The following is a 112,732-nucleotide window of genomic DNA, read 5'->3' as shown; positions in this document are numbered from 1 at the left end:
CCAGTTGGATGGCGAGATTCATGGCTTTGGTGCCGGTTCAGCGGCCAGCGAGATTCTTAACAACGCTATTGATAACGACACCTGGGGACTCGGCGACTGGCAATTGGTCGACACCAGCGAAGTCGCCATGCTTTCCGCCGCACGCAATGCGATTTCCCGGGAAGAGCCGATTGTCTGGGTGGGCTGGACGCCTCACTGGATGAACCTTGAACTGCCGATGCGCTACCTGGAAGATCCCGAAGATCTGTTCGGCGAGAACAACGGTGAAAGCGAGGTATTGACGCTTCTTCGCAGTGACTATGCTGACGCTAATCCCAACGTCGTGGCGTTCTTTGAGCAATTCACCTTCTCCGCCGAAGAGCAGAGCTGGATGATTCAGGCATTTGGTCAGGAAGAGCGCGATCTTGCCGAGGTCGCTGAGCAATGGATCAATGAGCACCCCGAGCGCATTGAAGCCATGCTGGCTGACGTGACCACCACTGACGGTGAGCCCGCCTGGCCGGTGATTGAAGCAGAACTCAACAACTAATCGTTCGCCTAAAAAGCGCCTTCATCCCATCGCACGGCTAGCGTATGCTAGCGCTTTTTTAGTCGATGGGAGTGGGCATGTCGCGAACATTGAGCAAGGGCGTTGGCCTGCTGGTAGCCGTCGTGCTGTTAGGCGCTATGTGGCATTTGCTACAGCGCTATGACCTACTAACCCAGGCGCGCCTGAGCGAGCTGATTGATACCATCCGCCAGTGGCGTAACGCGCCCTGGATGTTTGCGGCGGTGATGGCCGTTTACGCTGGCGCGCTGCTGGTGATGTTCCCGCTTAGTCTGCTGGTGGTCGTCACGGGCTTACTGTTTGGCCCGGCATGGGGGCTGGCTTATGCCACACTCGGTACGTTGACGTCATCGGTTGTGTCGTACTGGGTAGGCCACTGGTTAGGCCGGGAAGCGCTGATGCGTTATGGCGGCCGTCATTTGCGTGGCCTTTCGGGCTATTTATCCAAGCGTGGCATTCGCACCATGACGGTCATTAACCTGCTGCCCCTCGCCCCGTTCACGCTGACGAATATGCTGGCGGGTGCCTTTCACCTTAAGTTCCGCGATTATATGATCGGCTCCACCCTCGGTATTGTGCCGGGACTCGCAGCGGTGATTCTTTTGGGTAGCCAGCTAGGCGCCCTTTTCACTGCGGCCTCCACAAAAGAACTCGTGTTGGCAGGCGCAGGGCTTGCCGCTGGCGTTGGCCTACTTGTAGGGCTTAAGTACTATACTAGTCAGCGTCAAGATGCCAACCGCCGCCAAGCAGCCAAAAAACGGCCTCAGCGTGATGGGGAGTGATACTTGGCGAGCACTTCAGCGTAAAAGGCCGCTACCGCGGTGGCAAAGTTAGCAATATCGAACTCTTCGGCAAAGTGGCTAGCCTGTTTACCCAACTGCTGGCGTAGCACTGCGTTATCTTTTAGCTCGACGACTTTTTGTCCCCACGCCTGACGATTTTGCGGCGTCTTGAAGCCGTTTACCCCCTGGCGCACCACATCATCAATACCGCTTGAGCGCACCGCCACCACGGGCAAGCCCGCCGACATCGCCTCTAAAATGACCATCCCCTGGGTTTCCGATGTAGAAGCGAACACAAATATATCGCCTAGGTGATAATAAAGCGCCATTTGATCAGGCGGCACCGCGCCCACTAACGTTACCCGTGCAGCCAGTTTTAAAGTATCGATCTGATGTTGAATGGCCTCACGATCTGGCCCATCACCGATGAGCAGCAGATGAAAATCCTCGTGTCCCTGGTTCTGCAGCTCGGCGAGCGCTTCCAACATAAAGCCAATATTTTTCTCTTTGCTAATCCGCGAGACGCTAATTAATATTTTGCGCGCGGGATCGATAGCCAGCCGCTCACGCAGCGCTTCCAACTCCCCCGCCTCGACATGCGCGAAACGCTCCACATCAATTCCCGTGGGTTGCACCAGCGAGGGCGTTTTAACCCCAATCATGCGGAGGTACTCCTCTGCGGAGTAGGTAGGCACGATCACCCCTTGGCAGCGGTTAGAAAAGTGCTTAATCAGGTAATGTGAGATCAAATTCCGAAAAAGCGCACCGGGTAACGGTACAAAGTGGGCATAGTGTTCCAGGCGGGTGTGATAGGTGTAGACCACCGGCACCTTAAGCCGACGCCCCATAAACAGCCCCATGGAACCAAGCCAGAAAGGATGGTGAACATGAATCAAATCGGGCTTAAAGGCACGCAGGCAGCGGCGAAAGCGCATACTGAACGGGTTGGTTAAACGGAACTCCCTCTTTTCACCAAACGCCATTAAAGTCGGGATACGTTTGATCGCTTTATCGTCCTTCCATGCCTCACGATAACGGGGCACTAGCAGTTGAATCGAGTACCCTAAATCACGTAAACCATTGCGCAAACGATCCACCGACACCGATACGCCCGACACAAACGGAAAGTAATTATTGGATACCATCGCCACTCGAAGTGACTTACCCAGGAAAGGCGTCGGATCAATATCAAAATCGGGATAATAATGGCGGTCTTCAAAAATCAGCCGATATAAACGCAGCGCTAACAGCGTCAGCAAGCCAACAATCAGTAAAAAGCGGGTATAGCTGACGTAAAAGAAGGCGTAAACCGTTGATCCAACGCTACTCACTACCCGCCACCAACCGGGGCTATCCACATTTAAACGCACCGGTGCAATGGCGACATTCTCACCTTCTACGTCGACGATAACGTAGTGATGAAAGCTGCTGTCGACATCAATCAGAATACCGCCCGCACCGCCCGTGGTGACGTAATCCACCCCATTAACCGTCTGCTCTGAAAAGAGCGTTAGGTTAGCGGAGAACACCGTATCAACATCATGCTCCTCCGCCAGCGCCATAATACCCTCGGCCAGCCGGGGGTCATTGAGATAATTGTCGGCTTCAAACAGCGGCGCATCGCTCACGACGTTGTGCAGCGGCAAACCAATAAACAAAAACCGATGCTGCGCTTCAGATGCAGCCAGTTCCCTGGAAAGCCAATCAAGTTGCCAAGAAGTGGACGACTTGCCCGTACCGTCCAGGAAGATGAAGTGGCTATCGCCCGCAACGAAGGAGTAGAAATGCGGGCCGAAATATTCATAAAACAGGTAACTACCAAAGTCACTGTCTTCGTTATCACCATAGGTTAGCAAGTAAGGCACATTGAGCTTTTCCAAGCTGTGATAGATCGCCTGATAGCTCTCTTGTCGCCCGCCATTAACGGCGTTACCCGCCGAGATCAGAAAATCGATGCCGCCCTGGTTGATCAGCGGCACAATTTCATCTTGAAAGACGCTCACCGAGTTATTGATATTACCCACCACCGCAAAGCGGTAGTCGGTTCGCTCCGTCAATACCTCGCGAATATCCGCCACCTGAAGCGTATGGACTGACTCAAACTCAGGCTCCGCCACGTATAACCAAATTTGGTGCGCAATGAGCACACCCACCAAGGTAAGATTGAGAAAGAAAAACAGCCGCAACCATCGCTGGCGGGAAAGATGAAAAACGGAGCGTCGTGGCATTTAAAAGCGCTTTTTCCTTGGTAAATGCAGAATGAACCGCTACTGCAGCGGCTCAAGCCTTAAAACGCCCTAACTATACAGCAACCCCGCGTTCAGGTGATGCCCCAGATTAACCAGCGTCGCACCCGTTTAGGGTGGCCAATAAACGCCGCGGCCCGGCCTGATGACGATGCTCTCCCAGCCATATGCCCTGCCAGGTCCCCAGCGCTAGGCGACCGTCACGCACGGCCAAGGTGAGCTGAGTGCCCAGCAGGCTGGCGGCCACGTGGGCTGGCATATCATCGGGGCCTTCCAGCGTATGGCGAAAATAGGGTAAGTCTTCCGGCACCAGGCGGCGCAGAAAGGCATCTAAGTCGTGGCGCACATCCGGGTCAGTGTTCTCGTTAAGCGTTATTGAGGCGGAAGTGTGCATCAACTGAAGGTGCAGCGTACCAATATGAACATCGTTTAAACACGGCAGCGCCCTGGCCACGTCATCGGTAATAAGATGGAAACCGCGCGCCACCTCGGGTAAATGAATTTCTTGTTGGCACCACATAAACACTCCTGTGTTTGCTATCTCATTAACGACACGTCATCAGCGTGTCCTTCTTATATGGCAAAATGACGACAGAATGTAACGTCTGATAGTACACAACATAGCCGATCGCCAAAGACTCATCGCCAAGGAGCGCTTAAATGAAACATTTGCTAGGAAGCAGCGTCATCAGTATGGCTTTTCTTACCGGCTGCACCGGCATTCCCGAGGGAACCGAGCCGGTTAGTGACTTTGCATTAGATCGCTACCTGGGCCAATGGTACGAGATAGCGCGCCTGGACCACTCATTTGAGCGTGGCCTTGATTGCGTCACCGCCACTTATAGCCTGCGCGATGACGACGGCGTACGCGTGATCAACCGTGGCTACAACCTGGAAGAGCAAGCGTGGGATGAAGCCGAAGGCCGCGCCTACTTTATTGATGATAAAAATGTGGGCCGTTTGAAAGTGAGCTTTTTTGGCCCCTTTTACGGCGGCTATAACATTCTTGAACTCGACGATGACTACCAATGGGCGCTGGTAGCGGGTCCTAACCGTGACTACCTATGGGTACTCTCGCGTACACCGGAAATGGATAGCGCGACGGAGTCCCGCCTGCGCCAGCGTGCAGCGGAGCTGGACTTTCCTACCGATGAACTGATCGATGTCGCCCAGGGCGAAGCCTGCCCTAATCGCTAGTCAGGAAGACTCCGGCAGCGCCGACACCCGCCCCGCCATCTCCTGCTGAACAAAGGCAATAAAAGCATGCAGCCGGGCGGGCACATGCCTGCGCTGCTCATAGACCGCATAGAAGTCCGCTCGTACACTCTGCCAGCCAGGCAGCAGTTCAACTAACGCGCCACTGGCAAGGTGCTCGTTTACATCCCACCAAGAGCGCAGCATCACGCCATGGCCGTCCAACGCCAAACGGGTAATCACCTCACCATCATTGCTGGCTAACCGGCCACTGACTTTTACCGTTTGCTCCTTTTTGGACGGCTCGCTGCGTTCAAAGCGCCACAGCGGAAAATCACTGTCGTTCTCACGAATGACTAGGCAAGCATGCTGCTGCAAATCAGCCGGTGTCTGAAGGGGCGACGAGTGAGCGATATAGCCAGGCGATGCGCAGAGTATGCGTCGATTCGCTAAAATGCGTCGCGCGACTAAACGCGACTCTGGGGGCTCACCCACACGAATGCCGATATCAAAGCCGTGATCGCTTAGGTTGAGCGGAAAGTTGGTGAGCTCTAGCCAGCCCTCCACCTCAGGGTGCTCAGCACAAAAACGCGATAATAACGGCGCAATATGGCGGCGGCCAAAGCCAAACGTGGCATTAACACGCAACCGACCACTAAGGGCTTGGTTGGAACGCTCACCCAGGGAGCTCTCCAACTCGGCAAGCTCATCCAAAATTAGCGTGCCACGGGCAAGGTAGCGCTCGCCCTCCGCCGTCAGCGTCAACCGCCGAGTGGTACGGGCGGCCAATTCGACCCCCAAACGCGCTTCTAAAAGTTTCAGCCGCTTACTCACGGCGGAGAGCGATAGCCCCAACTCACGGGCGGTTGCCGTTAAGCTGCCCGCCCGTGCCAGGTGTTGAAAAAACGCCAAATCATCCAGTTGTGCCATACACCTCTTAGCCACTCTTCACTTTTACGCAACAATAGCTTGAATAGTAGCCTGATTATCTCTATCAAAATAGCCGCTACACTCTATTCAGTACTTACCAGACCTAGTACTTACCAGACCTAGTACTTGCCAGACCCAGTACTTGCCAGCAATTGTCAGCCACTAACAAGAGAAGGAAGCACCATGGCTCATCGTATCGCCATTATCGCCGGCGACGGCATCGGCACCGAAGTCATGCCCGAAGGCATTCGTGCCCTCGAGGCAACCGCCAAGCGTTTTAATATCGACCTTGAGTTCACTACTTTTGAGTTTGGTAGCTGCGACTACTACCTCGAACACGGCAAGATGCTGCCGGATGATTGGTTTGAGCAGTTAAAAGGCTTCGATGCATTGTTTTATGGCGCAGTCGGCTGGCCCGATAAAGTACCCGACCATATTTCTCTATGGGGCTCGCTGCTGCAGTTCCGCCGCCAGTTCGATCAGTACATCAACCTGCGCCCCTGCAAGCTGATGCCCGGCATTAAAAGCCCATTGGCAGGCCGCGAACCCGGCGATATCGATTTCTATGTAGTGCGTGAGAACACCGAAGGCGAGTACTCAAGCGTTGGCGGCAAAATGTTTGAAGGCACTGACCGTGAAGTCGTCATTCAAGACACGGTCATGACACGTACCGGCGTGGACCGTGTATTGAAGTACGCCTTTGAACTGGCCCAAACCCGCCCGCGCAAAAAGCTTACTTCTGCCACCAAATCCAACGGCATTTCCATCACCATGCCGTACTGGGATGAGCGCGTCGTCGAAATGGCGAAGGGCTACCCTGAAATCGCGGTGGATAAATTCCATATCGATATTCTGACCGCCAACTTCGTTCTGCACCCGGACTGGTTCGATGTGGTCGTGGGCAGCAACCTATTCGGCGATATCCTTTCCGACTTGGGCCCCGCCTGTACCGGCACGATCGGCATTGCTCCATCAGCCAACATCAACCCGGAAGGCCACTTCCCCAGCCTGTTTGAGCCGGTACACGGCAGCGCACCGGATATCGCTGGTAAAGGCATCGCCAACCCTATCGGCCAGATCTGGTCCGGCGCCATGATGCTTGAGCACCTTGGCTACAAGGAAGCCGGTGATGCGCTGGTAAGCGCCATTGAGGAAGTGTTGAGCGCAGGCGACAGTCAAGTTCTCACCCGTGACGTGGGTGGCCAAGGCACAACGCAAAGCTTAGGCAAGGCAATTGCTGACGCTATTTCGCGCTGACGTTCAGATGCCATAGCGATTGTCTGCCCGGCTGACTCCAACCGGGCAGACAATGTATGTTTTTTACACGTCTATGTTCTACATTTGACCTGAGGTGAAGAAAACGTCAGTTTCACTTCGCTCATAACAACATCAACAAACAAACTCAGGACAATGCTATGAAACTTGGACGCCGTCAGTTTCTCTCGGCAACGGCCGCTCTGGCCGCAGTCGGTACCTCCCCCCAGCTGTTTGCCATGCAGGCCCCGCCAGGGTCCGCTCCCGCTCGCTACCCCATTGATGCCTGGAAAGTTGAGGATCAGCGCTTCAGTGACTACATGATTTTTAATAGCCCGCTGGAGCGCCACTGGAGTGGCGGGCTATGGACAGAGGGGCCGGCCTGGAATGCCGTGGGCCGTTACGTTGTGTTCAGCGATATCCCCCGAGCCAAGCAGATGCGTTGGGACGAAGCGACTGGCCAGGTCAGCGTTTTAAGAGACAACGTTGGCCACTCTAACGGTAATACCTTTGATCACCAGGGCCGGCTAATTGCTTGCGAGCACTACCCTTCTCGGGTGTTACGCTACGAATGGGATGGCAGCACCACGGTGCTTGCCGAGCGCTATCAAGGCAAGCCACTCAATGCCCCCAATGACGTGGTGGCGCTCCCGTCGGGTGGTGTGATCTTTACCGATCCCGGTTACGGCGCCCACTTCGACTATGAGGGCAAGAAGCGTGATCTGGAACTTGAAACCGCTATCTATTACGTCGATGACAGCCTTGATGAACCTATCCTGCTGACCGACGATATTTTTAAACCCAACGGTATTGTACTAACACCGGATGGCAAGGGTTTCTACGCCAGTGACAGTGCCCCCACCCATTTCGATGAACCTGCGCGAATCATTCGCTGGTCGCTTGGCGAAGATGGCAAAAGCGTGAGTGATCGCCAAGTGGTCGTTACCAGCGAAGATACCATTTTCGACGGCATGGCCTGCGACATGGATGGCAATATCTGGTCGAGCGCCAACGGTGGCGAAGGTATTGATGGCGTCGTGGTTTTCTCGCCGGAAGGCACGCTGCTGGGGCGGGTTTTGCTGCCTGAAGTCTGTTCCAATGTATGTTTTGCTGGTGCGAATCGTAACCGGTTATTTATGACCGCCAGCCAATCCGTTTACACCATTTACACCGCTGCACGCGGCGCCTAGCGGTGTCGATATCACCCATAAAAAAGCCTCGCTGGACAATGCCAGCGAGGCTTTTACGTTATGAACTACCACTTCATCAGCTGGCTAGTTTAGCCGCTGTCTTGGCGACTAGCTCACCCTGGAAACGAGCAATTTTGAGCTCGCGCTCATCGGGCTGGCGAGAGCCATCGCCGCCAGCAAGGGTCGCAGCGCCGTAGGGCGTGCCGCCGCTCACTTTGGAAATATCGAACTGCTCTTCAAGGCCATAACCAATCGGTACAATGATCATGCCGTGGTGAGCCAACGTGGTCCACGTAGAGGTAATGGTCATTTCATCACCACCGCCCGTACCGGTAGACGTAAACACGCTGGCAACTTTGCCGCGAAGTGCGCCGTTAGCCCATAGGCCACCGGTTTGATCCAGGAAAGTACGCATTTGCCCGGTCATATTGCCGAATCGGGTTGGCGTACCGAAGATAATCGCATCGTAATCAGCGAGTTCTTGCGGCGTCGCTTCCGGCGTATCGTAATCCTGCTTGCCACCTGCGTTTTTAAAGGCTTCCGCTGGCATGGTTTCAGGCACGCGCTTAACGGTGACTTCAACGCCACTGACGCTTTTCGCGCCCTCTGCAACGGCGTGTGCCATCGTATCGATATGACCGTACATGGAATAATAAAGTACCAGTACCTTTGTCATTGCTATCTCCTTGGCTTCATTTTGCGGTGCGATGGGCTTAAACCCAGTTAACGATAACCCCAACATAGCGCACTCAAGCGTAGTTAAAAGCGAATGTTTTCGTCCGCGGGCATCGATTTCATCGACGAACGGCAGCTTGCACTTTACGCAAACCCCCACTAGCTTTGGTCTTGCCTACCTAAACGTATCCAAGGAGTCTGGAATGACGATTTTTGAAGCCCTGCGCAAGGATCATGATATTCAGCGTGATCTGCTTGCCCGCTTGATTGAGACTCATGGAGATAGCGACGAGCGCGACTCACTCTATAAGCAAGTGAAAAAAGAGCTGCATGGTCATGCCGCAGCCGAAGAGCGCGCTTTCTACATCCCGCTGATGGAAATGGATTTGACCCAGGAAAAGGCTCGTCACAGCGTGGCCGAACATCATGAAATTGATGAGCTTATAGAACTTCTCGATGAAACCGACTACAGCGCCACTAACTGGCTGACCCATGCTAAACAGCTACAGCATTTAGTGACTCACCACCTTGATGAAGAAGAGCAGGAAGTGTTCCAGTTGGCTGGCCGAGGCCTACCAGACAACCAAAAAACCTCCCTTGCCAGTGAGTATCAGCAGGAAATGGAGCGCCAGCGCTCAGCGTAACTCGACACGCAGCTTGAAAAAGCGCTCATGCATCGCATGGGCGCTTTTTTTAATGCCGTCTCCCTTATGCTTTTCACGAATACGCTGGGCTTTTACATGCGAACGACCTAGTGTCTTGTGGCAAACGGTTAGCGTGGTAATGCTAGGCTCACTTTTTATAACGACAACGACACTAAAAACAGAGACTAAGGAGCTGACAATGCTAGGCCAATGGCTCGACTGGTCGCTTGACGAGCAGCTCCCGGACAAAAAGCAAGGCGTCTTCCCAAGCGGTAGCTACCACTTGTATGCACCGGGCGTTTTGGAGCTCACACCGAATACGGCAAGCCACGCGGCCCACGCGTGCATTTTTTCAGCGGCTATCCACGGTAATGAAACCGCGCCCGTTGAACTGATCGGTGAATGGCTCAGCTGCCTGGAAGCCGGTAGCGCCATACTTGGCGCGCCCGTGCTAGTCATCCTTGGAAACCTACCCGCGCTTAAAGCACAGCAGCGGTTTATGACCACTAACCTGAACCGGCTGTTTAAGCGTGAATTACACGCTGAAGGCGAAGAGCCGGAACGCGCCCGAGCATTAATGGCCGCCGTGGATGACTTTTACGCCCGCCATTCAGGGCTACCCAAACTGCACTACGACCTACACACCGCCATCCGGGATAGCCGTTATCCCCGCTTCGTTGTCGAACCATTTGCCGACTCCTCTACCGACGCTGAGCAATGGGGGTGGCTCGCCGCTGCGGATATGCAGGCGGTGCTACACCAACATCAGCACAGCTGGACATTCTCCCACTACAGCAAGCACTATCACGCCGCCCAGGCCTTTACGTTTGAACTGGGCCGCGTGGCGCCCTTCGGTCAAAACGATTTGGCGTCTCTAAAACCGATGCTTGCCCTGCTCACAGCGTTAAGTGAAGGGCACTCTCCGGCCCACCAGCCAGCCTCGCAAATGCAGTTTTTTAAGGTACAGCATGAGTTGATTCGCCAATCAGATGACTTTCAGCTCTGTTTTGCCGAAGACACGGCCAACTTCAACCGTTTTGAGCCTGGCACGCTGCTGGCGCAAGATGGAGAAGCTGGAGAATTCCGAGTGGGTGAGACGCCCCTTCACGTGGTCTTCCCTAACGCCAATGTAGAAGTAGGTGCCCGTGCGGCGCTGTTGGTGGCACCGGTTACATAGGGTTCAGCGTTAAGGCCCTCCGAAAGACCATCCTAGCGTTAGAGAGATTGACAATAATAACGATGAGGCGATAACAGAGTGCTCGACTTAGATACGACTAACGTCGAGTGCTTAATGTTATAAGGAAAGCGCGCATAATGCGCTCAGCCTGATAGAATCGCCCCTTTTTTCGCGCCAGCCGCATCAAACCAACCAGTTGCTGCGGCAACTCTGTACTGGAGCCAATGTTATGGCCGCTACGCCTACTCCCCTTGAAGTGCGTAATATTAAAAAGCGCTTTGGCGATACGGAAGTTCTGAAAGGACTCTCACTACAAGCTCAAAAGGGCGACGTGATAACCCTGATTGGTGCTTCTGGGTCGGGTAAAAGTACTTTTTTGCGCTGCATGAACTTGCTTGAACAGCCTGATGATGGCGACCTCATTGTTCACGGCGAACCTATTCGCTTTAAAACCACCAAGCACGGCCGCGAGCCCGAAGATTGGAAGCAGGTGGTGCAAATGCGTGCCAAGCTCTCCATGGTGTTTCAAAGTTTTAACCTGTGGGCTCACATGACGCTGCTGGAAAACATCATTGAAGCGCCAATTCATGTACTGAAAAAACCCAAAAAAGAAGCCCTGGAACACGCCCACGCACTGCTCGACCGCGTGGGTTTAAGTGCCCGCGCCAATGCCTATCCGGCGCAGATGTCTGGCGGGCAGCAGCAGCGTGGCGCCATTGCGCGGGCGCTGGCGATGGACCCTGAAGTCATGTTGTTTGACGAGCCCACCTCCGCCCTTGACCCCGAGTTGGTTGGCGATGTGTTAAAAGTCATGCACGGATTGGCCGAAGAAGGCCGCACCATGGTGGTCGTCACCCACGAGATGAGCTTCGCCCGCGATGTCTCCAGCCAAGTGATCTACCTTCACCAGGGTTTGGTAGAAGAAGCGGGCCCGCCGGATCAAGTGCTAGGCAATCCGCAATCACCGCGCCTGCAGCAATTCCTGGCTCCCAAATACTGATCCGCGAGGCTCACCATGATTGATTTGCAAGGTTATGGTCCCCGGCTGATCGAGGGGGCTGGCGTGACTATTCAATTGGCGGTGTTATCGCTGATTTTAGCGATTATTTTGGGGCTGCTAACCGCCACCGCGAAGATGTCGCGTAATTGGTTTTTAAGGCGTACGGCTACGGTTTACACCACGCTGATTCGCGGCGTACCGGATCTCGTATTGATGATGTTGCTGTTTTTTGGCGGCCAGATCGGCGTCAACGCCATCAGCGATATGCTTTATTACAACTACGACATCGATATCTACATTAACTTCAACGCCTTCGCTGCCGGCGTGCTCACCATTGGTTTTATCTTCGGCGCTTATATGGGTGAGACCTTTCGCGGCGCCTTTATGGCGGTGGATAACGGTCAGATCGAAGCGGGCAAGGCCTACGGCATGAGTAGTAGCCTGGTATTTCGCCGCATTCGCTTTCCGCAAATGATGCGCCATGCGCTGCCGGGACTTTCCAACAACTGGATGGTCTTGCTCAAAACCACTGCGCTGGTATCCGTGATTGGGTTAACCGACATGGTACGCGTGGCCGCTGAAGCCTCTCGCGCCACCCACGAGCCGTTCACCTTCCTGATCCCGGTCGCCGTGGCTTACCTATTGATCGCCAGCGTCTCCGAATGGATTTTTGCGCGGCTGCAAAAACGCTACGACATCGGCTTTGGAGGTCAGTGATATGCTCGACATTTCCACTTGGTTCAATGACCTACTCGCTGGCAATACCATTTTTACCGCCGATACGCTGGGCTACTATTGGGAAGGTTTAGTCACCACCACCCAGTTAGTCTTCTTGTCACTTGTCGCCGGGCTAATAATTGCCGTGCCACTAGCGATCATGCGCAGCTCGAAGCATAAATGGATTAGCCTACCGATCTATTTTTATACCTACGTATTTCGCGGTACGCCGCTGTTGATTCAGCTCTATATCATCTATTACGGCGTGGTGTTTATTGACGGCATTCAAGACACCTTTTTATGGCCAGTGCTGCGCGAAGCTTTCTACCCCGCATTAATCGCCTTTACGCTGAACACCGCCGCCTACACCACCGAGATCTTCCGCGGCGCTATCAAAGCTACCGCCCAAGGCGAGATTGAAGCCGCCCGAGCCTATGGCATGTCACCACGCTTAATGATGCGACGCATTATTCTACCTAGTGCCTTCCGCCGCGCCCTGCCCGCCTACGGCAATGAAGTGATCTTTATGCTCCACGCCAGCGCTATTGCCAGCGTGGTCACCTTGATGGACTTGACCGGTGCCGCTCGCTTTGTCTATGCACGCTACTACGCGCCATTTGAAGCGTTTTTGTTCGTAGCCGCTATCTACCTGTGCTTAACCTTTGCGATTTTATTCTTCTTCCGTTATTTGGAGAAAAAGCTGCTGGCGCATCTAAATCCATAAGTACGCCGCCAAGACCGTTAATCATGAAAAAAGGATGAAACCGTCAAACAAACGTTGGTTCTCAGGCAGGTAAGCTCTTTTCGTCAGCGCCAACCTGGGTTAGTTTAATTGTCGGCTAACAACTATTTGTCAGTTAAAAACGGGGATCACTCTCAAGTGAACCCGCTTTATACGGAGTAATAAGATGAAAAAATTACTAACTCTTTCACTACTCGGCTTAGCAGTAGCGGCCGCCTCCTCAGCACAAGCACGTGACTACGACAACGTCCGTATTGGCGTTGATGTACCTTACGAGCCGATGGAATTCCGCACCGCTGAAGGCGAGCTCACCGGCTTTGATATCGATCTGGGCAACGAGCTGTGCGACCGCATGGGCGTTACCTGTGAATGGGTCGAGCAAGCGTGGGATGGCATCATTCCAGGGTTAATGTCTCGCAACTACGACGCCATTATGTCGTCCATGACGATCAATGAAGAGCGTCGTGCGCAAGTACTGTTCTCAGATCCCTACATCACCATGCCGTCCGCCTGGTTCGCCGCCAGCGACCTGGGTATCAGCGAAGCCACCAAAGAAACGCTGGAAGGCATGACGATCGGCGTTCAACGCGGCACACTGCAGGACAACTACGTTACCGACAATTTCAGTGACGTGGCTGAAATCAGCCGCTACTCCACCGCCGATGACATGGTGCTGGATATGGCCGCCGAGCGCCTGGATATCGTCTTCCTCGACTTCCCGATTGGCCAATCGACCCTACTGGAAAGCGACGAAGCAGAATACGTCGTCGTAGGTGAGCGCATTAGCGAGCCGAAAGAGTACTTCGGGGACGGCTTCGGCATCGCCTTCCGTCAACGCGACGAAGCACTGGCCGAAAAATTCAACGAAGCACTCGCTGAAGTGCAAGAAGACGGTACTTACGACGAAATCTACGCCCGTTACTTTGGTGAAGAAGACGCTGAGTAACCGCTCTCTCCTCCCCGGCGTAAGCGCCGGGGAGGTATTCAAGTAACCTCTCAGACAGTCTCCTGCATACCTCCTCTCTCTTCTCTCTCTTCTCTCTGACGCTGAATTCCCACCCCGCTTAAGTAACCACTAACCGCAACAACCACCAAGTAGCCACGAAACCGAGTAAACTCCATCGCATAGTTGTCGCGACGTTGAGAAACGTTAAGCCAATTCAGCGAACTCGTTTACAAAATGCAGGTCTTTATTTCTCAACGCAGATTTACAAGGAGGTACCATGGTTGAAAAATCAGCCGCCCACTCGGTGGCTCAAGAGGCTGCTGCGACACTGCGTCCTTCTTCTCACTGGACAGGCTGGGGGCAATGGCTGGCGCTGCTCACCATGACCATTGATCACCTCACTCGCTACATATTGCCCGGTGACTGGGATTTGAGCTGGGCGGGATCTTCCATTGGCCGCATTGCCTTCCCTCTGTTTGCCGCCATGGTCGCTTGGCATGGGCTCTTTAATACCCGCAACCCGCTGCGCTACTCGCGGCGTATCTTGGTGATTGGTCTGGTTGCCCAACTCCCTTACATGTTGATGCCGCGCACGTCTAACGCCTTTATTCTGAATGTCTGCTTTACGCTCGCCAGTGGCCTGGCCTTAGGAACATTAGTGCGCCAAGGCTGGCAGCATTACCAGCAGCAAACGCTCACTATGCCCTGGCTACTCGCCGGTGCCGCGCTCGGGGTTACCGTTTGGTACCTATTGGGGTTTTGGGTCGAGTATGGCCATAACGGGTTGTTGCTGATTCCGCTATTGATGTTTGCCATGCATGCCTTGAGCCAAGCGGACAGTGACTTTCAGTCGCGCCTGTGGGCCGGGTTAGCGGCGTTTCCCGTTCTCTGGATTGCTGGGCAGATGAATGCGTCTGACATGGCCAAGTCATTTACCGTAGGCACTTGTGTGGTGGTGCTGATACTTGCCGCAGGGGAGGCCCAGCGCATCCCTGCCATTAACTTGGCGATGCCGCGACGTCTATGGTTAGCGTGGTATCCCGGCCACTTTGCATTAATCGCGCTATGGCTATTGCTGAGCGGGCAGATAGCGTAACAGGTCCTTTCAACGCCGCTTTAATGCATGGCATCCCGCATCCAGGGCTTAAAGCGGCGCAGGCGTGCGCGCCCTTCCGTTTTCGCGCGGTACATCGCAATATCGGCCTGCTTAAGCAATTCTTCATCGTCACAATCAGCCGCCATAAAGCAGGTGTATCCCATGCTGGGTGTTACCTCCACCCAGCGGCTTTCAAGCCGATAAGGTTCAGAGAGCGCCTGCTGAACAGCGCGCATATAAGCCTCAGCAGCGGCTTCCATGTCTACCTCAGTCTCTTCTTCAAGCAGCGCCAGCAGGACAAACTCGTCGCCGCTAAGCCGTGCGGCCATGTCGCCTTCGCGCAGGCAGCCTTCTAGGCGGCGGGCTACTTGCACCAGCAAATCATCCCCGGTGGCGTGCCCCCAGGTATCGTTAATCAGCTTGAAGCGGTCTAAATCTAAAAACATCAACAAACCACCCTGCTGTTCAGTTTGCTTCTCATTGCAGAGGGTAGCTAATCGCTCTATAAACAGGCGACGATTGGGCAAATCCGTGAGTGAGTCATAGTAGGCTTGACGGTAAATAATCGCGTCGGCGCGCTTACGCTCGGTAAAATCTTCGATAATCGCTACACCGCCAACCATCTCGTTACCTGCGCTATGTACGCCATTGAAGAAGGCACGCAGGGGCGTTCCCGCGCTAGCCTTGGGCAGATAGTAGGTTCCTTCGTAATAGCCAGTGCCTTTGGCTAGCGCGTTGCGCACAGCCTTTGCCACTCCGCTATCCGCCGAATGGGATAACATGCGATAGCCTAGCAGCTGCGCACGGTTAACCCCCAGGATATCCAACAGTTTGCTATTACAGTCCGTAACTTGGCCATGTTCATCAAAATGCAGCACGCCCAGCGGAGAACGTTGAAAGATAGAGCGATAGCGGTGTTCACTTTCTTGCAACTGCACTTCGCGAGCAGACATGCTCACCCGCAGGGAAATATTGTCGTGAATAATGCGGCTTAGGCGTCGACTGGTAGTAATAATCAGGCCTAAGAACAGGATTAGCATGGCGCCAATTAGAATCGCCAGCGGCGTCCCCAATAACAAAAACTGCACCAGCAGGGGCAGTATGATCGGTAGGATAAAGCCAAGCGCCACCCACCATACCGCAGATAGAGTGGTCACCCCTCCGGCAGAAATACCTGCCAGCACGATGGAAAGCGCGGCTACCTGGCCATGGTTTTCACCGGTAAACAGAAATATCCCACCAGCCCCCCACACGCAGCCAGCCGCAATCGCCCCGATACTGAACCGGTGTAACCAACGGCGGCGCTGCTGCTGTTGTGCGGGTAAGCGGCGAAAATAGTAGGCCAAGGCAAGGCGAGCCAACGACACAAAGGTCAAGACTGCAAGCCAGGTCAGCAGTATCCAGCTCGCCACTACCGGCCACATGGCAGCCACTAACAACACCCCTGCCAATACACTGCTAAGCACGGGCTGCCATAAGTTATCGTACAGAAGACGTACTTTCTCGCTGTGTAAACGTTTTACGGTGACATGATGATCGCGCTGGAAACCACTACGCATCCCCGACGCAGTCCCCATAGTTGAGGAGTGAGACATACCGACTACCCGCCTAATGAAAAAGTGCTATTAGATTCAGCTTAGTTAGCTGATTTTTTGTAGTTCCTTTTTAGCGCATTTAGGTAGTTTTAGCGATATAAGTTGCGTACTTGGTCAACCACCGACCCATTAAGTAAGCAAAAAAGCCGCTTGCTGGGCAGGCGGCTTTAGAGCACTACTGTTTGATTGAAAAACTAAGATCTGGAGGAGGAGCATCCGGCAACAAAGCGCTACAGGCGCGAACTTTCTCAAGCAGTTCGGCATGGTTGGGTGCCAGGATATTGACGTGGGCGAGTTTGCGCCCGGCACGTTCTGCTTTGTCATAGCGATGCAGGTGCGTGTTTGTAAGCGCCAGGATCGCCGCATTATCCCCCTCACGACCAATCACATTAATCATGCACGTGGGGGCTATCGCCTGGGTATCGCCCAACGGCAAGCCCTGAATAGCACGCAGATGATTCTCAAACTGGCTGGTCACCGCGCCGTCCATCGTCCAGTGGCCGGAGTTATGTACGCGTGGGGCCATTTCATTGGCCAGCAGGCTACCATCGCGGGTTTGAAACAGCTCTAACGCCAGCACCCCCACGTAATCCAACTCATCCAACAACGCACGAATATAGCTATCGGCGGTTTGCTGAACGCTGGCATCCAGATCCGGCAGCGGCGCAACGGAATAGCGCAGGATGCCATCCACATGCTGGTTTTCCGCCATAGGGTAGAACACCACTTCGCCATCACGGCCGCGTACGGCAATCATCGAGACTTCGCGCACGAAATCGACAAATGCTTCAACGACTAGCTGCGAATGGCCAATAGCGGCCCATGCATCTGCCGCCTGCTCAGGCTGTTTCAATACCGCCTGGCCTTTACCGTCGTAGCCTTCCGTGACCGATTTAGCTACCACCGGGCAGCCCAACTCACGGGCGGCGGCTTCGAGCTGCTCGGCACTTTCCACCACACGATAAGCAGGCGTCGGAATTCCCAAGCGGTCAAATAAGGTCTTCTCTTCGACCCGGTTTTGGCACACTTCAATGGCGCGGCTACTCGGGTAAACCGGCTTATGCTGCTCAATTTCCCGTACCAGTTGCACCGGCAGGTGCTCGAACTCGTAAGTCACCACATCCACCTTGGCTAAAAACTCAGCCAGATGCTGGTTATCAGGGTCGACAATGACATCGCCAATGCCTGCACTGGGGTTACCCGTGGTATCTAAAAAAGTGAAGCGATTGCCCAGCGGATAACCCGCTAGCGCCAACATACGGCCTAGTTGGCCTGCGCCTAGTACACCGATATTCATAGACAGCCTCCTTATTCTGCTTCTGGATCGGGACGCGGATCCGGATTATCGAGTACTTTCTGGGTCTGCTCAGCGCGAAACGCCTCGACCGCACTGCGCACAGTGGCATCTTGTAAGCCAACAATCTGCGCCGCCAGCAAGCCTGCGTTAGTGGCGCCCGCCTTACCAATCGCCAACGTCCCCACCGCAATGCCGCCCGGCATCTGCGCAATCGAAAGCAGTGAATCCAAGCCTTTAAGCGACTTAGACTCTACCGGCACACCCAGCACGGGCAGCGGCGTTTGCGAGGCCACCATGCCAGGCAAGTGAGCAGCACCACCAGCACCCGCCACAATCACTTGTAAGCCGCGCTCGGCCGCACTCTTGGCATAATCGAACAGCAGGTCCGGCGTGCGATGCGCCGAGACCACGCGGGTTTCATAGGCCACGCCCAAACGCTCCAGCATGGAGACAGCGTGCTCCATGACCGGCCAGTCAGACTTAGAACCCATGATCACGCCCACCTTGGGTGTGCTGTTCGACGACATGCAAAACTCCTCGGCCCAACGGCCTATAAAAGCGATACTAAATTGAAAAACGGCGTGTACCGACCCAGGCACACAGCAAAATAGGAAGACGCCTAGTTTACCAGAGCTAGCGCGTTTGCGGGCTTTGCAGAAATCGTGAAATTTTCATCAAAATAGGCATTGAAATGCGCACGAGTTGGCGGCATTGTGTGCTTGTTATTTCAGACTGTTGGAGCCACATGAGCACGGCACGCGCAACTGCCACTGCGGAACAGCTAGATCCTCCGCGAAGCAGCCCTGACCTCGATGTCAGGGAACTTGAAAAACGTACGCGACTAATGCGTATTATTACTCGTCTGATCGCTGTATCAGACTTAGGAAGCCGAGAAATTGCCCGCCGGGCAGGGCTTCCCGTTCAGAAAATTAGCGACCTGCTCGCTGGAAGGCTTGAGCACCTGGGAGTGGATGAACTTCACGCCCTGCGTCGCACCTTAGAGCTGGAGGCGCCATAGCCAATAGCTAATCAACGCCTCGCTCTCGCGAGGCGTTTTTATTTGCTGGGCTAGTTTTGAGGACTAGTTAATCTTCGCGCTGCTCTAACGCCTCGGCAGCCTGAATTGCCTCTTTCTTAGAGGTGTGCTCGGAAACAACGACTTCGTTTTCAGGCACTGTTTCATCAATCACCAACCATCCGGTGATGGTTTCTTTAAGATCACTGGCTTCAATGACCGGTTCGATACGAGCTTGTCTAGACATTGTGGTCTCCTTGTCAATGTGGGCAGTTACGCTGTGTCTATGGCTAAAATTGCGCGTTACTGAATCCGTCCATTACCTCTTCACCTGCACTCTCTTCACCCTCGGCTGGGCGGTTAAGCTCACTACAGGGGCACCCTTTATGAACACAATCGCTTCCCCCAGGGTGACCAGCAGCACAGACCTTACAACAATAGGCGCGACCTTCTGTGATGACCGCCTGCTCGCTGGAGACGTGATGCTCACAGCCAGGACAGGCACAGACTCCCATGTCCGTCATGATAACCCCTCCCTCGTTAGCCATAATTGGCGACATATTTAGCGTAGAAGACAATGCCGAGGGAGGGAAAATTCAGCGTGCGTGTTTATACACACAGCGTGTTGAAATTGACGTCACGGCAGTGGGATAAAGACACCTGCGATTGCCACCAGCGCGACCACCAGCCAGGCAGGCAGCTTCCACACGGTCAGCAGTAAAAATCCCGTAAGTGCCAGAATAAACTCATAAGAGCCGATGATCGCGCTGGTCCATACCGGTTGATAAAGCGCTGCGCCTAAAATCCCCACCACCGCTGCATTGGCACCGCGCATTAGCGCCTGAGCGCTGCCCCACCGACGAAATTGGTTCCAAAACGGCAGTACGCCGACCAGCAGTAAGAAGCCTGGGATAAAAATTGCCAGCAGTGCCAACAAAGCTCCCACTACCCCATTCATGCCGGGCAGCAGCGCGCCCAGATAAGCCGCAAACGTGAATAACGGCCCAGGCACTGCTTGCGCTGCGCCGTAACCGGCCAAAAACTCATCGGGCGTCACCCACCCTGACTGCACCACCTCGGCTTCTAATAGCGGCAGCACCACATGTCCGCCACCAAATACCAGCGCACCTGAGCGGTAAAATGCATCGATCACGTTAAGCCAAACAGCACTGCCCGCCATCACTGGCAGCAGAACCAGCAGCCCGCCGAATAGCCCCAACGCGACCACGCCTGCCCGGCGGGAAACCGGAAAATGCAGCGGTGCGCTTTCTGCTATGGCGGCGCTATTCCGGCACAGCGCCAGCCCAACTAAACCACCCAGGACAATCGCCGCAACCTGTCCTAGCGGGCCGCTTACCAGCACCACCGTGAACACAGCAGCCAAGGCAATCCCAGCGCGGGTTTTATCCGGGCAGAGGTTACGCGCCATGCCCCATACGGCGTGGGCGACGATCGCTACCGCGACCACTTTTAAGCCGTGGATGATACCGCTGGCGATGGGGCCATCCAGCACTGCAGCCCCCAATGCGAACAACAGCAGAATAATCGCCGAAGGCAGCGTAAAGGCCAGCCACGCCATGGCCGCGCCCCATGGGCCAGCACGCATTAGGCCAAGGGCAAACCCCACCTGGCTACTCGCAGGGCCCGGCAGAAACTGGCACAGCGCGACCAAATCAGCGTAGGCACTTTCGGTTAACCACTGACGCCGCTCCACAAAGGCGGTACGAAAATAACCCAGATGTGCCACGGGTCCGCCAAAAGATGTTAAGCCCAGCGCTAAGAATGCCCAAAACACCTCGCCTATGCGCCTACGTATCTGCGTTTGCTCCACCATCCATCCTCACCGTTTATCCAATAAAAAAGCGCAAGGCTTATATGCTAAGCCTTGCGCTTGACGTCTTGATGACACCCGCCGATAAACCGTTACTCTTGGTCTGTTACCGCGCCGGTGCTAGCGGAGCTAACAAGACGTGCATACTTAGCAAGCACGCCGCGGGTATAGCGAGGTTCTGGTTGTTTCCACGCCTCGCGACGACGCAGCAACTCTTCGTCAGACAAATCCACCTCAATGGTATCGGCCTCAGCATCAATGGTGATGGTATCGCCATTCTCTACCAACGCCAGCGGGCCACCGTCGAATGCTTCCGGCGACACATGGCCGACCACGAAACCATGGCTGCCACCCGAGAAACGGCCGTCGGTTATCAGCGCCACATCGTTACCCAAACCGCGGCCCATAATCGCCGAGGTGGGTGTGAGCATTTCGCGCATACCGGGGCCGCCTTTGGGGCCTTCATAGCGAATCACCACGACATCGCCCGCGACGACCGTGCCATCGTTAATGCGCGCCTGGGCTTCTTCTTCCGAGCCAAAGACCCGTGCCGAGCCTGAGAAGCGCGTGCCCTCTTTGCCGGTAATTTTCGCGACCGCGCCTTCCGGTGCCAAGTTGCCGTAAAGCATGCGCAAATGGCTTTCTGTTTTGATCGGGTTGCCCAGCGGGGCAATGATCGGCGGCTCGGCAGGGTAAGGGGCTACATTGGCCAGATTCTCTTCCAACGTTTTGCCGGTAACGGTCAAGCAGTTGCCGTTGAGCAGGCCTGCGTCCAGCAGCATTTTCATCAGCGGCTGAATACCGCCAATCGCCACCAGCTCGCTCATCATGTAGTGGCCGCTAGGGCGCAAATCGGCGAGTACCGGCACGCGTTTACCAATCTCGGTAAAGTCCGCCAGGGTCAGTTCCACACCAATGGTGCGCGCCATACCAATCAAGTGCAGCACCGCATTGGTAGAACCACCTAACGCGATGGTCACCGTAATGGCGTTCTCGAACGCCTCACGGGTCATGATATCGGAAGGCTTAATATCGTCGGCTAGCAGCGCCAGCACGGCTTCGCCCGCCGCTTTACAGTCATCGCGCTTCTCCTGAGAGATAGCATTTTGCGCAGAGCTGCCCGGCAAGCTCATGCCCAATGCCTCAATCGCAGAGGCCATGGTGTTAGCGGTGTACATGCCGCCACAGGAACCGGGGCCAGGGATCGCCGTTTCTTCGATGTTTTTAAGCTCGATCAGATCGATATCACCACGGGAGTGTGCGCCCATCGCCTCGAACACCGAGACGATATCGGTATGTCCTTTGCCGGGCATAATGGTGCCGCCATAGACGAACACGCTGGGGCGGTTCAATCGCGCCAAGCCCATCAAGCAGCCTGGCATGTTTTTATCGCAGCCACCGATCGCCACCAAACCATCAAAGCCTTCACAGCCCGCTACGGTTTCGATGGAATCAGCAATCACTTCCCGTGATACCAGCGAATACTTCATCCCCTCGGTGCCGTTAGCAATACCATCGGAAATCGTGATGGTATTGAAAATCACACCCTTACCACCGCCAGCATCGGCGCCATCGCGGGCAAACTCGGCCAGCTCATTAATATGGCTATTGCACGGCGTCACCATGCTCCAGGTAGAAGCAATGCCCACCTGAGGCTTTTTGAAATCGGCATCCGTAAAGCCCACCGCGCGCAGCATGGCGCGGCTAGCGGCTTTACCAGGGCCATCAACCACAGGAGCAGAGTGGCGGCGGGAGTTTTGCGATGAATCGGACATTAGAAATCTCTCTTAGCGTTGTTCACGGTATCCGCATAGCTTGGCGATATAATCCTAATCTCGCAAGATGATTAACGCTTGGCATCATAGCGTTACCCCCACCGCTTCGTTTTCTTTTGACTATTTAATCTTAACCAGGTGTCAACCATAGTTGACACTCACTGAGCTGCCAACTAGAGTTATCACTTGATCGAATAGAGGGGTTAACCCCATGACCATTCCTAATGTCACTTTCAGTCACTACGATACTGCTGATTATCTTCAAACTGAGGAAGATATTGCGGCCTATCTTGATGCAGTGATGGAGGAAAATGATCCTGCTCTTCTTGCCGCCGCACTTGGTGATATCGCCCGTGCCCGCAACATGAGCCAACTCGCCAAAGACGTAGGCATGAGCCGTGAAGGGCTCTATAAAGCCCTGTCCGGGGAAGGCAATCCAGCATTTTCGACCATCAGCAAGGTCGCTAACTCCTTGGGAATGCGCCTATCTATTAAACCACTATCCCGGCCGGAAGCGGACAGCTAGGAAGGCCTAGCGAGCATCGCGGAAAACGATTAACTTATGATACCTAGCTCTACAACATGACCTCTGTCTTAAAAGAAGATCAAAATAAAACAATTACTGCCAGGAGCGCGCGTTGTGAGGCAAATCGCCTTTCGGATCATAAACCTCTAGGCTATCGCTTTCTGTTAGCATTTCGGTATAGAGAACGAGATTAGTACCTGAAGCATGTGCCAAAGAAGGAAAAAGTATCCCCTTGGCACCCTGTTCAAACGCCATATCGCCTAATAGCCAGCTAGGCGGCTCAATGCGCTGATTAAACCAATACTTACGCCAGTCACAGTTAAGCTCTTGCCACAGGCTATCCCATTTCGAGTGATAGCCTGCTCGAAAATCGACAATATTAGTCACACTCACCGAATAGCTAACAATCAGCCCAGGTGGCATCAATGCAGAAAGCTGCTTGTACTCCGCTAACGCAGTTTGCTCCTCTAGAGAAAGATACAAAGCATCCACACCAACTCGGTTCAGCCGCCCACCATGCTCTCTAGCACCAGCCCCACTGGTAGGCGAAAATGCCCAGCGTGGAACATGTACACGGTATGCCTGAGTTTTCAGCTCTGGCAGTACTATCATCCCACTACACCTGCTTGCAGCGCCTGAACATAGCGCAGAAGATCATCTGCGCGCCCTTCACTCACTAGCTGCTCGGGTGTTTTATAGTCAAATGCGCTAAGCGGCTCGTTGCGAAACCAAAACAGAGCATCATGGAAATCACCATTAATATCCGCCGCTGCACCGAGCACCCGCAGTGCATCACGCAGATAACGTTGAAGTTTTTCCGCCCCTTGGGCACGTGAAATCGTCGTACGATGAACATGCGCTTGGCTGGCCAGCGTTTGAATATCGATGCTCAATGCACTGGCAAATAACTTCGGGTTAATTAACGGGTGGCGCTCTTGTCGAGCAACCCCCTTTAAGTCAGCCAAAAACCGCTCGAACGAATCAGGCACCAGATACCGGTTCGGCTCATTCAATGACTCTTTTACCTTGCCCACTGCCATTGGCAACCTCCTGCTACGCTTATACAGCCGAAATACAACTTATATGCATCATATTTTCATCATAGCAGCTATAAAACAGGACGCTAGGGTTTCAAGCTTAAGAACTAAACTTATGGCACCATACACTGAGCCACTCCGCCCTGGCCGTGAAGGAAACATCCATTAAGGAACATCGTGCATGTCTGCAAACTCGCTGCTCTCACAAACGCCTTTAACACCGGGCTTTATGGTCGTGCACGCCAATCGCCTGGAAGACCTGCGCGGTTTGGCGGTGGAGTGGATGCGCCTACACCCGCTCTCGCCGCTGGAGAACGAGACTATTCTGGTGCAGAGCAACGGCATTGGGCAGTGGCTAAAGCTGGCGCTGGCGGAAGACCCGGCCCAGGGCGGGGCGGGCATAGCAGCGGCGTTGAACGTTACGCTGCCCGCGCGTTTTCTGTGGCAGGCTTATCGCACAGTGCTGACGCACTTAACCCACGACGAGCACGCAGTGCCGGAAACGTCGCCGTTTGATAAGTCGCGGTTGATATGGCGCCTTCTGCGCCTGCTGCCCAGCCTTGCCGAGCAGGAAGCCTTTGCGCCGCTGGCGCGCTTTCTAGAGGTCGATCGCGACCAGCGCAAACACTACCAACTGGCCGAGCGGCTGGCGGATCTGTTCGATCAGTATCAGGTGTATCGCGCCGATTGGCTGGACGCCTGGGCCAAGGGTAACGACGTGCTGATCACCGCCCGTGGCGAAACCCGCCCGCTGGAGGCGCACCAACTGTGGCAGCCCGAGCTCTGGCGTGCCCTGCGCGACGATGTGGCCAACACTCAAGGCGAAGCCGGCCTTAACAGCAGCCGTGCCCAGGTGCATAGCCGCTTTCTTGACGCCGCCGTTCAGCTTGAAGGCCAAGCATGCCCAAACGGCTTGCCCCGGCGGTTGATCATTTTCGGCATCTCGTCACTGCCGCAGCAAACCCTCGAAGCCCTGGCCGCGCTGTCGCGCTGCTGCCAGATTGTGCTCTGCGTGCACAACCCCTGCCAGTACTACTGGGCGGATATCATCGAGCACAAAGACTTGCTCCGCGCCAGCCGCTACCGCCAGCAGCGCAAGGCAGGCATGCCCGACGCCCTGGATGTGCTCGGCACCGGCGATGCCGACGACGCCCTGCACCTGCACGCACAGCCACTGCTGGCCGCCTGGGGTAAACAGGGGCGCGACTACCTGCGCCTGCTCGACGAACACGACGACTCCGGCAACTATCAAACGCTCTTCGAGCAGCAGGCGCTGCGCATTGACATGTTCGAGCCGTTCAGCGACGAATACCCTTGCCTGCTCAGCCAGCTGCAGGACGATATCCGCGAGCTGCGCCCGGTAGCGGAAACCCAAACCCACTGGCCCGCGCTCGACCCGGCCAGCGACGACTCCATCGTGTTCCATATCGCCCACGGCCCCCAGCGGGAAGTGGAGATTCTTCACGACCAGCTGCTGGCAGCCTTCAGCGCAAACCCAGATCTGCGCCCGCGGGATATCATCGTGATGGTGCCGGATATCGACCGCTACGCGCCGCACATTGAAGCCGTGTTCGGTCAGTACCGCTCCGCTTTTGGTGGCTATCACGTAAACGCGCGGCCCGACGACCCGCGTTACATTCCTTACACGCTGTCGGATCAGGCCAGCCGCCACCGCCTGCCGATGATGATCGCGCTGGAAAAACTGCTGCGCCTGCCGGAACTGCGCCTTTCAGTGAGCGACCTGCTTGATCTGCTGGAAGTCCCCGCGCTGCGCGCACGCTTTGGCATCGATGAATATGACCTGCCCACCCTGAGCCGCTGGATCGAGGGCGCTGGCATTCGCTGGGGGCTCAATGCCGAGCAGCGCACCCGGCTGGATCTTCCCGAAGGCCTGACCCAAAACACCTGGGCCTTTGGCCTGCGTCGCCTGCTGCTGGGTTACACCGTGGGCAGTGCTGAGGCGTGGCAAGGCATCGAGCCATTCGATGATATTGGCGGGCTGGAAGCATCGCTAGCCGGCCCCCTGGCAAATCTGCTGGAAAAGCTGGAAACCACCTGGGAGACCTTCTGCCAGCCCACCGACACCGCCACCTGGGTGGCCCGGCTGCGCGAGCTGCTGGAAACCTACTTCCTGACCGACGACGCCCAAGAGAGCGTGATGCTCACCAAGCTCGAAACCGCACTGCAGCAGTTGTTGGACAGCACCGAAGAGGCCGCGCTTTATGATTCCCTGCCGCTCTCCATGGTGCGCGAACACTGGCTGGGGCAAATCGACGAGCACAGCCTTTCCCAGCGCTTTCTGGCGGGGGCGGTCAACTTCGCCACCTTAATGCCGATGCGGGCCATTCCCTTCAAGCACGTATGCCTGCTGGGCATGAACGATGGCGAGTACCCGCGCTCACAGCCGCCGCTGGATTTTGACCTGATGGGCAGCGACTACCGCCCCGGCGACCGCTCGCGGCGGGAAGACGACCGCTACCTGTTTCTGGAAGCGCTGCTCTCCGCCCGCCAGCAGCTCTACATTAGCTGGGTCGGCCGCAGCCAGATCGACAACAACCCCATGCCGCCCTCGGTGCTGGTCGGCCAGTTGCGCGATCACCTGGAAGCAGGCTGGCACACCCACAACGGCGAGCCGCTGCTGGAAGCGTTAACCACCGAGCACCCGCTGCAGCCGTTTAGCCGCCGCTATTTTACCGAACAAGCCAGCGATTCCCCCGCCCAAGCACGGCTGTTTACTTATGCCCACGAGTGGCACGCCCTGCACACCCCCAGTGGCGAAAGCACCCAAGGCTCACAATCACCAGCGCTTAAGGCGGACAGCGAACAGCAGAGCACGTTAACCCTAGCCCAACTAGGCAGCTTTCTACGCGACCCGGCGAAGGCCTTTTTCAACACGCGCTTAGGGGTCTATTTCGAGCAGGAAGAGCTTACCCAACTGGATGTCGAGCCCTTTACTCTGGACGGGCTACAGAACTGGCAGTTGCAGGATCGATTGATTGCCGCCCAGCGCCACGCCGTGGATAACGGCCAACCGCGCATGGAAGCACTGCACGCAGCACTTGAACGCTTCAAGGGTCAGGGTGTGCTGGCCGTAGGAGCGTTTGGCGAGCGGATGCGCGAAGCACTGGCAGAACCAATGGACGCCCTGTTTGGCGCCTACGAAGAGGCGCTGCAAGAGTGGCCACACGAGGTAGCAGCACCACAGGCAGTGCATGTCGTTGAGAGAACTAAAGAAAAGGTAGCGCTGGAAGATTGGCTGGGAGAACTGCGCGAGGATGAGGCGGGCAATCGCTGCCGTCTGTTACTGCTCAGCAGTAGCTTGGTCAGTCAGGGGCGCGGCCGTGGTCAGTATCGCTGGCAACATCTGCTGCGGCCCTGGGTCGCGCATCTGGCGGGCAATAGTGAGCGCCCGATGACCACCCAGCTACTTTCCAAAGCAGGCCATGTGCGGCTGGAACCACTAGAAGCCGATAACGCACGCTACCAGCTACAAAACCTGCTAAGCGCCTGGTGCGATGGCATGCAGGCCCCGCTACCGCTGGCGCCACAGGCCGCTTTCGCCTGGTTGGCGAAGCTGGGCACGCCGGAATCAGAACCGGATAGCGATGCCTACGCCGCCGCCGAAACCGCCTACGAAGGGGGGCGCTTCCAGACCGGCGAAGTTGCCCAAAGCGCCTACCTTTCCCACCAGTGGCCGAGCTTCGAACGGCTGGTCAGCGAGCAGGCGCTAGGCCACCGTTTCGCCACGCTAACCGAAGCGCTCTATTCGCCGCTGCATCGTGCCGTTAAAGGCTGACAAGCTTAATGGCTCTTCCAGCCCAGGGTTAATACCCGCTTCGCCAGCGATATCATCTCCGGGTCGCCGGTGTGCTTATCCGGCACATCGGAGAGCTTGATCACCGGCAGCCACTGCTGCCCTTCCGGGCGCGCCTCGACCATCTTGATCACCATGTTCATCGGCTCGACGCCCACATCATTGGTGAAGTTGGTGCCGATGCCGAACGCCATGCCAATCCGGTCTTTGCAAAACGCATGAATATGCTCGACCTTCTCCGGCGTCAGCGCATCGGAAAAGATAATCGTCTTGCTCAACGGGTTGATGCCCAGACGCTCGTAGTGGGCGATGGTCTGGGAGGCAAAATCGATCGGGTCGCCGCTGTCATGGCGCACACCATCGAACAGCTTGGCGAACTTCTTATCGAAGCTGTCGAAGAAGGCCCGCGAGGTAAATGTATCGGTCAGGGCAATGCCCAGATCACCACGATACACATCCACCCAGTGCTCTAGGGCAAGGCTGTTGGCCATCTTAAACCCGAAGCGGGCACCGTGGAACATGAACCATTCATGGGCGTGGGTGCCAATCGGCTTGACCCCATGGCGCATGGCCAGCAGCACATTGCTGGTGCCGCTGAACGCCTCGCCACCATTGTGGCAAAGTGCACCCACCACACGGTCATGAACATCGAACGAGAAGCGCCGACGGGTGCCGAACTCGGCAATCTTCAACCCAAGACGGCGGTAGAGTTCGATCTTCTCCTGGGCGCGCTGTTCGATCATCGCATCGGCCTCATGGGTGACCGACACACCACGCAGCCGATACCACAGCTCACTGATCAGCGCCATCAACGGCACTTCCCACAAAATGGTGCGGTACCAAGGCCCCTCGATAATCACCGAGAGGTCACTGCCCTGCTGCTCGATAATCACCTCGGCAGGGTCGTAATGAAACCCGGCCAGGAAATCGAGATAGGTAGGGTCGAGATAGGGGCAGGTTATTTCGAGATAACGCTTTTCCTCATCACTCAGGCGCAGCATCGCCATCTGATCCACTTCGCGACGCAGCGCATCACCGAAGCCATCAGGAAATTCGTGCTCGCCACGATTGATAAAGGCGTAGCGCGCCTGGGCATAGGGAAAGCGTTTGATCACGGCGTTCTGCATCGTGATCTTGTAAAAGTCATTATCCAGCAGCGATGTCAGCATGAGATCCCATCGTTAGAGTGAACCGAAGCCGCCGGTAGCGTAAACTCATTGCACCAAGAGTGGCTCGGCGACAAGATTATCAGGTGGCGGGGCTCTCATACAGTCTAGGAGCTGTCTTGATGCGTCTTACTCAATCACAGCGTGACACGATTCTTTCGAGCGTACGCGAGTTCATTAAGCCTTCTGTGCAAGTCCAGGTGTTTGGTTCGCGGCTGGATGATAACAAGCGAGGCGGCGATGTTGATCTACTGTTGATCTCCCAGACAACGATACCGCTGCTTGCTTGTGCCGAACTCAAAATGGCGCTCGAACAACGCCTCCAACTGCCTGTGGATATAGTGGCCTATGCCTCGACGGCTGAACCCACGCCCTTCCAAGCAATCGCCTTGGCACAGTCACGCCCGATCGATAGTGAGGAAGCAGCATGAGTCATGATGTTCTCAGCGAACAACAACGCTATCTTGCGCAACTGCTGGAAGCGATCCAACGCTGTGCTTGGTTTCTACAACAGTCACGCAACAAAATTACCTGGCCGATTGACGGTGAGTGGCTGGCAGAACACAAAAAAGATGTGGATTATTTCGAAACCCTTGCCGCCATTAATGAGCGGTTTGCCAAGCTGCAAGACTCGATAGCATCGACTATGCGGCACAGCGCTTTGCTTGCCGGTGAATCCACTGACAGCTTTCTCAAGGTACTGGCTCTATTTGAAAAGCAAGGCGTAATTAACGCGACAAGTGATTGGCAACGCTGCCGCGCCATCCGCAATATCGCGGCACATGACTACTCGACCGACTACGAACAGATAGCCGAACACTTCAATCTACTGAACGAGCTCGCTGACATACTCTTAGTGACGTCTCAACGTCTTGTGGCCTGGAACGCTGAGCAACTCAGTATCTACCCCGCCAGCCCTGACTTTTCAGCTGAGTTTGACAGCATTTTCTTATGAGCCAGCCTGAACCACTCAATCCACTAAGCCTCCCGCTTCACGGCAGCCGACTGATAGAGGCCAGCGCTGGCACCGGTAAAACCTTCACCATCGCCCTGCTTTACGTGCGGCTAGTACTCGGTGGCCACAGCGTTGACGACGACACCGCGTTTATCCGCCCGCTTACGCCGCCGGAAATTCTGGTCGTCACCTTCACCAACGCCGCCACCCAAGAGCTACGCGAGCGGATTCGTAACCGGCTGGTAGAAGCGGCGGAAGTATTTCGCGATGCACCGGATCAAGCGAAGGGAGCAGGCCAAAGCGAGGGTCTTTTGCCAGGGATGGCAAAAGTAGCCCCCACGGACGGGTTCACGGCGCCCTCGCGTCGGCCTGCTGCCGAGCGAACTGCTGATCCGTTGCTACTGCAACTCCGAGACCAATACGACCCTGCCACCTGGCCCGCCTGTTCACGGCGCCTGGCGCTGGCCGCCGAATGGATGGACGAAGCCGCCGTCTCCACCATCCACAGCTGGTGCTACCGCATGCTGCGCGAACACGCCTTCGACAGCGGCAGCCTGTTCTCTCTCAACCTGGAAAACGACCAGCGCGAACTGGAACAAGAAGTGGTGCGCGACTACTGGCGCAGCTTCTACTACCCGCTTGACAGCGACGCCCTCGGCATTGTCACCCGTTACTGGAAATCCCCGGACGACCTGCACGCCCCGCTGCAACGGCTACTGCCCGAAAGCGAAGCGTTGGGCGACGAAAAGCCTGAACCCAGCGAGACCCTGGCCGCCACCCAGGCCGAACGCACCGCCCAGCTCAGCGAACTCAAAGCCCCCTGGGCCGCCTGGCTGGACGAACTGGTGCCCGCCCTAGAAGACGCCGCCACGCGCAAAGCCTTCAAGGGCCAGAGTTTCAACGCCAAAAGCCGCGCCAGCTGGCTAGGCGCACTACGCGAGTGGTGCGAAACCGATGCAGACCGCCCCGCGCTCACCGACGCCGCCTGGAAACGCATGACGCCCGACGGCATGGCCGATATCTGGAAAGAAGGCACACCGCCCTGCCCGCAAGCCTGGGAAGCGCTGGCCCAGCTCCCGCAAGCACTGGATGCCCTGCCCGAGCCGCGCAACGACCTGCTGATTCACGCCGTGCAGTGGTGCCGCGCACGACTAGAGCGCGAACAGGAACGCCGCGCCGAGATGGGCCCCAACGACCTTCTCACCCATCTGGATCGCGCCCTCAAAGGCCCCAACAAAGAGGCCCTGGCCGCGCAGATCCAGCGCCAGTTCCCCGTGGCACTGATTGATGAGTTTCAGGATACCGACCCGATCCAGTACCGCATCTTCAACGCCGTGTATGACGTCGCAACGCCCCGCCGCGACAGCGCCATCCTGCTGATTGGCGACCCCAAGCAGGCGATCTACGCCTTTCGCGGCGCGGATATTTTCACCTACTTACAGGCACGCCAAGACACCGATGGCCGCCACGTCACGCTGGGCACCAACTTTCGCTCCAGCCAAGCCATGGTGGCAGCGGTCAACCACTGCTTTAGCTACGCCGACCAGCACGATGCCGGCGCCTTTCTGTTCCGTGCCGATGGCGACGACAACCCGCTGCCGTTCAACCCCGTCAACGCCAAAGGCACCAAGGAAACACTGGTACTCAACGGCAAACCGCTAGCAGCGATGACCCTATGGCCGCTTGAAAGCGACGAACCGCTCTCCAAAACCGCTTACCAAAGCGAGATGGCCGAGCGCTGCGCATCGCACATGGCCTCCCTTTTGGAAGCAGGCCGCCAATATCAGGCGGGCTTTGCAAAGGGCGCTGGTGGCGATGACGATAACGGAGAGCAATCACTCACTCCGCTGGCCCCCTCGGACATGACGGTACTGGTCAACGGCCTGCAGGAAGCGCGGGCGATTCGGCTGGCGCTGGCCAGCCGGGGCATCAAGAGCGTCTACCTTTCCGATCACGACAAGGTGTTCAGTTCTCCCATTGCCCCGCAGCTAGCCATTTGGCTGCGCGCCTGCGCCGAGCCCCAGGCCAACTCCCGCCAAGCGGAAGCCAAGCTGCGCGCCGCCCTGGCAACGCCGGTGCTTGGGCTGAGCCTTGAAGCACTCGATTACCTCAACCAAAGCGAGCTGGCCTGGGAAGCGCGGGTCGAGCAGTTCAGCGACTACCACCGCCTGTGGCAGCGCCAGGGCGTGCTGCCGCTGGTGCGCCGTTTAATGGTCGATTTTGATATCGCCGCACGGCTGTTAGGCGAGTTCGCCGAGGGTGAGCGTTTGCTAACCGACCTGCTCCACCTGGGTGAAATGCTCCAGCACGCCAGCCAGGAACTGGATGGCGAACACGCGCTGATTCGCTTTCTAGCCGAAGCCATCGCCGACCCGGATAGCCACGGTGACAGCCACAAGCTGCGCCTGGAGAGCGATGCCGACTTGGTCAAGGTCGTGACCATTCACAAATCCAAGGGGCTAGAGTACCCGCTGGTGTTCCTGCCGTTTATCGCCAACCACCGCCCGGTCAGCGACACCGACCTGCCGCTGCGCTGGCACGATAGCGACGGTACGCTGCAACTCAGCCTGAGCGCCGATGAAGCCACGCTTACCACCGCCGACCGCGAACGCCTCGGTGAAGACCTGCGCAAGCTCTACGTCGCGCTCACCCGCGCCCGCCACGCCACTTGGCTCGGGCTGGCGCCGCTAAAAGGCAGCGAGAACAGCGCCATCGGCCACTTGATCAACGGCGGCAAGGCCATCGCCCCCAGCGCGTTTACCCACGCCTTGGGCGAACTGGTGAAAGGCAGTGATATCGATTTAAGTACCGCCCCGGAACCCACCGCGCTGCGCTTCACCCCGGCACCGGAACAGCAGGCACTGGGGCACGCCCGCACCCCGCTGCGCCCCGCCCGTGAACAGTGGTGGATCGCCAGCTACTCGGCGCTGCGCACCTCAGGGGCTGTCTCTGAAACGATGCCAGGGGCGGCGCAGCCAACGCCCGCGCCGGAACCCACCACGCCCCAGGAAGCCACCACCCTGGAAGTGCTGGATGAACCCCACGACAACGCCATCAACACCGAAGCGTTTCACCTGCACCGGTTTCCGCGTGGCCCAGGCCCCGGCACTTTCCTGCATGGATTGCTGGAGTGGGCTGGCCAGCTAGGCTTCAACAAAGCGCTAGAAGACCCCGCCGCCAGGGAAGACATGCTGCGGCGACGCGTGCAACTACGCGGCTGGCAAGCATGGCACGACACCCTGGCGGGCTGGCTGGAAGAACTCCTCGCCACGCCGCTTCCCCTGCCTCACTCTCTGTCACAGGCCCCGTCCCCGTCCCTGACAGAGCCCAGCGAAGGCAGCCAAGTGGCGCTATGTGAACTCGAAAGTTATCAGGTGGAACTGGAGTTCTGGTTTGCCGCGCACCAGGTACAAACGCGCAAGCTGGATGAGCTGGTCAGCGACCACTTACTGCCAGGGGTATCGCGCCCCGTGCTGGATGCCGACACCCTCAACGGCATGCTCAAGGGCTTTATCGACCTCGCCTTTGAGCATGAAGGCCGCTTCTATGTGCTCGACTGGAAATCCAACTACCTGGGCAGCGACGACAGCGCCTACACCACCGACGCCCTGCGCGATGCCATGCTCGAAAAACGCTACGACCTGCAAGCGGCGCTGTATATGCTCGCCCTCCACCGACTGCTAAAAGCGCGCCTGCCCGACTACGACCCGCGCCAACACCTGGGTGGCTCGATGACGGTATTTCTACGCGGCAGCCGCACCACCGACCGCGGCGTACACGCCGTGCCTGCCCCGGTCGCGCTGATCGAAGCGCTGGATGCACTGTTTACAGGCTCAGCAACAGCGTCAGCAGCAAGCAACCAGGAGGCTCTGGTATGAGGAAACAGTTATGAGTAAGCGAGACACGGCTTCCAAAAGCGAGTCCATGAACCTTGACCTGTTCGCCGATGACGCCCCGGCCGCTGCACCTGATTCAACCGCATCGGCAACACCACCGACAGAAGCAGCCGCCAGTGCTACCCAACCGCACCCCGCGCTAAGCGACACCGCCGCGCTATTTCTGCTGTGTGAACGCTGGGTTTCCCGTGGCTGGCTGCGGGATCTGGACCTAGCCCTGGTGCGCTTTCTCGACCGCGAAACCCAAAACGCCCCGCCACTGCTATTGCTAGGCGCTGCGCTGGCCAGCCACCAGCTTGGCCGTGGCCATGTATGCCTGGACATAGCTGCGACGCTGGAAGCGCCGGATTTTGCGCTTTCGCTGCCGCCGGAAGGCGACGACCTAAACGACCCACCGCCGCTGCCCAGCCACGTGCTGGCTACGCTAACGCTGCCCGAGTGGCAGGCCGCGCTCAACCATCCCACGCTGATCAGCGACGGCCTCGGCAATACGCCCCTGGTGGTGAGCCACAGCGGCAACACCAGCAAGCTCTACCTACGCCGCTACTGGCAGTTCGAGCAAACCCTGCACCAAGAAATCGCCAACCGCCTCACCATGAAGGATGGCGATGGGCCAGATAGCCCTTGTAGGAGCCCAATTCATTGGGCGATGGGAATGGGTGACGATAGTCACCCTGGAATACTCTCCCAAGCCCTAAACATCCTCTTCAAACCCACCAACACCCTAGACTGGCAAAAAGCCGCCTGCGCCCTCGCCGCCCGAAGCCCGTTCGCGATCATCACCGGCGGCCCTGGCACCGGCAAAACCACCACCGTGGTGCGCCTGCTAGCCCTGCTGCAAACCCTGCAACTGGCCCAGACCAACGCCTACCCGCTGCGCATTCGCCTGGCCGCCCCCACCGGCAAGGCCGCGGCACGGCTAAATGAATCCATCGCCGGGCAGGTGAAAGACCTACCCCTTAGCGGGTTGGAATCGCTATTAGGTGAGCACACTGCCGCTTCTTCATCGAACGCAATCGACATTCCGACGGAAGTGACCACGATCCACAGGCTACTTGGCGCCCGCGCCGACACCCGCCACTTCCGCCATAACGCCGCCAACCCGCTGGCGCTGGATGTGCTGGTGGTGGATGAAGCCTCGATGGTGGATATCGAAATGATGACGGCGCTGCTCAGCGCCCTACCCACCAGCGCCAAGCTGGTGCTGCTGGGGGATAAAGACCAGTTGGCATCCGTGGAAGCAGGTGCCGTGCTGGGCGACCTATGCCGCCGCGCCGACGCCGCCCACTACACACCCGCCACGGCGCAGTGGCTAGCCGAACTCACCGACCACCCGCTGCCAGAGGCATTAATCGACCCGGACGGCCAGGCGCTGGACCAAGCCATTACCATGCTGCGGGTAAGCCACCGCTTTACTGAAACAAGCGGCATCGGCCAGCTCGCCCAGGCGATTAACCAGCCGCTAAGCGAGGCAATGCGGGAACGGGATAAACACCAAGCCGTGCATGGCATACTAAATGACGGCTACGCCGACCTGCACCACCTGGTGTTGAAGCCTGATGCACAAAACGAAGACAGCGCCCTGGAGCGCCTGGTAATTACCGGCAGCGCGGAGCGTTTTCCCAACGCAGGCGAAGGCCGCACCAATTTCAAGGACGAGCCGATTGCACCGCCCACCGGCTATCAGCACTACCTGAATACCCTGGCGAGAGAGCGGCCTGATACGGCACTAGCATTTGAAGAGCACGTCGAGATTTACGATGCCTGGGCGAAGGAAGTACTTAAGGCTTACAGCCGCTTTCAGCTGCTATGCGCGCTACGCAAAGGCCCCTGGGGGGTAGAAGGTTTAAACCTGCGAATCGCCAAAACCCTGCGTCGCGAAAAGCTGCTGTTCGGCAACGACCACACGCTAGAGAAAGGCTGGTTCGAAGGCCGCCCGGTGCTGGTCACCCAAAACGACTATGGCTTGAAACTGATGAACGGCGATATCGGCATCACAATGGCAGTGCCTGATCCACGCTCTTCATTAGGAGCGCCAGGAAGAACGCTATTAAGAGTCGCCTTTCCGACCAGCGACCCGGAAAACCCCATTCACTGGGTGCTGCCTTCCCGCCTGCACGCGGTAGAAACCGTGTTCGCGATGACGGTACACAAATCCCAAGGTTCGGAGTTTCAGCACACCGCCCTGCTGCTACCGCAAACGCCCAACCCGATTCTCACCCGCGAGCTGGTCTACACCGCCATCACCCGCGCCCGCGATTGGCTCACGGTGGTAGAAGCCAAACGCGGAGTGTTGAATGAGGCTGTGGTGAGGGAGGTTATTAGGGTTAGTGGGGTTGGGGGTTAATTGAAACCGACTCCATCGGTTGTAGTAGTATCGGTTTTCGGCTAAGAGCAGTTATTGACTTTGAATGGGGGCTCGCTACGACATGTTGTCATAGCGTGCATTCCACAGCATAGCACTGATAACTTTGATCACTTTCTATTAAGTAACTTTCCACCTTTAGCACTTTCAATTCGGCGCTGGCTTTGCATACTAACATTTAAAGATTGAGCAATCTTTTGCTTATCCTTATACTCTACGGGAAACATGTATGTATGTTGTATCACATTTTCTCTTAATATTCTTTTACATGTTGGATTAGAGCGAAACTCTTTTTGAAGTTCTGTTATTCGCTTAAAGTCTAACCTTTTATGAAAATGCAAATGCATCGATTGATTTATGAGCTTAACAGCTGGCGTCCCGTTTTCTTCTTCAACTATTCTACACAACTCCTCTACTTCCACACCTCCCATTGAGCTTGATATTTTTCTCAGAACACCAAAAATCACCCCATAGGTCAGAAGCATATAAGTATGTTTGGCTTCTTTTTCTAAGTCCTTATCACTTACTCTTGGGTTCTCCTGTAAAACATGCTCGATGATTTTGATAACTTCACCTTTTGAAGCATCAGAAATACTTAAAAAATAAGACAAAAACCTCAGCCCGGTATCAAATCCCTCTTTAACCAAATCGACAAGCATTTCTTTAGGAAGTGACGCAGATCGATTACGTACAATCTGCCCTAGAATCTCAATTCCCTTAAAGGCCTTATTTATTCTTGCCAGGGTGTCACTTGGCTCTAAGTTTTCTATCTCATTTTCATATTTCTTATTTCTTATTTCCATTCGATCTAAATCATGAGCATTTTTTTCACGCTCATCTTCAATTTTTCTTTGCTCAAGTATTAAATCTGGTATATCACCAAGAAAGCTCTCCATAAATTTCAATGAATCCCGGTTCAAACTCGCAGCACTTTCTTCTTGGAATAAATCCATCATACAAACTTGTATTTCATCTAAAATCCAAGCATCTTTAGTATGATGTGTAATAAAAACAATTATATTTGCACAGTCCTCTTTGTGGAGATTCTCTAGCAAAAAAACAAAACTCTCCTTTACTTTTATGTTTTTATTGTATTGCTCTGATATATATTTAGAAGCAAAAAAATAATAAATGTACGGATATTTAAAATTATAACCATTTTCATTTTTTGACAATATGCTGCAGTTAACTAGCCTACTGATAACATTCTTCTCGTCTACAGCTAAATATGTTTCTGAATATTTTCTAAAAAAGACACCCAGAGCTTCTGGGCTTAGCTCACCACCATTTTCAAATTGCGACCACGCAAACTCAGTCATTACATTCATGTATTTATCAATATCTTTTCCAGATATATCCGCTTTCTCTAGAGCTTGATATACTAGGTATTGGTAACAATGCCCAAACGAAGTCAAATCAATTTGCTGGGCAGTATATGCTTCAAAAATTTGCAACAAGCTAAGTAGATATATAGGCTTAGGTGGAATTACACTTCGCCTCACTAAGGAATCCATCCTTGTTTTAAGCTCGTCTACATAGTAAAAAAGCTCAGCCTCATCAATTTCTTTGTCTCTACCAACAGAAACCCATTTCTCAATTAATTTTTCGCGTTTAAAGTTACCTAAAGGCAAAATCTCTTTAACAGAAAATATTGCCATACCTTCAATATCAGGAATAACGTATTGAAAAGAGTCAGAGGCAAGAATCACACAAGTATTAAATTCTCTCTCTATGCCATCCAGCAGTATGTTTTGATGCTTTTTATTTAAAGACACACTGGCAAAATTATCTATTATCAAAAACCTTTCGGCTGGAACTATTCCTGTAAGACAATCGATATTATTATATTGATTTTTTATCTCTTTATTACAAAGCTCAACTATATCACTTTCATTCAAATTTTCAGCATCAATAAATACTGGCTTTTTTCCGTTCTTAAAAGCATCTTTGTAGAGTGATTTTGCAAGAGCTGATTTCCCTGATTGTTCTTCACCAAGAACAAGGGCATATCCTTCACTTTCTGGTAGCCGAGCTGATGATATTTCTAAAAAGCTTTCATCATCTGAATCTAGGGCACGAAGATCTGGATAGATATAAATATCGTCCAATTTTATAACTTCTGTAGTTCTGCTTTTAAGAACAACTTCCGTGTCATTTAGCCATTCAAAAAAAGAACTTTTATGTACATAATCTTTCTTCGTCGCCGGCTCTTTCTTTGTAACCGCTTCTTTAATTGCGATTTTTATTTGCTCGACAACTTCTAGAAAAACACTATCCTTATCATCATATTGGCTGATCCAATTTCTTTCGGGAACACTTTTTAAATTTTCAAAAGGCGCGCCTTCGATATCACAAGGCCTCAACATAACAGGTATTACTCTTGCCCGGCCTTCCTCATGAAGCTGTATAGCATACTGCATTTCATGTCCATAACAATATACTGACCCAATAAAGTCTGGGCTTACCATAAGAAGTATTACAGCAGCTTGATTAATATTTTGATCAATTTCATCGCCTTTTACATCACCAGCGACAATATCTCTATTATGCCAAGTTTCTATCACTCCTCTGTGCTTTAACCCACTCAGATGGGAGATCATTTGATCTTTGTATTTTTCATCTGCACTACTGTAGCTAATAAATATCTTTTTCATGCTTTACCTCGAGATACAGCATGTTTATCAGATACTTTCTTGATAGCTTTTTTTATTGAATCTACTATATCTAGAAAAGCTGAGTCTTGGTTTTCCCATAAAGTAACTGGACGGCCATCCTTTGGCGCAGCCATTAACTTACCAAACGGTGCTTCTTTCCAGTCGCAAGGCCTTATAATTATTGGCACAACAATAGCATCTCCACTGTTATGTCGTTCCATAGCAATTTTCATCTCAGTATCAAAACAATAATCTGAAGCAATGAAGTCAGGACTAACTAAAAGTAAAATTATGTCATCATTTCTTACATGCTCGTCAATTTCTTTATCTAGCTCACTACCAACATCAATAGCCCTATCATGCCAAGCCTCAATAACACCTCTTCTTTTCAATAAAGAAAGCTGCGTATCAAGCTTATCTCTTATATCTTCGTCTTTATGAGAGTAAGAAAAAAATATCTTTTTCATTTTTTACACACCAATTTTATTAAAAATCTTTTTATGAAAAATTTTTTTGATAGCTCTAATAGCCGAATCTACCTGTATACTTAGGATCAGGATGAGTCAACCGTTCCTCACCCTATCAAATGCCAATGTTCCCGCTATAGCCTCCATACCCTCAATCGGCTCCTCATAACTCCAAGCAATATCCTGATTCTCACCCAGCGAGAAATACACCGTATGCCCTTTAAAGGGACAATAAGTGGTGGTTCCTGAAACGGTGAGTAAGTCCATCCGTACATCTTCGCGTGGAAAGTAGTGGCGTGGCGGATAGCCATGTTCGCGGAGTTCAAGCGTATTTGTGGAGTCGGCTAACAGAATGCCCTCAACCTGCACTTGCATGCGCTGCTTGCTTGGGTGAAGCGTTATGCGGGCATCTTGCATCTTATATTCCCTGCGGCGTTTTTCGCTCTAATACTTCGAGACTAGCAGCAAACATAAGTTAAGCCTACCTCGGCAGCTTAGTTTTTAGTCGATAACTAATTCTTTATAATGAGTGTGAGTCATCACTTCCACGCTACCAGTTATGGCACCGTGGTGAATGCGGCACAGCACTAAGCTGGGCTGAGTGCCGGGGGCGCTAACCGCTAGCTCCCCTGCTGCGTTCCAGCCGCCGCTGTTACCGCAGGTTTGCCAGCCGCCTGTGATGGAAACGTGGTTGGCGAGCAGTACCGGAAACTGGTGCCGTTGTGCTATGGCGGCAAGTAGCTCGGCATCTTTGGCGTAACCGCCTGGGGAGATCAGAGCGCTGGCTAGGTATACGTCCGCTTGTTGGGCGGCGGCGTTAGCGGCGTGGCTTGGGTGGGTAAAGTCGGCACAAACGGCTAGGGCTATGCGGGTGCCGTTTACGTTGATCAGGCCGCTTTCGTGGCCGGGAGCACAATAGACATCCTCCCCTTCGTGAAGGTGCTGTTTTAGGTAGAAGGTGTGTTCACCGTTGGGGAAGCAGATCACCGCTGCAATGTAGGGTTTGCCGTTTGGGTTATGCAGCGGGCAGCCTGCAATCACCACCGTGTTAGTAGCTACGGCGGCGGCAGTGAGCGTGGCAAAGATTTTATCGTTGCGGGGCATAGCCAACTGGCTGAGTAGCGCCAGCTCGTAGCCGGTGAGCGAGAGTTCGGGAAAGGCCACCATGTTGGCCCCCAGCGCAGCAGCGCGTTCTATGTAAGTCAGGTGCGTTTGTAGGTTTTCGTCTACCGCCGCTTTGCTAATGGGCAATTGGGCGAGTGCAATGGTGATGGGGGCGGCTGTGGTGGTTGTCATTTTTAATCGCTTATCTGTATGGCTGCTGGAATGGTCACGGGCTAAAGCCCCCGTCCACTGTGCCTTTATAGGGCTTTTTGCCATACAAGAAGGTAAGTATCGCTTCTCGGTTAAAAACAAATGCGGCTAGGTGATGTTTGGCCAGACGATAACACCCCGCAGTAGCGAGGTGATACTGGCAATCATGGTATTGGCATAGGCTCTGCTAAACGAATGCAGTCTCTTGAAAACTTACCCGTGCAGTCACGCCAGCATGCCAAACTTGAAGCTGCGAATAATCTTCTTTCCAATTCACCTCTGGCAGCCTGAAGGCTAGATAATCCAGCGCTACGGCAATAGCGATTTTACCCAGGTTGATAGTTGAGGCCTGCTGTTCTTCGCCAAACTCACTGTTCAGCTGCTTCAACAGCCGCTGAATGGCTCGCGAACGCCGCTGGCCGAGCTCGCTATCGTCAATCTCGTTGCCATAATGCTTTCTGGCAATCACGGTGGTGAATGCGGCATCCATCAGGTTTTGGCCTAGACCCGCCAAGTGCAGCACATCCCCCTGGCTGGCTGCTGGCAGCATTGCCGGGTTGGGGCTTACGCTCTCCAGGTAAACGGCAATCAGCATGGATTCACTAAGCGTGGTGCCCTCCTCCGTGACCAGCGCGGGAATGCGCCCGGCGGGGTTGGCCTTTAAGAGATCGGCATCGTCTGCCCAGGGGTCGCACCACTTCAGCGTCACGGCGTCCGCCAAGCCTTTTTCCAGTAATACGATGCGCACCAGGCGCGCATAGGGCGAGGTGGCGTTTAGGTAGAGTTCCATTGTTATTTCCCTAGTTGCTCGCTCAACGCGACGAGGTCTTCAGCCACAAAATCCCACGCTTCTTCTGCGTCTAAATCTTTGCTTTGGTGGGGCCCATACTCTGTGCGACGGGGGATAAACGCCGTTTTCAGTCCCAATGCACGGGCAGCACGCAGGTCAGCATTATGCGCCGCGCACAGCATTACCTCTTCCGGCGGTAGGCGTAGCAAGCGGCAAGCCCCTAAATAAACCTCCGGGTCAGGCTTGTAGTGCTCGAATAACTCGGCGCAAAAAATCATATCCCACGGTAGCTTGGCGTGACGGGCAACATCGACCATTAATGAGACATTACCGTTGGTCAACGTTGCGATGATGGCGTGCTCTTTCAGGCGCTGTAGGCCCTGTGGTACATCTGGCCAGGGTTCTAATTGGTGCCAAAAGTGATTGACGCGATCAATGGTCGCTTCGTCTAGCGCAATCCCCTGTTGATCGAGTAGCTTGACTAAGCTTTCTCGATGCAGCTCATCTAATACCGTCCAGGGGATTTCCCCTCTGCGTACTCTATCCATGGAAGGCGCATAAAGCTGCCGCCATTGATCCGCCAGCTCTTCACTGGGTAGATCAATCCCCAGTTCTTTCTCAAGCCCCCTGAACTGATGAATCAAGCTGGAGCGCCAATCAACAATAGTGCCAAATACGTCAAACACGATGGCTTTCATTCGTATCTCCTTGATGGATGGTTATTGCTGACGGCGTCGTTAGGTGGCTAGAAGAACTCCGGGCTTATTTAGGCTTTTTTCACAAAGTGGGCGGTCACCATCATGTCGCCGACGCCGTCGACCTTACAGTCTAGTTGGTGATCCTTGCTGTCCATTAATCGCTTGATCACGGCTTTGGTGCCCACCTTGAGTACCAGCGAGCTGCCTTTGACCTTGAGGTCTTTGATCATCGTTACCTTATCGCCTTCCGCTAACAGCGTGCCGTGGGCATCTTTTACCGTCACGGTGTCTTCCGCCGCAGCTTCAGCAGGGTTCCATTCGCGGGCGCATTCGGGACAGATGAACAGGCGTTGATCCTGATAGACAAATTCAGATTGGCAGTTTGGGCAAGGTGGGCACGGCATGAGTGATGACTTCTGTGGTTTGGTTTAGGCTGATGATGATACTTAGCCAGAGGCACCGTGGCGAATGCCTTCACGCCAGCCCAAGAAAGGAGAGCCAGGATGAACAAACGTGACCTGGAAGCGACCTACCGTGATTACATCACCTGCCTCAATAATCAGGACTGGATGAACCTTGGCCAGTTCGTGCATGACGATGTCCACCACAACGGCAAGCGCCTAGGCGTTAATGGTTATCGCGCCATGTTGGAAGCCAATTACGAGCAGATACCAGATCTTCACTTTAACATTGAGCTGCTGGCCGTTGATTCACCGCATGTTGCGTGCAGGCTGCGATTCGATGTCACCCCCAAAGGTAGCTTCCTCGGCCTTGCGGTGGATGGCAAAAAAGTGATGTTTTGCGAGAACGCGTTCTACCGCTTCCACGATAATAAGATTCAGGAAGTCTGGTCGGTGATCGATAAAGTCGCGATAGAAGCTCAGCTGGGCTAAACATTCTGGTTATCTCCATTCACAAACGAATAGAGCAGAATATCGCATTCGGCTGAGCGCCCGCCAAGCGCGTCCGAGAGGTCGGGGCCGGGATGCAGGCGGCCCGGCCAGCGCAGCACCATGATCGCCAGAACGTTGCGGTGTTCACCACCCGCCAGCTCGTTTTCCCCCTCGGGCGAGGGAATGATGCCGCTGGCCGGGTCGATCGCCGCCACCAGCGCCTCGCGCACCCGTCCCACCAACGGGTGGTCCTCGCGGCCGGCCAGCAGGAAGGCCAACGCCACCTCGGCCTGGATGTCGGCCGTGGCGCGGGCCATGATACCGGCCGTCTCCCGTTCCAGCGCTTCCAGCACCCAGGCGTGCACCTCCGGGTCCACCTTCCGCTGGTAGTAGCGACTGTCAGCGATGACGAAGTGGGTCAGGCCATAGAGCCAGTTACGGTACTCGGCGTCGTTGAGCCCGGCAACTCGATCAGGCGGGTAGTGGCGTCGGAAGGCTTCTTCCACCTCCCGGCGCAGGTCCATCACGCCGAGCTGGTGAAGGAAGTACTTATAGTTGGCCACCTGAGCGGCATAGATCCCGATCACCGCGGGGTCGGTCAGGAAGGCCGCCCAGTCAACTTCTGCCTGGTAGCCCAGCGCCCGCTCGTGGTCCTCAATGGCCGGCAGCAGGCCGTGGTACTCGGCCTGGACCAGCCTGAACAACAGCCCCCGGGCGAAGGCGATCTCCTCCCACTCACTCAGCATGGCGCGCCGGGCACGCTGCTTGGCAGTGCGCTGCGAATAGTCGGCAACGATCGCCCGGCTGCGGGCAGCCGCGTACCCGGGCTCGGCCAGGCCGACGATGTCCTCCTCGAGTCGCGCCAGTAGTCGCTCGCCGTAGGCGTGATTGAGGGCGCACCAGCGCTGCTCGCCAGTCAGGCGGTAGAGCCGCTGGGCAAAGTGGCGCTGCTTGTCCTCGGACAGCGTCGGCAGCGCCTGCTCGTAGATCTCCTGGATGGCCAGACCGGCGTCGCGCTGGACGTCACGCTCCGCATGAGGCTCCATGGCGGCGCAGCCAGCCAACACCAGCACAATCATCAGTGAAAAGAGCTTTTTCATGACGGCCCCTTGGTGGCGTTCACTATCGATAGGCCATCATTGCACAGTTGATGAGCAATTAGGTGTTAGCTGATTGCTCAGAAAAAAAGCGCCCTGAGGGCGCTTTTCATAACGGCTAGCGATTAGAAAGAAGTCCATTTCTCGGTGTCTTGCTTGCCACCAACCACGTGAGTCGGCAAGCCTTTGTTGGCCCGCGGCTGGCTGTCACGCGCTCTTGGCGCTGCGGGTAGCGCGCGTTGGTTTTGGCCGGTGGTCGCTCCTCTAAAGAACGATACCTCCTTCAACAACGCTTCCGCTTGGCTTTGCAATGAACGCCCTGCCGCACTGGACTCTTCCACCAAACTCGCATTCTGCTGGGTGACACTGTCCATTTGCGAGACGGCGGTGTTTACCTGCTCGATACCTTGGGACTGCTCGCGGCTGGCAGTGGCAATCTCACCCATCAACACCGAGACGCGCTTAACGCCATGAACGATACCTTCGAGCGACTTGCCTGCTTGGTTGACCAGACTTGAGCCGTTGTCGACTTGGCCGATACTCTCCTCAACGAGCTTTTTGATATCTTTGGCGGCTTCAGCACTACGCCCTGCCAGGTTGCGTACTTCGTTCGCCACTACCGCAAAGCCACGCCCCTGCTCGCCCGCACGTGCGGCTTCTACCGAGGCATTCAGCGCCAGCAAATTGGTCTGGAAGGCGATTTCATCGATCAAGCCGACGATACCGGCAATCTTGCGGCTTGAGGCGTTGATACCTTCCATTGCCTTGATGGCTTGACCTGCGATCTCGCCCCCGGCGTTAGCTTGCTGGTTAACATCGTGCACGAGCTTGTCGGCTTCGGATGCGTTGTCGGCGTTCTGACGCACGGTCGAGGTGATTTCATCCATCGATGCCGCGGTCTGTTCGATGCTGGAGGCTTGTTCCTGCGTCCGGCGGCTGAGGTCATCAGTGCCTAGCACGATTTCGTCGGCGGCGACATTCACGGATTCGGCGTTATTACGAACGGACATGACCACCTGCGAGAACTTGGCTTCCATGCTCTTTAACGCCCTGAGCATCACACCAAATTCATCCTTGGCTGAAGCGTCGACGTTATTATCGAGCCTGCCTTCAGCCATGGTGTTGGCGAGTGCTTGCGCCTTGCCCAGCGGTGTCATGATGCCGCGAACCAACCATATTGAGAGCAGAATGCCGAAGATGATCGCCGCCACCATAACGCCTATAACGAAGTTGCGCGTCCAAACATAGTCGCTTGATGACTGCTGGTTATTGGCGGCGGCTTGGGCGCTGTTAAGGTCGATAAGGCCCTGAATCGCCGTGAGCACTTTAGGGTATTCAGCACGTAGCGTGGTGGTGGCTATCTCTCTGGCGGCGTCATAATCATTGCCAATCATTGCCGCGTTGATATCGTCAATACCGGCACGCAGACTGGCTAGCGACACGATAAAGCTTTCGGCTATTGCACGCTCTTGATCACCAGAAACACGCTCAGGGAAGTAATCATTCCAGGCGGCGTCGATAATGGCATCGTTCTCCGCAACCTCTTGTTTCGTTGTTATAGCAGATGCCGGGGTTCGATCACGCTGCTCGGCCGTTATCTTTACCCGGTTGCCGAGCAGTGCTTGGTTGACCTTAATAAGATCACCCAAGGTGAGTACGTTCCCCTCATAAGTCCTATTGAGGGCATCGTTGGTTTTGCTGAGACTGGAAAGACCGATAATACCGACAACAATTAACATCAAGATGCACGCGCCTAAACTCACGGCAAGCCGCAGTTTAACGCTTCGATTCAGAAGTAGCATGGGGGGATCTCGTGAAAGCCCGCAGCGCGTTGCATTGGGCAGGTGGAAGCCACCTCGGTAACTTCAAGCGTTTAGACCCAACACATCTTGATACCAAGCAAAATGCATTATCGGCACGCGCACAGAAACATTAAATTTTATTAACTTATAAAGCGCCAATTTCTTATGTCATTACATGCTGCCCGCCCCCTTTGATGGTCATTAACTTATCATCTGCATGACACAGCTTTGTCACCTAGGAGCGCTAACGTTGCATTGTGAGTCACAATCAAGTGATCTCATACATTGCAGAAGGTGATCCAATGGAGCCTGTTCAATCCTCTGACTTAATGCTCCGCATCGAGAAAATGGGGGTGACATATCCTGGGAATGTTCTCGCACTCCGACCCACCACCGTTGATTTCCACAAAGGGGAGTATACGGTTCTACTCGGTCTTTCCGGTGCAGGTAAATCTACGTTACTGCGCTCCCTTAACCACTTGGTGCGGCCCAGCACCGGCAAAGTGATCTCGGCCGAACTAGGTGCGCTCGAAACCATTACTACGGTACGCCGCCATCGGTGCAAAACCGCCATGGTTTTCCAGCACCATCAGCTCATTGAACGCCACACTGCGCTCCAGAATGTGCTGATGGGTCGGCTTGCTTACCACAGCACCTGGCGCAGTTTGTTTCCGCTACCCAGGCAGGAACAGGAGCTTGCCCTGCACTGCCTGGATCGCGTAGGCCTGGCTGAGAAGGCGCTTACCAGGGTCGATCAGCTTTCCGGAGGGCAGCAGCAACGCGTGGGCATTGCTCGTGCCTTGGCGCAGCAGCCCGCCATGATCCTGGCGGACGAGCCAGTGGCCAGCCTTGACCCGGCAACCTCTGAGCGAGTGCTTACATTACTGCGAGACATATGCCGTGAAGATGGTATTACCGCCATCATTTCACTGCACCAGCTGGAATATGCCCAGCGGTTTGCTGACCGCATTATTGGACTAGCGAATGCCCAAATCGTTTTCGATGCAGCCCCGGCACAGTTACAGCAATGCCACCTGGATGAGATTTACCACGGTGCGCCAGGGGTTTTGCCCGAAGCCGATGAAACCACCAACCCCACCCCTCAATCCGCGAATACCCCTTCGATAAAACTGGAGATTGCACAATGAAACCGCTATTCAGCTTTTTCTTCGCTATCTGTCTTATGGCTGGAATGACCGTGTCGGCCTTAGCTGCGGATTCTGATCCAAATCCAGACCTGTTAAAAGTCGCGCTGCTCCCTGATGAAAACGCTTCTGAACTGATCAAACGCAACCAGCCATTGAAAGACTATCTTGAAAGTACGCTTGGCAAAGAAATTGAGCTAATTGTCACTACAGATTACTCCTCCATGATCGAAGCCATGCGTTTTGGTCGCATCGACCTCGCCTACTTCGGGCCCCTCTCCTATGTAATGGCAAAAAGCAAAAGCGAGATCGAACCCTTTGCGGCCATGATTGTGGATGGCAAGCCCACCTACCGCTCCATCATTATTGCCAATGTCGATTCCGGCGTTGAGTCTTATGCCGATATCGAGGGCATGAAGATGGCCTATGGCGACCGAGCCTCCACTTCAAGCCACCTGATTCCCAAAACCGTGCTGCTTGAATCGGCGGGACTGGAAGCAGGAGAGGATTATGAAGCCCATTTTGTTGGCTCCCATGATGCCGTGGCGGTGAACGTTGCCAATGGGAATGCAGATGCAGGGGGACTATCGGAAGTGATCTTTGAACATGTGATGGACCGCGGCCTGATAGATCGCAGCAAGGTTAGGGTGTTGGGTCACAGTGGGGAGTATCCGCAGTACCCCTGGGCGATGCGTTCCAACTTGAACCCGGAACTCAAGCAGGAGATACAAGACGCTTTCATTAGCATTGATGATGAAGAAATCCTGAGCAACCTGAAAGCCGAAGGTTTCGCCGTTATCACTGACTCCGATTACGATGTGATCCGGGAAATGGGTAGTCTGCTCAACCTTGACTTCGCCAAGATGTAAGGGGGCGTTATGAATCAGACTAAAACGGATCCGCCGGCCCTTTCTTCATTTTCTCCTGACGCGGTGCTGGCCGAACATGCGCGCGGCTGGCGGAGTAAGCTCTTCCAAGTGGGCTCGTTACTGGCAGTGGTTCTCCTGGCTAGTTGGTACGTGGACTTGCTGGATTTTCGCACCCTAGCCAACGGGGTTCCTGCCATCGCCACCCTGCTGGGTGAATCGCTACCTCCCGATTTCACCAATGCCAGGGATTGGATGTCTCCGTTGGTCGATACGCTCGCCATGAGCATTGCTGGCACGGCAATAGCGGTCATCGCTTCCGTGCCCCTGGCGTTCCTGGCTGCTCGCAATACCTCGCCCCATCCCGTGGTCTTCCACGTAACCCGCACGTTGCTAAATGCTCTGCGCTCGGTGCCCGAGTTGATTATGGGCATTATCTTCGTTGCTGCAGTGGGTTTTGGCGCCTTGCCGGGCGTGCTAGCGCTCGGCCTTCATTCCATCGGGATGGTGGGTAAATTCTTTGCCGAAGCGATTGAGCATGTCGACCCAGACCCAGTGGAAGCCGCCAATGCCGCTGGCGCGACTCGATTACAGGTTCACTGGCACGCGGTGCTGCCGCAGGTTCTTCCGCAGTTTGCCGATGTCTCCATCTATCGCTGGGAATACAATTTTCGCGCCTCTACGGTGATGGGCATGGTGGGGGCTGGCGGGATCGGCTTCGAGCTAATGGGCTCTTTACGTGTCATGCAGTACCAGGAAGTCAGCGCCATCCTGATTGTCATACTCGTTATGGTGACGATGGTGGATAGCCTTAGCGGCCATCTTCGTAAGAAATTCAAGTAAGGAAATCAAATGAAACCAAGGGTTTTCATTACCCACCGGGTACATAACAGTGTGCTGGAAAGGCTGGAACAGAGCTGTGAATTAATCACCAACCAGTCAGACACTACCTTGCCCGCCGCCGAGGTAAAGGCCCGCGCGGCAACCGCAGATGGCATGATGGTGTTTATGCCGGATCGGGTCAGCGAGGAATTTCTAGCTGGCTGCCCCAAGCTGAAAGTTATTGGCGCCGCGCTGAAGGGATACGATAATTTCGATGTGGAGGCCTGTACGCGTCATGGCGTTTGGCTGACCTTCGTACCGGATTTGCTGACAGTGCCAACGGCTGAACTCACCATAGGGCTAACCATTAGCCTAATCCGACATGTTCGGGCAGCCGACGAGTATGTTCGTTCTGGCCAGTTCAGGGGGTGGCAGCCAATGTTCTATGGGCTTGGGATTGCAGACGCCACCGTGGGTATCGTCGGCATGGGCCCCATCGGCAAGGCTGTGGCAACACGGCTCAACGGCTGGGGGGCCACCTTACTGTATTCTCAGCCAGATGCCTTGCCCGCTGCTGAGGAGGAAACGCTCGGCGTGGCGCGCAAGTCGCTTGAAGAGCTGCTCGGGCAAGCCGACATTGTCATTTTGGCCCTGCCGCTCAATAAACAAACCCTGCATACCATGAACGCTGCGCGCTTGGCCCTGATGAAACCAGGCGCCTATTTGATCAACCCATGCCGGGGTTCTGTAGTGCAGGAAGCTGCCGTTTTGGAAGCATTGGAGTCTGGGCAGTTGGGCGGCTACGCAGCGGATGTTTTTGAAATGGAAGATTGGGCTCGAGAGGATCGTCCGCAAGAGATTTGCCCCACTTTGCGAGCCCATCCCAACACGCTATTCACGGCACACATTGGCTCTGCCGTCCAGGATGTGCGCCTGATGATTGAACAGCGTGCTGCCGACAACATTCTGCAAGCGTTACAAGGAGAACGCCCTCAGGATGCGGCTAATTCGCCCACTATCACTGAGACAACTCCATGCTGAACTTGGTCTGGCTGAAAAGTTTTACCACACTGGTTCAGCACCGACGTTTTCAGGCCGCCGCCCAAGCTCTCGGTATCGCACAACCCACGCTTTCACAGCACATTCAAAAGCTCGAAGAGCAGCTAGGTGCCCTGTTGATACGCCGCAGTAAAACGGGATGCGAGCCCACCAAAGCAGCCCTGGCACTTATGCCTCTAGCGCTTAGTATGTTGCAACTGGACGAGCGTGCCCGAGAAGTCGTTAGCGGTACGCGTTTACGCGTAGGGGCAAGTTCCAACATCGGTATTTACATGCTCCAGCCCTACGTGAGCACGTTCAAGAACATTCCGGCGGTACCTGAGCTGGACCTTGTGATTGATAACAATCCAAACATTGCCAGACAATTGACCAGCGGCGAGCTGGATATTGCGGTGATGGAGTGGTGGAACCCAAAACCTGGCTTCCAGGCAATGGATTGGCGACAGGAACCCGTGGTTTTAATTACCCGACCAGATCACCCCTATGCGGGCTGGCATGAAATAGACCGGGAAACCCTTGCCGGAATGAGCTTGCTTGGTGGTGAACCCGGAACAGGTACTGGCCGGTTGCTGGCAAATTTCTTCGGCGAAAGAGGGCCGTTTCCGAAGGTTTCAATGCAACTGGGCAGTACCGAAGCGGTTAAACAGGCTGTCAAAGCTGGCCTTGGCGTATCACTGGTGCTGGCAGCTTGCATCGAAGAGGAGATTCAAGCGGGCACCTTGTGTGCCATCCCGGTCAGTGATGCCGCATTGGCAAAAAAACTGATGGTCATTTGCCCTGAGACGCTTGCGCGGCAACCTCCAGTTTCCACTTTCGTCAGCCATATATGTCAGTGAAAATTGAGTGACATCTTTAGAGCCAGGGAAGGCGTGTGGGTGGCTAAGAATAGGTGCCATTGAGACCAACCCCCGCAAGCTTCACTGAAGCGTTAATCGGCATCGCGCAGCCGCACGCCTTCACTTTCGCTCCATAGGGCAATGGCGGCGTCATAGTCGTTGATGGTCATGGTGCGGTAGTGCATTAGGCGGCTCTCATTGGGTGGCGGCGGTGTCTTGATCGTTCTGTTCGGCTGGCTGTTGGAAGTGATCCTTTTGCTCGGCCCATTTCAGCAAAGCATCCAGCGCCGGGCAGAGCGTTTGCCCCCATTCGGTCAGGCGGTACTCCACTTTCGGCGGCACCTGGGGATAGACTTTACGGGCCACGATGCCATCCGCTTCCAGTTGGCGCAGCTGTTGGGCGAGCATTTTCTGGGAGATATCGGGGATGAGTTTTTCGAAATCGGAGTAGCGCTGCACTTTTCCATCGAAGAGATGAAAGAGAATAATGAGCTTCCAGCGCCCTTCCAGCATTTTTAATACATTTTCCACATCGCTTGCGGCGGTAGCGGGCGTATAAATCTTTCTCATGGGTGAGCCACTTACCTTTTTGTGCGTTCTTGATAACGCGTCAGTCTAGGCAGAAGATTCTCGCATATTAACCCTTGCGAGAGATGACCATCATGAGTTTGTCACTGCCAGACGCGATCAGCACTTATTTCCGCATCAGCAACGGGGCGGATGTTAGCCATATTGCGCAATGCTTTACCCACGATGCCTGTGTGTTCGACGAAGGCGAGACGCACCGCGGGCACACCGCTATTCAAGCGTGGATGCGCGCCACCCGCGAGAAGATTGAGTATCGCGTCGAGCCAGTCAGTGTTTCCCACCAAGGCAATAAGATGGCGGTTACCGCCACCGTGACCGGCAACTTCCCCGGCAGCCCGGTGCAACTGGACCATGCTTTCCAGCTTGCCGAGTCGCAAATCCAGTCATTGGAGATCCACTAATGAACCTGAACTTGAACGGGCGACGCGTATTGATCACCGGCGGCAGCAAAGGGGTTGGTGCGGCCGTGGTGGCACTCTTTCGAGAGGAAGGCGCGCAAGTGCTAACCACCGCCCGTACTCGCCCCACCGACCTGCCCGATGAGCTGTTTGTAACTGCTGACCTGACGACAGCCGAAGGCTGTGCCACGGTGACCGATGCGGTCAACGATCGCTTGGGCGGCGTCGATATTATCGTTCACGTACTGGGTGGTTCATCCGCGCCCGGCGGCGGGTTCGCTGCCCTTGGGGAGGAAGAGTGGCAGCGAGAGCTCGACATCAACCTGTTTCCCGCTTTGCGGCTGGATCGCGCCCTGCTGCCCGGCATGCTAGCCCAGGGCGATGGAGTGATTATCCACGTGACCTCCATTCAGCGTGAACTTCCCCTCCCCGAATCAACTACGGCTTACGCGGCGGCCAAGGCGGCGCTCTCCACCTATAGCAAGAGCTTGTCCAAGGAAGTGTCGCCCAAAGGGGTGCGTGTGGTTCGGGTGTCGCCGGGCTGGATCGAGACGGAAGCCGCCGTTGCGCTGGCCGAGCGGATTGCCCACGACGCAGGCACCGATTACGCAGGCGGCAAGCAGATCATCATGAATTCGCTGGGCGGCATCCCGATTGGCCGCCCTTCGAAGCCTGCAGAAGTGGCCAACCTGATTGCGTTTCTGGCATCACCGCTGGCAGCCACCATCACGGGAACGGAGTACGTGATCGATGGGGGTACGGTGCCGGTTGTTTGAGGACAGTTTGAGGGCGGTTTGAGAGTGGTTTATACCGCCCCCTTGGCTTCCCGGCCTGCGATGAGGGCTAGCGATTGTTCGCAAGCTACATTGCCCTACTGACGATTAGCCATTAAAACCGGTGTTCAATAAACCTTATTCGGTGAGGCACTGGTTCTTTACGTCTGGGTTTTGTTGATGGTCTTGGTGAGCCCGATAGGCTCTGTAGAAGTTGACGACTCCTCCGGCGAGAAACAGCAGGCTGGCGAAAATAAACTGAGCACCCAAATAGGTGTGCAGTGCATGGGCAAGCGGTGTCTGATAGCTCGGCCAGAGATAAGGAATCGAGGCGGCCAAAAACAGGATGGAGCCAATGACAAACGAGATGGCAACAGCATTGAGTAGCTGCAAGACCACTAAGGTTCCCGCCTGAGTGATCTGCGTCACGTTGACCGTCGCGCCAATCGTAAACAGAACACTGCCAACGATAAAGCACCAGGCGCCCCCTCTTTCCCAGCCCACGCTGGGCAGAAACAAGGCGCTGCCTATCAGGAACAGTACACTGCCGATGATATACCCTGCCGACATTATAAACTCGAGCATGGTCTTCTTGCCGTGCGAGGGGTGACGGCGGTAATAACTGATGATTTCTATGCAATCGTTTGCCGCCACCGCTAGATAGAATAACGAGCCCAAAATGAACAGCCCGGCCCCTGCCGCCATGTATTTTTCAAAGGCTGGCAGGAAGAAGACACTGCCTATCACAAAGGCAGCGGCACCCGCGATATAGGCTGAAGCATTTAGGCCTTCCCAGAAAAAACTATCTTTGGGTAACGACGTTCGATAACTGCGTTTTCGGTTAGTGATGTGATGCGGCATGTCACGTCCTTATGTTTACACGAGCTAACAGAATGGCCGTTCCAGCGCTGATTTAAACACTCATCAAGTTTGCCCACGCCACTCGGCAGTTTAGCAGGCTATTGCATTTTACTGCCCGAAGCTGATGCCCAGCCGTAGTGCTTGTAGACCATCAAATTCGACCGTGACTTCATCAGAAAACAGGGGGTGGCCCTGTACTGTCAAATCCAGCGTTGCTTGCGAGCCGCGATAAGTGACGGTGACAGCTATATCTGCTGAGGTGCTAACGGGCGCCAGCACATCATACTCAACGTTATCAATGCTAACAGCGGAGAGGCCACGGTCATCCAGCTGTTCTTGGATTTCCCGCTCAACGACCACGCCGTAATAGAAGTAAATACCCGTGTAGCCAAGCGCTACTATTACGATTAGTGAAAGGAGCTTTCCCATTGTTTCTCTCAGTTTTATAGAATCTTGAAGGGTGACAGCGGATTGCTGGGCTGAAACCGGTGGCGGCGCCTCGCTGTGCGAGCATCGCCCATCAGCGACTCTGGGAGATTATCATCATCCGGGTTAAAACTGGTGTTCTTCACTCACCTCCCTACACGCCCTGACGCTTTCGGCCAACTCACTCACCAGGCCATGCACACGCTCTATGGCTTCATCAGGCGTGTTGGCATTTTCGATACAATCGACGAGCGCAGAGCCAACGACGACCGCATCGCTGAAGCGGCCAATGGTGGCGGCCTGCTCGGCGGTACGAATACCAAAGCCCACGGCAATGGGTAGCTCGGTGTGTTCGCGCAGTTGATTTACTGCGCCTTCCAGCCGTTCTGGCGTGGGTGCACTTCCACCAGTGACACCGGCCACGGAAACGTAGTAGATAAACCCCGAGGCATTGGCCAGCACTTTGGGCAGTCGCTTGGCATCGGTGGTCGGCGTGGCTAGGCGAATAAAATCAATGCCGTGCTGGGCCGCTGGCGTGCAGAGTTCCTCATCGTGCTCGGGCGGCAGGTCTACCACGATCAGGCCATCGACCCCGGCCTTGGCAGCATCGGTCAAGAAGCGCTCGACGCCGTAGCAGAAAATGGGGTTGTAGTAGCCCATCAGCACAATGGGCGTGGTGCTGTCTTCTGCACGGAAGCGGCGCACCATTTCCAGCGTTTTGGCTTGGGTCTGGCCGTTGTTCAAGGCACGCAGCGCGGCTTTCTGGATAGCAGGGCCATCGGCCATGGGGTCGCTGAATGGCATACCGAGCTCGATGATATCCACCCCCGCTTTTGGAAGCCCATGCAACAGGCGGCGGGAGGTGTCGGCGTCCGGATCGCCAGCGGTGAGGTAACTCACCAGCGCTGGGCGGTTTTGCTGCTTGAGCGCAGCAAAGCAGTTTTCAAGACGTGATTTATGGGTCATGACGTTCTCCTGAGTCGCGCTCATAGCTGTTTAACCCCGAATTTTTCACCCAGGTGATGGGCTACGCTCATCATGTCCTTGTCACCACGCCCGCTAAGGTTGACCACCATTAAGTGCTCGCGTGGCAGCGTAGGCGCACGCTTGGCGACTTCGGCTAAAGCGTGAGCGGTCTCCAGAGCGGGGATGATGCCTTCCTGTTGACAGCAAACCTGGAACGCTTCCAGCGCTTCGTCGTCGGTGGCAGAGACGTACTCGACCCGCCCCTGCTCGTGCAACCAGGCGTGCTCTGGCCCAATGCCGGGGTAATCCAGCCCTGCGGAAATCGAATGGGCATCGATAATCTGGCCATCTTCGTTTTGCAGCAAGTAGGTGCGATTGCCGTGCAGTACACCTGGCGTGCCGCCGTTCAGGCTGGCTGCATGCAGGCCGCTTTTCACGCCCTTGCCACCCGCTTCTACGCCAATCATCTTCACGTCGAGGTCATTCAGGAAGGGGTGAAACAGCCCCAAGGCGTTTGAACCGCCACCAATGCAGGCCACCAGCGAATCTGGCAGGCGACCTTTCTTTTCCAGCATTTGGGCGCGGGTTTCATGGCCGATCACGGCCTGGAAATCGCGCACCATGGCCGGGTACGGGTGTGGTCCCGCCACGGTGCCAATGATGTAAAAAGTGTCGTCGACATTCGTTACCCAGTCACGCAGCGCTTCGTTCATGGCATCTTTTAGCGTACCGGTGCCCGAGGTAACGGGAATCACTTCCGCGCCCAGCAGCTTCATGCGGAATACGTTGGGTTGCTGACGCTCTATGTCGGTGGCGCCCATGTAGATGACACAAGGCAAACCAAAGCGCGCCGCCACGGTAGCGGTGGCAACGCCGTGCATGCCTGCGCCGGTTTCCGCGATGATGCGTTTTTTACCCATCTGCTTGGCCAACAACACCTGACCAATGCAGTTATTAATCTTGTGCGCGCCAGTGTGGTTGAGCTCTTCGCGTTTGAGATAAATACTCGCACCGCCGAAGTGCTCGGTCAGCCGCTCGGCAAAGTAGAGCGGGCTGGGTCGCCCCACATAATCACCCTGAAAATAGGCCAATTGGCGCTGGAATTCGGGGTCGCTCTTGGCAATGGTGTATTCGTCTTGCAGCTCTAGAATTAGCGGCATTAGGGTTTCGGCGACAAAGCGGCCACCGAAGCTGCCAAATAGGCCGTTGGCATCCGGCAAGCTTGAAGATAAATCCATTGGTTTATTCATCACGACCTCTGAATGCGATTGAGCGGAGCAATTTAAGATTGTGATGAAGATAGCGCAGGCAGGCGGTGATAAAAATCGATAAGATGTCAGCAACATGTGAGATTAAGTCAACTGTCAGCAGGATACTCCATGCAACACAGCATGCCCCCGCTTAGCGCCCTGCGCGCCTTTGAAGCCACCGCCCGTTTGGGTAGCGTGACCGCCGCTGCCGATGAGCTTAACGTGACTCACGGCGCGGTCAGCCGCCAGTTAAAAAGCCTGGATGATCATTTTGGTATCGCGCTTTTTGCCAAAGCGGGCCGAGGTATTGCGCTTACGCCACATGGCGAAAAGCTGCAAATCGGTGTGGGAGAGGCGTTCGACCGTCTCAAGGATAGTTGCGCAGCGCTCAAACGTGATGTGGAAGAAGCCCCCTTCACTCTCGCCTGCCCTGGCAGCCTGCTAGCACGCTGGTTGATTCCCCGCCTGGATCGCTTGCACCGCGAGTTGCCTGAGCTCAAGCTAAAAGTCGTGGTGAGCGAAAGCGAACAGCCGGGTACGCAAACGGATGCCAGCGCCACCCTGGCATTTGCCGAGCCGCCCTGGCCCACAGGTGTTGAGGTATTCGAGTTGATGGCGGAGCAGATATGTGCGGTGGCAAGCCCACAGCTGGCGGCCCAGTGCGATGCGACCAAGCCCGAATCGCTGTTTGCCAATAAGCTCTTGTATACATCTTCCCGCCCCCAGGCGTGGCCGCAGTGGGCCACTGCCAAAGGGCTAGAACTGGCACAGCTTGAAACGGCGCTAAGCAAAGGCCAGGGGTTCGATCACCTTTACTACTTGATGGAAGCGGCAGTGGCGGGCTTGGGCGTGGCGATCGCCCCCAAGTTGTTGGTAGAAGACGACCTGAAGAGTGGCAGGCTGTTGGCCCCCTGGGGAAGTATCCAAACCCCTGCGCGTCTGTGCCTGTGGTTACCCGGCCAAACCAACGTTCTCACTCAACCCCGCCGCAGCGAGCCACTGGCGGAGTGGCTCAAGCGGGAGTTGGCAACTGATCAACGCAGTGCGTTAACACTCAATAGCGTTTAGCCCTTACTAGCGGATAATCTCGCTAATTGAGCGCTTGCCATCCAGTAGTAAGTACTCCTGATTGACCAAATCGGGCTTTTGCACAGCGTGAAGTAGCGCATGGGCAACGTTGGCGCGGGAGATTTGATTGTCGCCTGCTTCCTCAATTGAACTGGCGAACCGCTGACTGGCGGCTTCGTCGGTCAAACGCCCAGGCTTAAGAATAACGTAGGGCATACCGCTATTACGAAGGTGGGCATCAGCAGCAAATTTCGCGGCCATGTAGGGGCGCATTTTTTCGGGCGCCTCTAGTGGTTTTTCTGCACGCATGGCGCTAATCATGATGTAGCGGGAAAGGCCCTTTTGCTTAGCGATATCGGCGGTACGAATGGCGCCAAAAAGATCAATCATCAGCGTTTTGTCTGGCCCGGTGTGAGGCCCTGAGCCCGCCGTAAAGACCACTTGGTCGCAGCCGTCAAAGGCGTGCTCAAACTCGTCCTCTAAATCAGCTACCACGGTATCGATGCCGTGCTCTTTGAACCAGGCTGCCTGCTCTTCACTGCGAATCATTGCCTTGATGGGCGTGCCCGCTTTTTGGGCCAGTTCGCAAAACTGTTTGCCAATCTGTCCGTTCGCGCCAATCACTAACGTTGTCATAACGGCTCCTTATGAATGAGTTACTTATTAATAAGTGCAGGCACCTAGGCTTAATTCAACCTATTGCTGATTAATTCTCCCCTGCACCGGCACTTTAACAAGGACTAGTGGCCTCTCTAACGCTTTGTAAACCGGCAGCGAGACGCCGACATAATGGCTTAAGCGTGAACTTGAGGTGGTAAAGCTATAATGAATCAGTGAGCGCTTTGCGCCTAGTGGTTACCTGGAGGGGTCTATGACCGAGGGAGAACACAGTGTCGGTATTGATGCGAGTAACGATGCTCATACCCGAGCACGTTATATATCGCAAATTCAGCGTATTTCTTCGACTGCTAAAGCAGACATCTCAGCAGGCAGAGCCAGTTATCTTGAGGCAGCAGAGTACTGCCATGCGATGCGCAACAAAGTCATGGAGGAGTATAGGAAACTGACAAGCGAGCAGGGATTGGCGAAAGCAGAGCAGATAAAAAAAACACCACCTAGCCTTGCTGATCTTTTCGAGCGATACGCGCAACAACTATTTGGTTGTTCGTACCAAGACCTCTCAGCTGAACAGCAGCAACGCATACACCACGAGGTTATTGAAGCTTCTGGCCGCAGCAATGCTGAAGTCTGATCCAAGCACTTCAGCATCAATAATTGCCAGCTCTTCGATACGAACGCTAAATTCGGCGCTCACGCATTCAAGCCACGACTCCAAACACACGACCGATGGCAGAGGTTAGCGCCATTGCAAGCGCGCCCCAAAACATCACTCTTGCTGCAGCTTTAAAAATAGGTGCACCGCCGACTCGAGCCGCAACAGCGCCCAACAAAGCCAGGAAGAGCAACGAAAACAGCGCTACCAAAGGAGTTAATAATGATGATGGTGCCCACCAGGCGACCAACAGTGGCAAAAGCGCGCCCGCGGTAAAGGTCGCTGCTGATGAGAGAGCGGCCTGGAGGGGGCGAGCCTGCCCAGTGTCGGTGATGCCAATCTCATCTCTAGCATGAGCGCCTAGAGCGTCGTTCGTCATTAATTGCTCAGCAACTTGACGTGCCAATTCAGGCTCTAAGCCACGAGTGATGTATATGTCGGCAAGTTCTTCCTGCTCAAGTTCGTAATGTTCAGCCAGTGCTTTACGCTCAATGTTAAGATCGGCGTGCTCAGTGTCGGATTGCGAGCTCACCGACACATACTCCCCCGCCGCCATCGACATAGCGCCAGCCACCAGGCCAGCAACGCCTGCCAGCATGATCTCACTCTGCGCAGTGCTGGCCGCTGCAACACCGAGGATGAGGCTACTGGTAGACACAATGCCGTCATTGGCGCCGAGCACTGCAGCGCGCAACCAGCCGGACCGGTGAGAGCGATGATGCTCTGTATGGATCATGGGTTTATTTCCATCGTTGTTGAGTCGCGGGACTGGGTTTTAAATACACTGGGCTCCTTCAGAGCCTAGCAGGTCTTTTATGAAAACGACCGACTAGCAATTTTTTGCATTTACGCTTTGCAGCAAGAAATCTATTAGTTATTACGCCCACCCTGTAAGCAATAACCTACAAGAACGTAAGTAATTGCTTACAAAGCTGTCAGTTATAACTTACAAAAAAAGCATGGAAATAATGGTAAAATTAAGAATATTTAGTGAGCAGCTCGCCTCAAACGTATGTACAAATCTTGAGGCTTGTCGGTACCTCTAGATAAAAATTCTAACCGACAAAAAAATCATTAGGGAATCTCATGTTGAAACGTTCTATTACCGCCTCTATTGCACTGTTAGGTGCGACAACTGCACTTACATTAAGCGCGACCACTTTTGCTAATGATCATCAAGGCGAAATCAATCCGTGGCAACATTGCGGCATCGGCGCTGCTATTTTTGATGACAACACTACCGCTGCAGCGATCTCAAACGTTATTTGGGACTCAGGCACCACTGCCGTGACTTCAGCAACTATTTCACCTGGTTCTTGTGAAGGCGAAGAGATCAAAGTAGCTCAGTTCATCGATGAGACGTACGACCAACTCGCGATGGAAGCAGCCATGGGAGAAGGTAACCACTTAGCCGCTGCACTCGGACTGGTAGGTTGTGACGCTGGCGATGCTACTAGCATTTCTCAGCTACGTAGCGACTTGAGTGCTGTAAGCGCCGACTCTAGCTACTCCTCTATGAGCCATAATGACAAAGCCTACAGCTTTTACACTAGCTTAAATCAAGCGGCTGCCAACTGTTCAGCCAGCTAATGCCTTACGTGGGCTGGCCCAGTCAGCCCACTTCGCTTCCTATAGGACATATTTCGCATGCCGCGGCTTTGGCTGACGATTCTTTTACTTTGTTCACTATCGTCCACCTTTGTTCACGCAAATGTCGCGACCCTCTCTCAAGACTCCCAGTGGTTATCACTGCTGCACTTTGACCGTAAAACCCCCTTCTCACCCCCTAGAAGTGCCGTTATCGACAGTGCCTTTTTCCTTGCTGAAAATGGACGTTATGACCCCCAGGCAGAACTAGCTGCTACGCTTGCCGCCTTACGCAAGCCACCTGAGGCATCTGGCAGCCACGCAAGTTGCCGCTTCCCTGCACGAGCAATTTGGCTGTCAGCCAAAATAGGTGAGCAGTGGCCGAGCACTGCGTGCCCCGAGTTTGAGGAATGGCAAGCTCAGCATCAGGGCTCTGAAATAGGCCTGATGTTTGCCACGGGCTATCTGGGTAACCCAGCCTCATTTTTTGGCCATGTAATGCTTCACTCTTCCGTGCCAGAAGCGCAAAGCTCGACTTCTAATGCGCAGTATCTGCTAGATACCAGCTTGAATTTTGGTGCTGATGTACCCAATGACGAAGGGTTGATTACCTACATGGCAAAGGGCCTTTTGGGCGGCTACGACGCGCAGTTTTCAAATGCTTCGTTCTATCGCAATACCACGCTTTATTCTGAACGAGAGATGCGCGACTTATGGCATTACCAATTAGGCTTTACAGAGGCAGAAGTATCCCTATTAACCGCCCACTTATTTGAGATTATTGGCAAAGACTACGAGTACTTATTTTTATCTCAAAACTGTGCCTCCCGAATTGCTAGAACACTGGAGCTGGTCGTAGAGAATGACCTTACACCTGGCTTTTCGCCATGGGTAGCGCCTGAGGATCTATTAAGGGCTTTGAGCAACACCACGCACCATGACAGCCCTTTATTAGTCAAAACGCGCCAAATACCTTCAAGAAGGCTTATTACCCAACGCTCTTTCAATGCCCTAAATAGTGATCAGCAACGTGCAGCAAACGCCGTATGGCCTTCCGAAAATGATTTAAGAATGGAGGCGCAGTCGTTTTCTGAGTTATCAGCAGTGCAGCGTAGTGACGTCTTGGATACGCTGCTTAGTCATGCCTCTTTTTTGCGCCAAACGGGCGACACAGAGCAATTGCCGGAAATAGAGCGTCAACTGCTTCAAGCACGGTTACGCCTTCCTACCGGCCGTGCCGAAGTGAACTATGAAACATCGCCTGCAATACATGAAGTAGCAGCGCCCTCATTGGTAGGTTTCAGTGGGGTTCATAACAGCCACTCTACTAATAGCACTCGTCTAAGGTTTCGACCTCTTCAGTACGATTTGCTCGATACCAATCAAGCTCGTATGCCCAATTCGGCTGTTGAAATTACTACTGTAGAAATTAATGCCGATGATCAAGGCGTATCGTTAAACCGCTTGGATCTTTTTAACGTTACCAATTTACATACTAATGCCATAGCGCTCCCTACCCTGCCACAAACGGCATGGCAAATATCTGCGGGCATTGAGAGGAACCGGCTAAGTTGTCGGCGCTGCTTTGATGGTGTTGCTAATGTGCTAGCCGGTAAATCATGGTCATTGGGGTCACATTTACCTTATTTTTTAGCAGGTGCGCAATTGCGAACACAGCGGCATTATGATGGCATGGCGGTACCGATGGTGAAGGCGGGCATAGTGAGTAGTTGGTCACCAAGCCAACGCACCCACATTCAGTTATCACATCGCAGTAATATGGGTTACAGCGATCGCCAACGAACAGAGTGGCAATTACAGCATCGTTTTGCCCTATCCACTGAGTGGGACATGCGGTTTGAATTTCAGCATGACTATTCCGCTAACGAAGCGAGTATTGGTCTATCCCGTTACTTTTGAGTAAACACTGAACAGTTTCCCTCTTTTGGCGTTAACGCTTCAGGGGATGTACGCTTATTGAACGAACATTCAATTAAGGAATTCCCATGCAACGCCGTTTACTGGTTACGTCAATTTCCCTGGGCCTTTTCGCTGCTGCTACCACCGTGCTGGCCGAAACATCGCCGTTGGAACAGCAGATAAAAGATCTGCAGTCATTCCAGGTCATTGCCCACCGCGGCGCCAGCGGCCATGCGCCGGAAAGTACGATGGCGGCCTATGAACTGGCCCATGAGTGGGGTGTCGATTACCTGGAACTGGACGCGCAAATCACCTCGGACGGTGAGGTGGTGGTGTTTCATGACGACACTATTGGCCGCACCAGTGACGGCGAAGGCGAGATCAATGATTACACGCTGGAAGAACTGAAAGCACTGGATACCGGCACGTGGTTCAACGAGCAAAACCCTGACAGTGCCGACACAGCCTTTGAAGGCACTCAAATACTTACTTTGGATGAGTTATTGGAGCACTTTGGGCACGATGCACGCTACTACATAGAAACCAAGTCGCCGCAGTTGAACCCTGGCCTGGAAGAAGCGTTGGTAGCGCTGCTGGAAGAGCATGACTTGATCGAGAGTGGTCGGGTCCTGGTCCAGTCTTTCGAGCAAGATAGCCTGCTGAAAGTGCACGAATTAAACGAGAACATCCCGCTTATTCAACTGGTCTGGTATTACCCCAACGAAGAGGAGAATGGCCGATTGGTGGAGTGGACGGACGTGACGCCGGGGCCAGAAGAGATCACCGATGAGGACTTCCAGGCAGTGGCGGATTATGCAGTCGGACTGGGCACCAATTTCATATACGAAGGTGAGGAAGTGATTGACGGTGACTTCATCCGTCAGGCGAACGACAACGGCCTACCGGTACATGTCTACACCATCAATGAAGCCGATGAGATGGAGCGTTTGATGGAAATGGGCGTCAACGGTCTTTTCACCAACTATCCTGATCGTCTGCTCGAACTCATAGAGTAAGCCGCTTATAAGCACTCCGTACGCCCAGCCTGGCTGGGCGTTTTTGGTGAATCGCTTTAATGGCTAAATTCGGCGGCTAGGCCAGGTCGAGCTGCGCCACTACCTGCTCCACTCGTTTGCAGTCATCCCCTTGTAGTGCTTTAAGCGGTTGAGGCAAGCAGGGTTGGCTGACCTTGCCGGTTACCTCTGCAATGGTGGCCGCTACCCGCAAGCTGCCACCATATTCACGATAAAGCGCCCATAACGGCTCAAGCGCACTGGAAAGCGCATTAACCTGCTGGGTATCTCCCGCTTGAGCAGCCCGGGTCAGCGCCAGTGCTGTGTGGGGATAGAGCCCGCCAATAACGGAGTACCACGCATCACAGCCAGCGCTTAGCCCTGTAGCGGCGGCCGGATCCCCACTGATACCAATGGTGACCTCTGAAGGAATGAGTGCGCGCAGCCGCGCCACACGCTCACGCGCTTTCTCAATATCATTCACCACAGGCGGGATCTTGATAGAGCGAACCTGTGGCAACTGAGCGATACGTCCGTGCAGCTCATCGCTGAAATCAAAATGGGTGGTGCCAGGATTGTCATACACGCATAGCGGAACACTCAGCGAACGGCTGACGGTTGCATAGAGCTCGTACACTTCATCGTCGGTCAGCTTTTGATAGGACACCGGCGCCAGCAATACCCCACTGGCTCCGGCTTGCTGGGCACATTCCGCATTAGCCAGCACATCGCGAGTACGCAATGCGCCTATGCCTACGACAACAGGCACGCCTCCGGCGTTTTCGACACTGAGATTGGCCACGCGGGCGCGCTCTTCAACGCTTAAATAGGCGTAGTTGCCGGTCGACCCCAGCACACCAATGGAGTCCACACCTGCCGCGGCCAAGTGCTTCACTAAGCGAATAAACTCACACTCTTGAACGCCCTGTTCGTTCATGGGGGTTAGCGGAAATGCACTCAGGCCGGTGAACATGGCGGATGATCCTTTTAGGATGGCAGAGGAGAATTTTCAAATAGCCTTAATGAAATGTGTATCGCACAGACGCTTAACCATTAAGCTCAAGCTCTCTTGAGCGCCGCGAAGCATAAGTCAATCTAAATTGACAAAATTAAATGAACAAAAATTAAAAAACAACTGCCACCAAGAGCCCTCACTCTTCTTCAACATAACTACCTGTTATTTTTTTTAAATTGATGTAGTGTTCGTGTATATGCCGTATCGTTACGGCACAGTTTTTTGGTGCTTATCCCTTAGCTAATCAAAGGGCACTGAAGATAAAAAGCAATGCCGATAGACTGCGAGGGAGAACGCGTCATCAACTCATACACAGATAAAGTCCAATATAGAACTGCGTCGTGCATGAATCTGGCGTTCATCAATCAACCAGTAAGATACCGCCCATGCCTTCACCTGTTTTGAGCGGTTCTCTCATGCGATTGGCGTTACTGGCAATGGTCACCCTCATGTTGCTGGTGATGTTCACTTTCACATGCACAAATGCCATCGCTCGAGAAGCCCCTCTTTTTTTAGTCGCCAATCCTGACGTCGCCACCCGATGGTTGAATCGCGATACTACCCGCGCGATTTTTGCGATGCGTCAACGCACATGGCCGGATGGTCAAGCTGTCAGAGTCTACGTTTTAAATAACAGTGATCCTGTGCATGCTCGCTTCACCAAAGAGAAATTAGCGGTTTATCCGCACCAGCTTCAGTTAGCCTGGGATCGCATGGTCTTCTCAGGAACCGGCCAAGCCCCAAACCGCGTCGCTGACCAGGCAGAGATGCTCAAGCACGTTGCCACGACACCCGGCGCCATAGGCTACCTTGAAAGGGAGTATCTGGATGATAGTATCCAAGTTATCTCAATGGAGTGAATACCGTGCTGTTACCGCTCTGTTAAGCGTTGTCATATTAGGGGTTCCTACCCACGCCCATAGCGGTGAAGACGTTATGGATACTCTGCAGATGCATGGCTTTCTTAGTCAGGCGTTAGTCATTACTGATGATAACAATTTTTTTGGGCCCAGCAGCCAAGATGAAGGTAGTTTCGAGTTCACCGAAATCGGTCTCAACGTCTCATTACGCCCTCATCAGGATGTGTTACTGGCCGCACAAATGCTAAGCCGCCGTGCCGGTGGCGAAAGTAGTGATGCTTATCCAGAGCTTGACTATGGCCTTATTGATTACCAAATGGTTTCCGATCAGCAGCGCACCTTTGGTATTCAGCTAGGCAGAATTAAAAATCCGTTTGGGTTCTACAATCAAACGCGCGATGTAGCATTTACACGCCCTAGCATACTGTTACCCCAATCACTTTATTTTGACCGCACCCGTTCACTAGCTCTAACAGGGGATGGACTAACGTTCTACCTGGAAGAGCGATTGGATAACGGCGTTATAAGAGGTCAGCTTGGTTTAGGGATACCCCAGGCTGACGGTGGCTTAAACCAGACGCTTCAGTTGCATCGTATCCGGGGCTCTTTCGATCCACAGCAATCTGGCATTGCACAAGTACGCTATGAGCATGATGCAGGACGTATTGTTGCGGCTCTAAGCCATGCCCATGTCAGATCCCAAATAGATACCCATTCCCCCAGCGTGAGTGATGGAGACTTTTACTTTAGGCCCTGGGTATTTTCGTTGCAGTATAATCAAGAACTCTGGAGTCTAACGGCTGAGTATGCACTGCGCCGCTCAGGGTTAAAAAATTTCAATCAACCGGCTTTAAATTTCGATACGACCGGTGAAAGTTGGTATGTGCAGTATACGCGGCGCTTTTATAACGATTGGCAGTGGTTAATACGTTATGACAGCTTGGTCAGTAACCGTGATGATGCGTCAGGTAAAGCCTTTGAAGCTAGTGGCCTGGGGCCTGATCATTCTCAGTTTGCAGATGACTTAACCTTTGGCTTGCAGTGGACGCCGCACCCTCAGGTAATGCTGGCAGGCGAATACCATCATGTGGACGGTACTGGCTGGCTGCCTCCTCAGGACAATCCGGATTCATCAGCCACCAGCCGACACTGGAACATGTGGTTGTTCCAGTTATCGTTGCGTTTCTGATGCATTACTCGATCCTGGCTAGGATGCCACTGCGATGAAGATACACTCCCTTTTTCAAATCCCACAGCGCCTTAGCCTGACCTGGCGTGTTATCGCGTTGAGCAGCCTACTGCTTTTAGCATTAGTTAGCCTATTTACTTGGCTGGGTCACGAAAACCTCACCCGCCAGTTTCAGGAAAGCCGAAACCAACACCATGAACGTCAACAGCGTGAAATTCATTTAGCCTTAACGCGCTCCTCCGAGAATTTACGTCAATTAGCCGGATTGACCGCTGCTTCAGCAAGTTTAGGCTCACCTTTACAAGCAGGAAATACCATTGATGTGGAGCAAGCGCTGAATTCCCAGTGGCCTGCACTCCAGCTTGAGGCGGGAATCGATGAAATTTTAATCATTAATACGCGTGGCCAAGTCTTGGGCAAATGGGGCTTCGGCAATGCCGAAGCACAGCTACCCATACTCAGTTGGGTACAACGAGTCATGGATACAGAACGACCACTAACCACGCTTCGCTGTGCCGTTAGCTGCCAACAATTTGCTGCAGTGCCGGTACTGGTAGAGGGAGAAAGTGTCGGTATGGTCGTACTATCCCGCTCATTAGCGGATGTCACTCGACAGGCGAAGGAAGTCTCTGGCAGCGAAGTCGCTTTACTGGTCACAGGCGCGGCTGAAGACAGTAATATCACCGCCCCACGACAACTAAAGGCATGGAATGGGTATCTGTTAGCGCTCACCAGTGAAGAACAAAGCTTGGCACCGTTGCAGCGGGCAGCAGAAGCCGCGACAGTGGACCGTTTAATCGAAGCACCGTTACGCTTTGAGCATACTGGCAGATATTTGGAGCTTAGTGCTGTCCGCATGGAGGAGAGCAGCGAGCACAGCAACAGTGGTTACTTCTTGCTGATATCGGATATTACCGAGCAAATTAATGCCATCCATAACGATACACGTATCCTATTGTTCGTTGGTGTGCTTGGCTGGATTGCCGCTGAATTACTACTGCTCATCATACTGCTTGGCCCCATGGCACGGCTGCGTAGAGTCGCAGGCTTGCTACCCATACTGGCGAGTGGGCAATTTAGCGATATACGCTCCGCCCTTCCCAATCATCGCCATCGCATTGCAGACGAGATAGATATACTCGAAGTCACCACGCTTGAGCTTTCTCATCAACTCGAAAGGCTAGAAAGCGAAGTACAAGAACGCGGTAACCAATTAGCTGAGCGTATTGACGAGCTGGCCCAAGAGCGTGATTTCGTCAATAGCTTACTGGATACCGCCCAAGTATTTATCGTTGCCCAAGACAGCGCAGGACGCATCAGCCTAGTCAATGAGTACACTCAATTAATGTTGGGAGAAAGGGAAGCTTCCCTGCTTGGGCGCACTTTTGTAGATGTCTTCGAGGCTGGTGTCACCACAGCGAATACCGTTGCCCTTCCTCAACAAGAAGAGAAAACGCTGCGCACCCCCGATCATCATCTCCACACTATCGCTTGGTATCATGCGCCTTTGCATACGTGTAACGAGGAAACGGTATCGCGCATTTCCGTTGGCCTTGATATCACCGAACGCAAGGCCGCCGAAGCGCGGCTAACCTGGCTTGCCGAACGAGACCCGCTGACCGAGCTATACAACCGACGCTACTTCCAACATGCACTGCAAATCGCCATTGAACGCTCTGCCACTGCTAAAGGAGCGGTACTGCTGCTGGACTTGGATCAGTTCAAGGAGATTAACGAGCTGAGTGGCCACCACGTGGGCGACAAATTGTTGCGTGAAGTGGCCGATATACTCTTCCATAAGCTAGGCCGCCGTGGCGTCATCGCCCGCTTAGGGGGTGACGAGTTTTCGCTGCTACTCGAAGATACCAATGCCGACCAAGCAGTAACAGTCGCGCAATATATCGTTCAGCTGCTAGACGGTATCGGCTTTGTGGTCGGAGAGCGTCGGCATCGCGTGACGGCGAGTATTGGTATTGCGCTGTTTCCCACCCATGGGAATACGCCAGCCGATCTGATGGCGAGCGCCGATGTAGCTATGTACAAAGCGAAAGAGAGTGGTCTTCAGCACTGGCACCTTCTTTCTAAAGCGGAGAATGCCAAAGATGAGCTGCAGGATCGCGTCTACTGGGTTGAGCGGATACGCAGTGCGCTGGAGGCAGACAGTTTCGAGCTAATGGTTCAACCTATCATTAGGCTAGAAGATCAAGACATAAAACATTACGAAGTACTGCTGCGAATTCGCAACGCAGATGGCAGCCTGGTTTCTCCCGCACACTTTATTCCTATCGCCGAACAGAGCGGCCAAATCGTGTTGATTGATCGTTGGGTAGTGCGGCACAGTTTAAAAGCACTCAGCCAACTGCAGGATCAAGGCATCACATTTGCAGTTAACCTTTCCGGCCAGTCCTTGCATGATGAGGGGCTAAAGCAATATTTAGCCGAGGAAATAACCGCCAGCGGCGCTGACCCTCACCATTTAATATTGGAAGTGACAGAGACTGCAGCGGTTACCGATTTTTCTGCTGCACGTGGTGTATTACAAGCCGTGCGCAGCCTAGGGTGCCGCACCGCTCTGGATGATTTTGGTGTTGGTTTTAGTAGCTTTCACTACCTTGGGCAGCTACCCGTTGATTACATTAAGATAGACGGCTCTTTTATTCGCAGTTTGTTAATTAGCCCCGACAGCCGCGTTATCGTTCGCGCTATAGCGGATATAGCCAAAGGCTTTGGTAAGCAAACTATTGCTGAGTTCGTTGACCAAGAAGCATTGTTGCCCATATTAAAAGGCTATGGAATAACATATGGGCAAGGGTACCATTTAGGTAAGCCCACCAAACTTACCGAAGAATTTTTTGGAATCAGTTACTTATAATAGAAGCAGTTTAAATTTCATTCTTGGACTGAAAAGGATAGCGCGTGATGTCTTCACCTCGTATAGCAACAAATAGGGAAGCACCTTCAGCATTACTGGAAAGGTTTATTCAAGAATTTAAATTTAAACTGTGTATCACTGAGCAGGAAAAGCATAAAGTTTACCGTTTAAGGCATGAGGTTTACTGCGAAGAGCTGCAATATGAAGAACCGACTGACCCTTACAACAAGCTCGAATATGATATTCATGATCAAAATTCTATTCATTGCTTGATTGAGCATTGCAGAACCGGCCTGGTGGCCGGATGTGTGCGAATCGTCATTCCAAAGCCTTCTAGCCCTCAGCCGCTAAACCAGCTTCCTTTACAGGCATATGGCAGTCAGAGCCTAACACATCCGGAATTCCATCCCGAAAAGCTGGCTATAAACAGTTACTATGAAATTTCTCGTCTTGCCGTTAACCCTCTATTCAGAACCAAAGCAAAAGAAAAAGAAAAAGACATTTTAGCAAACACAAGCACTAGTACCTTTTTCTCCGTAGAAGAAAGGCAGCTATTCTCATTGCTGGCAAGCGGGCTATTCATTACAGGTTATTCATTAGGAAAGCAGCTAGGTAAAATACAGGTGTTTGCCATGATGGAACCTAGCCTGCCTCGGCTTCTTGCGCTAACAGGGTTTCACTTCACCAAGGTAGGAGAAACCATTAACTTTCATGGTAGAAGAAGCGCCTACTACATAGATAAGCAAAAAGCAGAAAGTGGTTTAAAGAAAACGTTGCTACCTTTATATCTGCACATACAACAAACTCTCGCCCCTCAGTTAGAAGAAATGCTGGCCCAAGAAGCCAGCATTTCTCTTACTATGTAAATAATAATGCGTAAATAAAAACACCTATTATAAACGCAGGGTCTAAGCGTCGACGCATAGGGCTAAGCTTCGGCGGTTGAGCTCCCACGATCATCCAAAGCGTTCGAACGCTTAAAATCATTAACCGTAACGCTGGTAAATTTCTCCAAGAAAAATACTAGCGTTTCGGGATATCGAAAGCGCTCTACAAAGCGCTCTTGACCTTCTTGCGAACGCCGCGTCACGCTCGCTTGATAGCCGCTATTAGATTTTGTCACTTTAACGCTATTTTCTCGAGCACCATCACTGGTAACAGCGGTTAGGGAAGAGTTACTCGTTAGTAAGGCATCAAGCTGCTGGGCAGCCGTATGTTCTTCTTCAGTCGCCCAAAGAGGTTGATCGCGATCCCCGTAGTGGAAAAGCATAATTACCAACATGACGGAAAAAATACTGCTGGTCAGCATCCAGGTTAATAAAACGCTCGATAACGGTGTGGTGAGCATTATGACTAACTGAATCGCAATACCCACTGCTAGTATTCCCGCCAACGGCCTCCACATACGCGGGTTCATAAACCGCCGCTTCAAGGTATACCCCCACAGCCCAAGCACTGCTAATGCGCCCACCAGCAAATACACGGGAGAGAGCAGCGTCCCGCCACCTGCTAATAAGGCAATGACACCGATGATAAGTATCACTGTGTAGAAAGCTGCTAATAGGCGGTAAGCGCGGTCTAGATTCATCAGTCAATCTCCATGCTTAACGGCCGGTGTCATGAGTGATGTGCCGGCCTTTGTTTTTATCGGCTATGGTTCTCGTCATGCTTTATGCAGTATAGGCAATGTTGTGACTTCTACACGCCACGCCGCGTCAACGGCTTAATTTAAGTTTATATTAAAGCCCCTGGGCGCCCCGACGCAGCCAATCATGCACAAACGCCAGCTTGCGACGAGCGTTCTCAGAAAGCACAAAGGGATAGAGGTCCGGCAAGCCCATGGAGCGGTTAACATGATTAACGCCAACGGTGAGCGCCGCTGCCACGTAAATCAAGCGATCTGCATCTGGCTCCGCATATGGCTCCCACTGATGACTGGGCAGCTCTGGTGAAGAGAGATTGGATGCTGCAAAGCTATCGGCGATATCGGTTAAATGCAGCAAGTGCGCGGCCGTCTCGGCCCAATCCTCATGGGGGTGTGCAGATGCGTAAGTGGTTAAATAACGCTCTTTCCAATCAGGGGGCGGTCCGTTTTGATAGTGGCGTTGGAGCGCGGCGGTGTAATCCTGGCGCTCGTCACCAAACATTTCCCGGAAAGCAGCAAGAAAATCTTCGCGCAAGCTAAGCCGCCACCAAAGCATATGCGATATTTCATGGCGCATGTGGCCAATCATAGTGCGGTAAGGCTCTTCTAACGCCTCACGCCGTGTTGTCACCAGTACAGGATCTACCTCGGCCACGCTGATGGTGACGACACCTTCAATGTGCCCCATGGGCACGGGCTTTTTGCCTTCCGCTAGAAGATGAAAAATCGGCGGCGCGCCTGGGTCTTCGGGGCGGAACCAGTGCCAGCGGCCCAGGTTATCCAGCACCCAGCGCTTCGCCGCTTCGGTTTGAGCCCAGTTCGGAATCGCGTTAGGAAGGCTGGGGTCGGGCGCCAGCGCAGTCATCGCACAAGAGCGGCAAAAAGCGCCCTGTTCGGGCGCTATCCAATTACAACCGATGATGTCTCGATTAATACAAAATGGCGGCATAGGCACAAAAGCCCGGGCCTGGGGATCATAGGCGACGGGGACACCGTCAGCCGTCGTAAGATTGTCGAACCAAAGAGAGCCGGAGCCGACGGGGTTAGCAAATACGCGCATGCGGTAGAGCTCCTGAAAACGAGGAAAAGAGATCATCAAATAAACTGTTGAGCTTTCTCTTCTCCTAAATCCTAATAAAAAGTGCTGCGCCTATTTATTCATTGCAATACTGTTCATTTCAAAGCTATTTCATTTCAAAGCCACGCTTGATCAAGAAGTCACGCATATGCGGGCGCAGCTTGGTATCGAAAAGTGGCTTGAGATTATGCGACCAATCGGTATTTTTATTACTGCTGCTACGCGCTTGATAGTAAGCCTGCATAGTGGCATCAAAACGTTTCACCTGCTCACCGTCTTCAGTGTAGTAGTCTTCTTTTAGAACCGCTTCCACTGGTAGGCGCGGTTTTACTTCAGGATCATGATCCGGGTAGCCAAGACACATACCAAACACGGGATAAACATGCTCAGGTAGGCGTAATAGATCACTAATTGCTTGGGGATTATTACGTATGCCGCCGATATAGCAGATACCCAACCCTTCAGACTCAGCTGCCACTGCAACGTTTTGCGCCATCAGCGCCGTATCTACCGTCGCTACTAACAGTTGTTCAGTCATGCCGCGCACTACGTTCGCACCCGTCTTCTCAGATGCCTCAGTAGGCCGTTTCATATCGGCGCAAAACACTAAAAAGTCGGCACAGGTCGCAATGTATCCTTGACCTCCCGCCAGTTCCGCAATCTGTTCGCGATTAGCCTGATTTTTAACATGGATAACGGTATATGCCTGAACATGGCTGGACGTAGCAGCGCCCTGCCCGGCCTTGATAAGCTCAATGAGCAATTCCCGTGGGATCTGGCGGTCGCTGAATTTACGGATCGAACGGTGGGATTTAAGTAACTCAATAACGTCGTTCATGGTACCTCGTCTTGGCATATTGGCTGTCGCTAGTAAGCGCTAGAACCACCTAGCATAACTCCCTTATCCTATCGGCTATGCCAAAACCTCACCAGTTTTTGCCAGCATCGAATGCCAATCGCTCTTCTGCCGATGGTTGCACCATGGCTGCCTTTTAAGTGCCCTCTTTTTAGTGCCGTGGCTCTGATTCTCTTTGTTGTTTCTTGCTCCAGCGCTCCAGCAGTAGATACACCATGCACGCCAGCCCCAGCGGGAACAAAAAATAGAGCGCGCGATAGCCGATCAAAGCAGCGATAATCTCGCTCGTGGACACTTGATGTTGCAACAAAGCGATGAACACAGCTTCAAGCACACCCAGGCCTGCGGGAATATGGGTCACCACCCCCGCAATACTGCTGACAAGAAGAATACCGAGAATAGTAGGATAGAAAACGCCCTGGGGTAGCAGTAGGTAGACAAGCGCGGCCATCAAGGACCAATTAGCTGCGCCTAACAACATTTGGAGCAGAGCTAGTCGTAGCGAAGGGAGAACGATTTCATGACCCCGCCATTGCCAGGTGCGTCGCCGTGAATAACGACACGCTGACAGATAGAAAAGGCAAACAAGCAATAAACCCGCCCCAATAAACTGCAACCCTAGCGTGCCAACTTGCCAGTGCGCAGGCAACTCAATCAGCCTAAGCGTAAATAGCGTTCCGGCAAGCAGCATATAGCCCAGCCAATTGGTGGTTAAGCTCACACTCAGCACACGCGTCACGGTCGCCACGTTCAGGCCAAACTTTGTGTATAGCCGATAGCGCAAGGCAATGCCGCCAACCCAGGCGCCCAGGTTGAGGTTAAAGGCGTAGCATACGAAGGCTAACGGCAGCACCTCCTTGATCGGCAGCTCATGGCCGGTATAAAACTTGCCCAGCAGATCATAACTACTGAAGACGGCAAAGCTTGCGGCAGTAATACCAAGCCCCATCATGACCAGGGCGGGACTATAGCCGCGCAGCGTTTCGATGACAGCCTGCCAGTCCATGTTCCGGACTAGTGAAAATAATAAGATCGCGACCACCATAAAGAGAAGCAAAGTAACGCCATGCTTCAGCCAACGCCCCCAGGCATTGCGCAGTTTAGCGCTCGCTTTTTTGCTGTTTGGCTGCATCCGGCTCACTCCTCTGCACGCTTGTGTTTGTGCTTCCGAGACCTGGGCGCCAACGTTTCCATCCGAGCCACATGAGCGGGTAACCATCCCATTCGCCTGGGAAAATGACGCAGGAAATGAAAACTCACGAACATAAGCGGCGCCCGCCACCAGCGGCCTTTTTCCGCGACTTCGGTTGTTATCCTTTTACAATTGCTCTCGATAAGCTCAGATAGGTGTTTATGGATCTGTTGGTTGAGCCCAGCGTCGCAAACGAACAAATTGGCTTCCAGGTTCAGTGACAGGCTGAGTGGATCGAGATTGCTTGACCCCACCGTTGACCATTCATGATCAACAATCGCGATCTTTCCGTGTAAAGGGTGCTCGGTATACTCGAAAATGCTAATGCCCTGCTGCAACATATAGCTGTAAAGCGAGCTGGAAAACATTCTAGCCCAGGGCATATCGGGACGACCCTGCAAGATCAGCGTGACGTTAACGCCCCGTCGCGCCGCGTTTCGCAATTCATGAAAAAGACGATAACTGGGAAAGAAGTAGGCATTAGCAATGACTAGATGTGACTTTGCCGAACGAAAAGCCTGGAGATAATGCTCTTCGATATCATTACGGTGAAGGCTGTTATCACGAATAGCCAGACGTATAGCGGCGCTGCCAGCGGGGGAAGGCAATGCCCGAATCTGCGGCAGCCCCTGTACCGCTTGATGCTCTACCAGTAGCGCTCCAGCAGCATCACGAATGTCCATTACAATCGGGCCCCGCACTCGCAAGCCATAATCTTGCTTGCCCATGACATATTTGTCGGGTAGGTGATCGGCGCCGAAGTTGATACCACCGATAAAAGCCACATCGCCATCCACCACGACGATCTTTCGGTGAAGACGGCGAAACAGGTTAGTACGCATACCGAACAAGCGCGGTTTGGGGTCATAAACATGCAGGTGAATGCCAGCGTCTATCAGCTCTGTTATGTAGTCGTTGTCCAGATCCGCTGTCCCATAGCCGTCTACGGTGACGTCAATACGTACCTGCCTAGCGGCAGCGTCAAGTAGAGCCTCCTTAAGCTCCTGTCCTACTTCATCATTGAAAATGATGAAGGTTTCAATTAATACTTCTTCGCGAGCCGAACGAATGCAGTCAAATACGCTATTAAAATACTGACTTCCATTGATTAGCAATTCAGCTTCGTTACTCTCCGTCCATTGGAAATTCACAAGCATATCTCGGCAATGAGTGGTACGTGATCAGACAGGTGAGTCCAGGGTTTTCGAGACAATGCGCGGGGATTACGCACTGAAACGTTACGCACATAGATACGATCAAGGCACAATAGCGGCCAGCGCGCCGGAAACGACTTCGCTGGGTGACCATAATGGTGCACGAATGCTTCAAACAGCCCACATTCCGTCAGCACATGGTCTGCCTGACGCCGCCAGTCATTGAAGTCTCCCGCGACAATAACCGGCTCGTCATCCGGCAAGGTGTCGAGCAGTTCACACAGTAGCTTCATTTGCGCTAGGCGATGTCCCTGCCGTAACCCGAGATGAACGCAAACGGCATGCACCCCACTGTGGCCGGGCACATCCAGTTGGCAATGGAGCAGGCCACGTTTTTCGGTGTCCCGAATGGAGACATCCTTATTGTCGTACTGCAGTATCGGGTAGTGGGATAACAGCGCGTTGCCATGATCGCCATGAGGGTAAACAGCGTTACGACCATAGGCAAAATCTGGCCATAACGTGTCAGCGAGGTATTCGTACTGGGGCACGCTGGGCCAGTCATGAAAGCGAACCGCATGTTTTTGGTGCTCGCCTATCACTTCCTGGAGAAAGACCAAGTCTGCGGATAGGGTCGTTACCGCCTCACGCAGCTCCGGCAGAATATGACGTCGATTAAATACATTGAATCCCTTGTGCACATTGAGCGTCATGACCTGTAACGACGCGACAGGCGTAATAAGTCGTGTCCCCTTTGTTGCAGACTGTTCCTTGGCGCTCACCGAACACTCCCCTTCTGCTCCATGACATGGCCCATAAGGCAACCCATCAAGGAAAAGCGTAGCAGGAGAGCCTTGGTCTTGCCTTTTACCGGCCGCTTCTTGAAGCCAATGGCAATCGCTGGAGAGCAACGCGACAGAATAAATCACAACAAATGTATTATCGCCCCGCGTATACCGCGTTGATCAATCCATAATTTGCCTAACGTAATGGGAAGCTTAAAACGACGCTTTCCCGCCGCACCTGGATTAAAGAGCAACTTTCCTGACTGGGTTTCGTTGCGAGGTTTGTGAGAATGCCCGTGCAGAACGGCATCGCAAGGAGTCGATGGGTCAAAATCCGCTAAACGATGAACAAGGTGCAGATGATGGTCATTTACCATGATGTCCTGATGCAGCGGCAAGCTCCCCGCCCATGCTGCCGTGTCGATATTGCCCTGCACGCAGTGAACCGGCGCCAGAGTTTCCAGGTGTTCCAAGATCGCTTTATCCTCTTCTTTGTTGCCTACGTCTCCCAAGTGCAGAATTAGCTCGCACCCCTGCAGCAGAACAAGTGCTTCATCACGCAACAACCCGTGAGTATCGGCAATAAGTCCGACGGGAGAAGCAATACTGTAACTCGGCATTGATGAGTTCATTAATACGGTTTTCTCGCTTTTTTGCACTTTATTGTCGTAACAATTTCGTCGCTGTTATTGATAGAACGCTACGTAACATTACTCAAATAGATCATATTTTTAAATAAACAGAAATGTCGTGATGTAATTGCTTTAGATTTTCGTTATCTATCTAATAAGTTAAGCAACAGCAAGCTATACTATGCTGGCTACCATTATATGATTGCCCCTTGATGGAATAACAACGACGCCAGGAAGCCGACATGACCAATATTTCTCCAAACGCACCCAGGCAAGAGTGGAACGCCAATGGCTACGCCCAGAATGCTAATTTTGTACCTAAACTAGGCAGCGAAGTCGTCAAACTGTTAGCGCCTCAACCTGGTGAACGCATCTTGGATCTTGGCTGTGGCGATGGCGCGTTGACAGAGCGCTTAGTGCAATTAGGGGCTGATGTACTAGGGATTGATGCTTCAGAAGAGATGGTGGAAGCAGCACGACAGCGTGGCATTACCGCACGCGTGGTCGATGGTCATCAGTTGCCCTTTGATCACGAATTTGACGCAGTGTTTAGCAACGCGGCGCTGCACTGGATGCTTGATCCCCAGGCTGTTTTGGCAGGGGTTAAGCGGGCGTTGAAGCCTGGGGGTCGGTTTGTGGCCGAGTTTGGTGGCCATGGCAACGTAGCCGCCATCTGCACCGCGCTGATTGCCGCCCTGCAGTTTCGGGGCATTAGCGCGCGCGGGCGCCATCCCTGGTACTTTCCTACCACACATGAGTACGGCCGCATACTGGAAACAGTAGGCTTCAAAGTAGAAAGCATTGAGCTGATTCCTCGCCCCACTCCTTTGCCTACGGGCATGATTGGATGGCTTGAAACGTTTGCCAGCCCGTTTTTACATGGGCTTGATGAAGACGTGCGAGAGGCCGTGCTGGAAAATACCTTAACGCTTTTAGGCCACAGCCTACGGGATGAGCAAGGAAACTGGACAGCCGATTATGTCCGTCTACGCGTTTCAGCCCGCGCATAAAACCTGACAAGCTTCTAAACAAAAAAGCCGCCGACAGTGAACGTTCACTGTCGGCGGCTTTTACTTAAACCAAGACCTAGAATTCATCCCATTCATCAGCGGTGGCCTTTTTGCTTTGCGTTGTTTGCTGGCGTGGCGCTGCTTCAATGTGCTGATTAGTGTCCTGCTCTTGCGTAACATGATGGTGAATTAGCGCACCATTGCTACTGGCACTCTCATCAATTCGGAAAGTAGCCATCAAATCGGCTAGTTCGCGGGCCTGTCCCTCTAAAGAGCTTGCGGCGGAGCTGGTTTGTTGAACGAGAGCAGCATTTTGCTGGGTCCCAGAGTCCATTTCAGTAAGTGCTGCGTTGATCTGTTCAATGCCACTATTCTGCTCTCGCGTCGCGGTCGAAATTTCACCCATCAATGCGGTGACTTGACGAATTGCATCCACTGTTTGATGAATAGTCTGCCCACTGCGCTCCGCTTGTTCGGCGCCACCGTTAATTTTCGTGGTGGTTTGCTCAATCAAGCTACGTATCTCTTTTGCCGAGTCTGCACTGCGAGTTGCTAATGAACGCACCTCGCTGGCCACCACGGCAAAGCCACGGCCTTGCTCCCCAGCACGAGCCGCCTCAACTGAGGCATTAAGTGCCAAGATGTTAGTTTGGAAGGCAATTGAATCAATCACGCCGATAATATCGTTGACTTGGCTCGCGCTAGCAGCAATCTCACGCATTAGTTGCACTGTGCGTTCTACTTCTTCACCACCTGACTCCGCAGATTGTGATGCCGTCACCGACAGCTTATCCGCCTCTTGGGCCGTTTCAGCATTTTTACTCACCGTCGTCGACATCTCTTCCATGCTGGAAGCGGTTTGCTGAAGAGCTGAAGCCTGCTGTTCTGTTCGTGAAGAGAGATCCTGGCTTCCCGCCGAAATATCACCCGCACCACTGAAGACACGCTCGCTGCTGCCTCGTAATGCTATTACCAGCTGTTTTAACTTCTCCTGCATAGCCGCTAACCCACTGAACAGCTGGCCAATTTCATTGCGGCCACGGTCCTCTATGTGCCCCGTTAAATCGCCATCGGCAATCCGAGCAAAATGCGCACTAGCGTCGCGTAGTGGCCTTACAACGCTACGCATCATTGCCCACCTAATCACCACCGCCGCCAGGAGTGAAATTACTAGCAGGGTAATGGCAATGACACCAATAACAGTGGCTAAGTGGTTCACCTGTTGAAGAACACTAGCGCCGCGTCCTTCGGTATAGGCAATAAATCCACTCATAGCCGCATCAAGCTCAGCGCTTAAAGCTCCCAGTTCTTCTTGGCGGCGCTGAATTTGAAAAGGAGCGGCCTCAAGCAATGGGGAAATACCCTCTGTCACAAAGGCTTCATAAGCGCTGATAATGGCATCACGATGTGGTGCCAAAGTGCCTTCAGGGTTGATTGGCACAGCACGAAACTCATTAAAACGTGCCTCTGCTTCAGCGACTGCCTCTACCGCCATGGCAAGGCTTTCCTGCCCTTTTTCGGGGTTGCCTTGCGTGCTAAAACTCGCCGAGCGGTCTAAGAAGGTTTGCGCTCTTAATGAGTGCACTTGTGTGCGGTTGGCTAAGTTGGTGAGTCTTACGTTGGTGGCTGTCAGTTCCTCAAGTGCTTGAGAGCTGTTGTGATTCGCATAGAACCCAAGCCCGCTGATCAACCCAATCATCAGCACCAGCAAGGCTAACGCGGCAGTCAGACTCCATTTAATAGAGAGGTGCTTCATCCGGTGATCCCTTTTTCATTTATAAGTCATTCAATTAGGTATCGGCGAAGCTCAAGACAACTAAAACGATCTGGAGTGATTTTAGACGTTTGTATAATACGCAGCATGAAAGGGAGCGATGGTTGCCTTTAAGACACCATAGCAACTTTCGGCCGATTTCGACGGTCTTGTTCAGCGACTTCCACTTGTAGCCAAGCGCCCGGCATACACGCTAATCGAGGTGCTTCGATCACACCTTGGATGTGTGCACGTGCTAGCAGTGTGGCTTTCGTATTGGCTTTCAGTGTCCCCACCACGTGACCATCAATCTCGACACCACTGCCTTCCACATAAGACGTTACATAGCCGGTGGCCGTCACCGACACCGTGTGATTAGGCGCAATGACCGTTCCCGTTACGTGCCCTTTAATGTGTACTGGCTCGTCGGCGATTACTTTGCCTGCAATACGCGTCGCCGCTCCAATTCGACTTCCGTGAAGGGGAGGCGCTAAGGCGGCCTCTACCCCGGTAGCGTCAGCTGTTACCAATGGCGGAACCTCTTCAAGAGGTTCGCTACGAGAAGGGGAAGCACTGACAGTAGATAGATGTTGCAGGCGATCAGGTAAACCAGCTATACGCTGCGTACTCTTACCACGTTTGCCATCCAATACAATCAGCATCATGGCACCCACGCCTAGAATAATAAACCATGCTTGAATACCCATACCGCTATCCTGTCGCCTCAAATGTGGTTATCCCAGTTAACGTTATACGCGCTCTAATGAGATATCGGCAGCGCGAATAGGCACCCTCACTTGGCTTAACTCTAGGCTTTGTTAAGTGAACAAGCAGATTAAAGTGCTAGATGGAAATTTTTTTAGATTAACGTGCGCCCATAAGGCGCTCTGCCGACAATTTAACAGGAGCCAACCGATGTTTAATAAAGCTAAGAATGCCTCATCAGAGAATAAATCTGCGACGCTGATCGCGAAGCCCCATTCATCGCCTCAGCACTCACCAGTCAATAATGCGCGCTCAAGCCTCTCTGTCATCGGTAGCAACACTCAAGTGGAAGGCGATATTAATAGTGACGAAGATTTGACAGTAGAAGGACGTGTCAGCGGCATCATTACCTGCAAACAGCACACTGTGACGCTGGGCGCCAATGGCTATATTAAAGGTGATATTTTTGCCCACACCTTGCATGTGTCAGGCGAAGTAAAAGGGAATCTCGTGGTACTCCACCGAGCAACAATCCATAAAGGCGCGCATGTTTCAGGCACCATTATCGCCCCTTGCCTAGTATTGGAAGATGGTAGCGCTTTTCACGGCACTATCGATATGAACCCTGACAACGAGATATTACAAAGTACTTTTAATCAAAGTACTTTTAATGATAATTCAGTCAGTGCAAAAAAGTCATCACCTCTGAGCAGTACTGACGGTGCCCCCCCTAAAAAATCAACTACCGACAAACCTGCCGCTACTAAGAGCCAAGCTGCCCAGCACGATCAAACTGAAGCGTAAACGGGTGATAGGAGCCTTGTTGTTATCTGCATGCCTAACGGTACTGGGCACATACGCTACAAGCGGGATCACGACGAACTTGAAAATGCCGCCATTGGCCGCTTAAACCGTCAAAAATGGACAGCCCCTGGTGAGCAGTGCCTGCGCCGCTTAGTAGTTTGAAGGCTTCAACCGCTTGAAAGCTGCCGATCAAGCCTACCAGTGGCGCCATGACCCCACTCTCTGCGCAACTAAGAGCTTCGTCACCACTGTCATCGGGTGGATATAAGCAAGCGTAGCAAGGGCACTCGGCATTGCGAGGGTCAAAGACGGCCAGCTGGCCTGAAAAACGAATGGCTGCGCCGGAAATCAATGGAACTCCGGCCTTTTGTGACGCCGCATTGACTGCATAACGGCTTGAAAAACGGTCGGTACAGTCCAGCACCACGTCCGCTGAAGCCACTAAGTGCTCAAGCGCTGCGCCTTCTACATGCTGGTCTATCGCCACAATGTCACCGTACGGATTCAGCGCTTGCATGCTGGCCTGGGCGGATTGGGCTTTATTGACTCCTACGCTTGCCTGCTGATGGGCAATTTGGCGTTGAAGATTAGAAAGTTCGACGTGATCGGCATCTGCGATGGTGATCCGCCCTACCCCAGCAGCCGCTAAATAAAGCGCCGCTGGCGAGCCCAAGCCGCCTGCCCCAATAATCACGGCGTGAGCAGATAGCAGGCGCTCCTGGCCCTCGATATCCACTTCGGGCAGCATGATTTGACGGCTATAGCGCAGCAGTGCCTGATCATCCATCATCGGCTTATTTATCCTCAAATTCCTCGAAGGCGGGGATGTGCAAATTGAAGCTCTCTTTCACCTCTTCCATCACCACATAACTTTTTGACTCTTTCACCCCAGGAAGCGTTAACACCACATCGCCCAACAGTTGGCGATAGGCCGACATTTCGGGAATACGGCACTTTAAAATGTAGTCAAACTGCCCTGACACAAGATGACACTCTTGAATCTGGGGTAGTTTCTCGACCGCGCGGCGGAATTCATCAAATACGGCGGGCGATTGTGTTTCTAAACTGATTTCGACAAAGACTAATAAATTGGCCTTTAAGGCACGCGGATCGAGAATTGCCTGATAGCCACGGATAATGCCAGCTTTCTCCAAGCGTTTAACGCGCTCAAGACAAGGGGTTGTGGATAACCCTACTTCCGAGGCCAAATCAACATACGAAATACGCGCATTGTCCTGCAAGCAATGCAGGATTTTAAGATCGATACGGTCCAGCGTTCTATTTTTAGGTTTCATGCCAGAGTCCTTAATGCCAAAGCCCTTCATGCGAGCCCCTTGCTAAAGGTTGTACTAAATGGCGCTGAGTGAGCAGACCATTTATATACAAATTCTAATCAACCAGTTAGTTATTAAAATAGCCTCTCAACATCAGCGCTTGAGGATTTGCAGCAGCAGTTGTTGATGTTAGCGCTGTCGTTTGAATTCGTTGAGTTTAAGTGGCTGTTATTAGGCGCCCTAGGGTAACCCGTTCATGCCCTCCCAGGTCACGAACACTTTCAACGTTCTGATAGCCAGCACTGCTCAGTGCCATGCGTACCTTTTCCGCCTGTGTATAACCGTGTTCAAGAAGCAGCCAGCCGGACGCTGTTAAAAAGTGCCGAGCGGACTGCACCAAGTGCAACAAATCCGCCATGCCATCAGCGTTTGCAACCAGCGCTGAGCGAGGCTCAAAACGCACATCGCCTTCGGCAAGGTGAGGGTCATCGGCAGCAATATATGGCGGGTTACTAACGATAAGATTGAAAAGCGTTTCGGCCTCAGCATAGCTTTCCAGCGCGCCAAACCAATCACTCTGCAAAAAATGGGCGTTGGTAATACCCAAGTATTGCGCATTTCTTGCTGCCAGCTCGACCGCCTCATCGCGCACATCGACGCCTAGCACTTGCCAGTCGGGCTGTTCACTGGCAAACGCCAGCGCAATGGCGCCAGTACCGGTTCCAAGGTCAAGCAGACGGCCAGTGGGCAGTGTCACTCGACTAAGGGCAAGCTCGACTAACGTTTCAGTATCGGGACGAGGAATTAACGTGTTGGGCGAGGTCGCTAAACGCAGCCCCCAAAATTCACGCTCGCCGGTCAGGTAGGCCACTGGCGTGCCCTGGGCACGTGCGTCAATGAGTGCATCGAAGCGCGAATGCTCCTGGGAGGAACACATTTTATCGCCCCAGGTGTAAAGCCAGGTACGGTCCCGCTCAAGCACATGGCACATCAGCACTTCAGCATCCACACGCGGCGAGGTAGACCCCGCCGCCTGTAACCGTTGTGCCGCCTGTTTCAACAGCGCATCAAGCGACATTAGACGTCCTGAAGGGCTGAAAGCTGTTCCGCTTGATACTCGTGAATCAGCGGATTAATCACATCGTCCAACTGCTCACCACTGACCACTTCATTCAGTTTATACAGGGTCAGGTTAATGCGGTGATCGGTGATGCGACCTTGCGGAAAGTTGTAGGTGCGGATGCGTTCGCTGCGATCCCCCGAGCCTACCAGCGAGCGGCGGGCATCGGCCTGCTCCTGACGCTGGGAATCTACCGCATTGCGTTTGAGCTTGGCTGCCAGCAGCGACATCGCTTTGGCACGGTTTTTATGCTGGCTGCGCTCTTCCTGGCATTCCACTACCACGCCGGTTGGTAGGTGAGTAATGCGGATGGCGGAATCGGTGGTGTTAACGTGCTGACCACCAGCACCGCTGGAACGGTAGGTATCCACGCGCAAATCGGCCGGATTGATATCAATATCACCCACGTCATCGACTTCAGGCATAACCGCGACGGTGCAGGCAGATGTGTGAATGCGGCCCTGTGATTCGGTCGCTGGTACGCGCTGAACCCGGTGGGCGCCGGATTCAAATTTTAGCTGGGCGTAAACACCATCGCCCTTCACCCGGGAGATGATCTCTTTGTAACCGCCCTGCTCACCGTGGCTGGCGCTGACGATTTCGACCCGCCAGCCGCGCTTTTCCGCATAACGCGAATACATGCGGAACAGATCACCGGCAAAGATAGCAGCCTCGTCGCCGCCGGTTCCTGCGCGTACTTCTAAAAACACCCCTCGCCCATCGTCAGGGTCTTTCGGCACCAGAAGACGCTTAAGCTCGATATCTAATTCTTCTAACCGCTCACGCCCTTCGCTCAGTTCCATCTCCGCCAATTCGCGCATGTCAGCGTCGCTGTCGCGGCTAAGCTGCTCGGCTTCATGCATATTGGTTTCGATGTCACGATAGCGCTGCCACGCGGCTACAAGCTCCTCTAACTCGGAGTATTCTCGTGAGTAGTCGCGAAAGCGCTGCTGGTTATTGATCACTTCCGGATCAGACAGCAGCATCGCCAGCTCTTCAAAACGTTCTGTAAAGCTGTCTAAGCGTTGGCGCAAAGTCTCTTTCATGCGGGCGTATCATCCTTCTGGCGTTTAACCGGGGGCGCAGGCGTGGTTTCAAAGGCTGGTTTAGTAGGCAACAGTAGGCGCGGCGCGGCATTCAGCAAGTCATGATGCTCCTCTGAGGCGGCATCACGTATGGCTTGAGTCGGCTGGTGCAGCAGGCGGTTAGTCAACTGATGCGCCAAGCGCTCAATGACTTTAGCAGGGTCTTCACCGCGCGCCAGCCGCTCTAACGCTTGATCGCGTGAAAGATCGCGCAGCGCTTCGCCATGCTGGCGATAATCACGGATTAATTCACCACCGTTGCGAATACGTCGTGCATGCTGCCAACTGCCCACCCCGTGCTCAATCAGCGATTCTGCTTGATCTGCAGCCACCTGGCGATGACGGCGATTCTCTTGAATCACCTCTTCCAGATCGTCGACGGTATAGAGGAATACATCGGCCAACTCGCCCACTTCGGGTTCGATATCACGCGGCACGGCGATATCGACCATAAATACCGGCCGATGGCGACGCTTTTTGAGTGCTCGCTCGACCATTCCTTTACCGAGAATAGGCAGCGGGGCCGCGGTGGAAGAGATGACGATATCGGCATGTTCAAGGGCGTCGGGAATTTCTTGCAGGGTAATCGCCGTCCCCCCCAAGGGCCCTGCCACGAGCTCGGCACGTTCGCGGGTGCGGTTGGCGACAGTAAGCTGGCGAACACCGGCTTCGTGTAAATGCCGAGCGACCAGCTCGATGGTTTCACCAGCGCCAATGAGTAGCGCGCGTGAACGGCTAAAATCATCAAAAATGCGGCTGGCCATACTGACCGCCGCGTAGGCCACTGAGACAGGGTTTTTGCCAATACCGGTTTCGGTACGTACCTGTTTGGCCACCGCAAAGGTGTGCTGGAACAGGCGTTCAAGCTCACCGCCCAACCCTTTTGACTCACGCGCCTGTTGATAGGCATCTTTCAACTGGCCCAGAATCTGCGGTTCGCCCAGCACCATGGAATCCAGGCCAACCGCTACGCGCATTAAATGGCGCGCCGCATCGTTGTCTAGATAGTGATAGGCACAGCGGGTCAGCTCATCGACGCGTAAGTTATGAAAGCGTCCGAGCCAATTGAGTACCGCCTGCTCGCCAGCTGCATCCGTGACGCAGTAAAGCTCCGTGCGGTTGCAGGTCGATAGCACCGCCGCTTCACTGATTTGTGGCAGATTGCGCAATTCAGCCAGCGCAGAGTCAAGCTGCGCGGGCGAAAAAGCCACCTGCTCACGCACGGCCACGCTGGCGGTACGATGATTTATTCCCAGGGCAAGAAGCGTCATGCGTTATGCGTCTTCGCTAGTGTGTCGGACTTTCGCCGACCGCCGGTCTTAAAGCGGCCGCACCGTCAATTAGGGCTTGCTCAAACAAGTCTTTGGCGTGGTTCAAGCGCTGCCTATAAAATAGGCATAAAGATTGCTGACCACTTTTTCAAGGAGGAACATTCTATCACAGCAGGCTATCATCTGGCCCACACCACTTTGCCGCAGGCAGGCAAGCCGCTATGCTGAGCATTCGGCCACTTAATCGAGAGACGCATGCGACCTCGCTCTACACTTCTTGGCTCTACTGTTCTGAGCTTTTCATTGTTGCGCTTTGCTTTTCCAAGCGCTGCTGTACGGCGTTTGTCGCTGCTACCAGTGGCCGCCGCGGCGTTACTCTTGGGCGGCTGCCAATCGACACCCAGCCAGCAGGATGGCCCGCTGGGCACATGGGCCGATGATCCAATGCGCGATGCCCCGCCTATAACGCGAGGGTTGGATGCCGCAGGGCTTAGCACGCTGCTGGGGGCGGAACTGGCTGGCCAGCGAGGCGATTACCGCTCGGCAAGCCAGGGGTATCTTGAAGCGGCGCAGCGCTATCGCGAGCCAGCGCTTGCCGAGCGCGCAACGTTCGCCGCCCGCTTTGGTAATGAAGCCTCTTTAATAGAGGCTTCTGCGCTACGTTGGCGTGAGCTGGCCCCACAGGCAGAAGCACCTAATCGCTTATTGGCGGCTTTTTCATTACAGCGCGGTGATTGGCTCGACAGCCTTGAGCAGCGTATTGATATTGTCGAAGCGGGCGGCCATGGCGATTTGACTGCCTTTGCAGAAATTGCGGTGGCGGAAGAAGCGCCACTTACCTTAATTGCTCAGCAGTTGCGCGCGCACCTAGCCCAGCCCAACGCTGACCAATTAGAACATCACAGCGATGTACTGCTCGGCACAGCACTGATTGAAGCCGCCCTTGGCGACACCGCCGTTGCCCAGCGGCGGCTTGATCAAGTCGCGCTGCTGGATCCTGAATCAGCGGCGTTATGGTTGGTAAGAGCACGCCTTGCGCTAGAGACGGAAGACTACTCGGCTGCTCAGCAGGCGGCACAGCAGGGCTTGGAACTCGCCCCTGACGATGTGCGATTTATTTTGCTACTGGCCCAGGCCGAAATTCGCCTCAACAACATCAGTGCGGCCGAGACGCAAACTAATGCCCTGCTGGAGAGACATGGCGGCAACCAGGACCTGCGCTTATCGCTGGCACAGCTGTATCTGGAAGAGGGGCACCCCGAACCCGCCCAACGCCTGCTACAGCCGCTGATTGGCCAGCCAGAGGTGCCGAATCTAGCCTATTACCTGCTCGGGGCGATTACCCAGACCCAAGGCGATACCGACAACGCCCTACTTTATTACCGTCAAGTCAGCGAGGGGGATGAATTTGTGCCCGCTCGCGCGGCTGCGGCGCAAATGCTGATTGAAGAAGACCGTCTGCTTGATGCCCGTGCCTTTCTGCGCATTGAACGGATGCGTTTTGACAGCTACTTTACCGAGCTGGTAATGCTCGAAGTTCAGTTATTGGACGAAACCAATCAGACCGAAGAGGCCAATGCGCTTTTAGACCGTGAAATCACCCGCACACCGGATGATGCTTCACTGCTTTATATGCGCGCTATGCGCCGCTGGGAAGCTGGCGACATTGCGGGAATGGAGGCTGATTTACGTCAAGTGCTGCGCACCGACCCTGACAATGCCGAAGCGCTCAATGCGCTGGGTTACACTCTGGCCGATCTCAATCTGCCTGGACGCCTACAAGAGGCGTTTGAACTGATTGAGCGCGCCTACGAAGCCGACCCGGACAACCCCGCCGTACTCGACAGTATGGGTTGGGTCTATTTCCGCCTTGGGCAGCCAGATGAAGCGCTTCCCTGGCTTGAAAGCGCCTATACACAGCTACCCGATCAAGAGGTCGCCGCCCATTTAGCCGAGGTCTTGCAGGCACTAGGTCGTGAAGAAGAGGCGCGCCGCCTGATTGAGCAGATTATGCAGCGAACCAACCTGCATCCGCAGATTGACGATTTGCTTAAGCGCTATCCTGAACTAACACCGCAGGCGATACCCTAACGCTATACCACCGATTCAGCGCACCGATCATGCTACTCTTGCGCCGTCATCACCTAACATGGAGCCTGTTTATGCCGACACTGACGTCCTTTCCTTTACGCTCCCCCATTGCACTTCCTTTCCCGCGGCTATGGGTTGTGGGTCTTACTCTCTTGCTCCTTGCTGGGTGCGCTTCGCAAGGCCCGGTAGATGAAAGTGGCCGACAAGCAGGCCAGTGGAAGCGGCAGCAGGCAGAGGTAGAGGCATTCGACACCTGGACGCTAGTGGGCAAAGCGGGCCTGCGTACCTCGCAAGAGAACGTCAGCGCCAACCTGGACTGGAATCAGACCCCTTACTATTTCCGTATGCTGATCAGCGGGCCGTTTGGTGGCGGGCGCAATGTGCTTGAGGGTCGTGAAGGTCGCTTCTCACTCACCAATAGTGACGGACGCTTTGAAGCAGAAACGCCGGAAGCCTTAATGGAAGAGCAGCTTGGCTGGTCACTGCCCGTTAGCGCCATGCCTGACTGGGTACGCGGCCTACCCGGCGAAAATGACAACTATCAGATGGAAACCGATGAACTCGGCTTCCCCAGCCACTTGACACAAGACGGTTGGGAAATTGACTACCGTGACTGGGAACAGTTTGAAGGCATGTGGCTGCCGCGCCGGTTAATCATGAACTACGACGATGTACGTATCACGCTGGTCGTTAACCAGTGGCAAGCCAGCGACGAGTAAACCGTTTAAATGAACGCGCAGCTTAGATTACCCGCCCCGGCCAAGCTTAACCGCATGCTGCATATCGTGGGCCGTCGTGAAGACGGCTACCACACACTGCAAACGCTGTTTCAATTTATTGATCTTAATGATCATCTTACGCTGGCTGCCCACGATGATGGAGAAATCCATTTAACCCATGAGCTCAGCGGCGTAAACCACGATGACAATCTGATTGTGCGTGCCGCCCGTTTATTGCAGCGTCACAGCGGCACTCGACTAGGGGCGACCCTTTCTATTGAAAAACAGCTGCCTATGGGCGGCGGCTTGGGTGGCGGCAGTTCCAACGCGGCTACCACGCTAGTGGGGCTCAATCACCTCTGGCAGCTTCATCTATCGTTAGACGAATTGGCACGCTTAGGCCTGCAGCTGGGGGCCGACGTGCCTGTCTTTGTGCACGGCCATAGTGCCTGGGCTGAAGGGGTAGGCGAGCAGCTTACCGCAGTGACGCTGGATACCCCTTGGTTCGCCATTATCCATCCCGGCATAAGTGTGTCTACACTTGACGTCTTTCAAGACCCGCAATTGACACGTGACAGCCGCCCCATTACTATGGCGCGCGCACTGCAGGGGGGAGCGCCGGAGTGGCGCAACGACTGTGAAGCCGTCGTAAAGGAACGCTATCCGCCAATTGCGGAAGCCCTTGATTGGCTCGCACAGCACGCATCTAGTCGGTTGACCGGCACGGGCGCTTGTTTGTTTGCTGCTTTTGAGACGCAGCAAGCAGCACAGGCAATCGCGCAATTAGCGGGTCAACGTTGGCCGACATGGGTAGCACGCGGGCTCAACACCTCTCCCCTACATGATGCTCTGGGCTGTTTATAACCCCGCTCTGGGCAGTTAAAAGCGCCCGGTCAGCGCGTTAGGTTATTGCTGGGGTATCGCCAAGTGGTAAGGCACCGCTTTTTGGTAGCGGCATTCCCAGGTTCGAATCCTGGTACCCCAGCCAACCCAACAATGGCCTGCGTTTTTACCCCTGATTCCCAACACTGCAAAGGTGGCTGCGCGTGTCAAAATTGATGGTTTTCGCCGGGAATGCTAATCCCGCACTCGCTCAAAAAATAGCCGAGAGCTTAGACAGCCGTATGGGTAACGCGACGGTGGGTCAATTCAGCGACGGCGAAATTGCAGTCGAGATCAATGAGAACGTGCGCGGTAAGGATGTCTTCATCCTGCAATCCACCTGTGCACCGACAAACGACAATCTGATGGAGTTGATCCTGATGGTCGACGCACTGCGTCGCGCCTCGGCAACTCGTATCACCGCTGTTTTGCCCTACTTTGGCTATGCACGCCAGGATCGCCGTGTGCGTTCCGCACGTGTGCCTATTTCCGCCAAAGTGGTTGCCGACATGATGGTCAAGGCAGGCGTTGACCGTGTGATGACCATGGATCTACATGCTGATCAGATCCAGGGTTTCTTTGATGTCCCGGTCGACAACGTCTACGGCTCACCCATTTTGCTGGATGACATCGAGCGTCAGAATTATAGCGACCTCGTTGTAGTCTCCCCCGATGTGGGTGGTGTGGTTCGTGCACGCGCCATCGCCAAACAGCTGAACGCCGATCTCGCCATTATTGATAAGCGTCGCCCCCAGGCTAATCAAGCCCAGGTGATGCACATTATCGGTGAGATTGAAGGCCGTACCTGTGTCGTGGTCGACGATATGATCGATACCGCAGGCACGCTATGTAAAGCCGGTGAAGCGCTCAAAGATCACGGCGCCAAGCGCGTCGTGGCTTATGCAACGCACCCGATTTTATCCGGCCCAGCGGTTGATAATATTACCAACTCCGTACTGGATGAAGTGGTGGTGACCGACACCATCCCGCTCTCTGACGTTGCTCGTCGAAGCGGAAAAATTCGCCAGTTGAGCGTTGCCGGCCTTATCGCGGAAGCGATTCGTCGGGTCAGCAACGAAGAATCTGTCAGCGCGATGTTCCACTAAACGCCTGACGATATAGCCCCCTTTTGGGGCCACGGAAACGCCATCGTCTGGTCGCGGTCGATGGCGTCTTCCTTACTTAAACCAAGAGGCAATTCCATGTCTGATTTTATCCTGAAAGCCAGCGTTCGTAACGACCTGGGGAAAGGTGCGAGCCGCCGCCTGCGTCGTGCGAACCAGCAAGTACCTGCCGTTGTATACGGTGGCGAAAAAGGCGCGCAGTCTATCTCCGTCGAAAAAACCGCTTTCTACAAAGCGATTGAAGACGAGTCCTTCTTCTCCTCGGTCATCAAACTGATGATCGAAGGCAAAGAAGAGCAAGTGGTTGTTCGTGACCTGCAGCGTCACCCGTTCAAGCCGTTGCTAACTCACGCCGACTTCCTGCGCGTTGACGCTACCCACGAAATCACCATGAACGTGCCGCTGCACGTGACAGGCGAAGAAGTGTGTGTAGGCATTAAAGACCAAGGCGGTGAACTGCACGTACTGGCCAATGAAATTTCGATCAGCTGCTTGCCGAAAGACCTGCCTGACTTCATTGAAGTCGATATCGCTGCTGTTGAGCTTGGCACTACGCTGCACCTGTCTGATCTTACTCTGCCGGCCGGCGTCACTTCTGTTGACCTGTCCCACGGTGAAGAGCACGACAATGCAGTACTGAGCATCACCAAAGTGAAAGTTCGTAGCGAAGAAGACGAAGACGGTGAAAGCGAAGGCGAAGAAGATTCCAGCGCCGAGTAAGTACTCGTTAAGCATCCAATGAGGGCTATGCCTGCATGGCCCTCGTGATGCTGACATGATGTTAGAATCAAGCGCCTCGGCGCTTGATTTTTTTTAGGGCTGGCGCTGGCGCGATGTCAAAAATTTCTCCTAGAAATGGGTATGAGGTGGGAATATGAGCCAGGTAACGGCCATTATTGGATTAGGTAACCCCGGCGCAGAGTATGACGCCACTCGCCATAACGCTGGCTTCTGGTTGGTCGATGCAATTGCGCGCAGCGCCCATGCAGAGTTGCGCCCAGAAAAGAAGTTTTTTGGCCACTATGCCAAAGTCCGTCTAGGCGACCATGAGCTGCACCTACTCAACCCCGCTACCTTTATGAATCGCAGTGGCGCCGCTGTGGCAGCCTTAAGCCAATTTTTCAAACTGACGCCCGATAATTTACTGGTCGCCCACGACGAACTTGACCTTCCGCCAGGGCAGGCACGCTACAAAACTGGCGGTGGGCACGGCGGCCATAATGGCCTACGCGATATCATTAGCGCGCTAGGCGATCAAAAGCAGTTTCACCGGGTACGTATCGGCATTGGCCACCCTGGCGAGGCACGCCAGGTCACTAACTATGTCCTAGGGCGGCCCGGCAAAGCCGAACAAGAAGCGATCACTCGTGCCATTGATGAGTGCATCACCACGTTGCCATTAGTGCTATCGGGAGACTGGGCCAAAGCGATGAACCAGTTACACAGCCTTAAGTCAGAATAAACGCTGTCGAAAACTGGCTAGTGACGCCGGTAGCTGACGGCTAGTGCATCTCGTAGAATGGCGATTAATATTTACGCCCTACCACCTTATTTTCAGGAACATTTTATGGGTTTCAATTGCGGCATCGTCGGTCTGCCTAACGTCGGCAAGTCCACGCTATTTAATGCACTGACGAAGTCAGGCATCGATGCAGAAAACTTCCCTTTTTGCACCATTGAGCCAAACGTCGGAATCGTTCCGATGCCGGATCCGCGCCTTGATAAGCTTGCCGAGATCGTCAAGCCGCAAAAAGTGCTGCCGACCACCATGGAGTTCGTCGACATCGCAGGCCTGGTCGCCGGGGCTTCCAAAGGCGAAGGGCTGGGCAATAAATTCCTGGCCAACATCCGTGAAACCCAGGCGATTGCCCATGTGGTGCGCTGCTTCGATAACGACAATGTTATCCACGTGGCAAATCAAGTCGATCCTCGTGCCGATATCGAAACGATCAATTTAGAATTGGCGCTGGCCGACCTGGATACTGTCGAAAAAGCTAGCCAACGCTTGGTTCGTTCGGTGAAAGGGGGTGATAAAGACGCCATTGCCACCAAGGCGATTCTTGACCGTATTCAGCCCCACGTTGCGGAAGGCTTGCCGCTGCGCAGTTTTGGTTTGAGCGAAGAAGAGCAGCGTCAGGTGAAAAGCTTCGGCTTTTTAACCCTGAAGCCGACCATGTACATCGCCAACGTCAACGAAGACGGCTTCGAGAACAATCCTTACCTGGATATTGTTAACGAGATTGCCGCCGAAGAAGGCGCGCTGGTAGTGCCCGTGTGCAATCAGTTGGAAGCTGAAATCGCCGAGCTGGACGATGAAGAGCGCTCCATGTTCCTGAGCGAAATGGGCATGGACGAGCCGGGCCTTGATCGCGTAATTCGTGCGGGTTACTCCCTGCTAGGTCTGCAAACCTACTTCACAGCTGGTGTTAAAGAAGTTCGCGCCTGGACAGTGAAAGAAGGCGCAACAGCCCCAGAAGCAGCAGGCGTCATTCACACCGACTTCCAGAAAGGCTTTATTCGTGCCGAAGTCGTCGCTTATGAAGATTTTGTTTCGCTGGGTGGCGAGCAAGGCGCTAAAGATGCCGGCAAGTGGCGTCTGGAAGGCAAAGAGTACATTGTTAAAGATGGCGATGTAGTGCACTTCCGTTTTAACGTATAAACGGCCACGCCAGCATTTTCAGCAATAAAACATTGACTAAAATCAGTGTTATCAGTATCATTCGCCCCCGTTGAAAGGCTACGTAGCTCAGCTGGTTAGAGCACATCACTCATAATGATGGGGTCCCCTGTTCAAATCAGGGCGTAGCCACCAAAGCTTATTGAAAAGCCCGCTGATTCTGTCAGCGGGCTTTTTTGCTTTAACTCGGCTCGTGCGCGTTAGCTCACCACATTCAACTCAACGTAGTGCGGTTTAAAAATTGCGTCAGCGCGCGAGTGAGGTACTCCACATCTTTAGTACCCGCGGTTTCTCGAATGGAGTGCATCGCCCACTGCGGGACACCAACATCAATAGTGGGTACGCCTAGTTCGGTCGCGGTAATCGGCCCAATCGTGCTGCCGCAACCCATATCTGCCCGGGTCACAAACGACTGCACCGGGACATCCGCTTCACGACACACATCACGAAACAGCGCGCCGGTAACGCTATTAGTGGCATAGCGCTGGCTCGCATTCACTTTGATCACTGGGCCGCCGTTAATCGCCGGTCCGTGGCGCTCATCGTGCTTGTCGCGAAAATTGGGATGCAGCGCATGGGCGTTATCGCAAGAGATCATCAGCGACGACTGAATCAGCTGAATCAGTGACTCATCACTGCCCTTCTCACCTCCCTTGCCTCCCAGCTGACCATTAATGCGCTTTAGCACATCCGCCAGGAAAGGACCTTGAGCGCCGCTGGCGCTGGCACTGCCCACTTCCTCGTGATCATTGGCTACTAACAGGGCGCCCTGACGACCATCGCTGTCTAATAGCGCTTCCAACCCCATAAAGCAGGAAAGCAGATTATCCAACCGAGCGCTAGCCACTAGCTCCTGCTTGACGCCCACCAACGATGGCGGCTGTACATCGTAAAAACCCAGTTCAAAGTCAACCACTTCTACGGCACTCAGGCCGTGCTGCTGCTCTAGCCACTGCGCCACTAACTCGGCTAACGTGGCTGCCTCACTTTGCATCAACACCGGCGCCATTTGTGTCTGCGGATTTATCGGGCGGCCGCTGTTCACGTCTCGATCAAGGTGGATCGCTAAACTCGGTATGGTGGCAATAGCACGGTCGACATTGAGGAGTACGCTTTCCAAGCGCCCATCAGCGTGGCGCACATGTACGCGCCCTGCCAACCCTAGGTCACGGTCAAACCAAGGCGCCATCAGCACACCGCCGTATACCTGCACGCCTAACTGCAGCCAACCCGCAGAACGCTGCGTGGCGTTGGGCTTTAAATGCAGGCCGGGGCTATCAGTATGCGCACCAATCATGCGCAATTCGGTTAATCTAGACTCAGGTAATTGAAACGCAATAATGGCTGAGTCGTTACGGGTAACGTAGTAGCGCTTGCCCGGCGTCAGCTGCCAATTCGCCTTTTCTTCCAGCCGCTGAAAACCGGCTTGCTCCAATCGCGAGGCCATATTGCCTGCAGCATGCCAGGGTGTCGGTGATTGACGCAGAAAGTCACAGAGACGTGTTAAACGATCAGCGTTGAAAGTCTCGGACATGGAAATCCTCTTAACAGTAATGATTGAGTCTCATAGCGCAGGCGACCTGCTACAATACTCCCTCGACCTACGCAACTCATGGGTCACATTGCGTGTCTAGGGAAGAATGAGTGTACACAAATCCGGGAGAGCTTGACTGATGAGCTTGTTTGCAACGCTTTCGCGTTCGGTCGCCCTGGCTGTCATGCTGGTTGTTTCCAGCCCAGCCGCCTTGGCGCAACTCGAGCCGACCGACGAACAACGCCAGGCGGCGGTGGAAATTGCGGACTCGCTCCGCTACGGACACTATGCTGACGTAAATTTTGACGAAGCATGGTCGCAAGACACATTCCAACGCTATTTGGACATTCTTGACGGTCAGCGCGCTTACCTACTGCGCAGTGATATCGAAGCCTATCGCCATCTAGAAACCAGCATGGCAGACGCCATTTTTAATGGCGATCTAGACGACGCTTTCAATCTGTATAACGCGTTTAGTGAACGTCAACGCACTCGCGTTGAGTCGCTTCTTACTCAGCTCGACGAAGGCCTTGATTTTAACTTTGAAAGCAATGAACGCTTAGAGATTGATCGTGAAGATGCCCCCTGGGCCTCCCGGCAAAGCGAACTCGACGAGCTATGGCGCAAACGGCTCAAAAACGACGCTTTAACCCTTGCCTTAACCGACCAGGACAGCGAACAGATTGAAACCAATCTGCGCCAGCGCTATGAAGGGCAACTAACTCGCCTGGAGCAAACCGAGCCTGAAGACGTGTTTGGCGTACTCATGGCAGCGGTCACTGGCAGCATCGACCCGCACACCGGCTACCTCTCCCCCCGCCAGGGTGAGTCGTTTGATATTCAGATGAGCCTCTCGCTTGAAGGGATCGGCGCCCTGCTTCAATCGGACGGCGAGTACGTCAAGGTTGCAAGCCTAGTGCCCGGTGGCCCAGCAGAGCGCGCAGGCGTTTTGGAACCAGCAGACCGCATCATCGCTGTTGGCCAGGAAGAAGGCGAGATGGTTAATGTCGTCGGTATGCGTCTGGATAACGTCGTGGACTTAATTCGTGGTCCTAAAGGCTCCATCGTTCGCTTAGATGTAGTACCTGCCCAAGCAGTCGATATGACTCGCTCGCAGATCGTTGAAATTACCCGCGATACTGTCAGCCTTGAAGATCAAGCTGCCAGCAGCGAAATCATTGAAGTCGAGCGCAACGGCGAGCCGCACCGCCTTGGGGTCATTAACGTGCCCACGTTCTACGTTGATTTCGACGCTTGGCAAGCCGGTGAAGAGGAGTACCGCAGTACCACACGCGATGTTGCCAAAGAAGTCGAACGCCTTAAAGAAGAGGGCGTAGAAGGTATCGTGCTTGATCTGCGCAACAATGGCGGTGGTGCCCTGCAGGAAGCCAATTCATTGATCGGCTTGTTTATCGATCGCGGCCCCACCGTACAGGTACGCGACGCCCAGGGCCGCATCCAGCTCTACGGCGACAGCGAAGCAGGCACGCTCTATGACGGCCCGTTAGGCGTCTTAGTGAACCGCCTCTCTGCCTCTGCATCGGAAATTTTCGCTGGCGCTATTCAGGATTACGGTCGAGGCCTAGTGCTCGGTACGCCTACGTTCGGCAAAGGCACCGTGCAAACGCTTAATGATCTGAGCCATGGCCAGATCAAGCTAACTCGCGCCAAGTTCTACCGTATTTCTGGCGATAGCACCCAGAACCGCGGCGTAGAGCCGGATATCGACTTCCCCAGCCTGATTGACCCCGAGCGTATTGGTGAAAGCAGCTTGGATAACGCATTAGCGTGGGATACCGTTCAGAACGTTCAGTATCGCCGCTATGGCGAACCTGAAAACATGCTGGAGCAACTCATTGCCCAACATGATGCCCGTGCGCAGGATAATGCCAATTTCCGCTATCTTGAACGCCAGTCCACCCTTGCTCGTCAGCTACGCGAACAGCACACCAGCGTGAGCTTAAACCGCGAACAGCGCGAGCGTGAAATGGAAGCCCAGGAAGCCGAACAGCTCTCATTGGAAAACCAACGCCGCCGTGCGCTGGGCCTGGAAGAGCTGGATGAGTGGATGGACGCTCGGACAGACGCCACGGCAGGAATAGGCGGCGAAGAGAGTGATGACGCTGCTGCCTCACAAGAGAGCGAAAGCGAAGAGGATGAAGCACTGGCCGTCGATCGCGCCTACGTGCTGGAATCAGCAGAGATACTTCTTGATTACGTCCATTTGCAGGATTCTCAGCGGTTAGCGGCTAAGCGTTAACACGCACGGTTAAAGCACGCTGAGAAAAAACGCCGACCCCTTTATAAGGGTCGGCGTTTTTATTACGCTATTTTAATCACCTAGCCTGCCTCAGCATCGCGTTAACACAGCGCCGCTCGGCGGGCAGGCCGATCACCCATTCGCGTTAAGCGCTGCGTGAGTGCCGCTAATTGCACAGCGCTGCCTTGGGTGCCCGCCTGAACAATATCGTGGGCCCAGGCAGGTAATTGAGAGGCAAGGCGGTAATAGACCCACTGCCCCTCGCGCTGATCGCTAAGCAACCCACATTGACGTAACTGAGCCAAGTGCCGTGATACTTTGGGCTGCGATTCCTGCAGCGCATGGGTCATTTCACACACGCACAGCTCCTGCTCTTGAGCAATTAGCAGCACCAGCATCAAACGCGTTTCATCGCTTAAACACTTAAATACTTGCAGCGCCTGGGGCGCAGTCACGTTGCCCACCATAAACTTCCTAAACTAATAGATTATCAATGTAGTTTACGTCACTAAATCGGTTGACGGTAAGCACCGATAGTTCTAATGGCGAACCAGCTCACACGCCAGACACAACAAAACCGCCTGTGCATTAGCTGGCAATGGGTATAGCAAAGGAGAAAAGGAAACACTAGAAATGAACGCTTTCAGTCAACGCAGAGAAAACTAGGCGCTAATGAAAAGCAAATAAGCAGGGGGAATTAATTGGCTCCTCGAGCAGGACTCGAACCTGCGACCCAATGATTAACAGTCATTTGCTCTACCAACTGAGCTATCGAGGAATCATGCACTACCAAAACGGCAAACCGTAAAAAGGCAGTTAAAAGAGACTAACGGTATTACAACTTGGCTCCTCGAGCAGGACTCGAACCTGCGACCCAATGATTAACAGTCATTTGCTCTACCAACTGAGCTATCGAGGAACATCATAAGTTGTCGTGTTTTAAGCAAAGCCCTTCGCCTTAAAGCGGTAGCGAAGATTGGCTCCTCGAGCAGGACTCGAACCTGCGACCCAATGATTAACAGTCATTTGCTCTACCAACTGAGCTATCGAGGAACTGCTCAAACACGGTGCGTAGTATACCCATTGAAATGTGATGGTCAAGTATCGATTATGGCCGAATGCTAGCCCCAGGTTTCTTGTGCCCGTATAATGGGGATATCCAAAAGTGGCATGGCCCACTATCCGACACTCCATTCATCCTCGTCCCTTGACGACTCATAGATGACAGGTACCGATGGCGAAGAAGCTCTTCATCAAAACGCACGGCTGCCAAATGAACGAGTACGACTCCTCCCGCATGGCGGATCTACTCGGCGAATCTCACCAGCTCGAACTCACTGATAATGAGCGTGAAGCCGATGTCATTCTGTTAAACACCTGCTCGATTCGCGAGAAAGCGCAGGAGAAAGTTTTTCATCAGCTGGGCCGCTGGAAAAAACTTAAAGATGCCAACCCCGATCTAGTGATTGGCGTAGGTGGCTGCGTGGCCAGCCAAGAAGGCGAAGCCATTCGCAAGCGCGCACCGCATGTGGACATGGTATTTGGGCCACAAACCCTCCACCGCGTTCCTTCGATGCTGGATGCCCGCAGCAATAATCAGATTGCCGCTGTGGATGTCACTTTTCCTGAAATTGAAAAGTTTGACCATCTGCCCAAGCCCTCCTCCGATGGCGCCACTGCATTCGTATCGATCATGGAAGGCTGCTCCAAGTACTGCACCTTCTGCGTGGTTCCTTACACCCGTGGCGAAGAAGTTTCACGCCCCTTTGAAGCAGTTATGGATGAAGTCATCCACCTTTCCGATCAGGGCGTGCGTGAGATCAATCTGCTGGGCCAAAACGTGAATGCCTATCGCGGTGAGAATCAGCTTGGCGACGAGATCGACCTGGCCGAGCTGATTGCCTGTGTGGCGGCTGTAGACGGGATCGATCGCGTGCGCTTTACCACCTCGCACCCGGTTGAGTTTACCGACAGCCTTGTGGACGCCTTCGCGGATATCCCCGAGCTGGTGAGCCACCTACACCTGCCGGTACAGTCGGGTTCAGACCGCATTCTTAACGCCATGAAGCGTGGCCACACGGCGGCGGAGTACATCGAAAAGATGGAGCGTATCCGCGCCAACCGCCCAGACATCAGCTTCTCTTCAGACTTCATTATCGGTTTCCCCGGCGAAACGGAAGAAGATTTTGAAGCGACGATGAACCTGATTCACCAGATTGGCTTCGACCACTCGTTCAGCTTTGTTTACTCCGCCCGCCCCGGCACACCTGCTTCTGGCCTGCCGGATGAAACACCGGAAAGCGTGAAAAAGCAGCGCCTGGCAATTCTGCAGGAGCGGATCATTCAGCAAACCGCGCAAATTAGCCGCCGTATGGTGGGCAGCACGCAGCGTGTACTGGTTAACGGCTTTTCGCCCCGCGACCCCGGCCAACTCTCAGGGCGTACCGAGAACAACCGCGTGGTGAACTTCCGTGCCGCCAACCCCACCGAGCTAATCGGCTACTTTGTCGATGTGGAGATCACCGAGGCCTTCCCCAATTCGCTGCGCGGCGAACTGGCCTCACCCGAGCGCTATTAAACGTTCACTTAGCACCGCCATTAACACAGGTCATTGCCCCGCTTCAGGCGGGGCAGTAAGCTGAACGATACACACACTAACGAGGGGTTCCCCACTCTTGAGCCAGCCAACACCTCAGGCCAATCGCATCATCACCTTAAGCCTTGAACCCAATGATCCGCAGCGCCTTGCTAGCCTTTGCGGCCAGCAGGACGAGCATTTGAAGCTGATTGAAAGCCGCCTGGACGTGACGCTGCGCAACCGAGGCAATGTGTTCCAACTGGCGGGCCCCGCCAATCGCATTAAAGCAGCGGCAAACGTACTGGAACATCTCTACCGCGAAACGGCATCCAGCGAACTTGAAGCCGATACCGTCCACCTGTTCCTACAGGAATCAGGGCTAGAAGCGATAGAAGATGAAGAAGATGGTAGCGGCAACAGCGACGAAGTGATCATGCGCACGCCGCGCACCATGATCAAACCGCGTGGCCTTAATCAGCAGCGCTATGTGTCCAGCATCCGCGAACACGATATCAATTTTGGTGTTGGCCCGGCGGGCACAGGCAAAACCTATCTAGCGGTCGCTGCGGCGGTTGAAGCGCTCAATCAACAGGAAGTACGCCGCATTCTGCTTGTGCGCCCTGCCGTCGAAGCGGGTGAGAAGCTTGGCTTTCTACCTGGTGACCTGGCCCAGAAAATCGACCCCTACTTGCGTCCTCTTTATGACGCTCTGTACGAGATGATCGGTTTTGAACAGGTGGCCAAACTGATTGAACGTCAGGTAATTGAGATCGCCCCGCTGGCCTACATGCGTGGCCGCACGCTTAATAATTCCTATATCATTCTGGATGAGAGCCAGAACACTACGCCAGAACAGATGAAAATGTTCCTGACCCGGATTGGTTTTGGTTCTACCGCCGTCATTACCGGCGATGTGACCCAGGTCGATTTACCCAAGGGGCAGCGTTCAGGGCTGATTCAGGTGCTCGACGTATTGAAAGACACCCCAGGCATTGGCGTTACCCACTTTGCCGCCAAGGATGTGGTTCGCCACCCGTTGGTTCAGCGCATTATCGAAGCCTACGACATGTTCGAGTCTCAGCAAGAAGTGGAAGAGCGTGCCCGCCGTGAAGTGCGCCAGCAAGAACGTGATGCCCGCATGCAAACGCGAGAAGGCTCCTGGGATAGCTCGCGATGAACGAGCCTACGATTGATGAGCTAATAATTGATCGTCAGGCAGCGATCAACGAACCCCTGCTACCCTCTCTGACACAGCTCACCCACTGGGTGGGCTGTGTTTTTGCGCACCACCCCGACGACCAACGTCGGGAAGTGACTATCCGCTTCGTGGATGAGAGAGAAAGTCAGACGCTTAACCGCGACTACCGGGGCAAAGACAAAACCACCAACGTGCTGTCGTTTCCCTTTGAGAGCCCGCCCGGGGTTGAATTACCGCTACTGGGTGATCTCGTGATTTGTCACGCCGTGGTGGCTCAGGAAGCTCGCGAGCAGCGTAAACCGCTTGAGCATCACTATGCTCATATGGTCGTGCATGGCATCTTGCATTTAATGGGCTACGATCATATTGATGATCAGGAAGCAGAAGAAATGGAGCAGTTCGAGCGCGAACTATTGGCTGAGCTGCACATTCCCGACCCATATGCTGACACTACCTCCGATGGCATTAATGGCTAAACGCTTTGGGTTTTTATTATTTGATAGTGGGTGCGTTAATTCAGGTAACAACGAATCTGGTACTATCCCCCGCATCGGTGATAAAACAGCCACCTGACAACGCCGTAAATAAGATAGCAACTGTCTGCCCGCAAACGAGAGAATTGACGCATGAGCGAAGACCGATCGAGCAACCCCAATCAAAAATCCTGGCTCGAGAAAATCTTTGGCGCCCTTTCCGGAGACAATGACGAACCCAGCTCACGTGATGAGCTGATGACGTTTTTACGCCATACCGCAGGAAAACTAAAGCTGGACCAAGACGCCATCATGATCATCGAAGGCGCGCTTGAAATCAGCGACCAGCAAGTACGCGAAGTGCTGATACCGCGTTCCCAGGTGTCCGCCATCGCGCTGGATCAAACCAGCGACGGCTACCTACCACTCATTCAGGAAACCGGCCACTCCCGCTACCCGGTGATTGGTGAAAACCTGGATGATGTGAAAGGTATTCTGCTGGTAAAGGATCTGTTACCGCTACTCTCCCAAACGCAGGCTCAGCGTGACGCTTTCAAGCTTGATGATATCTTGCGACCGGCGATGTTTATTCCTGAGTCAAAACGCCTTAACAGCCTGCTCAAAGAGTTTCGTGATACCCATAATCACATGGCCATCGTCGTTGACGAATATGGCGGTACTGCGGGCATTATCACCATTGAGGATATCCTTGAGCAGATTGTCGGCGACATCGAAGATGAACACGATACCGACGAAGAGGATGATATCCGCGAGATCGAAAATGGCCGTTTTGCCATTCGCGCCCTAACCCCCATCGAAGACTTCAACGAACGCTTTGACACTGAGTTCTCCGACGATGAGTTCGATACTGTTGGCGGCCTGGTAATGCAACAGTTCGGCCATCTGCCTCGGCGCGGAGAACATACCATTCTTGGTGGCTGGCGATTTGTGATCCTCAATGCTGACACCCGGCGCATTCGTCTACTCGAAGCCTACCGTGACACGCGTCGTGATGACGAAGAAGACGATGACCAGGAGAACAAGCCAGCCTAGTCGCTGATCGTCACTCTGCTCTCTATCCGCTTTCTCGCAATTTACCGACGATAGGTCATCGCTATGGGTTTCCCCCCCGCGTTTTTGTTACAGCTGCTTGCCGCCCTGGTTGCTGGTGGATTCACCACCCTAACGGCCTCACCGTTTGAACTGTGGTGGCTTGGCCCGGTGGCGATTGGTTTACTTTACACGGGCCTGCACACGTTAACCCCCGCCCAGGCGGCTCTAAAGGGGTGGCTATATGGCGTGGCGCTCTTCGCCAGCGGCACTTCGTGGGTGTATGTCTCTATTCACGATTATGGCTATACCGGTGTACCACTGGCCGTTTTCCTAACTGTGCTGTTCGTGACGATTTTGGCGCTGTTTTTTGCCGGCACCTTCTGGCTCTATCGCCGCTTCACATCCGCTCGGCTCGCGTTTATCAGCTTTGCGGGCGCCTGGGTATTGGGCGAGGTGCTACGTACCTACCTGTTTACCGGCTTTCCCTGGCTGCTGCTGGGCTCTGGCTATGTCGATTCACCACTAGCCGCCTGGGCGCCCGTTGGGGGCGTCTACCTGCTTTCTCTATTAGTAGCACTTAGCGGTGCGCTTGGTGCTGAACTACTGCTGCGCCGTCGGTGGTGGGCACTCGCGCCACTGGCAGCTATTTGGCTAGTCCCGCTGGCATTGCCTCAGCAGTGGACCACGCCAGCAGACGAGCCCACCCGTGTCGCCCTGTTACAAGGTAATCTGCCGCAGCTATTGAAGTGGACCCCTGAAGGGCAACGGGAGGCCGCTAACACCTACAGCGAACTGACTCGCGAAGTTGCCGACGACGTTGACCTGATCATCTGGCCAGAAACCGCCCTGCCAATGATGGAGACCCAGGCCCGACCGGTGCTGGAACGGGTGCAAGCGAACCTGCCGCCCGATGTCGCCCTACTCACCGGCATCGTGCAGCGCGACGAACAGGAGCGATATTTCAATAGCGTGATTGGCGTAGGCGACGTAGAAGGCAGCTACCAGAAAGAGCACTTAGTGCCTTTTGGTGAGTACTTGCCGCTGGAAAGCGTACTCCGCGGGGCGATCGATTTCTTTGACCTTCCAATGTCGACCTTTATCAAAGGCGAGCACGAGCAAACACCCATGCAGGCCGCGGGGATAAATATCGGCAATGCGATCTGCTATGAGATTATTTACCCACAGCTGGTCGCCCGCCGCGCCCAAGACAGCGGTGTGATAATGACGGTCTCCAACGACACTTGGTTTGGTGCCTCAATCGGCCCCCACCAGCATTTGCAGATGGCTCGTCTGCGAGCGCTAGAGAATGGCCGCTATGTGGTCCGCGCTACCAGCAACGGTATTACGGCGATTATCGACCCCGAAGGCCATATCGTGGAGCGCGCCCCGCAGTTCGAAACCACACTGATAACCGGTGAGTTCTACGCCATGGAAGGTTTGACACCGTTTACCCGCACAGGCAGTTGGCCCGCTTGGCTGCTAGCAGGCTTGTTGCTTTTACCCGCCGTTGTTGCCGCACGCAGCAAACGTGACGTAAAAAGCTGATACGTAAAAAAGCTGATACATAGTACTCGCCCGTAGCAAAATGGCCCGCGTCCTTTGTAGGACGCGGGCCATTTCGTTGGTTCAAGCTAGCGCTATGGGGAAGTGAATGCCAATAGATTAGGCAGCGCTGTTTTTCAACGTCGCCATATCAATCACAAAGCGATAGCGTACATCGCCTTTTTCCATGCGCTCAAAGCCTTCATTGATGTTGTTGATATCCAACATCTCGATATCACAGGTAATGCCTTGGTCAGCACACAGCTTAAGCAGCTCTTCGGTCTCGGCAATGCCGCCAATCAGCGAACCGGCAACCACACGACGTTTGAAGACCAAGTTAAAGGCTTCAATGGCTGGCTCAATAGGTTCAAGCAAACCGACAATAATGTGCGTACCGTCGTACTTCAGCGACTTCAGGTAAGGGTTAAGGTCATGCTGTACGGGTACGGTGTCGAGCATAAAGTCGAAGGTTTCAGCCACGGCATCCATCTGCGCCTGGTCGCTGGAAACCACCACGTGGTCAGCACCGTTGCGCTTAGCTTCTTCAACCTTGGCATCTGAGCGGGTGAATACGGTGACTTCCGCACCCAACGCCTTAGCCAGTTTAACGCCCATATGGCCTAAGCCACCCATACCAATCACACCAACTTTATGGCCTTTACCGACGCCATGATGCTTGAGCGGTGAATAGGTCGTCACACCGGCACAAAGAATCGGCGCTGCTGAGGCTAGATCGATGCCATCAGGCATCTGCAGTACAAAGTGCTCACTCACTACGATGGAGTCGGAATAGCCACCCTGGGTTATGGTGCCATCTTGGCGGTCTTCACTGCCATAGGTCATGGTGAAGCCTTCCAGGCAGTACTGCTCTACGCCATCTTTACAAGCGGCACAGGTACGGCATGAATCCACCATGCAGCCAACACCGACTAAATCACCGGCTTTAAAACGTGAAACCTTATCGCCGACCGAGGTCACGCGGCCGACAATTTCATGGCCGGGGACGACAGGGTACTGGCTCATTCCCCAGTCATTGCGGGCAAAGTGAAGGTCGCTGTGGCACACGCCACAGTAGAGAATTTCAATCGCCACGTCGTCCGGGCGCGGCTGGCGACGGTCAAAACTGAACGGTGCTAACGGTTTGTCCGCAGCAAATGCTGCATAGGATTTGGCTTGGCTCATCGGTGGGGCTCCATCTTGACTTCGCAACTAGACTTAAAAGCTGTTTTTTTCAAAACCAACTTTCAAAATCAGCAGACATTTCCTCGCGTGCGAGGTATGCCGACAGTATTGGCCTAATCCGTAAGGATAGCGATGAACGAAGCTACGTCATTTTTGCCAATTACTCCGATAGCACGTAATAAAATAACGAAAAATAGCTTAAAATCGCTATGATTATGCAAAAGCCACCAGAAACCAGAGAGAACCCCATGGCCTCCACCGCTCAGGCTGGCAATGCGCTGGCTGCTGTTATTGCACCACTCATTAAAAGCGACGGTATCAGTCAAACGACTCTGCCCGGCGTATCGTTACTCTGTTTAAGCCGCCACCAAGTGCGTACGCCGCTTCTCTATGAACCAAGCCTGACCATTATTGCCCAGGGGCAAAAGATGGGGTATCTGGGCGATCGTGAAATCCACTACGACCCCGGCCACTATTTAGTTCAAACGCTGCCCATGCCGTTTGAGTGCGAAACTTACGGTTCACCGGAAGCCCCGCTGCTGGGCATATCAGTACGCCTGGACCCGGCGCTGTTGAGCGAAATGGTGACCGCCATGGGCGAGGCGGTACAACAGAACCAAACGCCACTGCCAATGGCATCGGTCGCCATGACCGAGGGTATGCAAGACGCCGTACAGCGTTTGGCGAACACACTGCATACGCCTGTTGAGTGCAAAACGATGGGCACAGCGCGTATTCGTGACGTGGTATTCGAGGCATTAAAGGGGGAGCAAGGCCAGGCGTTAAGGGCGTTGGTATTGGGGCATGGCAACTATTCGCGCATCGTGCAAGTACTTTCGAGGCTGCATGCCAATTTTGCTGAAGACTTTAGCATTGAACAGCTGGCAGCCCAGGCCAATATGAGTCCGTCGACATTTCACCAGCACTTCAAGCAGATTACCCGCGCGTCACCAGCTCAGTACTTAAAGCGGCTGCGCTTAATCAAAGCCCAGCAGTTACTTTTGCAGGACAACCACAACGTCAATCAGGCCGCTGCGGCGGTTGGCTACCGCAGCGTGCCTCAGTTTAGCCGCGATTATAAGCGCTATTTTGGCGAGCCTCCGCTTCAACATCGTCGACAGGAACAGGCGTTACGCGCTTAAAACGAAATTCAATGCAGGGCTTATTGAGCAAAATTTATTTGGCAAAGTCTATTTTGCAAAATTTATTTGGCAAAAACCTGGCTCATATCTTTGAACGCCTTGAACTCCAGGGCGTTTCCGCAAGGGTCGAGCAGGAACATCGTGGCCTGTTCGCCCACTTCGCCTTTGAAACGTACGTAAGGCTCAATCACAAACTGTGTATCCCGCGCTTTCAGTCGCTCGGCCAGGGCTTCCCACTCATCCCACTGCAAAATCACGCCGAAATGCGGTACTGGAACGTTGTGACCGTCCACGGGATTGGTATGAGCGCTCTCTTGCCCCGGCGTTTTAGGCTGCTCATGAATGACCAGTTGATGACCAAAGAAGTTAAAGTCGACCCACTGCTCACTGGAACGCCCCTCTTCCAGGCCAAAGACATCGTTATAAAACGCTCGCGCCAGTGCCACATCGTAAACAGGAATGGCTAAATGAAAGGGTGAAAGGCTCATCGTCATCTCCAACATAGGTGGGTGTTATTCAGACTCGGTGGCACTTTAAGCCACCACGGTGTATTCATCTTAGGGCGGCGCATGGGAAAATAAAATCAATAACTATTTGGCTGATTCACAAAAAGGATTTATCAATGATCCGTGAGCTAAAGACGCTGATCGCGGTTGCCCAGGAAGGCACCTTTGCCGCAGCGGGTAAAAAAATTGGCCTGACTCAAGCAGCGGTCAGTGCGCAGATGAAACGCCTTGAGGGAGAACTAGGCCTTGCCCTGTTTGAACGCAAAGGGCGTGCCGCCATATTGACCCAGCGAGGGCAAGAGACGTTGAAGCAAGCCCACGCCCTGCTAACGCTGTATAGCACGCTGGGCGTATCCATGTCAGGCCAGCCAGCCACACAACGGATCAATATCGGCGCCATCGCCTCCATCCAGCGCTCGCTACTGCCTGATGCACTCGCGCGCTTTCATCACGCTTATCACGATTGCTGTACCCACGTGGTACCGGGGCTTTCCATGGAACTGGTCAATCAGGTCGACGCTGGCGAACTGGATATGGCAGTGATAATTCGCCCGCCCTTTTCGCTACACAGTGATTTGCGCTGGACACCCCTAGCTCACGAGCCTTTTCGGTTAATCGTGCCACCGCATATCAACGGCGATCAATGGCGGGAACTGCTCTCCAACCAGCCGTTTATCCGCTACGACCGTGCCTCCTTTGGGGGCAGGCAGGTGGAGCGCTTCCTACGAGATAACCACTGCAATGTGCGTGAGGTGTGCGAAGTCGACGAACTGGAAGCGATCATTAAGCTGGTCGCCAAGGGGGTAGGCGTGGCCCTGGTGCCCGAGGCCATCGCCCACTCACGTTGGCCAGCCGGCGTGCGTGCGATTGATTTAGGCGAGCGTACCTTTCATCGTGATATAGGACTAATTCATCCTACCAGTGGTCATTTGAGCGAACCCGCCCGAGCGCTTGCGCAATTGATTGGCGAAACGGCACAACAACCTGATAATCGTGTTTAGCCCACCATTTAAGGCCACAGGAGTAAATGCATGAAACCAGAGAATCTGGAAAAGCTAGTCACCCGTACCATGCCCTTTGGCAAGTATGAGGGCCGCCTGATCGCCGACCTCCCCGGGCCCTATTTAAACTGGTTTGCCCGGGAAGGGTTTCCTTCTGGCGAGATTGGTGAGCTGCTGCATCTAATGCATGAAATCGATCACAACGGGCTTGGCCCGCTGCTTGACCCGCTGCGTAAAAAGCCTAGCCATCGTGGCGAAACTTAACGCTGGCAATCGTCGCGCTCGTTTATGGCGCGCTGAAACTCAGTCCGGTAAGCCGACTCGTGGAGGGTCGGGTCTTTGGGGAAACGACCTAAAGCGACAGCTAACTCAAAAAAGCCCGTAGCGGGTAACCCATCGCCCCGGCGGCTGACGACTAAGGCGGCGATAAAAGGTGTTTGTTGCGCGGCGTCTTCACGCATTAACTGCTCAAGCGCTTGGGTAACTTGCCCAATGGTGCGTGGCGGCGTCAGCCCCAGCTCGGTGGCCACCTGCTTGTAGGTCATTGGCAGGGCTTCTTGCGGTGCGCTGAGAAGCAACTGACGTAAAGCGGTTACGTGATCGGTCATGTATATCCTATCGTCAGGTATTAAACGTTCAGATTGCCAATTGGCGTTGTATTTGTGCTAAGAATAGCTGGAAAGGATAGCTCAAAAGAATCGCTGAATACGATGTGGCAAGGAGAGAACATGGCAATGCAACTGAAAGCGTCACACCCACGCGGTGGCCGCTGGCCAGGTATACTGGCAGGTTTAGCCATTCTGCTGCTTGTAGCGGCGGTACTGATGATGGCGGGTGCTGGCCCGGCTTATCGGGGCGAACTTATCAGCCTGGGCGAGGCGTTTAACTTACTACGTAACGGCGTCTATGCCGCTGGTGGAGCGGTGGCAGTCAGTATCATTACGCTGCTGCTGAGCATGCTGGCTCGTCGCTTCACATCAGCCTTGATGGCCTCGCTGGTCATTATCGCTGCGGCGGCGCTGCTTTTTGTGCCTTGGCAGCACTGGCAACGTGCTCAAGAGGTACCGGCCATTCACGACATCACCACCGACACCCAGAATCCACCTGCTTTTGAAGCCTTAGCCAACGCACGGCGTGCTGCCCCTAACGCGGTCGATTACCCTGGTGAGGCAACCGCCCAGCAACAGCGAGCAGCCTACCCTCACATCAAGCCGATAATCGTAGATGACTCTCCGCAAACCGTACTGGCAGCTGCCCAAGCAGCGGCGGAAGAGTCTGGCTGGCGTATCGCCAGAATTACCGACAATCACATAGAGGCCACCGCAACCACGCGCTGGTTTGGCTTTGAGGATGACGTGGTTATTCGCTTAACCGAGCTGGACAATGGTGTACAGGTCGATATGCGCTCGGCATCACGCCTGGGCGCAAGCGATGTGGGCACCAATGCAGCACGTATTGAAGAATTTTTAAGTGCGCTGGAAGCACGGCTCGAATAACGGCTCTACTTCTTTTCCAGCCCCCTTATCAGCCGCCGTTTTTAATGTAAGGAGTCCTGCCTGTTGCCAGCTTCACGCGCTAAAATTTGCTCCGCGTCCAGGGTGGCGATGGGTACCTGGTGCTGGACTGGAATATCGCCGCTCAATTGAAGCGCTTGGTAACGCAGGGCGCAAACGCGTAAAAACGAGGTGAAGTTTCCCAAATCGTGCCCAGCATCGATCGATTCATGATACAGCCGAGTAATCATTTGGGCGGTATTCATTCCATCTCGCTGGGCGATCTCTTCGAGAATGTGCCAGAAGTAGTTTTCCATCCGCACACTGGTGACCATGCCATCGATACGCAGCGAGTGCGTCGCACTGCGCCACAGCTCGGGGTTAGCTTGAATAAAGAGTTTACACATGGGCGTTGCCTCTTCGAGTAGTCCACTCAGGCTCACGCTATCAATATAGTGGGCAATAGCGCAGAACGCCCGGCAAAAGCCGGGCGCAAAGGTAATTATGATAGTGCGGCTAGCTTTACTTATTTAACAATGCCATAAATTGCGCCAGCCATGCCGGGTGGGCAGGCCACGCGGGGGCGGTGACCAGGTTGCCATCGGTCACCGCATCAGTCACTTCCAAATTGGCGAAGTGACCACCGGCAAGTTCTACCTCCGGTTGGCAGGCCGGGTAAGCGGAGCACTGCCGGCCCTCAAGCACTTTTGCAGCTGCCAATAGCTGCGCACCATGGCAGATGGCCGCCACGGGCTTGTTGGTCTCGAAAAAGTGCTGAACCATCGTCAGGACTTCCTTGTTGAGACGAAGGTATTCCGGTGCGCGGCCACCTGGTACCACCAGGGCATCGTAATCGGCAGGGTTAGTGCTGGCGAAATCAGCATTCAGTGCGAAGCGGTGCCCAGGCTTTTCAGAATAGGTTTGATCACCTTCAAAGTCATGAATCGCGGTTGCCACAGTATCGCCCGAGGCTTTACCAGGGCAGACAGCATCTACTTGGTGGCCGACGGCCATAAGTGCCTGAAACGGCACCATGGTTTCATAGTCTTCAGTGAAATCGCCGGTGATCATTAAAATGCGCTTGCTGCTCATCTCAGTACTCCTTTTACCTATTTATCTTATGGTTGTTGATCGAGTGTGTGAGCACACGCGAGGCGTGTAAGATGAGACTAGCAAGCGCTTTCCATCAGCAGGTAGTAATTGCTTACTACGTTGTAATTTCTTCCTTCTGTGGGAGTGACAGATGACGCTGTCCTGCCGTATCGCTTACCCGAAAGCGCCCTACCAGTGAATGCATATCACCCGCACGATCATCCAGTGTATGACTGGCTGTCGTGGCTTCTTGTACCAAGCGGGCATTTTGGTGCGTCACCTGATCCAATTGCGAAATCGCTTGGTTGATCTGGTCAATGCCTGCCGACTGTTCGTGGGTCGCTCCAGCGATCTCGGTAACATAGCGCGTCACCTCACCCAGGCTATCAATGATCTCCTGAAGGTGCTTACTGGATGCGTTGACGAGTTGCTCGCCCTCGCTCACCTTAGCAACACTGTCGTCTACTAAATGACGAATTTGGGCCGCCTCCTCAGCGCTGCGTCCCGCTAACTTACGCACTTCCTGAGCCACCACAGCAAACCCGCGCCCCTGCTCGCCAGCCCGAGCGGCTTCCACGGAGGCATTTAGCGCCAACAAGTTGGTTTGGAAGGCAATATCGTCGATGGCTTTAATAATAGAGGTGATTTTTTCACTCGCCTCACGAATATCGCCCATTGCCGCCGTGGTACGCGTTGACACATCCCCTGCAGCACGTGCGCGCTGATCAACGTTGCCACTGGCGTCTTTCGCCTGGTCAGCATACTCAGCCGTTTGCTTCACGGTAGCGGTAATCTGCTCAAGACTTGAGGCCGTTTCAGCCAGCGACGCTGCCTGCTGGTCGGTTCGTTGTGAGAGATTTTCATTGCCTGCCGCAATCTGTCGGCTGCTCGCCGCGATGGCTTCAGCGCTTTCACGAATTTGCGCCACCATCCCTTCAAAAGTATCCATCATGCTATTAAACGCTTGAGCCGTCTGGCCTACTTCATCGTTGCGTTTAAGCTCAAGACGCTTGGAAAGATCAGCGTTCTCGCCAGCAGCGCCACTGATGCTTTCCATCTGGCGGCGCATTGCCACGAGCGGGCCCAACACACGCACCATTGTGCGCCAGCCAAAGATAGCAAGCAGCGCAATCACAATCAGTGTGACCATAATCAGTAACGAACGGCCAGCATTGGCTAACGTTTCCGCCTGGGTCGCGGCACTGTCAGCCTGTGCCACGGTATACGCTTCAACGTCACTTAACGCCGAGCGCATCTGCGCCATGGCTTGAGCGACATTGGTGAGCGCCGCTTGTACTTGTTCATGGAGTGCAAGCTGCTGCAAACGAAGCGCATAAACAGCGTTATCATCAGACACCATCAGCCCTTGCAGCTCGACAATAACCTCATCAAGGTTATTAATTAGCGCACGCTGCTCTACTTCGGTACTGGGGGCGCTGGCGATTGCCGCCAACGACTGACGAGCAAGCCCGACCTGCTGGGCAATTTCATTATGACGCAAATTGACCAGCGCATCGGAGCTCTCTATTTGCATCATTTGACGTCCAAGGTCAGATAATTGCGCGAGTGCCATGCGCGCGTTACCGCTCAAACGCCCAATGTCCGCCTGTGCGGTAAACATATTATCCAGAAGCGTAGTAGGCAGTGTCGTCATGCCGTCTTCGCGCCAGGCTTCCATCAACTCACGCTGGTCACGGTCACTGCGTACTTGGGCTAACGCGGTGCGTCCGGCAATGTCTTCGGCACTAAGCATCACTTGAGAAATAAGAGCTTGCATCGCACTAATACGCTCGGCCATTTGTGTTTGCAGGCTCAACTCTTCACGGCGCACCGCCTCAAGTGCCGTATCGCCCTCAAGCAATGCTTGATAATGGCTATCCAGCTCACTTAAGCCCTCTGCGTGTTCAACCCCACTAAGCCGTTGGCGGGCGGTTTGAAAACGTTCATCCAAGCTAGCTTGAGCGGTAACCTCATCAAGGCCAGTGGCGCTTTCGGTGGCAAGTAGATCTGCATGACGCTGACCAAATGCCCCCATCGTGAGTACCATGCCCCGGCTGGCGTCCTGAAGAGGTAAAACCTCACCGGTAATATAGCGCTGCGAGTCGATAAGCCGCTGGTTAGTGGTCCAACCTGTTGCTGCTAGCACCACGGCGCCAAGCACTGCCGCTAGGAACAGGCTGATCAACATGGCTCTAATACTTAACGTTTTTTTCATTATCTGATTTCACTTGTGTCAGGGTCTTACAGGTAACTTAAGCCTAAATGCGGACGCTGTTACGGTAACAGGCTCGCCCACTCCACCGACTCAAAACGGCCGTTTGTGATAACGGTTGGCCATACTGCATCGCTGGCTTGGTGATCATTACGCCCAAGGCTGAGCGGCTCTTCCAAGCCAATATCGATGCTACCCAGACCAAGCAAGCCATCCACAATAGCGTCACGATCTGGCTCTGCACCCGCCGCCTTGACACCTTCCACAAACAGCTTCGCCGCCAGGTAGCCTTCAAGGGAAATAAAGTCAGGCTCACTTCCCCGTGAATGCGTGGCTAGTGCCTGGCGGTAGGCTTCTACAGCGGGTAGGTCGGCATCCAGAGGCGGCACGACTTGGGTAATAATCACGCCTTCTGACAACTCGCCAAGTTCATCCATTAACGCTTGACTGCCAACGAAAGAGACGTTCAGAAACACGGCATCTGGTAGGTCGTTGCGTGCTTCACGAATGAAATCTGCCGCGGGCCCGTAAGTGCCCACGATAATGACCGCCCGAGGCGTCACCGGCGCTTGCAGAATGGTCGCCAAGCCTTGGTGGATATTGCGAGTACCGCGGGTAAAACGGCCATGGGCCAGCGCGGCGATGTTGCCAACGCCATGGGAGGTTAACGCTTGGATAGCGCCATTGTATCCTGC

The 112,732-nt window shown here is 54.0% G+C and carries 109 protein-coding genes and 5 tRNA genes (2 of these 114 running past the window's edge); 57 read left to right on the top strand and 57 right to left on the bottom strand.

From position 1 onward, the window contains the following. Window positions 1–529, top strand: the 3' portion of a protein-coding gene (locus HUO07_RS01075; protein WP_176302019.1) for an ABC transporter substrate-binding protein. Its footprint begins 410 nt before the window's first position; 529 of the gene's 939 nt are visible here — the last part of the coding sequence; the start codon falls outside the window, past its left edge; the stop codon is at window positions 527–529. A 77-nt stretch (window positions 530–606) separates the two neighbouring features. Continuing rightward, window positions 607–1,329 carry a TVP38/TMEM64 family protein gene (locus HUO07_RS01070; protein WP_176302018.1) on the top strand — a complete coding sequence of 241 codons (723 nt, stop codon included), beginning with the start codon at window positions 607–609 and terminating at the stop codon, window positions 1,327–1,329. On the opposite strand, the gene HUO07_RS01065 is transcribed toward HUO07_RS01070, so the two are convergent. Continuing rightward, complete coding sequence (locus tag HUO07_RS01065; protein ID WP_176302017.1) at window positions 1,311–3,557, bottom strand: glycosyltransferase; 2,247 nt, start codon at window positions 3,555–3,557, stop codon at window positions 1,311–1,313. The genes HUO07_RS01070 and HUO07_RS01065 overlap by 19 nt on opposite strands. Window positions 3,558–3,666: 109 nt before the next feature. Beyond that, a complete protein-coding gene (locus HUO07_RS01060; protein ID WP_176302016.1) occupies window positions 3,667–4,095 on the bottom strand; it encodes a secondary thiamine-phosphate synthase enzyme YjbQ in 429 nt (142 codons plus the stop codon). Between the two features lie 140 nt (window positions 4,096–4,235). Between HUO07_RS01060 and HUO07_RS01055 the strand changes: the two genes are divergently transcribed. Next, window positions 4,236–4,772: a lipocalin family protein gene (locus HUO07_RS01055; protein WP_176302015.1), complete on the top strand. Its 537-nt coding sequence runs from the start codon at window positions 4,236–4,238 to the stop codon at window positions 4,770–4,772. Here HUO07_RS01055 and HUO07_RS01050 read toward each other — a convergent pair whose 3' ends face one another. Beyond that, a complete protein-coding gene (locus HUO07_RS01050; protein ID WP_176302014.1) occupies window positions 4,773–5,699 on the bottom strand; it encodes a LysR family transcriptional regulator in 927 nt (308 codons plus the stop codon). Window positions 5,700–5,882: 183 nt separating this feature from the next. On the opposite strand from HUO07_RS01050, the gene HUO07_RS01045 reads away from it, so the two are divergent. Then, window positions 5,883–6,956 (top strand): tartrate dehydrogenase, encoded by a 1,074-nt coding sequence (locus tag HUO07_RS01045; RefSeq protein ID WP_176302013.1) that lies wholly within the window; start codon window positions 5,883–5,885, stop codon window positions 6,954–6,956. Window positions 6,957–7,114: 158 nt separating this feature from the next. After that, on the top strand, window positions 7,115–8,143 hold the full coding sequence (locus tag HUO07_RS01040) for an SMP-30/gluconolactonase/LRE family protein (RefSeq protein WP_176302012.1): 1,029 nt from the start codon (window positions 7,115–7,117) through the stop codon (window positions 8,141–8,143). A gap of 76 nt (window positions 8,144–8,219) precedes the next feature. Here HUO07_RS01040 and wrbA read toward each other — a convergent pair whose 3' ends face one another. Further along, window positions 8,220–8,819 (bottom strand): NAD(P)H:quinone oxidoreductase, encoded by a 600-nt coding sequence (wrbA, locus tag HUO07_RS01035; protein WP_008958954.1) that lies wholly within the window; start codon window positions 8,817–8,819, stop codon window positions 8,220–8,222. Between the two features lie 202 nt (window positions 8,820–9,021). On the opposite strand from wrbA, the gene HUO07_RS01030 reads away from it, so the two are divergent. The 7 genes from HUO07_RS01030 to HUO07_RS01000 all read left to right on the top strand — a co-directional run bounded on the left by HUO07_RS01030 (window position 9,022) and on the right by HUO07_RS01000 (window position 15,140). After that, complete coding sequence (locus HUO07_RS01030) at window positions 9,022–9,462, top strand: hemerythrin domain-containing protein (protein WP_176302011.1); 441 nt, start codon at window positions 9,022–9,024, stop codon at window positions 9,460–9,462. 199 nt (window positions 9,463–9,661) lie between these two features. Next, window positions 9,662–10,639, top strand: coding sequence for a succinylglutamate desuccinylase (locus tag HUO07_RS01025; RefSeq protein ID WP_176302010.1), 978 nt, complete (start codon window positions 9,662–9,664; stop codon window positions 10,637–10,639). Between the two features lie 229 nt (window positions 10,640–10,868). Further along, window positions 10,869–11,639 (top strand): ABC transporter ATP-binding protein, encoded by a 771-nt coding sequence (locus tag HUO07_RS01020; RefSeq protein WP_176302009.1) that lies wholly within the window; start codon window positions 10,869–10,871, stop codon window positions 11,637–11,639. A 15-nt stretch (window positions 11,640–11,654) separates the two neighbouring features. After that, the gene (locus HUO07_RS01015; protein WP_176302008.1) at window positions 11,655–12,356 is read left to right on the top strand and encodes an ABC transporter permease; all 702 of its coding nucleotides are present in this window, start codon (window positions 11,655–11,657) and stop codon (window positions 12,354–12,356) included. Window position 12,357: 1 nt separating this feature from the next. Then, window positions 12,358–13,080, top strand: coding sequence for an ABC transporter permease (locus HUO07_RS01010; RefSeq protein ID WP_176302007.1), 723 nt, complete (start codon window positions 12,358–12,360; stop codon window positions 13,078–13,080). 184 nt (window positions 13,081–13,264) lie between these two features. Next, window positions 13,265–14,044, top strand: coding sequence for a transporter substrate-binding domain-containing protein (locus tag HUO07_RS01005; protein ID WP_176302006.1), 780 nt, complete (start codon window positions 13,265–13,267; stop codon window positions 14,042–14,044). 277 nt (window positions 14,045–14,321) lie between these two features. Beyond that, the gene (locus HUO07_RS01000) at window positions 14,322–15,140 is read left to right on the top strand and encodes a TraX family protein (protein ID WP_176302005.1); all 819 of its coding nucleotides are present in this window, start codon (window positions 14,322–14,324) and stop codon (window positions 15,138–15,140) included. 20 nt (window positions 15,141–15,160) lie between these two features. On the opposite strand, the gene HUO07_RS00995 is transcribed toward HUO07_RS01000, so the two are convergent. From HUO07_RS00995 to purE, 3 genes are all read right to left on the bottom strand, one after another. Further along, a complete protein-coding gene (locus HUO07_RS00995) occupies window positions 15,161–16,735 on the bottom strand; it encodes a sensor domain-containing diguanylate cyclase (RefSeq protein ID WP_176302004.1) in 1,575 nt (524 codons plus the stop codon). 175 nt (window positions 16,736–16,910) lie between these two features. Continuing rightward, on the bottom strand, window positions 16,911–18,032 hold the full coding sequence (locus HUO07_RS00990; protein WP_176302003.1) for a 5-(carboxyamino)imidazole ribonucleotide synthase: 1,122 nt from the start codon (window positions 18,030–18,032) through the stop codon (window positions 16,911–16,913). An 11-nt stretch (window positions 18,033–18,043) separates the two neighbouring features. Continuing rightward, window positions 18,044–18,559: a 5-(carboxyamino)imidazole ribonucleotide mutase gene (purE, locus tag HUO07_RS00985; RefSeq protein WP_176302002.1), complete on the bottom strand. Its 516-nt coding sequence runs from the start codon at window positions 18,557–18,559 to the stop codon at window positions 18,044–18,046. Between the two features lie 218 nt (window positions 18,560–18,777). On the opposite strand from purE, the gene HUO07_RS00980 reads away from it, so the two are divergent. Beyond that, window positions 18,778–19,050: an XRE family transcriptional regulator gene (locus tag HUO07_RS00980; RefSeq protein WP_008958942.1), complete on the top strand. Its 273-nt coding sequence runs from the start codon at window positions 18,778–18,780 to the stop codon at window positions 19,048–19,050. 67 nt (window positions 19,051–19,117) lie between these two features. Here HUO07_RS00980 and HUO07_RS00975 read toward each other — a convergent pair whose 3' ends face one another. The 4 genes from HUO07_RS00975 to ilvD form a co-directional block, all read right to left on the bottom strand. Next, window positions 19,118–19,294 carry a hypothetical protein gene (locus HUO07_RS00975; protein WP_008958941.1) on the bottom strand — a complete coding sequence of 59 codons (177 nt, stop codon included), beginning with the start codon at window positions 19,292–19,294 and terminating at the stop codon, window positions 19,118–19,120. A gap of 43 nt (window positions 19,295–19,337) precedes the next feature. Further along, window positions 19,338–19,571 (bottom strand): hypothetical protein, encoded by a 234-nt coding sequence (locus HUO07_RS00970; protein WP_083832267.1) that lies wholly within the window; start codon window positions 19,569–19,571, stop codon window positions 19,338–19,340. Between the two features lie 113 nt (window positions 19,572–19,684). After that, entirely contained in the window at window positions 19,685–20,881 is a 1,197-nt protein-coding gene (chrA, locus tag HUO07_RS00965; RefSeq protein WP_176302001.1) for a chromate efflux transporter, read from the bottom strand. 89 nt (window positions 20,882–20,970) lie between these two features. After that, window positions 20,971–22,653 carry a dihydroxy-acid dehydratase gene (gene ilvD / locus HUO07_RS00960; protein ID WP_176302000.1) on the bottom strand — a complete coding sequence of 561 codons (1,683 nt, stop codon included), beginning with the start codon at window positions 22,651–22,653 and terminating at the stop codon, window positions 20,971–20,973. Window positions 22,654–22,864: 211 nt separating this feature from the next. Here ilvD and HUO07_RS00955 point away from each other — a divergent pair, with 211 nt between their 5' ends. Beyond that, window positions 22,865–23,179: an addiction module antidote protein gene (locus tag HUO07_RS00955; protein ID WP_176301999.1), complete on the top strand. Its 315-nt coding sequence runs from the start codon at window positions 22,865–22,867 to the stop codon at window positions 23,177–23,179. Between the two features lie 93 nt (window positions 23,180–23,272). Here the strand turns inward: HUO07_RS00955 and HUO07_RS00950 are convergent, their stop codons facing one another. Beyond that, window positions 23,273–23,791, bottom strand: coding sequence for an RES family NAD+ phosphorylase (locus HUO07_RS00950; protein WP_176301998.1), 519 nt, complete (start codon window positions 23,789–23,791; stop codon window positions 23,273–23,275). Next, window positions 23,788–24,219: a DUF2384 domain-containing protein gene (locus HUO07_RS00945; protein ID WP_176301997.1), complete on the bottom strand. Its 432-nt coding sequence runs from the start codon at window positions 24,217–24,219 to the stop codon at window positions 23,788–23,790. Before HUO07_RS00945 ends, HUO07_RS00950 begins: the two co-directional genes overlap by 4 nt. A gap of 178 nt (window positions 24,220–24,397) precedes the next feature. On the opposite strand from HUO07_RS00945, the gene recC reads away from it, so the two are divergent. Continuing rightward, complete coding sequence (gene recC, locus HUO07_RS00940; RefSeq protein ID WP_176301996.1) at window positions 24,398–28,012, top strand: exodeoxyribonuclease V subunit gamma; 3,615 nt, start codon at window positions 24,398–24,400, stop codon at window positions 28,010–28,012. 5 nt (window positions 28,013–28,017) lie between these two features. On the opposite strand, the gene pncB is transcribed toward recC, so the two are convergent. Continuing rightward, window positions 28,018–29,199 carry a nicotinate phosphoribosyltransferase gene (gene pncB, locus HUO07_RS00935; protein WP_176301995.1) on the bottom strand — a complete coding sequence of 394 codons (1,182 nt, stop codon included), beginning with the start codon at window positions 29,197–29,199 and terminating at the stop codon, window positions 28,018–28,020. Window positions 29,200–29,318: 119 nt separating this feature from the next. On the opposite strand from pncB, the gene HUO07_RS00930 reads away from it, so the two are divergent. Genes HUO07_RS00930 through recD form a run of 4 tightly spaced genes read left to right on the top strand, consistent with a single transcriptional unit; the run spans window position 29,319 to window position 36,394 of the window. Beyond that, on the top strand, window positions 29,319–29,627 hold the full coding sequence (locus HUO07_RS00930; RefSeq protein WP_176301994.1) for a nucleotidyltransferase domain-containing protein: 309 nt from the start codon (window positions 29,319–29,321) through the stop codon (window positions 29,625–29,627). Continuing rightward, window positions 29,624–30,151 carry a hypothetical protein gene (locus tag HUO07_RS00925; protein WP_176301993.1) on the top strand — a complete coding sequence of 176 codons (528 nt, stop codon included), beginning with the start codon at window positions 29,624–29,626 and terminating at the stop codon, window positions 30,149–30,151. The genes HUO07_RS00930 and HUO07_RS00925 overlap by 4 nt, the downstream gene beginning before the upstream one ends. Next, the gene (gene recB, locus HUO07_RS00920) at window positions 30,148–34,029 is read left to right on the top strand and encodes an exodeoxyribonuclease V subunit beta (protein ID WP_176301992.1); all 3,882 of its coding nucleotides are present in this window, start codon (window positions 30,148–30,150) and stop codon (window positions 34,027–34,029) included. The genes HUO07_RS00925 and recB overlap by 4 nt, the downstream gene beginning before the upstream one ends. Before the next feature lie 46 nt (window positions 34,030–34,075). Further along, window positions 34,076–36,394, top strand: coding sequence for an exodeoxyribonuclease V subunit alpha (gene recD / locus HUO07_RS00915; RefSeq protein WP_176302064.1), 2,319 nt, complete (start codon window positions 34,076–34,078; stop codon window positions 36,392–36,394). 128 nt (window positions 36,395–36,522) lie between these two features. Here the strand turns inward: recD and HUO07_RS00910 are convergent, their stop codons facing one another. The 7 genes from HUO07_RS00910 to HUO07_RS00880 form a co-directional block, all read right to left on the bottom strand. Further along, a complete protein-coding gene (locus tag HUO07_RS00910) occupies window positions 36,523–39,066 on the bottom strand; it encodes a toll/interleukin-1 receptor domain-containing protein (protein ID WP_176301991.1) in 2,544 nt (847 codons plus the stop codon). After that, window positions 39,063–39,533: a toll/interleukin-1 receptor domain-containing protein gene (locus HUO07_RS00905; protein WP_176301990.1), complete on the bottom strand. Its 471-nt coding sequence runs from the start codon at window positions 39,531–39,533 to the stop codon at window positions 39,063–39,065. Before HUO07_RS00905 ends, HUO07_RS00910 begins: the two co-directional genes overlap by 4 nt. Before the next feature lie 96 nt (window positions 39,534–39,629). After that, window positions 39,630–39,950 (bottom strand): DUF427 domain-containing protein, encoded by a 321-nt coding sequence (locus tag HUO07_RS00900; RefSeq protein ID WP_176301989.1) that lies wholly within the window; start codon window positions 39,948–39,950, stop codon window positions 39,630–39,632. A gap of 84 nt (window positions 39,951–40,034) precedes the next feature. After that, the gene (locus HUO07_RS00895; protein ID WP_176301988.1) at window positions 40,035–40,829 is read right to left on the bottom strand and encodes a carbon-nitrogen hydrolase family protein; all 795 of its coding nucleotides are present in this window, start codon (window positions 40,827–40,829) and stop codon (window positions 40,035–40,037) included. Window positions 40,830–41,034: 205 nt separating this feature from the next. Then, window positions 41,035–41,637 carry a glutathione S-transferase N-terminal domain-containing protein gene (locus HUO07_RS00890; protein WP_176301987.1) on the bottom strand — a complete coding sequence of 201 codons (603 nt, stop codon included), beginning with the start codon at window positions 41,635–41,637 and terminating at the stop codon, window positions 41,035–41,037. A 2-nt stretch (window positions 41,638–41,639) separates the two neighbouring features. After that, window positions 41,640–42,335: a haloacid dehalogenase type II gene (locus tag HUO07_RS00885; RefSeq protein ID WP_176301986.1), complete on the bottom strand. Its 696-nt coding sequence runs from the start codon at window positions 42,333–42,335 to the stop codon at window positions 41,640–41,642. A gap of 68 nt (window positions 42,336–42,403) precedes the next feature. Then, window positions 42,404–42,739 (bottom strand): zinc ribbon domain-containing protein YjdM, encoded by a 336-nt coding sequence (locus tag HUO07_RS00880; protein WP_176301985.1) that lies wholly within the window; start codon window positions 42,737–42,739, stop codon window positions 42,404–42,406. 99 nt (window positions 42,740–42,838) lie between these two features. On the opposite strand from HUO07_RS00880, the gene HUO07_RS00875 reads away from it, so the two are divergent. Next, a complete protein-coding gene (locus tag HUO07_RS00875; protein WP_176301984.1) occupies window positions 42,839–43,228 on the top strand; it encodes an ester cyclase in 390 nt (129 codons plus the stop codon). Here HUO07_RS00875 and HUO07_RS00870 read toward each other — a convergent pair. Both HUO07_RS00870 and HUO07_RS00865 read right to left on the bottom strand, forming a co-directional pair. After that, window positions 43,225–44,328 (bottom strand): DUF3541 domain-containing protein, encoded by a 1,104-nt coding sequence (locus HUO07_RS00870; protein ID WP_176301983.1) that lies wholly within the window; start codon window positions 44,326–44,328, stop codon window positions 43,225–43,227. The two genes, HUO07_RS00875 and HUO07_RS00870, sit on opposite strands and share 4 nt — an antisense overlap. Window positions 44,329–44,450: 122 nt before the next feature. Next, window positions 44,451–46,127, bottom strand: coding sequence for a methyl-accepting chemotaxis protein (locus tag HUO07_RS00865; protein ID WP_176301982.1), 1,677 nt, complete (start codon window positions 46,125–46,127; stop codon window positions 44,451–44,453). Window positions 46,128–46,429: 302 nt separating this feature from the next. On the opposite strand from HUO07_RS00865, the gene phnC reads away from it, so the two are divergent. The 5 genes from phnC to HUO07_RS00840 are packed head-to-tail and all read left to right on the top strand — an operon-like array spanning window position 46,430 to window position 50,855. Next, window positions 46,430–47,275, top strand: coding sequence for a phosphonate ABC transporter ATP-binding protein (gene phnC / locus HUO07_RS00860; protein ID WP_176301981.1), 846 nt, complete (start codon window positions 46,430–46,432; stop codon window positions 47,273–47,275). After that, entirely contained in the window at window positions 47,272–48,141 is an 870-nt protein-coding gene (phnD, locus tag HUO07_RS00855) for a phosphate/phosphite/phosphonate ABC transporter substrate-binding protein (protein ID WP_176301980.1), read from the top strand. The genes phnC and phnD overlap by 4 nt, the downstream gene beginning before the upstream one ends. A 9-nt stretch (window positions 48,142–48,150) precedes the next feature. After that, window positions 48,151–48,981, top strand: a complete 831-nt coding sequence (gene phnE, locus HUO07_RS00850) for a phosphonate ABC transporter, permease protein PhnE (protein ID WP_176301979.1) — start codon at window positions 48,151–48,153, stop codon at window positions 48,979–48,981. Window positions 48,982–48,990: 9 nt separating this feature from the next. Then, on the top strand, window positions 48,991–50,001 hold the full coding sequence (locus HUO07_RS00845; protein WP_176301978.1) for a phosphonate dehydrogenase: 1,011 nt from the start codon (window positions 48,991–48,993) through the stop codon (window positions 49,999–50,001). Next, the gene (locus HUO07_RS00840) at window positions 49,995–50,855 is read left to right on the top strand and encodes a LysR family transcriptional regulator (RefSeq protein WP_176301977.1); all 861 of its coding nucleotides are present in this window, start codon (window positions 49,995–49,997) and stop codon (window positions 50,853–50,855) included. Before HUO07_RS00845 ends, HUO07_RS00840 begins: the two co-directional genes overlap by 7 nt. A gap of 195 nt (window positions 50,856–51,050) precedes the next feature. Here HUO07_RS00840 and HUO07_RS00830 read toward each other — a convergent pair whose 3' ends face one another. Then, window positions 51,051–51,425, bottom strand: coding sequence for a winged helix-turn-helix transcriptional regulator (locus tag HUO07_RS00830; RefSeq protein ID WP_176301976.1), 375 nt, complete (start codon window positions 51,423–51,425; stop codon window positions 51,051–51,053). 92 nt (window positions 51,426–51,517) lie between these two features. On the opposite strand from HUO07_RS00830, the gene HUO07_RS00825 reads away from it, so the two are divergent. Together HUO07_RS00825 and HUO07_RS00820 are read left to right on the top strand one after the other, a co-directional pair. Further along, the gene (locus HUO07_RS00825; RefSeq protein WP_176301975.1) at window positions 51,518–51,844 is read left to right on the top strand and encodes a nuclear transport factor 2 family protein; all 327 of its coding nucleotides are present in this window, start codon (window positions 51,518–51,520) and stop codon (window positions 51,842–51,844) included. Further along, entirely contained in the window at window positions 51,844–52,617 is a 774-nt protein-coding gene (locus HUO07_RS00820) for an SDR family oxidoreductase (RefSeq protein WP_176301974.1), read from the top strand. Before HUO07_RS00825 ends, HUO07_RS00820 begins: the two co-directional genes overlap by 1 nt. 135 nt (window positions 52,618–52,752) lie before the next feature. Here the strand turns inward: HUO07_RS00820 and HUO07_RS00815 are convergent, their stop codons facing one another. The 4 genes from HUO07_RS00815 to trpB all read right to left on the bottom strand — a co-directional run bounded on the left by HUO07_RS00815 (window position 52,753) and on the right by trpB (window position 56,117). Then, window positions 52,753–53,475 (bottom strand): YrhK family protein, encoded by a 723-nt coding sequence (locus HUO07_RS00815; RefSeq protein ID WP_176301973.1) that lies wholly within the window; start codon window positions 53,473–53,475, stop codon window positions 52,753–52,755. A 108-nt stretch (window positions 53,476–53,583) separates the two neighbouring features. Beyond that, window positions 53,584–53,904: a hypothetical protein gene (locus HUO07_RS00810; RefSeq protein WP_176301972.1), complete on the bottom strand. Its 321-nt coding sequence runs from the start codon at window positions 53,902–53,904 to the stop codon at window positions 53,584–53,586. Between the two features lie 123 nt (window positions 53,905–54,027). Beyond that, window positions 54,028–54,867 carry a tryptophan synthase subunit alpha gene (gene trpA / locus HUO07_RS00805; RefSeq protein ID WP_176301971.1) on the bottom strand — a complete coding sequence of 280 codons (840 nt, stop codon included), beginning with the start codon at window positions 54,865–54,867 and terminating at the stop codon, window positions 54,028–54,030. A 20-nt stretch (window positions 54,868–54,887) separates the two neighbouring features. Then, window positions 54,888–56,117: a tryptophan synthase subunit beta gene (gene trpB, locus HUO07_RS00800; protein ID WP_217908741.1), complete on the bottom strand. Its 1,230-nt coding sequence runs from the start codon at window positions 56,115–56,117 to the stop codon at window positions 54,888–54,890. 129 nt (window positions 56,118–56,246) lie between these two features. Here trpB and HUO07_RS00795 point away from each other — a divergent pair, with 129 nt between their 5' ends. Further along, window positions 56,247–57,185, top strand: a complete 939-nt coding sequence (locus HUO07_RS00795; protein ID WP_176301970.1) for a LysR family transcriptional regulator — start codon at window positions 56,247–56,249, stop codon at window positions 57,183–57,185. A 6-nt stretch (window positions 57,186–57,191) separates the two neighbouring features. On the opposite strand, the gene HUO07_RS00790 is transcribed toward HUO07_RS00795, so the two are convergent. Then, window positions 57,192–57,821, bottom strand: coding sequence for an SDR family oxidoreductase (locus tag HUO07_RS00790; RefSeq protein WP_176301969.1), 630 nt, complete (start codon window positions 57,819–57,821; stop codon window positions 57,192–57,194). Between the two features lie 235 nt (window positions 57,822–58,056). On the opposite strand from HUO07_RS00790, the gene HUO07_RS00785 reads away from it, so the two are divergent. Next, on the top strand, window positions 58,057–58,437 hold the full coding sequence (locus tag HUO07_RS00785; protein ID WP_176301968.1) for a hypothetical protein: 381 nt from the start codon (window positions 58,057–58,059) through the stop codon (window positions 58,435–58,437). 67 nt (window positions 58,438–58,504) lie between these two features. Here HUO07_RS00785 and HUO07_RS00780 read toward each other — a convergent pair whose 3' ends face one another. Then, window positions 58,505–59,194 carry a VIT1/CCC1 transporter family protein gene (locus HUO07_RS00780; RefSeq protein WP_176301967.1) on the bottom strand — a complete coding sequence of 230 codons (690 nt, stop codon included), beginning with the start codon at window positions 59,192–59,194 and terminating at the stop codon, window positions 58,505–58,507. A gap of 350 nt (window positions 59,195–59,544) precedes the next feature. Here HUO07_RS00780 and HUO07_RS00775 point away from each other — a divergent pair, with 350 nt between their 5' ends. From HUO07_RS00775 to HUO07_RS00765, 3 genes are all read left to right on the top strand, one after another. Then, window positions 59,545–60,048: a DUF3015 family protein gene (locus HUO07_RS00775; RefSeq protein WP_176301966.1), complete on the top strand. Its 504-nt coding sequence runs from the start codon at window positions 59,545–59,547 to the stop codon at window positions 60,046–60,048. A gap of 57 nt (window positions 60,049–60,105) precedes the next feature. Further along, window positions 60,106–61,965, top strand: a complete 1,860-nt coding sequence (locus HUO07_RS00770; RefSeq protein WP_176301965.1) for an Lnb N-terminal periplasmic domain-containing protein — start codon at window positions 60,106–60,108, stop codon at window positions 61,963–61,965. A gap of 86 nt (window positions 61,966–62,051) precedes the next feature. Further along, window positions 62,052–62,981 carry a glycerophosphodiester phosphodiesterase family protein gene (locus HUO07_RS00765; RefSeq protein ID WP_176301964.1) on the top strand — a complete coding sequence of 310 codons (930 nt, stop codon included), beginning with the start codon at window positions 62,052–62,054 and terminating at the stop codon, window positions 62,979–62,981. 76 nt (window positions 62,982–63,057) lie between these two features. On the opposite strand, the gene HUO07_RS00760 is transcribed toward HUO07_RS00765, so the two are convergent. Next, window positions 63,058–63,951 carry a dihydrodipicolinate synthase family protein gene (locus tag HUO07_RS00760; RefSeq protein ID WP_176301963.1) on the bottom strand — a complete coding sequence of 298 codons (894 nt, stop codon included), beginning with the start codon at window positions 63,949–63,951 and terminating at the stop codon, window positions 63,058–63,060. A 428-nt stretch (window positions 63,952–64,379) separates the two neighbouring features. Here HUO07_RS00760 and HUO07_RS00755 point away from each other — a divergent pair, with 428 nt between their 5' ends. The 4 genes from HUO07_RS00755 to HUO07_RS00740 are packed head-to-tail and all read left to right on the top strand — an operon-like array spanning window position 64,380 to window position 69,780. Then, window positions 64,380–64,853, top strand: coding sequence for a hypothetical protein (locus HUO07_RS00755; protein ID WP_217908740.1), 474 nt, complete (start codon window positions 64,380–64,382; stop codon window positions 64,851–64,853). Continuing rightward, window positions 64,822–66,042: a hypothetical protein gene (locus HUO07_RS00750; RefSeq protein ID WP_246286382.1), complete on the top strand. Its 1,221-nt coding sequence runs from the start codon at window positions 64,822–64,824 to the stop codon at window positions 66,040–66,042. The genes HUO07_RS00755 and HUO07_RS00750 overlap by 32 nt, the downstream gene beginning before the upstream one ends. Before the next feature lie 34 nt (window positions 66,043–66,076). Next, the gene (locus HUO07_RS00745; RefSeq protein WP_176301962.1) at window positions 66,077–68,914 is read left to right on the top strand and encodes a bifunctional diguanylate cyclase/phosphodiesterase; all 2,838 of its coding nucleotides are present in this window, start codon (window positions 66,077–66,079) and stop codon (window positions 68,912–68,914) included. A gap of 47 nt (window positions 68,915–68,961) precedes the next feature. Continuing rightward, window positions 68,962–69,780, top strand: coding sequence for a PEP-CTERM/exosortase system-associated acyltransferase (locus tag HUO07_RS00740; protein WP_176301961.1), 819 nt, complete (start codon window positions 68,962–68,964; stop codon window positions 69,778–69,780). A 62-nt stretch (window positions 69,781–69,842) separates the two neighbouring features. Here HUO07_RS00740 and HUO07_RS00735 read toward each other — a convergent pair whose 3' ends face one another. The 7 genes from HUO07_RS00735 to HUO07_RS00705 all read right to left on the bottom strand — a co-directional run bounded on the left by HUO07_RS00735 (window position 69,843) and on the right by HUO07_RS00705 (window position 76,256). After that, a complete protein-coding gene (locus tag HUO07_RS00735; protein WP_176301960.1) occupies window positions 69,843–70,502 on the bottom strand; it encodes a hypothetical protein in 660 nt (219 codons plus the stop codon). A 151-nt stretch (window positions 70,503–70,653) separates the two neighbouring features. Further along, the gene (locus HUO07_RS00730) at window positions 70,654–71,619 is read right to left on the bottom strand and encodes a zinc-binding metallopeptidase family protein (RefSeq protein WP_176301959.1); all 966 of its coding nucleotides are present in this window, start codon (window positions 71,617–71,619) and stop codon (window positions 70,654–70,656) included. Between the two features lie 124 nt (window positions 71,620–71,743). Continuing rightward, on the bottom strand, window positions 71,744–72,475 hold the full coding sequence (gene nfsA, locus HUO07_RS00725) for an oxygen-insensitive NADPH nitroreductase (RefSeq protein WP_176301958.1): 732 nt from the start codon (window positions 72,473–72,475) through the stop codon (window positions 71,744–71,746). Between the two features lie 169 nt (window positions 72,476–72,644). After that, entirely contained in the window at window positions 72,645–73,625 is a 981-nt protein-coding gene (locus tag HUO07_RS00720; protein ID WP_176301957.1) for a lysylphosphatidylglycerol synthase domain-containing protein, read from the bottom strand. Window positions 73,626–73,630: 5 nt separating this feature from the next. After that, window positions 73,631–74,842, bottom strand: a complete 1,212-nt coding sequence (gene clsB / locus HUO07_RS00715) for a cardiolipin synthase ClsB (RefSeq protein WP_176301956.1) — start codon at window positions 74,840–74,842, stop codon at window positions 73,631–73,633. Further along, complete coding sequence (locus HUO07_RS00710; protein WP_348534231.1) at window positions 74,833–75,621, bottom strand: endonuclease/exonuclease/phosphatase family protein; 789 nt, start codon at window positions 75,619–75,621, stop codon at window positions 74,833–74,835. Before HUO07_RS00710 ends, clsB begins: the two co-directional genes overlap by 10 nt. A gap of 143 nt (window positions 75,622–75,764) precedes the next feature. Beyond that, window positions 75,765–76,256, bottom strand: coding sequence for a metallophosphoesterase family protein (locus tag HUO07_RS00705; protein WP_246286381.1), 492 nt, complete (start codon window positions 76,254–76,256; stop codon window positions 75,765–75,767). A 242-nt stretch (window positions 76,257–76,498) separates the two neighbouring features. Here HUO07_RS00705 and HUO07_RS00700 point away from each other — a divergent pair, with 242 nt between their 5' ends. Beyond that, complete coding sequence (locus tag HUO07_RS00700) at window positions 76,499–77,266, top strand: class I SAM-dependent methyltransferase (RefSeq protein WP_176301955.1); 768 nt, start codon at window positions 76,499–76,501, stop codon at window positions 77,264–77,266. A 76-nt stretch (window positions 77,267–77,342) separates the two neighbouring features. On the opposite strand, the gene HUO07_RS00695 is transcribed toward HUO07_RS00700, so the two are convergent. Both HUO07_RS00695 and HUO07_RS00690 read right to left on the bottom strand, forming a co-directional pair. Beyond that, window positions 77,343–79,022, bottom strand: a complete 1,680-nt coding sequence (locus tag HUO07_RS00695; protein ID WP_176301954.1) for a methyl-accepting chemotaxis protein — start codon at window positions 79,020–79,022, stop codon at window positions 77,343–77,345. Window positions 79,023–79,150: 128 nt separating this feature from the next. Then, window positions 79,151–79,726: a bactofilin family protein gene (locus tag HUO07_RS00690; protein WP_176301953.1), complete on the bottom strand. Its 576-nt coding sequence runs from the start codon at window positions 79,724–79,726 to the stop codon at window positions 79,151–79,153. Window positions 79,727–79,934: 208 nt separating this feature from the next. Between HUO07_RS00690 and HUO07_RS00685 the strand changes: the two genes are divergently transcribed. Then, window positions 79,935–80,528, top strand: a complete 594-nt coding sequence (locus HUO07_RS00685) for a bactofilin family protein (protein WP_176301952.1) — start codon at window positions 79,935–79,937, stop codon at window positions 80,526–80,528. 34 nt (window positions 80,529–80,562) lie between these two features. Here the strand turns inward: HUO07_RS00685 and HUO07_RS00680 are convergent, their stop codons facing one another. The 5 genes from HUO07_RS00680 to hemA form a co-directional block, all read right to left on the bottom strand. After that, entirely contained in the window at window positions 80,563–81,318 is a 756-nt protein-coding gene (locus HUO07_RS00680) for a HesA/MoeB/ThiF family protein (RefSeq protein WP_176301951.1), read from the bottom strand. A gap of 4 nt (window positions 81,319–81,322) precedes the next feature. Next, window positions 81,323–81,823, bottom strand: a complete 501-nt coding sequence (locus HUO07_RS00675) for an Lrp/AsnC ligand binding domain-containing protein (RefSeq protein ID WP_035560378.1) — start codon at window positions 81,821–81,823, stop codon at window positions 81,323–81,325. Between the two features lie 196 nt (window positions 81,824–82,019). Continuing rightward, window positions 82,020–82,880: a peptide chain release factor N(5)-glutamine methyltransferase gene (gene prmC / locus HUO07_RS00670; protein ID WP_176301950.1), complete on the bottom strand. Its 861-nt coding sequence runs from the start codon at window positions 82,878–82,880 to the stop codon at window positions 82,020–82,022. Further along, window positions 82,880–83,968: a peptide chain release factor 1 gene (gene prfA, locus HUO07_RS00665; protein WP_176301949.1), complete on the bottom strand. Its 1,089-nt coding sequence runs from the start codon at window positions 83,966–83,968 to the stop codon at window positions 82,880–82,882. Before prfA ends, prmC begins: the two co-directional genes overlap by 1 nt. Continuing rightward, window positions 83,965–85,278: a glutamyl-tRNA reductase gene (gene hemA / locus HUO07_RS00660; RefSeq protein WP_176301948.1), complete on the bottom strand. Its 1,314-nt coding sequence runs from the start codon at window positions 85,276–85,278 to the stop codon at window positions 83,965–83,967. The genes prfA and hemA overlap by 4 nt, the downstream gene beginning before the upstream one ends. A gap of 255 nt (window positions 85,279–85,533) precedes the next feature. Here hemA and HUO07_RS00655 point away from each other — a divergent pair, with 255 nt between their 5' ends. The 9 genes from HUO07_RS00655 to HUO07_RS00615 all read left to right on the top strand — a co-directional run bounded on the left by HUO07_RS00655 (window position 85,534) and on the right by HUO07_RS00615 (window position 92,906). Then, window positions 85,534–87,369, top strand: a complete 1,836-nt coding sequence (locus tag HUO07_RS00655; protein ID WP_246286380.1) for a tetratricopeptide repeat protein — start codon at window positions 85,534–85,536, stop codon at window positions 87,367–87,369. Window positions 87,370–87,440: 71 nt separating this feature from the next. Further along, window positions 87,441–88,088, top strand: coding sequence for a lipoprotein insertase outer membrane protein LolB (gene lolB, locus HUO07_RS00650; RefSeq protein ID WP_176301947.1), 648 nt, complete (start codon window positions 87,441–87,443; stop codon window positions 88,086–88,088). A 9-nt stretch (window positions 88,089–88,097) separates the two neighbouring features. Beyond that, window positions 88,098–88,952, top strand: a complete 855-nt coding sequence (gene ispE, locus HUO07_RS00645; RefSeq protein WP_176301946.1) for a 4-(cytidine 5'-diphospho)-2-C-methyl-D-erythritol kinase — start codon at window positions 88,098–88,100, stop codon at window positions 88,950–88,952. A gap of 49 nt (window positions 88,953–89,001) precedes the next feature. Next, window positions 89,002–89,076: transfer RNA gene (locus HUO07_RS00640), tRNA-Gln, on the top strand. 58 nt (window positions 89,077–89,134) lie between these two features. Continuing rightward, window positions 89,135–90,076: a ribose-phosphate pyrophosphokinase gene (locus tag HUO07_RS00635; protein WP_009287569.1), complete on the top strand. Its 942-nt coding sequence runs from the start codon at window positions 89,135–89,137 to the stop codon at window positions 90,074–90,076. Between the two features lie 96 nt (window positions 90,077–90,172). Beyond that, the gene (locus HUO07_RS00630; protein ID WP_176301945.1) at window positions 90,173–90,814 is read left to right on the top strand and encodes a 50S ribosomal protein L25/general stress protein Ctc; all 642 of its coding nucleotides are present in this window, start codon (window positions 90,173–90,175) and stop codon (window positions 90,812–90,814) included. A gap of 154 nt (window positions 90,815–90,968) precedes the next feature. Then, on the top strand, window positions 90,969–91,556 hold the full coding sequence (gene pth / locus HUO07_RS00625) for an aminoacyl-tRNA hydrolase (protein ID WP_176301944.1): 588 nt from the start codon (window positions 90,969–90,971) through the stop codon (window positions 91,554–91,556). A gap of 105 nt (window positions 91,557–91,661) precedes the next feature. Next, entirely contained in the window at window positions 91,662–92,753 is a 1,092-nt protein-coding gene (ychF, locus tag HUO07_RS00620; protein WP_176301943.1) for a redox-regulated ATPase YchF, read from the top strand. Window positions 92,754–92,829: 76 nt separating this feature from the next. Then, window positions 92,830–92,906 (top strand) — tRNA-Met (locus tag HUO07_RS00615). A gap of 79 nt (window positions 92,907–92,985) precedes the next feature. Here the strand turns inward: HUO07_RS00615 and HUO07_RS00610 are convergent. Then, window positions 92,986–94,305, bottom strand: coding sequence for a M18 family aminopeptidase (locus HUO07_RS00610; RefSeq protein ID WP_176301942.1), 1,320 nt, complete (start codon window positions 94,303–94,305; stop codon window positions 92,986–92,988). 139 nt (window positions 94,306–94,444) lie between these two features. Between HUO07_RS00610 and HUO07_RS00605 the strand changes: the two genes are divergently transcribed. After that, complete coding sequence (locus HUO07_RS00605) at window positions 94,445–96,565, top strand: carboxy terminal-processing peptidase (protein ID WP_176301941.1); 2,121 nt, start codon at window positions 94,445–94,447, stop codon at window positions 96,563–96,565. Between the two features lie 101 nt (window positions 96,566–96,666). Here the strand turns inward: HUO07_RS00605 and HUO07_RS00600 are convergent, their stop codons facing one another. From HUO07_RS00600 to HUO07_RS00585, 4 genes are all read right to left on the bottom strand, one after another. After that, window positions 96,667–97,032, bottom strand: a complete 366-nt coding sequence (locus HUO07_RS00600) for a metalloregulator ArsR/SmtB family transcription factor (protein ID WP_008957347.1) — start codon at window positions 97,030–97,032, stop codon at window positions 96,667–96,669. A 235-nt stretch (window positions 97,033–97,267) separates the two neighbouring features. Then, a tRNA-Asn gene (locus HUO07_RS00595) sits at window positions 97,268–97,343 on the bottom strand. Between the two features lie 65 nt (window positions 97,344–97,408). Then, window positions 97,409–97,484 (bottom strand) — tRNA-Asn (locus tag HUO07_RS00590). 58 nt (window positions 97,485–97,542) lie between these two features. Continuing rightward, window positions 97,543–97,618 (bottom strand) — tRNA-Asn (locus tag HUO07_RS00585). A 181-nt stretch (window positions 97,619–97,799) separates the two neighbouring features. On the opposite strand from HUO07_RS00585, the gene miaB reads away from it, so the two are divergent. The 5 genes from miaB (at window position 97,800) to lnt (ending at window position 103,412) form a co-directional block, all read left to right on the top strand. Continuing rightward, window positions 97,800–99,143 carry a tRNA (N6-isopentenyl adenosine(37)-C2)-methylthiotransferase MiaB gene (gene miaB, locus HUO07_RS00580; RefSeq protein WP_176301940.1) on the top strand — a complete coding sequence of 448 codons (1,344 nt, stop codon included), beginning with the start codon at window positions 97,800–97,802 and terminating at the stop codon, window positions 99,141–99,143. 97 nt (window positions 99,144–99,240) lie between these two features. Further along, window positions 99,241–100,320 carry a PhoH family protein gene (locus HUO07_RS00575; protein ID WP_176301939.1) on the top strand — a complete coding sequence of 360 codons (1,080 nt, stop codon included), beginning with the start codon at window positions 99,241–99,243 and terminating at the stop codon, window positions 100,318–100,320. After that, window positions 100,317–100,817 (top strand): rRNA maturation RNase YbeY, encoded by a 501-nt coding sequence (gene ybeY / locus HUO07_RS00570; protein ID WP_176301938.1) that lies wholly within the window; start codon window positions 100,317–100,319, stop codon window positions 100,815–100,817. The genes HUO07_RS00575 and ybeY overlap by 4 nt, the downstream gene beginning before the upstream one ends. A gap of 150 nt (window positions 100,818–100,967) precedes the next feature. Next, entirely contained in the window at window positions 100,968–101,867 is a 900-nt protein-coding gene (locus HUO07_RS00565) for an HlyC/CorC family transporter (protein ID WP_101145639.1), read from the top strand. A 63-nt stretch (window positions 101,868–101,930) separates the two neighbouring features. Beyond that, window positions 101,931–103,412 (top strand): apolipoprotein N-acyltransferase, encoded by a 1,482-nt coding sequence (gene lnt, locus HUO07_RS00560; protein ID WP_176301937.1) that lies wholly within the window; start codon window positions 101,931–101,933, stop codon window positions 103,410–103,412. A 117-nt stretch (window positions 103,413–103,529) separates the two neighbouring features. On the opposite strand, the gene HUO07_RS00555 is transcribed toward lnt, so the two are convergent. After that, window positions 103,530–104,591, bottom strand: coding sequence for an NAD(P)-dependent alcohol dehydrogenase (locus HUO07_RS00555; RefSeq protein ID WP_176301936.1), 1,062 nt, complete (start codon window positions 104,589–104,591; stop codon window positions 103,530–103,532). A gap of 248 nt (window positions 104,592–104,839) precedes the next feature. On the opposite strand from HUO07_RS00555, the gene HUO07_RS00550 reads away from it, so the two are divergent. Next, the gene (locus HUO07_RS00550) at window positions 104,840–105,733 is read left to right on the top strand and encodes an AraC family transcriptional regulator (protein ID WP_176301935.1); all 894 of its coding nucleotides are present in this window, start codon (window positions 104,840–104,842) and stop codon (window positions 105,731–105,733) included. Between the two features lie 62 nt (window positions 105,734–105,795). Here HUO07_RS00550 and HUO07_RS00545 read toward each other — a convergent pair whose 3' ends face one another. Further along, window positions 105,796–106,221 (bottom strand): VOC family protein, encoded by a 426-nt coding sequence (locus HUO07_RS00545; RefSeq protein WP_176301934.1) that lies wholly within the window; start codon window positions 106,219–106,221, stop codon window positions 105,796–105,798. 134 nt (window positions 106,222–106,355) lie between these two features. On the opposite strand from HUO07_RS00545, the gene HUO07_RS00540 reads away from it, so the two are divergent. Both HUO07_RS00540 and HUO07_RS00535 read left to right on the top strand, forming a co-directional pair. Continuing rightward, entirely contained in the window at window positions 106,356–107,240 is an 885-nt protein-coding gene (locus tag HUO07_RS00540; RefSeq protein ID WP_176301933.1) for a LysR family transcriptional regulator, read from the top strand. A gap of 30 nt (window positions 107,241–107,270) precedes the next feature. Beyond that, entirely contained in the window at window positions 107,271–107,504 is a 234-nt protein-coding gene (locus HUO07_RS00535) for a DUF3820 family protein (protein ID WP_176301932.1), read from the top strand. Here the strand turns inward: HUO07_RS00535 and HUO07_RS00530 are convergent. After that, window positions 107,501–107,848 carry a hypothetical protein gene (locus HUO07_RS00530; RefSeq protein WP_176301931.1) on the bottom strand — a complete coding sequence of 116 codons (348 nt, stop codon included), beginning with the start codon at window positions 107,846–107,848 and terminating at the stop codon, window positions 107,501–107,503. The genes HUO07_RS00535 and HUO07_RS00530 overlap by 4 nt on opposite strands. Window positions 107,849–107,968: 120 nt before the next feature. Here HUO07_RS00530 and HUO07_RS00525 point away from each other — a divergent pair, with 120 nt between their 5' ends. Continuing rightward, window positions 107,969–108,736, top strand: coding sequence for a DUF1499 domain-containing protein (locus HUO07_RS00525; protein ID WP_176301930.1), 768 nt, complete (start codon window positions 107,969–107,971; stop codon window positions 108,734–108,736). A gap of 41 nt (window positions 108,737–108,777) precedes the next feature. Here HUO07_RS00525 and HUO07_RS00520 read toward each other — a convergent pair whose 3' ends face one another. The 4 genes from HUO07_RS00520 to HUO07_RS00505 all read right to left on the bottom strand — a co-directional run. Beyond that, entirely contained in the window at window positions 108,778–109,140 is a 363-nt protein-coding gene (locus tag HUO07_RS00520) for a ribbon-helix-helix domain-containing protein (RefSeq protein ID WP_008957361.1), read from the bottom strand. A 115-nt stretch (window positions 109,141–109,255) separates the two neighbouring features. Continuing rightward, a complete protein-coding gene (locus HUO07_RS00515; protein ID WP_008957362.1) occupies window positions 109,256–109,825 on the bottom strand; it encodes a DJ-1/PfpI family protein in 570 nt (189 codons plus the stop codon). 115 nt (window positions 109,826–109,940) lie between these two features. Next, window positions 109,941–112,040, bottom strand: coding sequence for a methyl-accepting chemotaxis protein (locus tag HUO07_RS00510; RefSeq protein ID WP_176301929.1), 2,100 nt, complete (start codon window positions 112,038–112,040; stop codon window positions 109,941–109,943). 59 nt (window positions 112,041–112,099) lie between these two features. Further along, window positions 112,100–112,732, bottom strand: the 3' portion of a protein-coding gene (locus HUO07_RS00505) for an ABC transporter substrate-binding protein (RefSeq protein ID WP_246286379.1). Its footprint extends 582 nt past the window's final position; 633 of the gene's 1,215 nt are visible here — the last part of the coding sequence; its start codon lies off the right edge, out of view; the stop codon is at window positions 112,100–112,102.

This window comes from Vreelandella maris (genome assembly GCF_013371085.1).
GTDB lineage: Bacteria > Pseudomonadota > Gammaproteobacteria > Pseudomonadales > Halomonadaceae > Vreelandella > Vreelandella maris.
The sequence above is the reverse complement of the archived record's forward strand: the minus strand, read 5'-3'. Positions and strand labels throughout refer to the sequence as shown.

What these genes read in the sequence shown, in the direction of transcription:
- HUO07_RS01070 (WP_176302018.1), top strand. Translation starts at nt 607, where the DNA reads ATGTCGCGAACATTGAGCAAGGGCGTTGGCCTGCTGGTAGCCGTCGTG.
- HUO07_RS01065 (WP_176302017.1), bottom strand. Translation starts at nt 3,557, where the DNA reads ATGCCACGACGCTCCGTTTTTCATCTTTCCCGCCAGCGATGGTTGCGG.
- HUO07_RS01060 (WP_176302016.1), bottom strand. Translation starts at nt 4,095, where the DNA reads ATGTGGTGCCAACAAGAAATTCATTTACCCGAGGTGGCGCGCGGTTTC.
- HUO07_RS01055 (WP_176302015.1), top strand. Translation starts at nt 4,236, where the DNA reads ATGAAACATTTGCTAGGAAGCAGCGTCATCAGTATGGCTTTTCTTACC.
- HUO07_RS01050 (WP_176302014.1), bottom strand. Translation starts at nt 5,699, where the DNA reads ATGGCACAACTGGATGATTTGGCGTTTTTTCAACACCTGGCACGGGCG.
- HUO07_RS01045 (WP_176302013.1), top strand. Translation starts at nt 5,883, where the DNA reads ATGGCTCATCGTATCGCCATTATCGCCGGCGACGGCATCGGCACCGAA.
- HUO07_RS01040 (WP_176302012.1), top strand. Translation starts at nt 7,115, where the DNA reads ATGAAACTTGGACGCCGTCAGTTTCTCTCGGCAACGGCCGCTCTGGCC.
- wrbA (WP_008958954.1), bottom strand. Translation starts at nt 8,819, where the DNA reads ATGACAAAGGTACTGGTACTTTATTATTCCATGTACGGTCATATCGAT.
- HUO07_RS01030 (WP_176302011.1), top strand. Translation starts at nt 9,022, where the DNA reads ATGACGATTTTTGAAGCCCTGCGCAAGGATCATGATATTCAGCGTGAT.
- HUO07_RS01025 (WP_176302010.1), top strand. Translation starts at nt 9,662, where the DNA reads ATGCTAGGCCAATGGCTCGACTGGTCGCTTGACGAGCAGCTCCCGGAC.
- HUO07_RS01020 (WP_176302009.1), top strand. Translation starts at nt 10,869, where the DNA reads ATGGCCGCTACGCCTACTCCCCTTGAAGTGCGTAATATTAAAAAGCGC.
- HUO07_RS01015 (WP_176302008.1), top strand. Translation starts at nt 11,655, where the DNA reads ATGATTGATTTGCAAGGTTATGGTCCCCGGCTGATCGAGGGGGCTGGC.
- HUO07_RS01010 (WP_176302007.1), top strand. Translation starts at nt 12,358, where the DNA reads ATGCTCGACATTTCCACTTGGTTCAATGACCTACTCGCTGGCAATACC.
- HUO07_RS01005 (WP_176302006.1), top strand. Translation starts at nt 13,265, where the DNA reads ATGAAAAAATTACTAACTCTTTCACTACTCGGCTTAGCAGTAGCGGCC.
- HUO07_RS01000 (WP_176302005.1), top strand. Translation starts at nt 14,322, where the DNA reads ATGGTTGAAAAATCAGCCGCCCACTCGGTGGCTCAAGAGGCTGCTGCG.
- HUO07_RS00995 (WP_176302004.1), bottom strand. Translation starts at nt 16,735, where the DNA reads ATGTCTCACTCCTCAACTATGGGGACTGCGTCGGGGATGCGTAGTGGT.
- HUO07_RS00990 (WP_176302003.1), bottom strand. Translation starts at nt 18,032, where the DNA reads ATGAATATCGGTGTACTAGGCGCAGGCCAACTAGGCCGTATGTTGGCG.
- purE (WP_176302002.1), bottom strand. Translation starts at nt 18,559, where the DNA reads ATGTCGTCGAACAGCACACCCAAGGTGGGCGTGATCATGGGTTCTAAG.
- HUO07_RS00980 (WP_008958942.1), top strand. Translation starts at nt 18,778, where the DNA reads ATGAGCACGGCACGCGCAACTGCCACTGCGGAACAGCTAGATCCTCCG.
- HUO07_RS00975 (WP_008958941.1), bottom strand. Translation starts at nt 19,294, where the DNA reads ATGTCTAGACAAGCTCGTATCGAACCGGTCATTGAAGCCAGTGATCTT.
- HUO07_RS00970 (WP_083832267.1), bottom strand. Translation starts at nt 19,571, where the DNA reads ATGACGGACATGGGAGTCTGTGCCTGTCCTGGCTGTGAGCATCACGTC.
- chrA (WP_176302001.1), bottom strand. Translation starts at nt 20,881, where the DNA reads ATGGTGGAGCAAACGCAGATACGTAGGCGCATAGGCGAGGTGTTTTGG.
- ilvD (WP_176302000.1), bottom strand. Translation starts at nt 22,653, where the DNA reads ATGTCCGATTCATCGCAAAACTCCCGCCGCCACTCTGCTCCTGTGGTT.
- HUO07_RS00955 (WP_176301999.1), top strand. Translation starts at nt 22,865, where the DNA reads ATGACCATTCCTAATGTCACTTTCAGTCACTACGATACTGCTGATTAT.
- HUO07_RS00950 (WP_176301998.1), bottom strand. Translation starts at nt 23,791, where the DNA reads ATGATAGTACTGCCAGAGCTGAAAACTCAGGCATACCGTGTACATGTT.
- HUO07_RS00945 (WP_176301997.1), bottom strand. Translation starts at nt 24,219, where the DNA reads ATGGCAGTGGGCAAGGTAAAAGAGTCATTGAATGAGCCGAACCGGTAT.
- recC (WP_176301996.1), top strand. Translation starts at nt 24,398, where the DNA reads ATGTCTGCAAACTCGCTGCTCTCACAAACGCCTTTAACACCGGGCTTT.
- pncB (WP_176301995.1), bottom strand. Translation starts at nt 29,199, where the DNA reads ATGCTGACATCGCTGCTGGATAATGACTTTTACAAGATCACGATGCAG.
- HUO07_RS00930 (WP_176301994.1), top strand. Translation starts at nt 29,319, where the DNA reads ATGCGTCTTACTCAATCACAGCGTGACACGATTCTTTCGAGCGTACGC.
- HUO07_RS00925 (WP_176301993.1), top strand. Translation starts at nt 29,624, where the DNA reads ATGAGTCATGATGTTCTCAGCGAACAACAACGCTATCTTGCGCAACTG.
- recB (WP_176301992.1), top strand. Translation starts at nt 30,148, where the DNA reads ATGAGCCAGCCTGAACCACTCAATCCACTAAGCCTCCCGCTTCACGGC.
- recD (WP_176302064.1), top strand. Translation starts at nt 34,076, where the DNA reads ATGAACCTTGACCTGTTCGCCGATGACGCCCCGGCCGCTGCACCTGAT.
- HUO07_RS00910 (WP_176301991.1), bottom strand. Translation starts at nt 39,066, where the DNA reads ATGAAAAAGATATTTATTAGCTACAGTAGTGCAGATGAAAAATACAAA.
- HUO07_RS00905 (WP_176301990.1), bottom strand. Translation starts at nt 39,533, where the DNA reads ATGAAAAAGATATTTTTTTCTTACTCTCATAAAGACGAAGATATAAGA.
- HUO07_RS00900 (WP_176301989.1), bottom strand. Translation starts at nt 39,950, where the DNA reads ATGCAAGATGCCCGCATAACGCTTCACCCAAGCAAGCAGCGCATGCAA.
- HUO07_RS00895 (WP_176301988.1), bottom strand. Translation starts at nt 40,829, where the DNA reads ATGACAACCACCACAGCCGCCCCCATCACCATTGCACTCGCCCAATTG.
- HUO07_RS00890 (WP_176301987.1), bottom strand. Translation starts at nt 41,637, where the DNA reads ATGGAACTCTACCTAAACGCCACCTCGCCCTATGCGCGCCTGGTGCGC.
- HUO07_RS00885 (WP_176301986.1), bottom strand. Translation starts at nt 42,335, where the DNA reads ATGAAAGCCATCGTGTTTGACGTATTTGGCACTATTGTTGATTGGCGC.
- HUO07_RS00880 (WP_176301985.1), bottom strand. Translation starts at nt 42,739, where the DNA reads ATGCCGTGCCCACCTTGCCCAAACTGCCAATCTGAATTTGTCTATCAG.
- HUO07_RS00875 (WP_176301984.1), top strand. Translation starts at nt 42,839, where the DNA reads ATGAACAAACGTGACCTGGAAGCGACCTACCGTGATTACATCACCTGC.
- HUO07_RS00870 (WP_176301983.1), bottom strand. Translation starts at nt 44,328, where the DNA reads ATGAAAAAGCTCTTTTCACTGATGATTGTGCTGGTGTTGGCTGGCTGC.
- HUO07_RS00865 (WP_176301982.1), bottom strand. Translation starts at nt 46,127, where the DNA reads ATGCTACTTCTGAATCGAAGCGTTAAACTGCGGCTTGCCGTGAGTTTA.
- phnC (WP_176301981.1), top strand. Translation starts at nt 46,430, where the DNA reads ATGGAGCCTGTTCAATCCTCTGACTTAATGCTCCGCATCGAGAAAATG.
- phnD (WP_176301980.1), top strand. Translation starts at nt 47,272, where the DNA reads ATGAAACCGCTATTCAGCTTTTTCTTCGCTATCTGTCTTATGGCTGGA.
- phnE (WP_176301979.1), top strand. Translation starts at nt 48,151, where the DNA reads ATGAATCAGACTAAAACGGATCCGCCGGCCCTTTCTTCATTTTCTCCT.
- HUO07_RS00845 (WP_176301978.1), top strand. Translation starts at nt 48,991, where the DNA reads ATGAAACCAAGGGTTTTCATTACCCACCGGGTACATAACAGTGTGCTG.
- HUO07_RS00840 (WP_176301977.1), top strand. Translation starts at nt 49,995, where the DNA reads ATGCTGAACTTGGTCTGGCTGAAAAGTTTTACCACACTGGTTCAGCAC.
- HUO07_RS00830 (WP_176301976.1), bottom strand. Translation starts at nt 51,425, where the DNA reads ATGAGAAAGATTTATACGCCCGCTACCGCCGCAAGCGATGTGGAAAAT.
- HUO07_RS00825 (WP_176301975.1), top strand. Translation starts at nt 51,518, where the DNA reads ATGAGTTTGTCACTGCCAGACGCGATCAGCACTTATTTCCGCATCAGC.
- HUO07_RS00820 (WP_176301974.1), top strand. Translation starts at nt 51,844, where the DNA reads ATGAACCTGAACTTGAACGGGCGACGCGTATTGATCACCGGCGGCAGC.
- HUO07_RS00815 (WP_176301973.1), bottom strand. Translation starts at nt 53,475, where the DNA reads ATGCCGCATCACATCACTAACCGAAAACGCAGTTATCGAACGTCGTTA.
- HUO07_RS00810 (WP_176301972.1), bottom strand. Translation starts at nt 53,904, where the DNA reads ATGGGAAAGCTCCTTTCACTAATCGTAATAGTAGCGCTTGGCTACACG.
- trpA (WP_176301971.1), bottom strand. Translation starts at nt 54,867, where the DNA reads ATGACCCATAAATCACGTCTTGAAAACTGCTTTGCTGCGCTCAAGCAG.
- trpB (WP_217908741.1), bottom strand. Translation starts at nt 56,117, where the DNA reads ATGAATAAACCAATGGATTTATCTTCAAGCTTGCCGGATGCCAACGGC.
- HUO07_RS00795 (WP_176301970.1), top strand. Translation starts at nt 56,247, where the DNA reads ATGCAACACAGCATGCCCCCGCTTAGCGCCCTGCGCGCCTTTGAAGCC.
- HUO07_RS00790 (WP_176301969.1), bottom strand. Translation starts at nt 57,821, where the DNA reads ATGACAACGTTAGTGATTGGCGCGAACGGACAGATTGGCAAACAGTTT.
- HUO07_RS00785 (WP_176301968.1), top strand. Translation starts at nt 58,057, where the DNA reads ATGACCGAGGGAGAACACAGTGTCGGTATTGATGCGAGTAACGATGCT.
- HUO07_RS00780 (WP_176301967.1), bottom strand. Translation starts at nt 59,194, where the DNA reads ATGATCCATACAGAGCATCATCGCTCTCACCGGTCCGGCTGGTTGCGC.
- HUO07_RS00775 (WP_176301966.1), top strand. Translation starts at nt 59,545, where the DNA reads ATGTTGAAACGTTCTATTACCGCCTCTATTGCACTGTTAGGTGCGACA.
- HUO07_RS00770 (WP_176301965.1), top strand. Translation starts at nt 60,106, where the DNA reads ATGCCGCGGCTTTGGCTGACGATTCTTTTACTTTGTTCACTATCGTCC.
- HUO07_RS00765 (WP_176301964.1), top strand. Translation starts at nt 62,052, where the DNA reads ATGCAACGCCGTTTACTGGTTACGTCAATTTCCCTGGGCCTTTTCGCT.
- HUO07_RS00760 (WP_176301963.1), bottom strand. Translation starts at nt 63,951, where the DNA reads ATGTTCACCGGCCTGAGTGCATTTCCGCTAACCCCCATGAACGAACAG.
- HUO07_RS00755 (WP_217908740.1), top strand. Translation starts at nt 64,380, where the DNA reads ATGCCTTCACCTGTTTTGAGCGGTTCTCTCATGCGATTGGCGTTACTG.
- HUO07_RS00750 (WP_246286382.1), top strand. Translation starts at nt 64,822, where the DNA reads ATGATAGTATCCAAGTTATCTCAATGGAGTGAATACCGTGCTGTTACC.
- HUO07_RS00745 (WP_176301962.1), top strand. Translation starts at nt 66,077, where the DNA reads ATGAAGATACACTCCCTTTTTCAAATCCCACAGCGCCTTAGCCTGACC.
- HUO07_RS00740 (WP_176301961.1), top strand. Translation starts at nt 68,962, where the DNA reads ATGTCTTCACCTCGTATAGCAACAAATAGGGAAGCACCTTCAGCATTA.
- HUO07_RS00735 (WP_176301960.1), bottom strand. Translation starts at nt 70,502, where the DNA reads ATGAATCTAGACCGCGCTTACCGCCTATTAGCAGCTTTCTACACAGTG.
- HUO07_RS00730 (WP_176301959.1), bottom strand. Translation starts at nt 71,619, where the DNA reads ATGCGCGTATTTGCTAACCCCGTCGGCTCCGGCTCTCTTTGGTTCGAC.
- nfsA (WP_176301958.1), bottom strand. Translation starts at nt 72,475, where the DNA reads ATGAACGACGTTATTGAGTTACTTAAATCCCACCGTTCGATCCGTAAA.
- HUO07_RS00720 (WP_176301957.1), bottom strand. Translation starts at nt 73,625, where the DNA reads ATGCAGCCAAACAGCAAAAAAGCGAGCGCTAAACTGCGCAATGCCTGG.
- clsB (WP_176301956.1), bottom strand. Translation starts at nt 74,842, where the DNA reads ATGCTTGTGAATTTCCAATGGACGGAGAGTAACGAAGCTGAATTGCTA.
- HUO07_RS00705 (WP_246286381.1), bottom strand. Translation starts at nt 76,256, where the DNA reads ATGAACTCATCAATGCCGAGTTACAGTATTGCTTCTCCCGTCGGACTT.
- HUO07_RS00700 (WP_176301955.1), top strand. Translation starts at nt 76,499, where the DNA reads ATGACCAATATTTCTCCAAACGCACCCAGGCAAGAGTGGAACGCCAAT.
- HUO07_RS00695 (WP_176301954.1), bottom strand. Translation starts at nt 79,022, where the DNA reads ATGAAGCACCTCTCTATTAAATGGAGTCTGACTGCCGCGTTAGCCTTG.
- HUO07_RS00690 (WP_176301953.1), bottom strand. Translation starts at nt 79,726, where the DNA reads ATGGGTATTCAAGCATGGTTTATTATTCTAGGCGTGGGTGCCATGATG.
- HUO07_RS00685 (WP_176301952.1), top strand. Translation starts at nt 79,935, where the DNA reads ATGTTTAATAAAGCTAAGAATGCCTCATCAGAGAATAAATCTGCGACG.
- HUO07_RS00680 (WP_176301951.1), bottom strand. Translation starts at nt 81,318, where the DNA reads ATGATGGATGATCAGGCACTGCTGCGCTATAGCCGTCAAATCATGCTG.
- HUO07_RS00675 (WP_035560378.1), bottom strand. Translation starts at nt 81,823, where the DNA reads ATGAAACCTAAAAATAGAACGCTGGACCGTATCGATCTTAAAATCCTG.
- prmC (WP_176301950.1), bottom strand. Translation starts at nt 82,880, where the DNA reads ATGTCGCTTGATGCGCTGTTGAAACAGGCGGCACAACGGTTACAGGCG.
- prfA (WP_176301949.1), bottom strand. Translation starts at nt 83,968, where the DNA reads ATGAAAGAGACTTTGCGCCAACGCTTAGACAGCTTTACAGAACGTTTT.
- hemA (WP_176301948.1), bottom strand. Translation starts at nt 85,278, where the DNA reads ATGACGCTTCTTGCCCTGGGAATAAATCATCGTACCGCCAGCGTGGCC.
- HUO07_RS00655 (WP_246286380.1), top strand. Translation starts at nt 85,534, where the DNA reads ATGCGACCTCGCTCTACACTTCTTGGCTCTACTGTTCTGAGCTTTTCA.
- lolB (WP_176301947.1), top strand. Translation starts at nt 87,441, where the DNA reads ATGCCGACACTGACGTCCTTTCCTTTACGCTCCCCCATTGCACTTCCT.
- ispE (WP_176301946.1), top strand. Translation starts at nt 88,098, where the DNA reads ATGAACGCGCAGCTTAGATTACCCGCCCCGGCCAAGCTTAACCGCATG.
- HUO07_RS00630 (WP_176301945.1), top strand. Translation starts at nt 90,173, where the DNA reads ATGTCTGATTTTATCCTGAAAGCCAGCGTTCGTAACGACCTGGGGAAA.
- pth (WP_176301944.1), top strand. Translation starts at nt 90,969, where the DNA reads ATGAGCCAGGTAACGGCCATTATTGGATTAGGTAACCCCGGCGCAGAG.
- ychF (WP_176301943.1), top strand. Translation starts at nt 91,662, where the DNA reads ATGGGTTTCAATTGCGGCATCGTCGGTCTGCCTAACGTCGGCAAGTCC.
- HUO07_RS00610 (WP_176301942.1), bottom strand. Translation starts at nt 94,305, where the DNA reads ATGTCCGAGACTTTCAACGCTGATCGTTTAACACGTCTCTGTGACTTT.
- HUO07_RS00605 (WP_176301941.1), top strand. Translation starts at nt 94,445, where the DNA reads ATGAGCTTGTTTGCAACGCTTTCGCGTTCGGTCGCCCTGGCTGTCATG.
- HUO07_RS00600 (WP_008957347.1), bottom strand. Translation starts at nt 97,032, where the DNA reads ATGGTGGGCAACGTGACTGCGCCCCAGGCGCTGCAAGTATTTAAGTGT.
- miaB (WP_176301940.1), top strand. Translation starts at nt 97,800, where the DNA reads ATGGCGAAGAAGCTCTTCATCAAAACGCACGGCTGCCAAATGAACGAG.
- ybeY (WP_176301938.1), top strand. Translation starts at nt 100,317, where the DNA reads ATGAACGAGCCTACGATTGATGAGCTAATAATTGATCGTCAGGCAGCG.
- HUO07_RS00565 (WP_101145639.1), top strand. Translation starts at nt 100,968, where the DNA reads ATGAGCGAAGACCGATCGAGCAACCCCAATCAAAAATCCTGGCTCGAG.
- lnt (WP_176301937.1), top strand. Translation starts at nt 101,931, where the DNA reads ATGGGTTTCCCCCCCGCGTTTTTGTTACAGCTGCTTGCCGCCCTGGTT.
- HUO07_RS00555 (WP_176301936.1), bottom strand. Translation starts at nt 104,591, where the DNA reads ATGAGCCAAGCCAAATCCTATGCAGCATTTGCTGCGGACAAACCGTTA.
- HUO07_RS00550 (WP_176301935.1), top strand. Translation starts at nt 104,840, where the DNA reads ATGGCCTCCACCGCTCAGGCTGGCAATGCGCTGGCTGCTGTTATTGCA.
- HUO07_RS00545 (WP_176301934.1), bottom strand. Translation starts at nt 106,221, where the DNA reads ATGAGCCTTTCACCCTTTCATTTAGCCATTCCTGTTTACGATGTGGCA.
- HUO07_RS00540 (WP_176301933.1), top strand. Translation starts at nt 106,356, where the DNA reads ATGATCCGTGAGCTAAAGACGCTGATCGCGGTTGCCCAGGAAGGCACC.
- HUO07_RS00535 (WP_176301932.1), top strand. Translation starts at nt 107,271, where the DNA reads ATGAAACCAGAGAATCTGGAAAAGCTAGTCACCCGTACCATGCCCTTT.
- HUO07_RS00530 (WP_176301931.1), bottom strand. Translation starts at nt 107,848, where the DNA reads ATGACCGATCACGTAACCGCTTTACGTCAGTTGCTTCTCAGCGCACCG.
- HUO07_RS00525 (WP_176301930.1), top strand. Translation starts at nt 107,969, where the DNA reads ATGGCAATGCAACTGAAAGCGTCACACCCACGCGGTGGCCGCTGGCCA.
- HUO07_RS00520 (WP_008957361.1), bottom strand. Translation starts at nt 109,140, where the DNA reads ATGTGTAAACTCTTTATTCAAGCTAACCCCGAGCTGTGGCGCAGTGCG.
- HUO07_RS00515 (WP_008957362.1), bottom strand. Translation starts at nt 109,825, where the DNA reads ATGAGCAGCAAGCGCATTTTAATGATCACCGGCGATTTCACTGAAGAC.
- HUO07_RS00510 (WP_176301929.1), bottom strand. Translation starts at nt 112,040, where the DNA reads ATGAAAAAAACGTTAAGTATTAGAGCCATGTTGATCAGCCTGTTCCTA.